At 73.9% G+C, this 114,475-nt stretch carries 93 protein-coding genes and 2 pseudogenes (1 of these 95 running past the window's edge); 28 read left to right on the plus strand and 67 right to left on the minus strand.

Going from position 1 to position 114,475, the window contains the following annotated elements; translation table 11 throughout:
* Positions 1–129, minus strand: partial view of an SDR family oxidoreductase gene (locus tag ACFXGN_RS19475; protein ID WP_384860521.1) — the 5' portion only. 852 nt of this gene lie to the left of the window's left edge; only the first 129 of its 981 coding nucleotides appear in the window; the start codon lies at positions 127–129; its stop codon lies off the left edge, out of view.
* Positions 130–232: 103 nt separating this feature from the next.
* Here ACFXGN_RS19475 and ACFXGN_RS19480 point away from each other — a divergent pair, with 103 nt between their 5' ends.
* Complete coding sequence (locus ACFXGN_RS19480) at positions 233–1,159, plus strand: cyclase family protein (protein WP_384860523.1); 927 nt, start codon at positions 233–235, stop codon at positions 1,157–1,159.
* 343 nt (positions 1,160–1,502) lie between these two features.
* Here ACFXGN_RS19480 and ACFXGN_RS19485 read toward each other — a convergent pair whose 3' ends face one another.
* The 4 genes from ACFXGN_RS19485 to ACFXGN_RS19500 all read right to left on the minus strand — a co-directional run bounded on the left by ACFXGN_RS19485 (position 1,503) and on the right by ACFXGN_RS19500 (position 5,581).
* Positions 1,503–1,946 (minus strand): ATP-binding protein, encoded by a 444-nt coding sequence (locus ACFXGN_RS19485; protein WP_384860526.1) that lies wholly within the window; start codon positions 1,944–1,946, stop codon positions 1,503–1,505.
* Between the two features lie 438 nt (positions 1,947–2,384).
* Positions 2,385–3,248, minus strand: a complete 864-nt coding sequence (locus ACFXGN_RS19490) for an acyl-CoA dehydrogenase family protein (RefSeq protein ID WP_384860529.1) — start codon at positions 3,246–3,248, stop codon at positions 2,385–2,387.
* A gap of 6 nt (positions 3,249–3,254) precedes the next feature.
* The gene (locus tag ACFXGN_RS19495) at positions 3,255–4,391 is read right to left on the minus strand and encodes an acyl-CoA dehydrogenase (protein WP_384860531.1); all 1,137 of its coding nucleotides are present in this window, start codon (positions 4,389–4,391) and stop codon (positions 3,255–3,257) included.
* Entirely contained in the window at positions 4,391–5,581 is a 1,191-nt protein-coding gene (locus tag ACFXGN_RS19500; RefSeq protein ID WP_384860534.1) for an amidohydrolase family protein, read from the minus strand. The genes ACFXGN_RS19495 and ACFXGN_RS19500 overlap by 1 nt, the downstream gene beginning before the upstream one ends.
* A gap of 148 nt (positions 5,582–5,729) precedes the next feature.
* Here ACFXGN_RS19500 and ACFXGN_RS19505 point away from each other — a divergent pair, with 148 nt between their 5' ends.
* Entirely contained in the window at positions 5,730–7,244 is a 1,515-nt protein-coding gene (locus tag ACFXGN_RS19505) for a class I adenylate-forming enzyme family protein (RefSeq protein ID WP_384860536.1), read from the plus strand.
* Here the strand turns inward: ACFXGN_RS19505 and ACFXGN_RS19510 are convergent.
* Positions 7,216–7,656 (minus strand): STAS domain-containing protein, encoded by a 441-nt coding sequence (locus ACFXGN_RS19510; protein ID WP_384860539.1) that lies wholly within the window; start codon positions 7,654–7,656, stop codon positions 7,216–7,218. The two genes, ACFXGN_RS19505 and ACFXGN_RS19510, sit on opposite strands and share 29 nt — an antisense overlap.
* A 182-nt stretch (positions 7,657–7,838) precedes the next feature.
* Here ACFXGN_RS19510 and ACFXGN_RS19515 point away from each other — a divergent pair, with 182 nt between their 5' ends.
* The 3 genes from ACFXGN_RS19515 to ACFXGN_RS19525 all read left to right on the plus strand — a co-directional run bounded on the left by ACFXGN_RS19515 (position 7,839) and on the right by ACFXGN_RS19525 (position 11,280).
* Complete coding sequence (locus tag ACFXGN_RS19515; protein ID WP_384860541.1) at positions 7,839–8,420, plus strand: sigma-70 family RNA polymerase sigma factor; 582 nt, start codon at positions 7,839–7,841, stop codon at positions 8,418–8,420.
* A complete protein-coding gene (locus tag ACFXGN_RS19520; RefSeq protein ID WP_384860544.1) occupies positions 8,417–9,751 on the plus strand; it encodes a maleylpyruvate isomerase N-terminal domain-containing protein in 1,335 nt (444 codons plus the stop codon). Before ACFXGN_RS19515 ends, ACFXGN_RS19520 begins: the two co-directional genes overlap by 4 nt.
* A 245-nt stretch (positions 9,752–9,996) precedes the next feature.
* Positions 9,997–11,280 (plus strand): MFS transporter, encoded by a 1,284-nt coding sequence (locus tag ACFXGN_RS19525; RefSeq protein WP_384860547.1) that lies wholly within the window; start codon positions 9,997–9,999, stop codon positions 11,278–11,280.
* Between the two features lie 18 nt (positions 11,281–11,298).
* Here the strand turns inward: ACFXGN_RS19525 and purU are convergent, their stop codons facing one another.
* Together purU and ACFXGN_RS19535 are read right to left on the minus strand one after the other, a co-directional pair.
* Positions 11,299–12,150 carry a formyltetrahydrofolate deformylase gene (gene purU, locus ACFXGN_RS19530; protein WP_384860549.1) on the minus strand — a complete coding sequence of 284 codons (852 nt, stop codon included), beginning with the start codon at positions 12,148–12,150 and terminating at the stop codon, positions 11,299–11,301.
* A gap of 46 nt (positions 12,151–12,196) precedes the next feature.
* Complete coding sequence (locus ACFXGN_RS19535) at positions 12,197–12,643, minus strand: hypothetical protein (protein WP_384860942.1); 447 nt, start codon at positions 12,641–12,643, stop codon at positions 12,197–12,199.
* A gap of 228 nt (positions 12,644–12,871) precedes the next feature.
* Between ACFXGN_RS19535 and ACFXGN_RS19540 the strand changes: the two genes are divergently transcribed.
* Positions 12,872–14,152, plus strand: a complete 1,281-nt coding sequence (locus ACFXGN_RS19540; protein WP_384860552.1) for an ABC transporter substrate-binding protein — start codon at positions 12,872–12,874, stop codon at positions 14,150–14,152.
* A 120-nt stretch (positions 14,153–14,272) separates the two neighbouring features.
* Here ACFXGN_RS19540 and ACFXGN_RS19545 read toward each other — a convergent pair whose 3' ends face one another.
* Positions 14,273–15,676, minus strand: coding sequence for a hypothetical protein (locus ACFXGN_RS19545; RefSeq protein WP_384860554.1), 1,404 nt, complete (start codon positions 15,674–15,676; stop codon positions 14,273–14,275).
* 503 nt (positions 15,677–16,179) lie between these two features.
* A complete protein-coding gene (locus tag ACFXGN_RS19550; RefSeq protein WP_384860556.1) occupies positions 16,180–17,562 on the minus strand; it encodes a transcriptional regulator in 1,383 nt (460 codons plus the stop codon).
* A 276-nt stretch (positions 17,563–17,838) separates the two neighbouring features.
* Between ACFXGN_RS19550 and ACFXGN_RS19555 the strand changes: the two genes are divergently transcribed.
* The 6 genes from ACFXGN_RS19555 (at position 17,839) to ACFXGN_RS19580 (ending at position 24,740) form a co-directional block, all read left to right on the plus strand.
* On the plus strand, positions 17,839–18,504 hold the full coding sequence (locus ACFXGN_RS19555; RefSeq protein WP_384860558.1) for a bifunctional DNA primase/polymerase: 666 nt from the start codon (positions 17,839–17,841) through the stop codon (positions 18,502–18,504).
* Positions 18,505–18,577: 73 nt separating this feature from the next.
* Positions 18,578–19,423 (plus strand): ABC transporter ATP-binding protein, encoded by an 846-nt coding sequence (locus ACFXGN_RS19560; RefSeq protein ID WP_384860561.1) that lies wholly within the window; start codon positions 18,578–18,580, stop codon positions 19,421–19,423.
* On the plus strand, positions 19,420–21,048 hold the full coding sequence (locus ACFXGN_RS19565; RefSeq protein ID WP_384860563.1) for a transporter: 1,629 nt from the start codon (positions 19,420–19,422) through the stop codon (positions 21,046–21,048). Before ACFXGN_RS19560 ends, ACFXGN_RS19565 begins: the two co-directional genes overlap by 4 nt.
* A gap of 138 nt (positions 21,049–21,186) precedes the next feature.
* Entirely contained in the window at positions 21,187–23,427 is a 2,241-nt protein-coding gene (locus tag ACFXGN_RS19570; protein ID WP_384860566.1) for a glycoside hydrolase domain-containing protein, read from the plus strand.
* A 6-nt stretch (positions 23,428–23,433) separates the two neighbouring features.
* A complete protein-coding gene (locus ACFXGN_RS19575) occupies positions 23,434–23,988 on the plus strand; it encodes a hypothetical protein (protein WP_384860569.1) in 555 nt (184 codons plus the stop codon).
* Complete coding sequence (locus ACFXGN_RS19580) at positions 23,985–24,740, plus strand: hypothetical protein (protein ID WP_384860572.1); 756 nt, start codon at positions 23,985–23,987, stop codon at positions 24,738–24,740. Before ACFXGN_RS19575 ends, ACFXGN_RS19580 begins: the two co-directional genes overlap by 4 nt.
* A gap of 270 nt (positions 24,741–25,010) precedes the next feature.
* Here the strand turns inward: ACFXGN_RS19580 and ACFXGN_RS19585 are convergent, their stop codons facing one another.
* The 4 genes from ACFXGN_RS19585 to ACFXGN_RS19600 form a co-directional block, all read right to left on the minus strand.
* Entirely contained in the window at positions 25,011–25,349 is a 339-nt protein-coding gene (locus ACFXGN_RS19585) for a hypothetical protein (protein ID WP_384860575.1), read from the minus strand.
* A complete protein-coding gene (locus ACFXGN_RS19590; protein ID WP_384860945.1) occupies positions 25,346–25,876 on the minus strand; it encodes a DUF6232 family protein in 531 nt (176 codons plus the stop codon). Before ACFXGN_RS19590 ends, ACFXGN_RS19585 begins: the two co-directional genes overlap by 4 nt.
* 463 nt (positions 25,877–26,339) lie before the next feature.
* Positions 26,340–27,224, minus strand: coding sequence for an alpha/beta fold hydrolase (locus ACFXGN_RS19595; protein WP_384860578.1), 885 nt, complete (start codon positions 27,222–27,224; stop codon positions 26,340–26,342).
* A 617-nt stretch (positions 27,225–27,841) separates the two neighbouring features.
* Entirely contained in the window at positions 27,842–28,531 is a 690-nt protein-coding gene (locus ACFXGN_RS19600) for a metal-dependent transcriptional regulator (protein ID WP_351780915.1), read from the minus strand.
* Positions 28,532–28,725: 194 nt separating this feature from the next.
* Here ACFXGN_RS19600 and ACFXGN_RS19605 point away from each other — a divergent pair, with 194 nt between their 5' ends.
* Positions 28,726–29,481, plus strand: coding sequence for an SIS domain-containing protein (locus tag ACFXGN_RS19605; RefSeq protein WP_351781154.1), 756 nt, complete (start codon positions 28,726–28,728; stop codon positions 29,479–29,481).
* Positions 29,482–29,665: 184 nt separating this feature from the next.
* On the opposite strand, the gene ACFXGN_RS19610 is transcribed toward ACFXGN_RS19605, so the two are convergent.
* Positions 29,666–31,006 carry a PAS domain-containing protein gene (locus ACFXGN_RS19610; RefSeq protein ID WP_384860582.1) on the minus strand — a complete coding sequence of 447 codons (1,341 nt, stop codon included), beginning with the start codon at positions 31,004–31,006 and terminating at the stop codon, positions 29,666–29,668.
* Between the two features lie 258 nt (positions 31,007–31,264).
* The gene (gene pdxH, locus ACFXGN_RS19615; RefSeq protein WP_384860948.1) at positions 31,265–31,903 is read right to left on the minus strand and encodes a pyridoxamine 5'-phosphate oxidase; all 639 of its coding nucleotides are present in this window, start codon (positions 31,901–31,903) and stop codon (positions 31,265–31,267) included.
* 249 nt (positions 31,904–32,152) lie between these two features.
* On the opposite strand from pdxH, the gene ACFXGN_RS19620 reads away from it, so the two are divergent.
* Positions 32,153–33,253, plus strand: a complete 1,101-nt coding sequence (locus ACFXGN_RS19620) for a citrate synthase 2 (protein WP_384860585.1) — start codon at positions 32,153–32,155, stop codon at positions 33,251–33,253.
* A gap of 155 nt (positions 33,254–33,408) precedes the next feature.
* Here the strand turns inward: ACFXGN_RS19620 and ACFXGN_RS19625 are convergent.
* The 5 genes and pseudogenes from ACFXGN_RS19625 to ACFXGN_RS19645 form a co-directional block, all read right to left on the minus strand.
* A pseudogene (locus ACFXGN_RS19625) lies at positions 33,409–34,416 on the minus strand (isopenicillin N synthase family dioxygenase); the annotation flags it as partial.
* Between the two features lie 545 nt (positions 34,417–34,961).
* A complete protein-coding gene (locus ACFXGN_RS19630) occupies positions 34,962–35,537 on the minus strand; it encodes a TetR/AcrR family transcriptional regulator (RefSeq protein ID WP_384860588.1) in 576 nt (191 codons plus the stop codon).
* Positions 35,525–36,247 (minus strand): enoyl-CoA hydratase family protein, encoded by a 723-nt coding sequence (locus ACFXGN_RS19635; protein WP_384860591.1) that lies wholly within the window; start codon positions 36,245–36,247, stop codon positions 35,525–35,527. Before ACFXGN_RS19635 ends, ACFXGN_RS19630 begins: the two co-directional genes overlap by 13 nt.
* Positions 36,244–37,836 carry an AMP-binding protein gene (locus ACFXGN_RS19640; RefSeq protein WP_384860594.1) on the minus strand — a complete coding sequence of 531 codons (1,593 nt, stop codon included), beginning with the start codon at positions 37,834–37,836 and terminating at the stop codon, positions 36,244–36,246. The genes ACFXGN_RS19635 and ACFXGN_RS19640 overlap by 4 nt, the downstream gene beginning before the upstream one ends.
* Positions 37,837–38,063: 227 nt before the next feature.
* Positions 38,064–38,279: a DUF397 domain-containing protein gene (locus ACFXGN_RS19645; RefSeq protein ID WP_384860597.1), complete on the minus strand. Its 216-nt coding sequence runs from the start codon at positions 38,277–38,279 to the stop codon at positions 38,064–38,066.
* A 181-nt stretch (positions 38,280–38,460) separates the two neighbouring features.
* On the opposite strand from ACFXGN_RS19645, the gene ACFXGN_RS19650 reads away from it, so the two are divergent.
* On the plus strand, positions 38,461–38,709 hold the full coding sequence (locus ACFXGN_RS19650; protein ID WP_384860600.1) for a hypothetical protein: 249 nt from the start codon (positions 38,461–38,463) through the stop codon (positions 38,707–38,709).
* 53 nt (positions 38,710–38,762) lie between these two features.
* Here ACFXGN_RS19650 and ACFXGN_RS19655 read toward each other — a convergent pair whose 3' ends face one another.
* The 6 genes and pseudogenes from ACFXGN_RS19655 to ACFXGN_RS19680 all read right to left on the minus strand — a co-directional run.
* On the minus strand, positions 38,763–39,581 hold the full coding sequence (locus tag ACFXGN_RS19655; protein ID WP_384860602.1) for an excalibur calcium-binding domain-containing protein: 819 nt from the start codon (positions 39,579–39,581) through the stop codon (positions 38,763–38,765).
* 165 nt (positions 39,582–39,746) lie between these two features.
* Positions 39,747–40,880, minus strand: a complete 1,134-nt coding sequence (locus tag ACFXGN_RS19660) for an acyl-CoA dehydrogenase family protein (protein ID WP_384860605.1) — start codon at positions 40,878–40,880, stop codon at positions 39,747–39,749.
* Entirely contained in the window at positions 40,877–42,925 is a 2,049-nt protein-coding gene (locus ACFXGN_RS19665) for a biotin carboxylase N-terminal domain-containing protein (RefSeq protein ID WP_384860950.1), read from the minus strand. The genes ACFXGN_RS19660 and ACFXGN_RS19665 overlap by 4 nt, the downstream gene beginning before the upstream one ends.
* Before the next feature lie 146 nt (positions 42,926–43,071).
* Complete coding sequence (locus ACFXGN_RS19670; protein ID WP_384860608.1) at positions 43,072–44,670, minus strand: acyl-CoA carboxylase subunit beta; 1,599 nt, start codon at positions 44,668–44,670, stop codon at positions 43,072–43,074.
* The gene (locus ACFXGN_RS19675) at positions 44,667–46,283 is read right to left on the minus strand and encodes an acyclic terpene utilization AtuA family protein (protein ID WP_384860953.1); all 1,617 of its coding nucleotides are present in this window, start codon (positions 46,281–46,283) and stop codon (positions 44,667–44,669) included. The genes ACFXGN_RS19670 and ACFXGN_RS19675 overlap by 4 nt, the downstream gene beginning before the upstream one ends.
* A gap of 450 nt (positions 46,284–46,733) precedes the next feature.
* A pseudogene (locus tag ACFXGN_RS19680) lies at positions 46,734–47,516 on the minus strand (TIGR03084 family metal-binding protein); the annotation flags it as partial.
* 624 nt (positions 47,517–48,140) lie between these two features.
* Between ACFXGN_RS19680 and ACFXGN_RS19685 the strand changes: the two are divergent.
* Positions 48,141–48,902, plus strand: coding sequence for a DUF4232 domain-containing protein (locus tag ACFXGN_RS19685; protein WP_384860611.1), 762 nt, complete (start codon positions 48,141–48,143; stop codon positions 48,900–48,902).
* A gap of 151 nt (positions 48,903–49,053) precedes the next feature.
* On the opposite strand, the gene ACFXGN_RS19690 is transcribed toward ACFXGN_RS19685, so the two are convergent.
* Together ACFXGN_RS19690 and ACFXGN_RS19695 are read right to left on the minus strand one after the other, a co-directional pair.
* Positions 49,054–49,467 carry a hypothetical protein gene (locus tag ACFXGN_RS19690; protein WP_384860614.1) on the minus strand — a complete coding sequence of 138 codons (414 nt, stop codon included), beginning with the start codon at positions 49,465–49,467 and terminating at the stop codon, positions 49,054–49,056.
* Between the two features lie 140 nt (positions 49,468–49,607).
* On the minus strand, positions 49,608–51,014 hold the full coding sequence (locus ACFXGN_RS19695) for an acyl-CoA dehydrogenase family protein (protein ID WP_384860617.1): 1,407 nt from the start codon (positions 51,012–51,014) through the stop codon (positions 49,608–49,610).
* A gap of 159 nt (positions 51,015–51,173) precedes the next feature.
* Here ACFXGN_RS19695 and ACFXGN_RS19700 point away from each other — a divergent pair, with 159 nt between their 5' ends.
* Positions 51,174–51,761, plus strand: coding sequence for a TetR family transcriptional regulator (locus tag ACFXGN_RS19700; RefSeq protein ID WP_384860620.1), 588 nt, complete (start codon positions 51,174–51,176; stop codon positions 51,759–51,761).
* A 312-nt stretch (positions 51,762–52,073) separates the two neighbouring features.
* On the opposite strand, the gene ACFXGN_RS19705 is transcribed toward ACFXGN_RS19700, so the two are convergent.
* From ACFXGN_RS19705 to ACFXGN_RS19715, 3 genes are all read right to left on the minus strand, one after another.
* Positions 52,074–53,117, minus strand: a complete 1,044-nt coding sequence (locus ACFXGN_RS19705; RefSeq protein ID WP_384860623.1) for an HAD family hydrolase — start codon at positions 53,115–53,117, stop codon at positions 52,074–52,076.
* Positions 53,114–53,707, minus strand: coding sequence for a LysR family transcriptional regulator (locus ACFXGN_RS19710; RefSeq protein ID WP_384860626.1), 594 nt, complete (start codon positions 53,705–53,707; stop codon positions 53,114–53,116). The genes ACFXGN_RS19705 and ACFXGN_RS19710 overlap by 4 nt, the downstream gene beginning before the upstream one ends.
* A gap of 267 nt (positions 53,708–53,974) precedes the next feature.
* A complete protein-coding gene (locus tag ACFXGN_RS19715; RefSeq protein WP_384860629.1) occupies positions 53,975–55,015 on the minus strand; it encodes a ScbA/BarX family gamma-butyrolactone biosynthesis protein in 1,041 nt (346 codons plus the stop codon).
* A gap of 134 nt (positions 55,016–55,149) precedes the next feature.
* Between ACFXGN_RS19715 and ACFXGN_RS19720 the strand changes: the two genes are divergently transcribed.
* Positions 55,150–55,752, plus strand: coding sequence for a ScbR family autoregulator-binding transcription factor (locus ACFXGN_RS19720; RefSeq protein WP_384860632.1), 603 nt, complete (start codon positions 55,150–55,152; stop codon positions 55,750–55,752).
* A gap of 95 nt (positions 55,753–55,847) precedes the next feature.
* On the opposite strand, the gene ACFXGN_RS19725 is transcribed toward ACFXGN_RS19720, so the two are convergent.
* The 21 genes from ACFXGN_RS19725 to ACFXGN_RS19825 form a co-directional block, all read right to left on the minus strand.
* The gene (locus tag ACFXGN_RS19725; protein ID WP_384860635.1) at positions 55,848–56,933 is read right to left on the minus strand and encodes a DMT family transporter; all 1,086 of its coding nucleotides are present in this window, start codon (positions 56,931–56,933) and stop codon (positions 55,848–55,850) included.
* Positions 56,934–57,116: 183 nt separating this feature from the next.
* Positions 57,117–58,715, minus strand: a complete 1,599-nt coding sequence (locus tag ACFXGN_RS19730) for a class I adenylate-forming enzyme family protein (protein ID WP_384860638.1) — start codon at positions 58,713–58,715, stop codon at positions 57,117–57,119.
* Positions 58,716–58,938: 223 nt separating this feature from the next.
* The gene (locus ACFXGN_RS19735) at positions 58,939–60,576 is read right to left on the minus strand and encodes an arginine decarboxylase (RefSeq protein WP_384860641.1); all 1,638 of its coding nucleotides are present in this window, start codon (positions 60,574–60,576) and stop codon (positions 58,939–58,941) included.
* Between the two features lie 562 nt (positions 60,577–61,138).
* Positions 61,139–61,516 carry a VOC family protein gene (locus tag ACFXGN_RS19740; RefSeq protein WP_384860644.1) on the minus strand — a complete coding sequence of 126 codons (378 nt, stop codon included), beginning with the start codon at positions 61,514–61,516 and terminating at the stop codon, positions 61,139–61,141.
* A 92-nt stretch (positions 61,517–61,608) separates the two neighbouring features.
* Complete coding sequence (locus tag ACFXGN_RS19745; RefSeq protein WP_384860647.1) at positions 61,609–62,496, minus strand: hypothetical protein; 888 nt, start codon at positions 62,494–62,496, stop codon at positions 61,609–61,611.
* A 52-nt stretch (positions 62,497–62,548) separates the two neighbouring features.
* A complete protein-coding gene (locus ACFXGN_RS19750) occupies positions 62,549–63,766 on the minus strand; it encodes an MFS transporter (protein ID WP_384860650.1) in 1,218 nt (405 codons plus the stop codon).
* Between the two features lie 388 nt (positions 63,767–64,154).
* Entirely contained in the window at positions 64,155–64,469 is a 315-nt protein-coding gene (locus tag ACFXGN_RS19755; RefSeq protein ID WP_384860653.1) for a hypothetical protein, read from the minus strand.
* An 85-nt stretch (positions 64,470–64,554) separates the two neighbouring features.
* Positions 64,555–65,400 (minus strand): thioesterase II family protein, encoded by an 846-nt coding sequence (locus tag ACFXGN_RS19760; RefSeq protein ID WP_384860656.1) that lies wholly within the window; start codon positions 65,398–65,400, stop codon positions 64,555–64,557.
* Positions 65,401–65,553: 153 nt separating this feature from the next.
* Entirely contained in the window at positions 65,554–66,576 is a 1,023-nt protein-coding gene (gene gntD / locus ACFXGN_RS19765; RefSeq protein ID WP_384860659.1) for a guanitoxin biosynthesis L-enduracididine beta-hydroxylase GntD, read from the minus strand.
* A 159-nt stretch (positions 66,577–66,735) separates the two neighbouring features.
* Positions 66,736–67,356 (minus strand): hypothetical protein, encoded by a 621-nt coding sequence (locus ACFXGN_RS19770; protein WP_384860662.1) that lies wholly within the window; start codon positions 67,354–67,356, stop codon positions 66,736–66,738.
* Complete coding sequence (locus tag ACFXGN_RS19775) at positions 67,353–68,621, minus strand: MFS transporter (protein ID WP_384860664.1); 1,269 nt, start codon at positions 68,619–68,621, stop codon at positions 67,353–67,355. The genes ACFXGN_RS19770 and ACFXGN_RS19775 overlap by 4 nt, the downstream gene beginning before the upstream one ends.
* Positions 68,618–77,023 carry an amino acid adenylation domain-containing protein gene (locus tag ACFXGN_RS19780; protein WP_384860667.1) on the minus strand — a complete coding sequence of 2,802 codons (8,406 nt, stop codon included), beginning with the start codon at positions 77,021–77,023 and terminating at the stop codon, positions 68,618–68,620. Before ACFXGN_RS19780 ends, ACFXGN_RS19775 begins: the two co-directional genes overlap by 4 nt.
* Positions 77,020–77,250: an MbtH family protein gene (locus ACFXGN_RS19785; protein ID WP_384860669.1), complete on the minus strand. Its 231-nt coding sequence runs from the start codon at positions 77,248–77,250 to the stop codon at positions 77,020–77,022. The genes ACFXGN_RS19780 and ACFXGN_RS19785 overlap by 4 nt, the downstream gene beginning before the upstream one ends.
* A 5-nt stretch (positions 77,251–77,255) precedes the next feature.
* On the minus strand, positions 77,256–78,332 hold the full coding sequence (locus tag ACFXGN_RS19790) for an alpha/beta fold hydrolase (RefSeq protein WP_384860672.1): 1,077 nt from the start codon (positions 78,330–78,332) through the stop codon (positions 77,256–77,258).
* Positions 78,333–78,370: 38 nt separating this feature from the next.
* Positions 78,371–79,369, minus strand: coding sequence for a TauD/TfdA family dioxygenase (locus tag ACFXGN_RS19795; RefSeq protein ID WP_384860674.1), 999 nt, complete (start codon positions 79,367–79,369; stop codon positions 78,371–78,373).
* Positions 79,370–79,466: 97 nt separating this feature from the next.
* Positions 79,467–80,204 (minus strand): thioesterase II family protein, encoded by a 738-nt coding sequence (locus tag ACFXGN_RS19800; RefSeq protein WP_384860677.1) that lies wholly within the window; start codon positions 80,202–80,204, stop codon positions 79,467–79,469.
* Positions 80,201–81,448 (minus strand): cytochrome P450, encoded by a 1,248-nt coding sequence (locus ACFXGN_RS19805; RefSeq protein ID WP_384860679.1) that lies wholly within the window; start codon positions 81,446–81,448, stop codon positions 80,201–80,203. The genes ACFXGN_RS19800 and ACFXGN_RS19805 overlap by 4 nt, the downstream gene beginning before the upstream one ends.
* Positions 81,445–83,283 carry a non-ribosomal peptide synthetase gene (locus ACFXGN_RS19810; RefSeq protein WP_384860682.1) on the minus strand — a complete coding sequence of 613 codons (1,839 nt, stop codon included), beginning with the start codon at positions 83,281–83,283 and terminating at the stop codon, positions 81,445–81,447. Before ACFXGN_RS19810 ends, ACFXGN_RS19805 begins: the two co-directional genes overlap by 4 nt.
* 19 nt (positions 83,284–83,302) lie before the next feature.
* A complete protein-coding gene (locus ACFXGN_RS19815; protein WP_384860685.1) occupies positions 83,303–83,539 on the minus strand; it encodes an MbtH family protein in 237 nt (78 codons plus the stop codon).
* A gap of 558 nt (positions 83,540–84,097) precedes the next feature.
* Positions 84,098–84,241: a hypothetical protein gene (locus ACFXGN_RS19820; RefSeq protein WP_384860687.1), complete on the minus strand. Its 144-nt coding sequence runs from the start codon at positions 84,239–84,241 to the stop codon at positions 84,098–84,100.
* Positions 84,242–84,360: 119 nt separating this feature from the next.
* Positions 84,361–84,540, minus strand: coding sequence for a hypothetical protein (locus ACFXGN_RS19825; protein ID WP_384860689.1), 180 nt, complete (start codon positions 84,538–84,540; stop codon positions 84,361–84,363).
* 298 nt (positions 84,541–84,838) lie between these two features.
* Here ACFXGN_RS19825 and ACFXGN_RS19830 point away from each other — a divergent pair, with 298 nt between their 5' ends.
* The gene (locus tag ACFXGN_RS19830) at positions 84,839–85,690 is read left to right on the plus strand and encodes a LuxR C-terminal-related transcriptional regulator (protein WP_384860692.1); all 852 of its coding nucleotides are present in this window, start codon (positions 84,839–84,841) and stop codon (positions 85,688–85,690) included.
* 381 nt (positions 85,691–86,071) lie between these two features.
* On the opposite strand, the gene ACFXGN_RS19835 is transcribed toward ACFXGN_RS19830, so the two are convergent.
* Positions 86,072–87,001, minus strand: coding sequence for a DMT family transporter (locus ACFXGN_RS19835; protein ID WP_384860955.1), 930 nt, complete (start codon positions 86,999–87,001; stop codon positions 86,072–86,074).
* A gap of 354 nt (positions 87,002–87,355) precedes the next feature.
* Here ACFXGN_RS19835 and ACFXGN_RS19840 point away from each other — a divergent pair, with 354 nt between their 5' ends.
* Positions 87,356–88,213 carry a LysR family transcriptional regulator gene (locus ACFXGN_RS19840; RefSeq protein WP_384860695.1) on the plus strand — a complete coding sequence of 286 codons (858 nt, stop codon included), beginning with the start codon at positions 87,356–87,358 and terminating at the stop codon, positions 88,211–88,213.
* On the opposite strand, the gene ACFXGN_RS19845 is transcribed toward ACFXGN_RS19840, so the two are convergent.
* Positions 88,200–91,112 carry an FAD-binding and (Fe-S)-binding domain-containing protein gene (locus ACFXGN_RS19845; protein ID WP_384860697.1) on the minus strand — a complete coding sequence of 971 codons (2,913 nt, stop codon included), beginning with the start codon at positions 91,110–91,112 and terminating at the stop codon, positions 88,200–88,202. The genes ACFXGN_RS19840 and ACFXGN_RS19845 overlap by 14 nt on opposite strands.
* 51 nt (positions 91,113–91,163) lie before the next feature.
* Between ACFXGN_RS19845 and serC the strand changes: the two genes are divergently transcribed.
* On the plus strand, positions 91,164–92,282 hold the full coding sequence (gene serC / locus ACFXGN_RS19850) for a phosphoserine transaminase (protein WP_384860700.1): 1,119 nt from the start codon (positions 91,164–91,166) through the stop codon (positions 92,280–92,282).
* Positions 92,283–92,349: 67 nt separating this feature from the next.
* Here the strand turns inward: serC and ACFXGN_RS19855 are convergent, their stop codons facing one another.
* Complete coding sequence (locus ACFXGN_RS19855; protein ID WP_384860703.1) at positions 92,350–93,156, minus strand: ABC transporter permease; 807 nt, start codon at positions 93,154–93,156, stop codon at positions 92,350–92,352.
* Positions 93,153–94,433 carry an ATP-binding cassette domain-containing protein gene (locus tag ACFXGN_RS19860; RefSeq protein WP_384860706.1) on the minus strand — a complete coding sequence of 427 codons (1,281 nt, stop codon included), beginning with the start codon at positions 94,431–94,433 and terminating at the stop codon, positions 93,153–93,155. Before ACFXGN_RS19860 ends, ACFXGN_RS19855 begins: the two co-directional genes overlap by 4 nt.
* Positions 94,434–94,558: 125 nt before the next feature.
* On the opposite strand from ACFXGN_RS19860, the gene ACFXGN_RS19865 reads away from it, so the two are divergent.
* Complete coding sequence (locus tag ACFXGN_RS19865) at positions 94,559–95,371, plus strand: TetR/AcrR family transcriptional regulator (protein ID WP_384860709.1); 813 nt, start codon at positions 94,559–94,561, stop codon at positions 95,369–95,371.
* On the opposite strand, the gene ACFXGN_RS19870 is transcribed toward ACFXGN_RS19865, so the two are convergent.
* Positions 95,358–96,374 carry a WD40 repeat domain-containing protein gene (locus ACFXGN_RS19870; protein ID WP_384860712.1) on the minus strand — a complete coding sequence of 339 codons (1,017 nt, stop codon included), beginning with the start codon at positions 96,372–96,374 and terminating at the stop codon, positions 95,358–95,360. The two genes, ACFXGN_RS19865 and ACFXGN_RS19870, sit on opposite strands and share 14 nt — an antisense overlap.
* A gap of 250 nt (positions 96,375–96,624) precedes the next feature.
* Here ACFXGN_RS19870 and ACFXGN_RS19875 point away from each other — a divergent pair, with 250 nt between their 5' ends.
* A complete protein-coding gene (locus tag ACFXGN_RS19875; RefSeq protein WP_366439844.1) occupies positions 96,625–97,308 on the plus strand; it encodes a GDSL-type esterase/lipase family protein in 684 nt (227 codons plus the stop codon).
* Positions 97,309–97,311: 3 nt separating this feature from the next.
* Here ACFXGN_RS19875 and ACFXGN_RS19880 read toward each other — a convergent pair whose 3' ends face one another.
* The 4 genes from ACFXGN_RS19880 to ACFXGN_RS19895 all read right to left on the minus strand — a co-directional run bounded on the left by ACFXGN_RS19880 (position 97,312) and on the right by ACFXGN_RS19895 (position 100,800).
* On the minus strand, positions 97,312–98,004 hold the full coding sequence (locus ACFXGN_RS19880; protein WP_384860714.1) for a PH domain-containing protein: 693 nt from the start codon (positions 98,002–98,004) through the stop codon (positions 97,312–97,314).
* A gap of 224 nt (positions 98,005–98,228) precedes the next feature.
* Positions 98,229–99,218, minus strand: coding sequence for an aldo/keto reductase (locus tag ACFXGN_RS19885; RefSeq protein WP_384860717.1), 990 nt, complete (start codon positions 99,216–99,218; stop codon positions 98,229–98,231).
* Between the two features lie 194 nt (positions 99,219–99,412).
* Positions 99,413–99,997 (minus strand): RNA 2',3'-cyclic phosphodiesterase, encoded by a 585-nt coding sequence (gene thpR, locus ACFXGN_RS19890; RefSeq protein ID WP_384860720.1) that lies wholly within the window; start codon positions 99,995–99,997, stop codon positions 99,413–99,415.
* A gap of 323 nt (positions 99,998–100,320) precedes the next feature.
* Positions 100,321–100,800: an SUKH-4 family immunity protein gene (locus tag ACFXGN_RS19895; RefSeq protein WP_384860722.1), complete on the minus strand. Its 480-nt coding sequence runs from the start codon at positions 100,798–100,800 to the stop codon at positions 100,321–100,323.
* 77 nt (positions 100,801–100,877) lie between these two features.
* Between ACFXGN_RS19895 and ACFXGN_RS19900 the strand changes: the two genes are divergently transcribed.
* On the plus strand, positions 100,878–101,384 hold the full coding sequence (locus tag ACFXGN_RS19900; RefSeq protein ID WP_384860725.1) for a GNAT family N-acetyltransferase: 507 nt from the start codon (positions 100,878–100,880) through the stop codon (positions 101,382–101,384).
* 108 nt (positions 101,385–101,492) lie between these two features.
* On the opposite strand, the gene ACFXGN_RS19905 is transcribed toward ACFXGN_RS19900, so the two are convergent.
* Complete coding sequence (locus ACFXGN_RS19905; protein ID WP_384860727.1) at positions 101,493–102,830, minus strand: MFS transporter; 1,338 nt, start codon at positions 102,828–102,830, stop codon at positions 101,493–101,495.
* Between the two features lie 26 nt (positions 102,831–102,856).
* On the minus strand, positions 102,857–103,300 hold the full coding sequence (locus tag ACFXGN_RS19910) for a MarR family winged helix-turn-helix transcriptional regulator (protein ID WP_384860729.1): 444 nt from the start codon (positions 103,298–103,300) through the stop codon (positions 102,857–102,859).
* Positions 103,301–103,500: 200 nt separating this feature from the next.
* On the opposite strand from ACFXGN_RS19910, the gene ACFXGN_RS19915 reads away from it, so the two are divergent.
* Positions 103,501–103,746 (plus strand): hypothetical protein, encoded by a 246-nt coding sequence (locus tag ACFXGN_RS19915; RefSeq protein ID WP_384860732.1) that lies wholly within the window; start codon positions 103,501–103,503, stop codon positions 103,744–103,746.
* On the opposite strand, the gene ACFXGN_RS19920 is transcribed toward ACFXGN_RS19915, so the two are convergent.
* Complete coding sequence (locus tag ACFXGN_RS19920; protein WP_384860734.1) at positions 103,716–105,158, minus strand: NCS2 family permease; 1,443 nt, start codon at positions 105,156–105,158, stop codon at positions 103,716–103,718. The genes ACFXGN_RS19915 and ACFXGN_RS19920 overlap by 31 nt on opposite strands.
* Before the next feature lie 156 nt (positions 105,159–105,314).
* Between ACFXGN_RS19920 and ACFXGN_RS19925 the strand changes: the two genes are divergently transcribed.
* Positions 105,315–105,611, plus strand: a complete 297-nt coding sequence (locus tag ACFXGN_RS19925; protein ID WP_384860736.1) for a DUF2530 domain-containing protein — start codon at positions 105,315–105,317, stop codon at positions 105,609–105,611.
* Between the two features lie 303 nt (positions 105,612–105,914).
* Complete coding sequence (locus ACFXGN_RS19930; protein WP_384860739.1) at positions 105,915–108,326, plus strand: HAD-IC family P-type ATPase; 2,412 nt, start codon at positions 105,915–105,917, stop codon at positions 108,324–108,326.
* Between the two features lie 95 nt (positions 108,327–108,421).
* Here ACFXGN_RS19930 and ACFXGN_RS19935 read toward each other — a convergent pair whose 3' ends face one another.
* A complete protein-coding gene (locus ACFXGN_RS19935; protein ID WP_384860743.1) occupies positions 108,422–109,795 on the minus strand; it encodes a DUF4157 domain-containing protein in 1,374 nt (457 codons plus the stop codon).
* A gap of 438 nt (positions 109,796–110,233) precedes the next feature.
* Here ACFXGN_RS19935 and ACFXGN_RS19940 point away from each other — a divergent pair, with 438 nt between their 5' ends.
* A complete protein-coding gene (locus ACFXGN_RS19940; protein ID WP_384860746.1) occupies positions 110,234–110,623 on the plus strand; it encodes a hypothetical protein in 390 nt (129 codons plus the stop codon).
* Positions 110,624–110,635: 12 nt separating this feature from the next.
* On the opposite strand, the gene ACFXGN_RS19945 is transcribed toward ACFXGN_RS19940, so the two are convergent.
* Entirely contained in the window at positions 110,636–113,785 is a 3,150-nt protein-coding gene (locus ACFXGN_RS19945; protein ID WP_384860748.1) for a sacsin N-terminal ATP-binding-like domain-containing protein, read from the minus strand.
* Between the last annotated feature and the right edge of the window lie 690 nt (positions 113,786–114,475).

Raw genomic sequence — 114,475 nt, forward strand, 5'->3', positions numbered from 1 at the left:
GATGGACACCCCGTAGTCGTTGACGACGACCTTCGCGCCCTCCGCCGCGCACGCGAGGGCGACGGCACGGCCGATGCCCCGCCCCGCGCCCGTCACGGCGACGACCTTGCCAGCCAAGAAGTTCCCCATGCCCGGCCCCTTCCCGCAGTTTCTGACGGTCCGTTAGATTCATTCGTCGAACCGGATTCTACGACCCGTCAGATACCGGATAACAAGACCCCGGAGGCCCCCGATGTCGCTGCCCGCCGCATTCCACGAGATCGCCGCGCGCGTCAACAACTGGGGTCGCTGGGGCCGGGACGACGAGATCGGCACCCTCAACCTGATCACCGACGAGGTGGTACGGGAGGCCGCCGCCGGTGTCAGGAGCGGACTGCGGGTCCCGCTCGCCGTCGAACTGAGGCAGGACGGCGTGCAGACCGGGATGATCCCCGGGCGGGTGAACCCGCTCCACTCCATGGTCCAGATCAACCAGGAGCTGTTCGGCCCCGGCACGGTCGCCACCAGCGACGACACCGCGACCCTGGGCCTCCAGGCGGGCACCCACTGGGACGCCCTGACCCACGCCTCGCACTCGGGCCGCCTCTACAACGGACGCCCCGCCGACTCGGTCACCCCGCACGGCCGGTCCGCGTACAGCGGCATCCACACCGCCCGGCACCTGGTCTCGCGCGGGGTCCTGCTGGACGTGGCCGCCGCCAAGGGCGTGGACCGGCTGCCCGGCGACCACGCCGTCACCCCGGAGGACCTGGACGAGGCGGCCGACTTCGGCGGGGTGACCGTACGCGCCGGTGACGTGGTGCTCGTACGGACGGGTCAGATGCGGCTGTACCTGGCCGGGGACCGGCACGGGTACGCCTTCCCGTCCCCCGGGCTCTCGATCCGCACCCCGGAGTGGTTCCACGCGCGGGACGTGGCCGCCGTCGCCGACGACACCCTCACCTTCGAGATCTTCCCGCCGGAGATCGAGGACCTGTGGATGCCGGTGCACGCCCTCGACCTGGTCGAGATGGGGATGCTCCAGGGGCAGAACTGGAACCTGGAGGAACTGTCCACAGCCTGTGCACAGGAGCGGCGCCACTCCTTCCTGCTCTCCGCGACGCCGGAGCCCTTCACCGGCGGGACCGGCGCTCCGGTGGCACCGGTGGCGGTCCTGTGACCCGCCACGCCTCTGTGACTCTCCGGGCCTCTGTGACCCGCCACGGCTCTGCGACCCTCCGGGCCTCTGTGACCCGCCACGGCTCTGTGACCTCCAGGGCCCTGCGGCCCCTCAGGACCCCGTGGCCCCCCGGGGCCCCCTGACCCCCCACGATCCTGCGACCCCTCACGGTCCTCGCGGGTGGCGGCGCGCTCGCGCGCGCCCCGAGCACGGCACGGACGCCGCCACCCGGTCGCGACCCGCACCTGTCGAGGGCCCGCCCGGACACACGCCGGACCGCACGGCCCTCGGCTCCCCTCGCCACGAATCGCTCACCCCAGAGTGGGCAAAACGCCATGAAACGTCAACAGCGCACTCGTCCGGGGGACATCGCGCCGGGCCCGCACCCGGGGCCCACCGGAGCCCGGTCCACCTCGCACCAGATGTTCTTGCCGCGCCCCTCGGGCTCCCAGCCCCACCGGTCGGCGAGACCGTCCACCAGCTCCAGGCCGCGCCCGTTGGTGTCCTCGCCCTGCGCGTGCCGGGGCCGTGGCGGACGGTCGCTGCGGTCGGCGACCTCGACCCGCACCCCGCCCTCGGCCCCGAACAGCATCCGGAGCACGGCCGGGCAGCCGGTGTGCACCACGGCGTTGGTGACGAGTTCGGAGATGAGCAGGACCAGCGTCTCGGCCAGCGGCTCGTCGTCCCCTATGCCCGAGCCCGCGAGCCGCGAGCGGGCCCACCTCCTGGCCCGCCCCACCTCGGCCGGGTCGGCCCCGACCTCCAACTGAACCTGAAGCACCTGCACCGCTCACACCATCCGAACCGGCGGACACACCTTCACGGAACGTGATTCCCTTGTGGGACAGCATGGTTGACGTACAGTCACCGCAACAAGCGCTTCGGGCATATTCCAGCGCGAAGGAGTACGTGTGCTCCATACTGTGCGACGCACGTCGCGGGGAGTCGAACGCCGGGCGCGAGAAGCGGGCGTTCCCCGTCGCGGGGCCGCCCCGGGGGCGGCGCCGGGACGATCCGGGCCGACGTGCACTCGCATCCCACGGAGGGTACCGGAGGCGGGGGCCGACTCCGGGCCGTGACGGCCCCGCCCGAGGACACGACACGGTATCGACGTTCGGTGATCCGGCGGAAGCGGAGCGCGACTCCCCCGGTCACCCTGCGGCACCGGCCACCGGCCACCGCCCCGGACGGGCGCCGCCCCGTCCGTCCCGGCCGTTCCGTCCGGTCACAGCGCGGCGGCGAGCACCTCCTCCGCCCGTGCGGCGGGCAGCCGCAGCCCGGCCCGCACCCAGGCCCGTTTCAGATGCAGATGGACGTCCGCCTCCCAGGTGAAGCCCATGCCGCCGAAGACCTGGAGGCAGTCCCGGGCGTTGGCGGCGGCGGCCGTGTCGGCGAGCAGTTTCGCCCCGGCGATCTCGACCGGGTCGGCGGTGAGCGAGGCGGCGCGGACGGCGGCGCGGGCGAGTTCGGCGCGGACCAGCATCCCGGCGCACAGGTGCTTGACGGCCTGGAACCCGCCGATCACCTGTCCGAACTGTTCCCGTCGCTTGGCGTGGGCCACGGCCATGTCGGTGGTGGCCGCCGCGCCGCCGACCTGTTCGGCGGCGGTGAGCAGGATCTCGACCGGCCCGCCCGCGTCCTGCGCGCCGGGCACCCGGTGCAGCGGGGTCAGCGGGTCGAGGGAGCGGATCGGGACGGCGCCCGAGGCGTCGCCGACGACCACGTCGGCCTCGTCCAGCCAGGCGACCAGGCCCTCTCCGACGGAGGTGACGACGACGGAGCCGTCCGCCGCTCCCGGCACGGTCCCGGCCGCCGCGTGGGTGGCGGCCAGCGGGCCGGGCAGCAGGGCCCGGCCCGCCTCCTCGAAGACGAGGACCGCCTCGGGGAGGCCCAGGCCCACGCCGCCGTCCGCCTCGGGGAGCCGGAGCGCGAAGAACCCGGCCGCGCCGAGCTCCCGCCAGAGCGCGCGGTCCAGGGTGCCGCCGGAGTCGGCGGCGGCCCGCAGTCCGGTCCGCCCGAAGCGGCCTTCGAGGAGGTCCCGCACGCCCCGGCGCAGGGCCCGCTGGTCGTCGGTGAGTCGGAAGTCCACGGCGGGTCACCGGCCCTTCGGGAGGCCGAGGACGCGCTCGGCGACGATGTCGCGCTGGATCTGGGAGGTGCCCGCGGCGATCGTGTACGAGAGCGAGGACAGCCGGTCCAGGGTCCAGTCGCGGCCGAGGTCGAGCGCGTCGGGGCCGAGGACGTCGGCGGCGGTGTCGTACAGCTCCTGGCGGGCGTGCGAGTAGTGCAGTTTGAAGACGGAGCCGCCCGCGCCCGGCACCCCGCCGGTCGCGTGGGCCTCGCTGACGTTGGCCTGGGTGAGCCGCCAGAGGGCCAGGAACTCGGCGGAGAGCCTGCCGAGGCGGCGGCGCAGGACGGGATCGTCCCAGGTGCCGTTCTTCCTGGCGGTACGGGCGAGTTCGCCGAGGAGGCGGCGGCAGGCGACGACCTCGCCGACGAAGGCGGTGCCGCGTTCGAAGGAGAGGGTGACCATGGTGACGCGCCAGCCGTCGTTCTCCTCGCCGACGCGGTTCTCGACGGGGACGCGCACCTCGTCGAGGAAGACCTCGGCGAACTCGGTGGAGCCCGCGAGGGTGCGCAGGGGGCGCACGGTGACGCCGGGGGCGTCCATGGGCATCGCGAGCCAGCTGATGCCCCGGTGCTTGGAGCGGGCCGCCGGGTCGGTGCGGACGAGGAGTTCGCACCAGTCGGCGACCTCGGCGTGGGAGGTCCAGATCTTCTGGCCGGTGACGACGTAGTCGTCGCCGTCGCGGACGGCCCGGGTGCGCAGGGCGGCGAGGTCGGAGCCCGCGCCGGGTTCGCTGAAGCCCTGGCACCAGACCTCGTCGCCGCGCAGGATCGGGGGGAGCCAGCGGGCGCGCTGCGCGGGGGTGCCCTCGGCGGCGACGGTGGGGCCCGCGTGGAGGAGTCCGACGAAGTTGGCGCCGACGTAGGGGGCTCCGGCGCGTTCGGTCTCCTCCAGGAAGATCAGGCGCTGGGTCGGGGAGGCGTCCCAGTGGACGTCGGCCCAGCCCGCGTCGTACAGCCCGCGCTGCCAGCCGCAGTCGTAGGCGCGGCGGGCGGGCCAGTCCAGCGGGTCGGGGCGCGGGGGGAGGGCGGGCAGGGCGGTGGCGAGCCATTCCCTGAGGCGGGCCCGGAACTCCTCCTCCTCGTCGGTGCTGCCGAGGTCCATCAGACGATGCCGAGGTCGAGCATACGGATGGCGTTGCCGCGCATGAGTTTGTAGACGGTCTCGTCGTCGAGGCCCCGGACGTGGTCGAGGGCGACCTCCTTGGTGTGCGGGAAGGTCGAGTCGACGTGCGGGTAGTCGGTCTCGAAGGTGGCGTTGTCGCGGCCGACGACGTCGAGCGAGGCGATGCCGTGCTTGTCGCGGAAGAAGCAGCAGAAGATCTGCCGGTAGTAGTACGTGGAGGGGGGTTCGGGGACCAGGTCGCGGACCCCGCCCCAGGCGCGGTGCTCCGCCCACACGTCGTCGGCGCGTTCGAGGGCGTACGGGATCCAGCCCATCTGGCCCTCGCTGTAGGCGAGCTTGAGCCGGGGAAACTTGACCAGGACGCCGCTGAAGAGGAAGTCCATCATCGAGGCCATGGCGTTGTTGAAGCTGAGGGAGGCCTGGACGGCGGGCGGGGCGTCGGGGGAGGCGGCGGGCATCTGGCTGCTGGAGCCGATGTGCATGTTGACGACGGTGCCGGTCTCCTGGCAGACGGCGAAGAAGGGGTCCCAGTAGCCGGAGTGGATCGACGGCAGTCCGAGGTGGGTGGGGATCTCGGAGAAGGTGACGGCCTTGACGCCCCGGGCGGCGTTGCGCCGGATCTCGGCGACGGCGAGGCCGATGTCCCAGAGGGGGATGATGCAGAGCGGGACGAGGCGTCCGCCGCTGTCGCCGCACCACTCCTCGACCATCCAGTCGTTGTAGGCGCGGACGCAGGCGAGGGCGACCTCCTTGTCGTGGGCCTCGGCGAAGGTCTGTCCGCAGAAGCGCGGGAAGGTGGGGAAGCAGAGGGAGGCCTCGACGTGGTTGAGGTCCATGTCCTTCAGCCGGGCGGCCGGGTCCCAGCAGCCCCGGCGCATCTCCTCGCGGGTGATGCCCTCCAGGGTCATGTCGTCGCGGTCGAAGCCGACGGCGGCGATGTTCCGCTTGTAAGGGAACTTGAGGTCCTCGTAGATCCACCAGTCGGTGGGCGGTCCTGCGGGGTCCATGGTGATCCGGTACTTCCCGCCGACGTACGCCAGCTCGCCGATCCCGGCGGTGAACGGGCGGGGGCCCCGGTCGCGGTACTTCTTCGGCAGCCAGGTGTCGAAGAGGTGGGCGGGCTCGATCACATGGTCGTCGACGCTGATGATGCGGGGCAGTTCCGTCATGGCCCGTCCTCTTCCCGAAGGCTTTTCTGATGACCCGTCAGATATCGGCTGGACATCAGGCTAGCCCCGCACCCCTGGACCGACAAGGACCGGACCTCTACGCTCTCCGCACGATCTGACACTCCGTCAGCCACGAGGGGGTACGGGCATGAACGCCACCGCACACGCCCTGAGCGGGTGCCGCACGCTCTGGGAACTCGTCGAGCGCCGCGCCGCCCTCACCCCCGGCCGGCCCGTCCTCCTCCAGGGCGACCGGACCCTCACCTTCGCCGGGCTGCGCGACCGGGCCGAGCGGTGCGCCGCCGGTCTGTACGGCATGGGGGTGCGGCCCGGCACGGTCGTCGCCTGGCAGCTGCCCACCCGGATCGAGACCGCCGTGCTGTCCTTCGCGCTCGCCCGCGTCGGAGCCGTACAGAGCCCGGTCATCCCCTTCTACCGGGACAAGGAGACCGGCTTCGCGCTGCGCGCCTCGGGGGCCGAGTTCTTCGCCGTGCCCGGCGTCTGGCGCGGCTTCGACCACACGGAGATGGCCCGGCGGCTCGGCGCGCGCGGGATCTTCGAGGCGTACGGCCCCGGCACCCTGCCCGACGGCGACCCGGCGGTGCTGCCCCCGCCGCCCGACTCCGGCACCGACGTCCGCTGGATCTACTGGACCTCCGGCACGACCTCGGACCCCAAGGGCGTGCTGCACACCGACCGCTCCCTGCTCGCGGGCGGCTCCTGCCTCGCCCACGCGCTGCGGCTCACCGACGCCGACGTCGGCTCGATGGCGTTCCCGTACGCGCACATCGCCGGGCCCGACTACACGGTGATGCTGCTGCTCTACGGCTTCCCCGCCGTCATGTTCGAGCAGTTCGCGCTGCCCGGGGCCCTCGACGAGTACCGGCGGCACGGCGTCACCGTGGCGGGCGGCTCCACCGCCTTCTACGCGATGTTCCTCGCCGAGCAGCGCAAGCGGCCCGACGAGCCGGTCATTCCCACCCTCCGGCTCCTCGCGGGCGGCGGCGCCCCGAAGCCCCCGGAGATCTACCACGCCGTCCGCGCGGAACTGGGCTGCCAGCTCACCCACGGCTACGGCATGACGGAGGTCCCCATGATCACCATGGGCGACCCGGACGACACCACCGAGAACCTCGCCACCACCGAGGGCCGCCCGCCCGCCGGGATGGAGATCCGGATCAGCGGCTCGGGCGAGGTCCTGCTGCGCGGCGAGGCCGTCTGCGCGGGCTATCTCGACCCGGCGCAGACGGCCGCCGCCTTCGACGCGGACGGCTTCCTCGTCACCGGGGACCTCGGGCACCTCACCCCGAGCGGCCACCTCGTCCTCACCGGGCGCCTCAAGGACATCATCATCCGCAAGGGCGAGAACATCTCCGCCAAGGAGATCGAGGACCTCCTCCACGAGCACCCCGGCGTCGGCGACGCCGCCGTCATAGGGCTGCCCGACCCCGAGCGCGGGGAACGCGTCTGCGCCGTCGTCGAACAGCCTCCCGGCGCCGCCCCGCTGGACCTCCCGGCGGTGACCGCCTTCCTGCGCGGGACGGGTCTCGCCCCGCACAAGCTGCCCGAACAACTGGAGGTGGTGGACGCGCTCCCCCGCAACGAGACCCTGCGGAAGGTCCTCAAGTACCGGCTCAGGGAGCGGTTCGGCGCGCCACGCTGACGCCCCGGGCCAGGGGCCCGCGCGAGAGGGGCACCCGGCCCGCGCCCGCGCGGGTGCCGGGGCCCGTCGCCGCCAGCGCCTCGGCCACGCTCCCGTGGACCTCGAAGAGGCGGCGGACGCCCAGGGTGGCCAGCACCTTGCCGACGTGGCCCTCCCGGTCCTCCGGCAGGATCAGCCGGAGCCGCCCGCCGCAGGACCGCAGCAGTCTGCGGGCCGCGATCAGCACGCCGACCCCGCTGGAGTCGCAGAACCGCACCCCGGACAGATCGACCACCAGATCGTGCCGGCCGCCCGCGACGGCGTCGTGGACCCGGCGGCGTATCCGGGGGGAAGTGATCAGGTCCAGCTCCCCGCGCACCCGGAACACCGTCCAGGCGCCGTACTCGTCCTCGTCGACCTCGATCGTCGTCACGCCCCCCGCCTGCCCCGACGAGAACGGACGAAACCCCCGGACCGGCCGTACCGCCTCCCTTACCACCCGCGCCCGCGTCAAGGGCGCACTTGCGGCAAACAGGCGTGCGCCGTCCGCACGGCCGTTACTTTGGGAAGGAGACCGGGGAGCCGCACGGAGGCCGGGAGGGGCTGGAGGACCGGATGGCGATGGACACACCACCGCGCTGGGACCGCAGGATGCAGCAGCGCCTGGCGCGCGGCGAGGCCGCCGCGCTCGGCGAACTGTACGACCGGTTCGCCTCCCTGGTGCACAGCCTCGCCCACCGCGTCCTCGGCGACGACGACGCGGCCGACCAGGTCACCCGCGAGGTCTTCGGCTACATCTGGGAGAACGCCGACGCCTACGACCCCAAGCGGGGCAACATGCGCTCCTGGGTCGCCGGGCTGACCCAGCGGCAGGCCGTCCAGCGGCTCCGGCAGACCGAGGCGACGGCGTACGCGGAGACCGGCCGGGGCTCCGCCGAGGAGCTGGAGCAGAAGGTCCGCCGGGCCTCCGTCGCCGCCCGCGCGGACTACATCGTCACCTCCATGCCGACCCCGCTGAGAGCCGCCCTCGAACTGGCGTACTTCCAGCGCCGCGACTACCGTCAGACCGCCGCCGACCTCAGCATCACCGAGGAGGAGGCCCGGCGGCGGCTCAGACTCGGTCTCCAACTGCTCTCCTCGGCCAACATCCGGCCCTTCGAGGGCGGGGCGCCGCCCGGCTTCGGGCGGACACGGTGACCGGGGCGAACGGCGGCGCGGAGGACGTCGCACGCGCCCCCTGGACACCGGGTCCGCACCGGGCCCCGGACCACCGCGCGGACCTCGTGTCCGGCTCGGCGGCGGACCCGTCCGTGGACCCGCCGGCCCCCGTCCGGGCCCCGGCGCACGGCGACGACACGGAGGGGAAGTCCGGGGTGGCACCCGACCAGACACCCGGCACGGAGGCGGAACCGGAGCCCGAGGTGCCGGTCCTGACCCATGGAGTGCTCAAGTCCCTGCTGGGGGCCTGGGCGCTTTCGGCGTGTTCGGCGGGCGAGACCCGAGCCGTCGAGGACCATCTGACCTCGTGCGCGCCCTGCGCCGACGAGGCCCTCCGGCTGCGGGACGCCGTGGCCCTGCTGCACAAGGACCGCGATCTGGACCTCGACCCGCTGCTGCGGTCCCGGGTCCTGGAGAACTGCCTGGGCCGCCGCCCGGCCCGCATCCCCGTACCGGACTGGGTCACCCCGTACGACGCGGAGACCGCGCGGCTCGACGCCCTCCTGCGGGACATCGACGAGTCGGAGTGGCACGCGCCGGTACGCCTCAAGTGGTACGAGGAGGACCGGCCGGTGCGCCGCAAGGCGACCGTCGCCGGGGTCATCGGGCACCTCCTCGCCGTCGACGGTCTGGTGACGACCGCGCTCGGACTCGACGACCCGCTCGGCGCGGGCGTCCCAGAACTGTCGCCGACCGAGCGCACCGAGGCGTTCTGGTCGGGGCTCGACCACCCGGCGGGCCGGACCCTGCGGGGGCCCTGGCGGGACCAGACCCACACCCTGATCCGCACGGTCTCCTTCGCGGGCCGGGACACGGCGGACCTGACGGTCACCTACAAGGACTTCTCGCTGCCGCTGCGGGACTCGCTCCTGGAGCGGGCCTTCGAGTGCTGGGTGCACGCGGACGACATCGCGAACGCGGTGGCGTACCCGTACGCCCCGCCGGGCAGCGCGCACCTGCACGGGATGATCGACCTGGCGGCACGGCTGCTCCCGGCGGCGCTCGCGGGGCGGCGGCGCACGGGCCGGGCGGCCCCGGCGCGCCAGTTGGTCGCGGCGGGCGCGCCGGGCCGTTCGCTCCATCTGGAGGTGGAGGGCGCGGGCGGCGGCCACTGGTACATCGCCCTGGACTCGCCCGCCGCGATCGGCTCCCCGGACCTGTCGGTGGCCCAGGTGGCGATGGACGGGGCGGAGTTCTGCCAGCTCGTCGCGGGCCACATCTCCCCCGAGGAGGCGGCGGTGGGCCAGGACGGCGACCGGGAGGCCATCCGGGACGTCCTGTCGGCGGCGGCGTCCCTGAGCAGGCTGTAGGCGGGGCCTTCCCGCGCGGACGGTGGCCTTCGCTGGGCGGGGGCCTCCTCCGAGGGGCCCCGGGTGGGGGCCTTCCCCGGGCGGACGGTGGGCGGAGGTCTCCCTCGGGCGGACGGTGGGCGGGACCTCCTCCGAGGGGGCCTCGGGCAGGGGCCTCCGGGGCCCTCCGGGGGCTCAAGTGGCCCACGGTCAGGGCCCGTCAATGGACCAAGGGGCGCGGGCCACTTCGACCTATCGTCGTGTCCATGGCGAACACTTCCCTCCCCGTGGAACACGTCGGCGACGGCCTCCGGACCGCCCGCGCGCCCCGCGCGCCCCGCGCGCTGCTCCTCGCCCAGGGGAGCAACTCCATCGGCGACGGCGCCTTCTACGTCACCTCCGCGCTGTACTTCACCGAGATCGTCGGGCTCTCCGCCGCGCGGGTCGGCGCAGGTCTCGCGGTCGCCTGGGCCGTCGGCTCGATCGCCGGGGTGCCGTTGGGGGCCCTCGCCGACCGGCGCGGTCCGCGCGGCACCTCCGCGCTCCTCGCGCTCGTGACCGCCCTCGCCGTCGCCTCCTTCCCCCTCGTCGGCTCGTTCCCCGCCTTCCTCGCCGCCGCCACGCTGTACGCCTCCGCGCAGACCGGCCTCGCCGCCGCCCGGCAGGCCCTGCTCGCCGGGCTCGTCGCCCCCGCCGCCCGCACCGCCGTCCTCGCCCGGCTCCAGGCCGTCCTGAACGCCGGGCTCGCCGTCGGCGCGGCGCTCGGCGGGATCGCCCTGCACGCGGGGACGCGCGGCGCCTACCTCACCGTGCTCGCGCTCGACGCCCTCGGGTTCCTGCTCTGCGCGCTGCTCCTCGCCCGGCTCCCGGCCCCCGCGCCCGCCGCCACCGGGCCCGTACCGGAGTCGCGGCGGTCCGGGTGGGGGGCGGACGTGCTGCGCGACCGGCCCTATGTGCTGCTCACCCTGCTGAACGCGGTGATGCTGCTGCGGATGCCGGTCCTGAGTCTCGCCCTGCCGCTGTGGATCACCCAGCGGACGGCCGCGCCCGGCTGGACGGTCTCCGCCCTGTTCGTCCTCAACACCGTGGCCGTGACGCTCTTCCAGGTCCGCGCCGCCCGTTCCGTCACCGGTACGGACACGGCCGTCCGCGCGGTCCGGGGAGCGGGCGCGGTCATGGGCGCGGCCTGCGCCGTCTTCGCCGTGACCGCCCTCCCCGGACTGGGCGCGGGCCCGGCCGTCCTGGTCCTCGTCCTCGGCTCGGTGCTGCTGGTGGCCGCCGAGACGCGGCACTCGGCCGGGTCCTGGCAGCTCGGCCTCGGGCTCGCGCCCGCCGACCGGGTCGGCGCGTACCAGGGCTTCTACGGCGCGGGCGTCCCGGTGGCCCGTACGCTCGGCCCGCTCGTCGTCACCACCCTGCTGGTCGGCGGCGGTCCGGCGGGCTGGCTGCTGCTGGGCGGCGTCTTCGCGGCGGCGGCGACGGCGACCGGCCCGGCCGCCCGCCGGGCGGCCCGCCCGGCTCTCCGTCCGGCCCCGGTCCCCGCGCGGTGAGGCCCCGGGCCCGTACCCCTACGCGAAGACGACCGTCCGGCGCCCGTTGAGGAGGATGCGGTGCTCCGCGTGCCACTTGACCGCGCGGGCCAGTGCCTGGCACTCCACGTCGCGGCCGACGGCGACGAGCTGGTCCGGGGTCACCTCGTGGCCGACCCGCTCGACCTCCTGCTCGATGATCGGGCCCTCGTCGAGGTCGGCCGTCACGTAGTGGGCGGTCGCGCCGATCAGCTTGACCCCGCGCGCGTGCGCCTGGTGGTACGGCTTGGCGCCCTTGAAGCTGGGGAGGAAGGAGTGGTGGATGTTGATGATCCGGCCGGAGAGCTGCTTGCACAGGTCGTCGGAGAGGACCTGCATGTAGCGGGCGAGGACGACCAGTTCGACGTCCTCCTCCCGGACCAGGTCCAGCAGTTCGGCCTCCGCCTCCGCCTTGGTGTCCTTGGTGACGGGGATGTGCCGGAACGGCACCCCGTAGGAGCCGACGAGCTCCTCGAAGTCGGTGTGGTTGGAGACGACGGCGACGATGTCCACCGGGAGCGCGCCGATCCGGGAGCGGAACAGCAGGTCGTTCAGGCAGTGGCCGAACTTCGACACCATGAGGACGACCCTCATGCGGTCGTCCGCGCGGCTGATCCGCCAGTCCATGGCGAACGAGTCGCCGACGGCGGTGAAGCTGGCGCGCAGCTTGTCCACGTTCACCGGCGCTTCGGCGGAGAAGTGCACCCGCATGAAGAAGAGCCCGGTGTCACGGTCCCCGAACTGCTGGCTGTCCTCGATGTTGCAGCCGGTGATGAACAGGTAGCTCGACACGGCGTGCACGATGCCCTGCTTGTCCGGGCACGAGAGCGTGAGGACGTACTGGTCGGTCATTCCGTCAGCCTGCCACACCGGGGGGTCCCGGGCCGTGCACCGTCCGTCAGACGGACCGCGTCATGACCCGGAGCGTGTCGAGCGAGCACGGGGGCGTGTCGGGGTCGTCGCCGTCCGCCCGCGCGAGGCGGACATGGGCCTCGCGGGCGGCCCGGACGGCCTCGGGCCAGCCGGGGTCGGCGAGGTAGGCGGAGACGGGGGCGTCGGGGCCCACCTGGTGCGTGATGCGCACCACCCGGTGGACGGCGGCGTCGACGAGCGCCGCCTCCGCGCCGTCGCGGAAGATCGAGCCGACGTACTTCTCGGCGGACCAGTTGTCGAGCCAGGTGTCCTCGACCAGGCGGTAGACGGCGTCGGTGACGTCGCCGTACCCCTCCTGTCCGGCCAGCCAGGTCGTCTCGTGGAACACGGGGTCGGAGAGCATGTGCAGCGCCGAGCGCACGTTGCTGCGCCAGCGCCACCACGGCATGTCGTTGAGCGGCATGACCCCCATGGTGGAGGAGCGACGGCCGCGACGGGAAGGGTTCTCCGTACCGGAGACGGGAGGAGAGGCCGGACCGGGGGCGGGCGGGGAGGCTGGACTGGACACCTTCCGATCGTACGGTCCCCCGTCCGGTCACCGGACGCACCCCCTCGGCGCCCCCGCAATTCACCCTCGCGTCACCCACCGTTGAACCCCGCTCACTCCCGCGTTACCCCGGGGGCGGAAACGTACGGGTCCATGACCCGCTGGCGACTGACCTCACTCCTCGCGTACGTCACGGCCACGGCGGCCGGAGCCTCGTTGCTCACCGGGTGCGGCGTGCTCCCCGGGGCCATGGGCGGCTCCAGGGAGCCCGTCACGGTGATGACGTGGGCCCCCGACCGGACCAGGGCGACCAACATGCCGGGGATGCCCGCGATGGCGCAGGCGTACGCCCGCTGGGTCAACTCCCGGGGCGGCATCGACGGGCACGAACTGCGCGTCCTCACCTGCAACGAGCACAACACCCCCTCCGGCGCCGCCGCCTGCGCCCGCCGCGCGGTCCGCGAGGGGGCCGTCGCCGTCGTCGGCTCGTACAGCCAGCACGGCCGTGCCTTCATGGCCCCGCTCGAAGCGGCCGAGATCCCGTACATCGGCGGCTACGGGCTGACCGAGGACGAGTTCAGCAGCTCGCTGTCCTATCCCGTGAACGGCGGACAGGCCTCCCTCATCGCGGGGCACGGCCTGCAGCTCGCCGAGTCCTGCCGGACGGTCTCCCTGGTCCGCCCCGACACCCTCGCGGGGGACCGGCTGCCCGCACTGCTCGACTCCGGGCTCCGCAAGGCCAGCCACCGGGGCGCCGTGGACATCCCGGCGGTGGAGGACGCCGCCGAGTACACCGCGCAGGCGGCCCGCGCCCGGGAGCGGGCCGGGGACGAGAAGGGCTGCGTCGCCGCCGTCCTCGGCGAGCGCACCCAGACCTTCTTCGACTCCTTCCGCCGCCTCCCCGAGCGGGAGACCGGGCGGGACGGCGCCGACGGGGAGCGGAGCACCGTACGGATCTCCTCGGTCCTCGGCAGCGTCGGCCAGCCCGTGATCGACCGTACGGGCGGCGCGCACAGCCCCTTCGAGGGCGCGTTCGTCACGGGCTGGTACCCGGAGGCCGACGACCGGAGCTGGGCGCCGATGCGCGAGGTCATCCGGGAACACGCCTTCGCCGACAACCGGGTCGATCCCACCGACGCGGGCGTGCAGACCACCTGGATCGCCTACACGGTCCTCAAGGCGGTCGTCGAGTCCCTCGGCACCGACCGCGTCACGGCCGCGAGGATCACCCAGGCCCTCGACCGGGGCGAGCGGATCGACACCGGCGGCCTCACCCCGGACCTGCGCTGGAAGTACGAGGATCTGCTCGGCGCGGCGGGCTTCCCTCGGATCGTCAACCACGAGGTGACGTTCCAGGTCGTCCGCGAGGGACGGCTGGTGGCACAGCGCCCCGGCTTCGTGGACGTCGGGCAGACCGTCCTCAGCGCGCCTTGAGCGGGTGAGGGGTCCCGGCGGCAGCTGCGGGGCTCCGGCGGCGGAGGGGCCCGGTGGGTGAGGGGCCCCGGCGGGTGAGGGGTCCCGGCGGCGGGTCGTCCCCGCCGCCGGGAGCGGTCCTCACAGCTGGGTGAACGTCCGCTTCTCCAGGCCGTACTTGGCGGCGGTCGGGTTCCAGAGACCGGCCGCCTCCTTCTTGGCGGTGGTGGCCTCGCCGCTCTTCGCGTTCGCCGCCGCCGTGCGGTTCGTGGAGCGGGCCTTGCCGCCCTTGCACGCCTTCTTCGACTTCATCTGGTCGGCCCAGGCCGCGTAGTGGTCGTCCGCCTCCGCGGACGCCCGCCACGCCTCGGTGAGGGCCTCGGTCAGCGCGGGGCTGTCCGGGATCTTGTCGACGTCGAGGGACTGGAGCCGGGTGACCAGGCCCCGGCGCTGCTCGGCGGCGCCCCGCAGGTCGTTCGCCGCCTTGTCCAGGTCCTCGCACCGCTTGATCAGCTCGACCGAACTGATCACCGTGTCACGGCTGTTGCTGCTGTCCGCGAGGAGCTTGCTCAGCTCCCGCGCCTGCGGCTCCGCCGGGTCGGCGGGCTTCTCGGCGGGCTTCTCCCCTCCGGAGGGCGCGGCGGAGCTGGCGGCCACGTTCTGGCCGGGCTCGTCGGACGGCTTCTCGCCGCCGCTGAGCAGCGCGCCCGCGCCGAGCCCGACGACGGCGCAGCCCGCCACGACGGCCGCGATCAGCGCGACCGGCGACTTGCGGCGCGGCGGCTCGGGCTCGCCGCCGCCGTCGTCGTAGTACGCGTCCTGGTAGGCGTACTGCTGGGGCGGCGGCGGAGGCGCCTGATGCTGCTGCTGGTACGGGGCGGGGGGCTGCTGGTACGGGGGTGGAGTGTGCGGCTGCTGATACGGGGGTGGGGTGTGCGGCTGCTGGTACGCCTGCGCCCGGGGCGGCTGCGGGGTCCTCGGCGCCTCCGTGCGGAAGAGGTTGTCGAACTCGGCGGGCGGCTGCCGCTCTCCGGGCTCCCGCGCCGGTACGGGAGCGATGTACTGGGTGGCGTCCGACGCCCCGGCGGGCGCGGCGCCCTGCCCCGGGACCGGTCCGCCGCCCGGGAAGCCCGTGGCGCCCGCGCCCTGCGGCGGCACCGGCGGTATGTGCTGGGTGGCCTGCATGTCCCCGGCGGGCGGCGGATAGCCGTACCCGGGCCCCGGTCCCGGCGGGTACGCGGGGGGCGTCGATCCCGGCACGGGGGCGATGTGCTGGGTGGCCTGCATGTCCCCGGCGAAGGGCGGCGGATAGCCGTACCCGGGCTGCGACGGGACCGGCGGCAGGTACTGGGTCGACTGCGCGTCGGCGCCGCCGGGGGTCGCCTCGGGAGGCAGCGGCTGCGCGGGCGGCAGCGGCTGTCCGCCCTGCTGCCCGGCGGCGGGGCCCCAGGCTCCGCCGTCCCACGACGGTGCTCCCCCGTGGGCGTCGTACGCCGGGGGCACCGCCGGGTACTGCGGCTCCGGACCCTGTCCGTTCTGCGTCACCGGGACTCCTACTGATGGACCAACGGAATCGTCGGCTCACGCTACCGGGTGGGCGCGGGGCTCCGCACACACGTGTGAGCCCGGTTACACCCCCTTCCCGCACCGTTCCCGAACGACCCCGCCCGGAAGGCGTCTTCCCGTGCGCGGGCCGGTCCGGACGGTGCCACCGGACCCCGCCGGGGCCCACCGGCCGGGTGGAACCGTCCGGCCGGTGCCGGACACCCCCCGGAAGCAGCCGCCGCGACCACCACCCGCCGGGCCCCCTCGGGTCCCGCCGACACCCTCCGGGTCCGTCCGACACCCGCCGGGCCCGTCCGGCACCGGCCGGACACCGCGGGGACCGGCCGACGCCCGCCCGGAGCCACCACGGGCCCGACCGGAACCCACCAGCACCGCCGACACCCACCGGCACCCACCGGCACCCGCCGACTCCCATCGGCAGCGCCGACAAGGACCCGCCCCCGTCCGTCCGGGTCCCGCCGGGGCGCCCGGCCCCCGGCGGGCTACGCCGCGTACATCTCCATCCGCGCGCCGAACTCCCTCACCACCGGCTCCCCCGCGTACGGCGACAGGCGTTCGCGCAGGTCGTCCAGGTACTCCGCGCCCCGCGACGACCGCAGGGTGCCCAGGAGTTCCAGGGCCTCCGTGCCGATCCGGCACGCCTGCTCCACCTCCCGCTGCTGCACCCGCGCCGAGGCCAGCAGGGCCAGGCCGATCGCCCGGCGCCTGGCCCGGGTCTGCGGATGACCGGCGATCGACTCCTCGGCGGCCCGCGCCGCCGCCTCCGCCTGCCCCAGGTCCCGGTGGCAGTGGGCCAGTTCGTCCGCGAGGTACGCCCCGTCGAAGTGCGCGATCCACGACGGGTCGTCGCCCGCGGCGGGTTCGGCCCGCTCCAGCGCCTCCAGCGCCCGCCCGGCCGCCGTCTCGAAGGCGCGGACGTCACCGAGCAGCGCGTGCCCGCGCGCCTCCGCCGCGAAGAACATCGCCTCCGCGCGCGGCGGCACCTTGCCCCGCGCGCCCTCCTGCGCCGCCCGCGCGAGCTGCGCGATCTCCCGGGGGTTGCCCAGCTGGGCCGCGAGGTGGCTCATCGAGGCGGCCAGCACGTATCCGCCGTAGCCCCGGTCACCGGCCGCCTGCGCCATCCGCAGCGCCTGGATGTAGTACCGCTGCGCCAGGCCCGGTTCACCGGTGTCGACCGCCATGTACCCGGCCAGTTCGGTGAGCCGGGCGACCGCCGCGAACAACTGCCTGCCGACCGCCTCCCGGTAGGAGCCGGACAGCATCCCCGACACCACGCTGTTGAGGTAGTGCACCACCACCGGACGCACGTGCCCGCTGCCGAACCGCCGGTCGAGGTCGACGAGCGCGTCCGTCATCTCCCGTACGGCCGCGACGTCCGCGACCCCGACGCGGGCGCCCGCCGTCCTGGCCACGTACGGGTCCGGGCCCGTGATCAGCCAGTCCCGGCTGGGCTCCACGAGCGCCGACGCGGCCACCACCGAACCGGAGAGGAAGTCGCGCCGCCCCACGTCGCTGCGCCACAGCTCGCAGACCTGCTCGATCGCCCCGGGCACGGTCGGCGCGAACTGGAGCCCCACGCCCGCCGCGAGGTTGCGGCCGTTGGCCATGCCGACCTCGTCGATCGTGACCGTGCGGCCGAGTTTGCGGCCCAGCGCCTCGGCGATGACGCCGGGCGCCCGGCCGCGTGGTTGTTGACCGCGGAGCCAGCGGGCCACCGAGGTCTTGTCGTACCGCAGGTCGAGGCCGCGTTCCGCGCCGACCATGTTCACTCTGCGGGCGAGGCCCGCGTTGGAGCACGCGGCCTCCTGGATGAGCGACTGGAGCCGTTCGTTGAGCTGACGCGGAACGAGTGGCCTGGCTGCCATGAGTACCCCCTGAGCCGTGCGGAGATCACCGGAGGAGTGATCAATGCCCGGTGGATATCCGGTCAATGCCGATGTGAACACGCGAAACCGGACACGCCGGTCGCGCACGCTCCGGCGCCCCCCTCCCCTCCGTACCCACCCCCGCTCCCGGCCCCTCCGCGCGCCCCCGCACGTGCTCCGATGCGCCCCGCGTGCGGGATCGATGTCCCGGACCACCGCGCGCCCCGCCCGTAACTCCGGGTGGCGGGCGGAGTTGTGCTCACCGTGGAAGAGACCATGGGAATCACGGACGCCGCCCAGATCCCCGGGCAGCGGGGCGAGCTGCTGCTGGACAACGCCGTGCGGTACGCGGAAGAGCGGCACTGGGACGTGTTCCCCGGGACCTGGCTGGAGGCCGTCGAAGGCCGGGAGCGCTGCTCCTGCGGCGCGGAGGAGTGCGTCACGCCCGGCGCCCACCCCGTCCGTCCCGACTGGTCGACGCAGGCGACCGGCAGCGGCGTCGGTGCCCGCCGGATGTGGTCGAAGCAGCCGAAGTCCTCGATCCTGCTGCCGACCGGCCGCACCTTCGACGCGATCGAGGTGCCCGAGTCCGCCGGGTTCCTGGCGCTCGCCCGCATGGAGCGGATGGAGCTGACGCTCGGCCCCGTGACCTGTTCCCCGGACCGGCGCGTGTACTTCTTCGTCCTGCCCGGCGCCGCCGCGAAGGTGCCGGACCTGGTCCGCAGGCTCGGCTGGGCCCCCGACTCCATCGACCTCACCACCCGTGGCGAGGGCCACTACGTCGCCGCCCCGCCCACCCGCGTCGGCGGCAGCGGCGCCGTGCAGTGGGCCCGGCGCCCCACTCAGGCGAACCGCTGGCTGCCGGACGCGGAGGAGCTGATCAGCGCCCTCGCGTACGCCTGTGGCCGGGAAGCGGCGGAGGCCAGGGCCCGTACGGCCTGACCCTGGGAGCCGTGATGCCCCACCCGTAGGGTGGTGCCCGTACTGACGGGGACCATCGAGAGGGTGAGGCACCATGCCTGACCAGGCATCTGACGGAAAGTTCGACGCGGCGGGCGCCGCACCGGGAGACGGTGCGACGCCCGCCGTGCGCGTCGAGGGGCTGTGGAAGCGTTTCGGCCAGCAGATCGCGGTGAACGGGATCGACCTGGTGCTGCCCGCGGGCAGGTTCATCGGTCTCGTCGGACCGAACGGCGCGGGCAAGACCACCACCCTGTCCATGATCACGGGCCTGCTCCGGCCGGACCACGGCCGCATCCTGGTCGCCGGACACGACGTGTGGGCCGACCCGGAGTCCGTCGCCCAGGTCAAGGCGCGGATCGGCGTCCTGCCGGAGGGCCTGCGGCTCTTCGAGCGGCTCTCGGGCCGTGAACTCCTCGCGTACAGCGGGCGGCTGCGGGGGCTGCCCGGTGCCGAGGTCGACAAGCGGGCCGCGCAGCTCCTCGACGTCCTGGACCTGACCGGCTCGCAGAACAAGCTGGTCGTCGACTACTCGACCGGTATGCGGAAGAAGATCGGGCTGGCGGCGGCGCTCCTGCACAACCCGGAGGTCCTCTTCCTCGACGAGCCCTTCGAGGGCGTGGACCCCGTCTCGGCGCAGACCATCCGCGGTGTCCTGGAGCGGTACACCGCCTCCGGCGCCACCGTCGTCTTCTCCAGCCACGTCATGGAACTGGTCGAGTCGCTCTGCGACTGGGTCGCCGTGATGGCCGCGGGCCAGATCCGGGCGCAGGGCCCGCTCGCCGACGTGCGGGGCGACGCGCCCTCGCTCCAGGCGGCGTTCCTCGAACTGGTCGGCGCGCACGGGCGCGACGCGGCCGGGGACTCGCTGGACTGGCTGGGCGGCGGGGCCAAGCGATGAGCGCCGTCACGAGCCCGGCCGCCCCCGGGGCGCAGTCCCTCACCCGGGTCTTCGTCCTGCTGAAGCTGGCGCTGCTGCGCAACGGGCTGCGGCAGTCGGGCGGGCGGACCGCCGCGTACGTCCTCACGATCGTCTTCGGCGCGCTCTTCGCGGCGGGCTCGGTGCTGGGCCTCGTCCTGCTGCGGGGCCGTACCGACGCCGACACCGTCGCGGTGCTCCTCACCGGGGTCCTCGCGCTGGCCTGGACGGTGATGCCGCTGTTCATCCCGAGCGGTGACGAGACCCTCGACCCCTCGCGGCTGGTGATGCTGCCGCTGCGGCCCCGGCCGCTGGTCCGGGCGCTGCTCGTGGCCTCGCTGGTCGGTGTCGGGCCGCTGTTCACCCTGTTCCTGGTGTCCGGTGCCGCGCTGGCCGTCGCCCGGGGGGCGGCGGGGACGGTGTTCGCGGTGCTCGCGGTGCCGCTGGTGACCGTGACGTGCGTGGCGCTGTCCCGGGCGGTGGCCGCCGCGAACATCCGGCTGCTGACCTCCCGCAAGGGCCGGGACCTGGCGCTGCTGAGCGGTCTGGTGATCGCGGTCGGTATGCAGCTGGTGAACTTCGGCGCCCAGCGGCTCGGCCAGTCCGGCGGTCTGGAGTCCCTGGAGCCCGCGACGGCCGTCGTCGGCTGGCTGCCGCCGGCCGCCGCGATCGGCGCGGTGGACGCGGCGAGCCAGGGCTCGTACGCGGTGGCGGCGGCCCGGCTGCTGCTCACGGCGGGCGCCCTGGCGGCGCTCGTGCACTGGTGGCGGCGGAGCCTGGTGCGGCTGATGGTGGAGCCGGACGGTTCCACGATCGGGGCCGCGCCGGACGCGGGGCGGGAGAAGTCCGCCGGTGCGGGGCGGCTCGGGCGGCTGCTGCCGGGCGGGCGGACGGGCGCGGTCATGGAGCGCAGCCTGCGGTACATCTGGCGCGACCCGAAGACGAAGGCGGCGTGGGTGACCTCGCTGGCCGTCGGTCTGATCGTGCCCCTGTTCAACGCCTTCCAGGGGACCGGCTCCATCTACTTCGCGTGCTTCGCGTCGGCGATGCTCGGCATCCAGATGTACAACCAGTTCGGGCAGGACACCTCGGCGTTCTGGATGGTGGCGCAGACCATCTCGACGGCGGCCGACGCGTACGCCGAACTCCGGGCGCGGGCACTGGCACTGCTGGCGGTCACCCTGCCGTACACGGCTCTGGTGACGGCGGTGACGGCCGGGGTCCTCGGTGACTGGTCGCGGCTTCCGGAGGCGCTCGGTGTGGCGTTCGCGCTGCTCGGCGCGATGCTGGCGACCGGCGCGGTCGCCTCGGCGAGCTTCCCGTACTCGATCCCGCAGGACAGCGGCTACAAGAACGTGGCGCCGGGGCAGGGCGGGCTCGCCTGGATCTCGATCCTCGGCGGCATGGTGACGGCGGCGGTGCTGTGCGCGCCGGTCATCGCGGCGACGGTGTACCTGCACGTCTCCGACCAGGAGTCGCTGCTGTGGCTGCTGTTCCCGGTGGGCACCGCGTACGGCGCGCTGATCGCCTGGGCGGGTCTGAAGGCGGCGGCGCCGCGCACGGCCCGGCGGCTCCCGGAGATCCTCGCGGCGGTCAGCAAGGGCTGAGACCGTCCGGGGGCGCCGGGTCGTCTCCCGGGGCGCGTCCCGGCCGTCCCGGGGACGGCCGGGACGGCCGGGCGCCCGTTCCCGGTCCTAGGGTCTTCCAGCGTCGGTGGTGCCCGGCGTTGACTTGGAAGGAACCCGATGGCTGACGAAATGGTGCTCCGCGCCCAGCGATTCATCAACCTCACCTATATGGACGGCTCCCTGCTCGGGATACCGAAGCTGGAGGAGAACGGGCGCACGGGCTGGACCGTGATGTACGCCCTCACCCGGGCCCTCCAGTACGAGATGAACATCTCGCCGCTGTCCAACAGCTTCGGCCCGACCACGCTGTCCACGATCCAGACCAAGTACGGCCAGATCGACGAGAACACGGTCCCGTCGGGGAACTTCTGCCGGATCATCCAGTCCGCGCTCTACTGCAAGGGCTACGACGGCGGCGACATCGACGGCCAGTACAACGCGCGCGTCAGGGCGGCGGTCTCCCAGCTCAAGGACCACATGGGCGTGACCTACGCCTTCCCCGGCACCGGCCTCCAGCCGAAGGTCATCAAGGGCCTGTTCAACATGGACGCGTACGTGAGCGTCAACAACGGCTCCAACAACGTCCGGGCGGTCCAGCGCTGGCTGAACGGCCAGTACACGCAGCGCAAGGACTTCTTCATCATCCCGTGCGACGGGCACCACTCGCGGGACGTCGCCAAGTCGATGCTGTTCGCCATCCAGTACGAGCTGGGCATGGCCGACGGCGTCGCCAACGGCGCCTTCGGACCCGGTACGCAGGCGGGTCTGAAGACCCGCGTCCTGGACGTCGGCTCCACCGGCGTGTGGGTGCAGCTGTTCACGGCGGCCATGGAGCTGAACAAGCGCCCCACGACCTTCACCGACAGCTTCACCTCGTCCGTCGCCACCAACGTCCGGGCCTTCCAGGAGTTCATGCAGCTGGACATGACGGGCCGGGGCGACTTCCGCACCTGGGCCTCGCTGCTCGTCTCGTACGGCGACCAGACCCGGCCCGGCACGGCCTGCGACGGCATCACGAAGATCACCCCGGCCCGTGCGCAGAGCCTCAAGGACGCGGGCTACCTGTACATCGGCCGCTACCTCTACAACCCCGCGACCACGCTGCCGGAGAAGGAGATCCAGCCGGGCGAGCTGGACACCATCAAGGCGTACGGGCTGCGCTGCTTCCCGATCTACCAGACGTGGGCGCGGTCGGTCGACTACTACACCACCAAGCAGGGCTTCACCGACGTCATGACGGCCGTCTACAAGGCGCAGGAGCACGGCTTCAAGAACGGCGCCCGGATCTACTTCGCCGTCGACTACGACGCCGTCGACGACGAGGTGACCTCGCACGTCCTGCCGTACTTCGAGAGCGTCCGGGCCACGATGACCCAGCTGGGCAGCCCGTACAAGATCGGCGTGTACGGGCCCCGCAACGTCTGCGCCCGGGTGACCGGGAAGAACTACGCGGACTCCTGCTTCGTGTCCGACATGTCGTCCGGCTTCTCCGGCAACCTCGGCTACCCGATGCCGGACAAGTGGGCCTTCGACCAGATCGCCACCAAGACGATCGGCACCGGCGCGGGCGCCATCGAGATCGACAACAACATCGCCACGGGCTGGGACACCGGCCAGGGCGACTTCCTGCCCCGCCCCTCCCTCAAGCAGGACATCGGCTTCAACCTGTCGTACTGGGACGCGCTCCTGTCGGAGATCCAGGCGTACATGGCGTCGATCGGGCGGCCCGGCGGCCCGCGCATCTACACCGTGGAGCAGTGCCTGGGCGAAGTCATGATCAACCAGGACGCGACGATCAGCTCCTCCGTCCGCATGTTCCGGATGCGCAAGGCGCTCGTCCAGACCTCGGCGTTCTGGGAGTTCTGCCACTACAGCCTCAAGGACATGGTGGAGGACGCGGGCGTCGGCCTCTACCACACGGGCGTCATCCCCGACTGGGGCAAGGACCTGCCCGGTGTCTCCCGGCTCGTGGACAGCAGCACCGGCGTCGCGAAGATCTCGGGCCGCACCTGCATCCTGGCGCGCAACAACGCGATCAACGCCGGGCTCCTGGAGGGCGAGCTGATGCAGCACCTCGACGACGGGCACCGCTGGACCATGTGGCAGAAGTCCAACAAGGACAACGCCTTCAACGTGGGCATGGTCCCGTACATGCACATCTGGGGAGCCGACGGAAAGGCCGGGGACATCGCGGAGACCCCGATGCGGCGCCCCGCGCTCGACTACACCCCCGCGGAGACCTCCGAGATCCTCCGCCGCTACCAGGGCTCCGGCGACCAGGCGGTCTCGGACAACGCGCTGCGCCAGCCGCTCTACGCGATCTTCGAGAAGTACAACCGCATCATCCGGGAGTCCTGAGCCGCCATGGCCGCCGCCGTCGTCACCGCCGCCGTCACCGTCGCCGTCCCGGCCGACCCGTGGGCGGGGCACGACTTCGGCGTGCTGCTCACCGTCCTGTTCTGCGGGACGGCGGTCCTCGCGGGCCTCACCGCCTTCCTGGGCTCCCGCCTCGCCCCGCGCGCCCGCCGCCGGTACACCCCGGCGCGGGCGTGGCGGGACGCGTCGCTCCTCGCGGTGGCCGCGGGCCTCGCCCTCTACCTCTGGGGCTGTCTGCACGTCCTCTTCCTGGAGGACGGGGAACAGGCCGCGCGGTGCGAACGGCACCGGCCCCCGGGGCTGCCCGCCCTCGTGGGCCGCCGGGGGGACTTCCTCCCCCTGCGGCTCGTCTGCGAGGTCTCCGACGGGCGCGACTACACCGTCGTCGTCCCCGGCTTCGTCAATCCGACCCTCGCCGTCCTGCTGCTGCTCGCCCTCCTCGGCGCCCTGACGGCGGCCCTCCTGCACCGCAAGCAGCGCACGTCCACCCGGCACGTCCACGGCGCCCACGGCGCCCATCCGGAAGAAAGGCCGATCCGTTGACCCACACCGGCATCACCCGCAGGCGGACCCTGCTCGCCACCGCAGGCGTCACCGCCGCCGCGGGATTCGGCGCCTCCGGGCTCCTCGCCTCCCCCGCCGCCGCCGCCCCGGCCCTCCCGCCGGGCCTCCGCGACGAGCGGCTGGCGGAGGCGCTGCGCCTCGCCGAGGCCCGGCGGCGGCGCGTCCACACCGGCCGGCCCTCCGCGAACGGCTGGGAGATGCAGAAGGTCACCGACGAGGACGGCGACATCGTCACCACCTCCGTGCCGGGCACGGGCCTGAGCGTCCCGCTGCGCTCCGGCGACGCCGGGACGCTCCTGGTGCACGTGGTCCGGCGCTTCCACTACGAGATCGACGCCCTCGGCCGCGACGAGCCCGGGGCGCTCGTGGGCTGGGTCGCGCCCTCGTCCGTACGGGACGGGCGGCGGCCCGAGTCGAACCAGGCGTCCGGCACCGCCGTCGTCGTCCGCCCCGGCTCCTATCCGCCGGGCGTCCGGGGCGCGTTCACCGCCGCGCAGGAACGGACCCTCCGGGACGTCCTCGCCGACACCCAGGGCCTGGTCCGCTGGGGCGGCGACGGGCGGCGCCCCTACGAGGGCCTGTTCCACCTGGCCGTACGGCCCGGGGACGGGCGCCTCGAACGGGTCGCGGCCACGGTCCGTTCCTGGGACGGGACCCCGGGCGCGGGCGCGGGCACGCTCCCGGACGTCACCGCCCCGGCCCGACTGCGCCGAGCGGCCCGCTACCGCTGACGGGGGGGGCCCGGTTGTCCCGGGCGTCAGGGGCGTCCTGGGTGTCCGGGATGTCCCGGGCGTCCTGGGTGTCCGGGGCCTGAGGGTGGTGGGGCGGTCCGGGGGCTCCGTGACCTCCGGTCGGGGCTCTGGCCTCGTCGGGACTCTGGCCGTGTCGGGCCTCTGGCCGGTGTCGGGCCTCTGACCGTGCCAGGACTCTGGCCGTGTCGGGATCTGGCCGCTCGTGCGACCGGTGGCTCCGCCGGGCCGTCGGCCGCCGGGCGGGCCCGCTCAGCGTCCGAGGAGGTCGAGGGCGGCCCGGACGGTGTCCAGAAGGGGCTGGCCGACCGTGCCGAGGGCCACGGCGACGGCCGCGAGGGCCATCAGCGACCGGCGCTGCGCGCCCGGCCCGGCGGCCGGTTCGGCCGCGAGGACCGGCAGCGCCGCGTCGATGGAGGCCCGGTCCTCCTCGGGGACCTCGCCGCGCAGCGCCCGTGCCAGGTCGGCGACGGCCTTCAGCGTCTCCTGGATCGTGGGCGGCGGGGCGTGGTGATGGTGGACGATGCCCTGGTGGTGCTGGCCGCCGTGGATGTTGACCACGTCCCCGAAGTGCTGGTCGCCGCCCGTCATCGCGCCACCCCCGTGTGCCCGCTGCCGCCGTAGATGTTGACCGAGTCGCCGAAGTGGTAGTTGCCGTAGTTGCTGATCGCCAGCGACGCCACCGTGGCGTGGAGCTCCGCGTCCGGCCGGTCGATCGCCTCGGCGATGGTGAGCACCAGACCGTTCAGATAGTCGCGCCGCCCCGTCACCAGGGCCGTGGACCGGCCGTTCGTCTCCACGGCGAGGACGGGGTGGCTCATCGCGAAGACCACCGCGAGCATGTCGCCGATGAAGTAGACGAACAGACACCCGGTGACGAGGAGGGCGAACCCCAGGAAGTCGTCGATCCCGGAGGACGACGATCCGTAGCCGCCGCCCGTCGACTCCCCGATCCACGTCAGGAGCAGGATCAGGAGCAGAGTGAAGCCGCCGCGCTTCAGGAACCGGGCGAACGCCTCGCCCCGGCGCGGTCTCAGCTGGAAGGTGTAGACGCGGACGATGTTCTCCAGCGGATACGCGGCCCCGTGCACCCAGAGCAGCCGCTTGCTGATGACCAGGCCCTGGCGCGGCGGGACCCCGGGTCGGGGGGCGGACGCCTGCGCACGGGCGGACGGCGGGGCCGGCGCGGCCCCCGGCGGCTCGGGAGCCGGGGCCGGGGCCGGGGGCGATACCGGTGGCGTGGGGACCGGGCCGGGGGCCGGACCGGAGGCGGGGGCCGAATCGGACGCCGGGGCGGGGCCGGAGGCCGGGGCGGGAGCCGGACCGGACGAGGAGGCCGGACCGGACGGACCGGACGGACCGGAGCCGCGCGGCGCGGGTGCCCGTGGCGGCGCGGGCGCGGGCGCGGGCTCGTGCGTCGGTCTCGGCGGTGGCTCTTCGGACGTCCCCATCTTTCCCCCCGAGCTGGAACCGTTGCGGCGTGGCACTCATTACGCTCCCGAACCACCTTTCCCACAAGGTGAGTTCAGGACTGCCGGGCGGTGGATCGCGCCACTGTGCGGGCCGTGGGGCCGTCCGGGGTCAGGGGGTCAGGACGCCGTGCAGGAAGGGGGCGACGGCCTCGTGCCAGGCCTCCGGGTGCTCGTAGTGGAGGAGGTGGCCCGCGTCGGGGATCTCCGCGTACGCCCCGTGGGGCAGCACCCGGACCATCTCCTGGGCCTCGGCGCGGCCCAGTTCGCCGTCGAGGCCACGGACGACGAGGGTGGGGCAGCGGACCTGGGCGAGCGAGTCCCAGTGGGCGTCGTGCACCCAGGTCTCGCGGGAGGCCAGCATCTGTTCCGGGTCGAAGGCCGGGCGCCAGCCGTCCGGGTGCTCGACGAGGACTTCGGCGAAGAAGGCGCCCCGGGCCGGATTCGGCCGCTCGACCCACGGGTCCTCCGCGCCGAACCAGCGGCGGGCGGCGTCGAGCGACGCGAACGGCACGGGCCAGCGCGGGAACCAGTCCCGCCACTCGCGCTGCGAGGCCGCCCCGAGCGCCGAGGCGCGCATGTCGCAGATGACGAGCGCGCGGACGAGGTCGGGGCGCTCGGCGGCGAGCTGCCAGGCGGTGAGGGCCCCCATGGAGTGCCCGATGAGGGTCACCGGGCCGAGCCCGAGCTGCTCGACGGCCGCCGCCGCGTCCGCCACGTACGCCTCACGGGTGAAGGGGGCGGTGGCGGGCTTGTCGCTGGACCCGTGGCCGCGCTGGTCGAGGGCGACGGTCCGGAGGCACGGACGCGGACCGTCGCCGGGCCCGGGTCCGGCCGCGAGACGGGCGACGGCCGGGGCCCAGTGGGCCGCGTGACCCATCAGCCCGTGGAGCAGCAGGACCCCGGGGCCGGTCCGGGGAGCCCCGTCCCCGGGTGTGAGGTCCCAGGCCGCCAGCCGCACGCCGTCGGCTCCGCTGACGTCGAGCCGTCGCGCCATCCCTGGCACCCCCTCTTTCCGTCGAACCACGCCAGACTATCGAACTCGCATTCGAAAATGCGCTCCTGCCACACAACACCCCTCGTTCGAGTGACAGGGCTCAAGGATTGGCCGCCACCGCCGAGGGGAGATCTTGAACGGGAGGCGGACCGCTCGGGGAAGACGGTCCGCGGGGACTGACCTCGGGAGCTCGGGGCTCCAGGTCAGGCAAGGGGAGGGCAGGCCCCGGCGCCGTGAGGCGCCGGGGCCTTCTGTCTCCGGGGCGGGCCCGGTCGGGCACACGGAGAGCACTCGCCGCACGGCCCCACCCCTCCCGGTCTCGCACCTCTCGCCCCAGCCTGGCACGCCGAGGAGGCGGCCGTGGCCCATTCCGGCGTAAACCGGGGCGCACACCCGCCACCCCACCTCAAACGTTCGAACACCCGCGCCCGCCGATGCCCACCGGCCCCCCGGACCCGCCGGAGTGCCGGGACCCGCCGGAGTGCCCCGTAACGGCCAGAGGTCCCGGACCCACCAGAGTGCCCCGTAACGGCCAGAGGTCCCGGAACGGCGAAAGGGGTGTCCCGCCGGGTCGGCCTTCCGGCGACCGGCGGGACACCCCCGGGAGGACGGCGTCCTCAGCGCTTCGCGACGAACACGTGCGCCGCGACCTCCGCGTTCAGCTCCGCCGCCTCACCGCTGCTGCCCACCAGGACACCACCGGCCGACTCCGTCACCGACACCACCGAGCCGGGCTGCACGCCCGCCCTGCGCAGCGTGTACATCAGCTGGGCGTCCGTCTGGATCGGCTCGCCGATCCGCCGCACGACCACGGTCTTGCCCTCGCTCGCGTCCAGGTCCGCGAGCGACACCATCGAGTCGTCGAGGAAGGCCTCGGCCTCCGCCTTCTCGCCCAGCTCCTCGAGACCCGGGATCGGGTTCCCGTACGGCGACTCCGTCGGGTGCCGCAGCAGCTCCAGGACGCGGCGCTCCACGGCCTCGCTCATCACGTGCTCCCAGCGGCACGCCTCCGCGTGGACCTGCTCCCACTCCAGGCCGATCACGTCGACCAGCAGGCACTCCGCGAGGCGGTGCTTGCGCATGACGCGGGTGGCGAGGCGGCGGCCCTCCTCGGTGAGCTCCAGGTGCCGGTCGCTGGCCACGGCCACCAGGCCGTCCCGCTCCATCCGGGCCACCGTCTGGCTCACCGTGGGGCCGCTCTGGTCGAGCCGCTCGGCGATCCGGGCACGCATGGGGACCACACCTTCTTCCTCGAGCTCGAGGATGGTGCGGAGGTACATCTCCGTTGTGTCGATCAGTCCGGACATACGTGCCCCTCGATGAGTCGTGCGCTGGCCCTGCACCAATTCTGACGCATCACGCCGACAACCGGACCGTACCGGCTCCGGCGGTATTGACAGAGCAATGGTCCAGACCGCACCGTGAGCGGCGACCAGGGCACGACCATGACACGACGGCGACACCACGGCGACGAGAAGGAGCTTCTGGAATGGGCGACAGCGTGGGCGAGAGCAAGCTGGCCGGACAGTTCTTCGACGCCGCGATCGGCCTGCTCCAGCAGGTCAGGGACGGCGACTCGGCCGAGATCGCCGCCGCGGGCGCCGCGATCGCCGGGGCCGTCGAGAACGGCAACCGCCTCTTCGCCTTCGGCGCGGGCCACTCCTCCCTCGCCGCCCAGGACGTCGTCTACCGGGCCGGTGGCCTGGCCCTGATGAACCTGCTCGTCGTCCCCGGCGTCCTCGGCGTCGACGTCATGCCCGCCACCCTCGGCTCCGCCCTGGAGCGGGTCGACGGCCTCGCGGGCGCGGTCCTGGACTCCTCCCCCGCCAAGTCCGGGGACGTCCTGATCGTCATCTCCCTCTCCGGGCGCAACGCCCTGCCCGTGGAGATGGCGATGAACGCCCGCGCGCTCGGCCTCACCGTCATCGGCGTCACCTCGGTGGCCTACGCGACGGAGACGAAGTCCCGGCACGTCTCGGGCACGTACCTCAAGGACCACTGCGACATCGTCCTGGACTCGAAGATCGCCGTCGGCGACGCCGAACTCAGCCACGAGGGCATCGAGGCCCCCTTCGCCCCCGCCTCGACCGTCGTCACCAGCGCCCTCATGCAGGCCACCCTGGCCGCCGCCGCCGAGGAGCTCGTCCGGCGCGGCATCGAGCCGCCGCTGCTGCGCTCCGGGAACGTCGACGGCGGGCACGAGTGGAACGGCCGGGTCATGACCGAGTACGGCGACCGGATCTTCTACCGGCACTGACGGGGGCCGCGCCGGGCCACCAGCCGGTCCGCACCGCGAGCCGCACCGGACCGGGTCACCAGCCGGATCGGACCGGACCCCCGGCCGTAGCGGACCGGGCCATCGGCCGTAGCGGACCGGCCACCAGCCGCTCCCGGCCGGGACCCGCCCGGTGCCGACCCCGGCACCGGGCTCCGCCGTGCCGTCAGGCCCCCGGCCCCCGGTCCGTCCCGAGGTCCAGGGCCGCCGCCACCCGCGACGCCACCGCCTCCGCGAAGACCACGTCCTCGCGCTCGAACGCCGGGCGGCAGGCGGCCCGCAGGAAGGTGACGACACCGAGCGTCCGGCCCCGGGAGCGCAGCACCGCGCACACCGCGTGCGCCGCGTCCCCCGGCCACAGGTGCGCCTCCGCCCACACCTCGGCGGTACGGCCCGCGCTGGCCCGGACCGTGCCCACCCGGTCCCAGGCCTGGAGCGCCGGGTGCCGGGGCCCGTACCGCAGCGGGATGCCGCCGCCCACCACCGGGGACGCCGGGCCGGGGGCGGTGGACGCCGGGGTGGTGAGGGTCCGGGTCAGCCGCCGCTCGCCCGCCGGCCGGTCCACGAGGGCGTGGTCGGCGAACCCGGCCAGCGCGAAGTCCAGCAGGACCGCCGCCGCCTCCGCCGGGTCCTCGCACTCGGCCGCCGCCGCGCCCGCCCGGTGCAGCTGGCTCCACCGGAAGCGCAGCCGGTCCGCCTCGCGGGCCGCCAGCCGCTCCTCGGTGACGTCCTGGAACAGCCAGGCCACCCCGAGCGGCACCGGCTCCTCCGCCATCGGCGAGGACAGCCGCAGGAAGCCGCTGCGCCAGCACCGGCGCCGCTCCCCCGAGGGGGTCCGCAGCGTCACCCACACCTCGGCGGGCGCGGACGGGGTGCCCTCGGCGAGGACGTGCTGGAGGGCGGCCTCCAGTTCCTCGGCGCCGTGCACGACGACATCGCCGAGGGGGCGGCCCAGGAGGGACGTGCGGCCGGTGCCGAGGGCGCGGCCCGCGTGCGCGTTGACCGTGGCGGGGCGCAGGTCGGCGTCGACGAGGACGACGCCCCAGGGCGCGCCGTCGAAGAGGGCCTCGCTGAGGGCCACCGAGCGTTCCAGGTCGAGCTGGACGTGGACCTCGCTGAACGCGCAGTACACGCCCGCGGGGGCGCCGTCCGCGCCGCGCACGCCCGCCGCCTGGCTGCGGACCAGGACCCGGCCGCCGTCCTTGCGGAGCAGCGCGAGTTCGAGGACCTGGCGTCCGGGGCCGTTCATGACGCCCATGAGTCCCCGGAGGATGTCCTCGGCGTCGGCGCTGCGCGCGGCCCAGCCCTCGAAGCCCCGGCGGCCGACCGCCTCCGCGGCGGTCCAGCCGAGGATGCGTTCGGCCTCGCGGTTCCAGTGGGTGACCGTTCCGTCGGCGGCGAAGGCGCAGAGTGCCGCGTCCATCCCGTCGAGCAGGGCGGCCAGCAGGTCGGCCCCCGCTCCGGGAACGGATGCGGTGTCGCTCGCGGACCCCGTGAATGCGCTCATCCCCCACCCCCCATGCTGCGACCATTCAACTGGAACGTGACGCAGGGCACATCACCTTCCGGTGAATCGTCGCATCGAAGGAACGAATCAGGGTAGGGCGGGCCTCCCGCGCCGGACGGGTCTGTCAGGTCGGAGCCCCGCGAGGGCCGTCCGGACCCGTAAGGGTGCGTCCGGACCCGTAAGGGTGCGTCCGGACCCGTAAGGGTGCCTCCGGTCGCGGGCGGGGAGCGCGGGTCAGGGGTCGGGGGCAGGGGTTCCTCAGGGTGCCAGTCGCTCCACCCGCCAGGTCTCGCCCCCGGGGCCGCCCTCGCGGACGTAGCGGAGACGGTCGTGGAGGCGGTTCTCGTGGCCCTGCCAGAACTCGACGGCGTCGGGGACGACCCGGATGCCTCCCCACTCCGGCGGGACGGGCACCCGGGTGCCCTCGGGGTGGCGGGCGGCGAGGTCCGCGTACCGGGCGAGGAGTTCCTCGCGGGAGCCGATCACCGAGGACTGGCGGCTGGCCCAGGCGCCGAGCTGGGAGCCGTACGGCCGGGTGCGGAAGTAGGCGGCGGTCTCGTCGCGTCCGATGTGCTCGGCGCGGCCCGTGACGACGACCTGACGGGCCAGCGGATGCCAGGGGAAGAGCAGCGAGACGTACGGGTTGGCGGCGATCTCGGTGCCCTTGCGGGAGCCGTAGTTGGTGAAGAAGACGAAGCCGGACCGGTCGTAGTGCTTGAGCAGGACCGTGCGGGAGGACGGGCGGCCGTCGGGGGTGGCGGTGGAGACGACCATCGCGTTCGGCTCGTGGACCGCCGGGCTCGCGGCGGTCTCCTTGAACCAGCGGGTGAACTGCCCGATCGGCTCGGGCGCCAGGTCCTCGGCGGACAGCTCCGTGGTGCGGTACTGCTCGCGCATGTCGGCGGGATCCGGGGCGTCGGGCGCGGGATCGGTCACGGGATCGGTCACGGCCTCATTGTGCGGCAGCGCCTCATTCTGCCCGGCACCGCCCGGCGTCAACCCTCAGTCGCCGGATCGGCGCAGTGTGCCGGATGTCACGCTTCCCCGCATCATCGGAACCGTACAGAATCTGGGGCTGGACGACTGTTGGGACCCGACCATCGACCAGCACTCGGTTGATCGATCATCGATTAGAGGAGCCGCCTGATGTCCGACTTCGTACCCGGGCTCGAAGGAGTCGTCGCGTTCGAGACGGAGATCGCCGAACCGGACAAGGAGGGCGGCGCCCTCCGCTACCGCGGGGTCGACATCGAGGACCTCGTCGGCCACGTGTCCTTCGGCAACGTCTGGGGCCTCCTCGTCGACGGCGCGTTCAACCCCGGTCTGCCCGCCGCCGAGCCGTTCCCGATCCCGGTGCACTCCGGCGACATCCGGGTCGACGTGCAGTCCGCGCTCGCGATGCTCGCGCCCGTCTGGGGCCTCAGGCCGCTCCTCGACATCTCCGCCGAGCAGGCGCGCGACGACCTCGCGCGCGCGGCCGTGATGGCGCTCTCGTACGTCGCCCAGTCCGCGCGCGGCCAGGGCCTCCCGATGGTCCCGCAGAGCGAGATCGACAAGGCCGGGTCGGTCGTCGAACGGTTCATGGTCCGCTGGCGCGGCGAGCCCGACCCCCAGCACGTCAAGGCCGTCGACGCCTACTGGACCTCCGCCGCCGAGCACGGCATGAACGCGTCGACCTTCACCGCGCGCGTGATCGCCTCCACCGGCGCCGACGTGGCCGCCTCCCTGTCCGGCGCGGTCGGCGCGATGTCCGGCCCGCTGCACGGCGGCGCGCCCTCCCGCGTCCTCGGCATGATCGAGGAGATCGAGCGGACCGGTGACGCCACCGCGTACGTGCGGCAGGCCCTCGACCGGGGCGAGCGGCTGATGGGCTTCGGCCACCGGGTCTACCGCGCCGAGGACCCCCGCGCGCGCGTGCTGCGGCGCACCGCCCGCGAGCTGTCCGCGCCGCGCTTCGAGGTCGCGGAGGCGCTGGAGAAGGCGGCCCTGGAAGAGCTGCACAACCGGCGCCCGGACCGGGTCCTGGCGACGAACGTGGAGTTCTGGGCGGCGATCGTCCTCGACTTCGCGCAGGTCCCGGCGCACATGTTCACCTCGATGTTCACGTGCGCGCGGACGGCCGGCTGGTCGGCGCACATCCTGGAGCAGAAGCGCACCGGCCGCCTGGTCCGCCCGTCGGCCCGCTACACGGGCCCCGGCCAGCGCGACCCGCGCGAGATCGAGGGCTACGCCGACATCGCGGGCTGAGCCCGGGGGTGCGTCCTGGGGTCGTCCCCGGGGCGCGCCCCGAGGTGCGTCCCGAGGTGCGTCCCGGGGTGTGCCCCGAGGGTCTCGGGGTGCGTCTCCGGGTGCGTCTCCGGGTGCGTCTCCGGGTGCGTCTCGGGGTGCGTCTCCGGGTGCAGGAGGAGGTCCGCGTGGTGGCGGGCGGCCACCAGCGGGTGGGCCCGCATCTTGCCCTTCAGTTCGTTGCGGCCGTACTCGGCGAACAGCGGGTTCGCCGGGTCGGCGGTGACGCCGGGCGCGGTGGACGCGTACGGGAAGTCGAGCGGGGCGACGCGGGCGTCGAGCCTCGGGTTGTAGAAGAACGGCACGGAGTAGCGCTCCGTGGTGCCGGGCGGTGACACGACCCGGTGGCGGGTGGCGAGGAGATACCCGTTCGTCGCCACTTCGAGGAGTTCGCCGAGGTTGACCACGAAGGCGCCCGGCTGCGGCGGCACGTCGTGGAACTCCCCGTCCTCCCGCTGGACCTGGAGCCCGCCGACCTCGTCCTGGAGGAGCAGGGTGAGGAAGCCGTAGTCCTTGTGGGCGCCGACGCCCTGGGCGTCGCCCTCGCCGCTGCCACCGGGGTAGCGCACCAGCTTGAGGTGCGGGTGGGCGCGCGGTCCGAAGGCGTCGTCGTAGAAGTCGGGGGACGCGCCGATCGAGGCCAGCAGTTCGCGCAGCAGCCGGTCGGCGACCCCGCCGAGCCGGTCGATCCAGTGCAGGGCGGCGGTGCGCAGCCCGGGCAGGGCCCGGGGCCACTGGTTGGGGCCTTCGAGCCACCAGTAGGGGGCTTCCCAGGGGGCGGGGGCGCGCGCGGGGCGTTCGGCGCCGATGTCGAGCTGGTCGCGCCAGTCGCGGGAGCCGCCGGTGCGTTCGTCGCCGACGCGGGTGTAGCCCCGGAAGTGCGGGGAGTTGATGTTGTCCAGGGCGCGCCGGTCCTCCTCGGGCAGCGCGAAGAAGGCGCGCGTGGCGGAGGTGAGGGCGCGGGTCTCGGCCTCGGTCACGCCGTGTCCCACGAGCTGGAAGAAGCCGACGTCGTGGGCGGCGGAGTGGAGCTGCGCGTGGAGCAGTCGGCGGGCCTGGGGGCCCCGGTCGGCGGCGGAGAGGTCCACGATCGGGAGCTGCGGGATGTACGGGCTGTGCGTCATGACGGTGTCCGCGGGGTGTACGGGTGCCCGGGGCTGCCGCCAGGGGTGGGGCGGGGGCCGCGGGTGCCGGTCGGCTGGGGCTCTGGGGGACCCGGGGCGGCTCGGTGGTGCCCTCGGGTCAGACGGAGCGGCGACAGCTCATGCTCGTGACGCGGACGAAGTCCACGTGGCGACGGCGTACGAGCGTTGACATGCGACCAGCCTACTGCGGCCCGCCCGGCGTGACTGTGGCCCGGGTCACTCGGGCGGGGCCGGGACGGGCCTGGCCGGGGGCCTACGGGCCGGGGGCGTGGCCGGGCCGGGGGCGTGGCCGGGCCGGGACCAGGGCCGTGGTCGGGGCCGTACGGTCGCGGGGCGGGGCGTACGGTCGCGGGCCGGACCAGATGTCGGGCGGAGGGCGGAGGTCCTTACGGAGCCCGGGAGGCCCCGCCACGGGCGCGGGCCCGTACCGCCCCACCACTCTCCTGCCGTCCTGCTGTCCTGCCGTAGACGTGGGACTACGGCAGGACAGCAAAGGCCGGTCCGGCCTCCCCGCGGCCCGCGTCCTACAGTGCTTCGTCCAGCAGCCGGGACCACTGGGACACCACGCGTTCGCGGCGGGCGCGGTCGTCGGTGAGGAGGGTGGCGAGGCCGAGGCCCCGGGCCATGTCCAGGAGGCCCTGGACGGTCTCGCGGACCCCGGGGCGGGACTCGTCCGCGCCGAGGACGTCGACGGCGACGCGGTGCGACTCGCGGCCGACGCGGGCCTCCAGTTCCGTGACCCGGGCCCGGAGCTGGTCCTCCCCCGAGGCGGCCACCCACAGATGGAGCGCGGCCCGGAAGAGCGGTCCGGTGAAGAGGTCCACGAGCGCGGCGACGGCCTCGTGCCGGTCGCGGGAGGGCAGGGCCCGCAGCGCGTGGGAGCGTTCCTCGGCGACGTACTCGACGGCGGCGGTGAACAGGTCCTCGCGGGTGGGGAAGTGGTGCTGGGCCGCGCCCCGGGAGACCCCGGCCCGTTCGGCGACGACGGCGACCGTGGAGCCCGCCCAGCCGTACTCCGCGAGGCAGGCCACCGCCGCTTCCAGGAGCCGCTGCCGGGTGGCGCGGCTCCGGTCCTGCTTGGGTGCGGTCACAGCCGCCATGCGGGGTCCCGTCGTTCGAGGAAGGCCGTCATCCCCTCGCGCGCCTCGGCGGAGGCGAAGAGCGTGGCCGACCTCCGCACCAGGTCCTCCGCGTCGCGTTCGAAGGTTTCCAGGACTCTAGCGGTGACCAGCCGCTTCGCCTCGCGCAGGCCCTGCGGGGAGGCGGCGCGCAGGGCGTCGAGGATGCCGGGCAGTTCCTCGTCCCCGGCGGTGACGAGGCCCGCCGCGAGCGCCTCGGGGAACCCGAACCGTTCGCCGGTGAGGAAGAGGCGGGCCGCCGCGCGGGGTTCGAGCCGGGGCAGCAGGGTGAGGGAGATGACGGTGGGCGCGACCCCGATCCGTACCTCGGTGAGCGCGAAGTCCGCCGTCCGCGCCGCCACCACGAGGTCGCAGGCGCCGAGCAGGCCGAGCCCGCCCGCCCGCGCGTGCCCGGTGACGTGGCCGACGACCGGTTTGGGCAGGGCGAGGAGCTGCCGGAGCAGGTCCACGAAGGCGTACGGGCTGGGCGGGCCCTTGAGGTCGGCGCCCGCGCTGAAGGTGGTGCCGGTGTGGGTGAGGACGACGGCGCGGACGGCCGGGTCCTTGCCGCAGGCGGTGAGCGCGTCGGCGAGTTCGGTGACGAGCGCGGCGGAGAGCGCGTTGCGCGTGGCCGGGGAGTCCAGGGCGAGCGTGGCGATCCCGCGTTCCTCGGTGATGGCGACCAGGTTCATGTGCGGTCCCTCGCTTCTCTGTCCCGGAGCTCCCTCCGGAGGATCTTCCCCGACGCGGCGCGGGGTACGCCGTCGATGAACTCCACGGCGCGGACCTTCTTGTACGGGGAGACGCGGGCGGCGACGTACGCCATGAGGTCCTCGGCGGTGAGGCCCGGCGCGTCGGCCCGGCGCACCACGTACGCCTTGGGGATCTCGGTGTCGTCGGCGCCGGTGACCCCGATGACGGCGGCGTCGGCGACGTCGTCGTGGGTGAGGAGGAGCGCTTCGAGTTCGGCGGGGGCGACCTGGAAGCCCTTGTACTTGATGAGTTCCTTGACGCGGTCGACGACGAACAGCCAGCCGTCGTCGTCGACGCGGCCGATGTCGCCGGTGTGGACCCAGCCGTCGGCGTCGATCATGGCGGCGGTGGCGTCGGGCCGCCCGAGGTAGCCCTTCATGACCTGCGGGCCCCGGATGGCCACTTCGCCCTCCTCGCCGGGGGCCGCGTCGCGCGCGGGGTCGTCGAGGGAGAGGATGCGCAGTTCGGTGGAGGGCAGCAGCCTGCCGACGGTGCCGGGCGGCGGGTCGGCGGCGTCGAGGGGGACGACGTGGGTGCCCGGGGAGAGTTCCGTCATGCCGTACGCCTGGCGGACGGGCGGGAGTCCGAGCCGGGCCGAACACGCCTCGGCGAGGGCCGCGTCGAGCGGGGCGGCGGCGCTGACGACGTACTCCAGGGAGGACAGGTCGTAGTCGGCGACGGCCGGGTGCTTGGCGAGGGCGAGGACGATCGGCGGGGCGACGTACAGGCCGTTGACGCGGTGCTTCTGGATGGCGCCGAGGAAGGTATCGAGCTCGAAGCGGGGCAGGACGACGACGGTGGCACCGTGCCGGAGGGGCGCGTTCATCAGGGCGGTGAGCCCGTAGATGTGGAAGAAGGGCAGGACGGCGAGGATGCGGTCTCCGGGGCCCATGGGGACGAGGGGCGCGAGCTGGGCGAGGTTGGTGGAGATCGAGGTGTGCGTCAGCATCACCCCCTTGGGGGCGCCGGTGGTGCCGGAGGAGTACGGGAGGGCGGCGATGTCCTCGTCGGGGTCGATCCCGGGCTCGGGCACGGGTCCGGTGGAGCCGAGGAAGGACTGGAGGGACCGTACGGGCTCCCCCTCCGGGGGCTGGTCGCAGACGAATATCTCCCGTATGCCGCCCGCGAGTCCGGCGGCGGCGCGGGCGGCGGGGAGCAGCGGGGAGACGGTGACGATCCAGCGGGCGGCGGAGTCCCGCAGCTGCTTGGCGAACTCCTCGGGCGTGGCCAGCGGATGGACGGTGGTGACGGTGGCCCCGGCGCGGGTGGCGGCGTAGAAGGCGATCGGGAAGAGCACGGTGTTGGGGCTGTGGAGGGCGAGCACGTCCCCCTTGCGCACCCCGGCTTCGGCGAGCCCGGCGGCGACCCGCCGGTGGAAGGCGTCGACCTGCCCGTAGGTGAGGGTGAGGTCGCCGGTCCCGTCGACGAGCGCGGGCGCGTCCCCGCGCTCGGCGGCCCGGCCGAGCACGGCGTCGTGGATCGGCAGGGAGAGGGAGGGGACGGGGTCGTACGCGCTGTGGAACACCATGCTGGCCTCCTGAGGAGGGGAAAGGTGAGCACCGGACCGCGGTGGCCGCCGCGATGTGGGGTGACCTTTCCAGTACCCCGAAGAACAATCAAGCACGCACGCATGATTCAGAGCGGGCGGGCCGCCGCCCGTCACGAGCGGCACGCGGACAAACCAATGCGGCCCCGCACGGAAGTGCGGGGCCGCACGGAACGCGCCCTCACCGGCCCGGAAGAGCGGCCGGAGAACTACAGACGGCCGTCCCGGACCGCGTCCACCAGAGCGCCGAGGGCGTCGAAGCCCATCAGCAGCGCGGGCCCGGTCGGCGCCTTGCTGTCACGGACGGCGACGACCCGCCCGGCGCCGTCGACGATGCCGCACTCGACGCACTGCGCGGTGCTGTCCGAGTACGTCGACTTCCACCAAGTGGTGCGCAGGGTGGAGGCGTCGGCGATGTGATTCATGGGGAGTTCCTTGTCTCGGCTGATCCTCGAAACGGTGAAGGCGCCGTCGGAGGCCGTGGCCACCTCTTCGATGGTCCGGCCGCCGCGCGGAACACGCAGCGTCGCACCGAGTCCGCGTCGACGCACCGTAGGCGCACTCGCTCTGCCCCTCCCCGCCCACCTGTCGCTCGGCCACTCTGCCGTGCGGCGCCACCCTCTGTCATTCGTCGAAGCCCTACCCCTCGCCATCCGCGCGCAAGCGGGCGGATGCCGTGCCCGATCACCCGGCGCCGGAGGGCGCGCGCCCCCGCAGAAGCGGTTCGACGGGGCTCCGGAATCCGCGAGGGCCGCGTGCGACTACGTCCGCGACATCGTCGGCTCCGGCACCCACGGCCTCACCCCCGACCGGGTGGACAACATCCGGCTCATCGTCTGGGCGGAGTTCGCGTGACGGTCGCCACCGGCCCGCCCCTCGTCGGCGGCGGGCCGGTCAGTACGTCACCTCTAGTTCTCGCAGCCCACGCCGTCGCCGTCGCGGTCGAGGCGACGGCTGTAGCCGGGGTCGCCGACGCGGACCGGGGCGGCGCCCGCCGCGCGGGCCGCCGTGCAGTTGGCGTAGTAGACGCTCTCCTGGGTGGGTTCCGGCTCGGGGGCCACCGTCGGCGGCTGGGTGGTGGGCCGGGGCTTCGGGGGCGGGGTCGGCTTGGGCTTCGGCTTGTGGAGCACCGTGTTCGGGGACGCCGGGCACGGGACGCCCGGCTCCGTCAGGTAGACCACCGGCACCATCGAGGTGACCGGCGCACCGGCGTCGGGGCGCTGGAAGCAGACGAGCCAGGTGCCGTGCTCGGCGGGGAGTTCGACGTCCTTGTAGGCCGCGTAGACGCGGCCCTCGTTCTCGGTGAGGACCTTCGCGGCGGACGCGTGGTCACCGCCGACGAGCGAAGGCATCACCGGGACTTCCGGGGTCTTCGACGGCGTCGGGGTCGGCGTGGGCGTCGCCTCGGGGCTCGGGGTCGCCTCTGCGGTGGCCGCCGGGCGCTTCTCCTTCGCGTCGTCCTCCGGCTTGTCCTGGGCGGGGGTGAGGAAGGGCAGCAGGAACCACAGGCCCGAGAGGACCGTCGCCAGGATCTTCCGCGACTGCTTCCAGAGGCTCGTCCACACCAGGGCGATGCCCGCCGGAGGGAAGAACACCAGGAGCACGATGATCAGCGCCGGGTGCTGCCACCAGCGCCGGACGGGCGGGCGCGGGGGCAGGGGCGGCGGCGGAGGCGGGTACGGGTGGCTGGACGGCGGCGGATACACGGACGGATCTCCCGGGGGCATGGACAAGAAATGTGAACGAGCTGTGTGCGAAGTGACGAGATCGTACACACGCTGTTCATGTCGGGGGACCCTCCGTGCGGAGATCGAGGACCGATCGAGGCCATGACAGGTCCTCCGTCCGCCCGGACCGGGGCCCGTCGGCCCGGTCCCGGCGGACCCGGTCCTCTAGTACGACTTCGGCAGCCCCAGCGTCTGGTGGGAGACGTAGTTGAGGATCATCTCCCTGCTGACCGGGGCTATCCGGGCCACCCGGGCCGCCGTGACCAGGCGGGCCAGGCCGAACTCCCGGGTCAGGCCGTTGCCGCCCAGGGTGTGGACGGCCTGGTCCACCGCCCTCACACACGCCTCGGCCGCCGCGTACTTCGCCATGTTCGCGGCCTCGCCCGCGCCCGCGTCGTCCCCGGCGTCGTAGAGCCCCGCCGCCTTCGCCATCATCAGCCGGGCCAGTTCCAGTTCGATGTGGGCCTGGGCCAGCGGGTGCGCCACGGCCTGGTGGGCGCCGATCGGGGCCTTCCACACCTGGCGTTCCTTCGCGTACGCCACCGCCCGCGCGAGCGCGTACCGGCCCATGCCGATCGCGAACGCGGCCGTCATGATCCGCTCCGGGTTGAGCCCCGCGAAGAGCTGGAGCAGGCCCGCGTCCTCGTCGCCGACGAGCGCGTCGGCCGGGAGCCGCACCTCGTCCAGGGTCAGCTCGAACTGCTTCTCGTTCGCGTCGAGTTCCATCTCGATGTGCCGCCGCTGGAAGCCCGGCGCGTCCCTCGGCACGATGAACAGGCACGGCTTCAGGTTCCCCGTGCGGGCGTCCGAGGCGCGCCCCACGATCAGGGTCGCGTCCGCGATGTCCACGCCCGAGACGAAGACCTTCCGGCCGCTGAGGACCCAGCCGTCCCCGGTGCGGGTCGCGGTGGTGGTGATGCGGTGCGAGTTGGACCCCGCGTCGGGCTCGGTGATGCCGAACGCCATCGTCAGGGAGCCGTCCGCGAGCCCCGGCAGCCACGCCCGCTTCTGCTCCCCGGTGCCGAAGCGGGCGATGACCGTGCCGCAGATCGCGGGCGACACCACCATCATCAGGAGCGGTGCCCCGGCGGCCCCCGCCTCCTCCAGGACCACCGACAGTTCGGCCATGCCGCCGCCCCCGCCGCCGTACTCCTCGGGCAGGTTCACCCCGAGATAGCCGAGCTTGCCCGCCTCCGCCCACAGCGCCGCCCGGTCGAAGCCGGGACCGTGGCGGTGGCCGAGCGCGGAGACGGCGGCGCGGAGCGCGGTCAGCTCGTCACTTTCGATCATGGAGCTCATGCGGTCTTCTCCTCCTGTGCGGCTGCTTCGGTCGGGGGGTGGTCCTGTGCGGCCCCGGGCGTCGTGCGGCCCTGTGCGGCCCCGGGCGGGGTGTGATCCTGTGCCGCTCCGGGCGGGGGGTCGTCCGAGACGACGGCGAGCAGGGCGCCGACCTCGACCTGACGGCCGGGGGCGGCGTGGAGCGCGGTGAGCGTGCCGGAGGCGGGGGCGGTGACGCGGTGCTCCATCTTCATCGCCTCCAGCCAGAGCAGCGGCTGCCCGGCGGTGACCCGGTCGCCGACGGCCAGGCCGTCCGCGACCCGGACGACGGTTCCCGGCATGGGCGCGAGCAGCGAGCCGGGCGCGGTCTGCTCGCGGGGGTCGGTGAACCGGGGCAGGGCGGTGAGCCGGTGGCGTCCGGCGTGGACGACGCCGTCCCCGTACGCCGCCACCTCGAAGTGCCGTACGACTCCGGCGACTTCGAGGCTCACCCGGTCCGGGGAGGCCGCCGCGACCCGGATCCCGGCGGGGGCGGTGACCTCGTGGCCGCCGTCCCTGGTGGGCCGGTAGCGGACCTCGTGGCCGCCGTACGTCCGGCTCTCGTCCCGCGAGCGCAGGTTGCGCCAGCCCCCGCCGAACCGGCCGCGCCGGGCGCTCGCGGCGGCCAGCGCGGCGGCGACCGCCGCGAGCCGCCCGTCGCCCCCGCCGTCGCCGTCCTCGCCGTCGCCCTCGTCGCCGTCCGGGGTGGTCAGCGCCGTCAGGTTCCGGCCGTAGAAACCGGTGTCGAGCCCCTCCCCCGTCGCGTACTCCGGGTGCCGCAGCGAGGCCACCAGCAGGTCCCGGTTGGTGACCGGGCCGTGCACCCGGGCCCGCTCCAGTACGTGGGCGAGCTTGCGGACGGCCTGCGCGCGAGTGGCGGCGTGGACGGTCACCTTGGCGAGCATCGGGTCGTAGTGGACACCGATCCCGTCCCCGGAGACGTACCCCGTGTCCACCCTGACCCGGCCCTCACGGGGTACGTCGAAGGCGTGCAGGACTCCGGTCTGCGGGGCCCAGTCCCGGGCCGGGTCCTCCGCGTACAGCCGTGCCTCGACCGCGTGCCCGCGCGGCGACGGCGGTTCCGGCGGCAGGGCGCGGCCCTCGGCCACGGCGATCTGGAGGGCGACGAGATCGAGCCCGTACACCTCCTCCGTCACCGGATGCTCCACCTGGAGACGGGTGTTCATCTCCAGGAAGTGCGCCCGCCCGTCGGCGACGAGGAACTCGACCGTGCCCGCGCCGACGTATCCGACCGCCTTCGCCGCGCGGACCGCCGTGTCCAGGAGGGACGCTTCGAGCGCGGCGGGCAGACCGGGCGCCGGGGCCTCCTCGATCACCTTCTGGTGACGGCGCTGGAGCGAGCAGTCGCGGGTGCCGAGCGCCCACACCGTGCCGTGGGCGTCGCCGAGGAGCTGCACCTCGACGTGCCGCCCGTCCTCGACGTACGGCTCGACGAAGACCTCCCCGTCCCCGAAGGCGCTCGCCGCCTCCGCCGAGGCCGACACCAACTCGCCTTTCAGCAAAGCCAGTTCGCGGACGATCCGCATCCCGCGCCCGCCGCCGCCCGCCGCCGCCTTCACCAGGACCGGCAGGTCCTCCTCGGTGACGTCCGCCAGGGGCGCGATCCCGAGGAGTTCCTTCGCCCGGGTCTTCGAGGCCATCGCCTCGACCGCCTCCGGCGGCGGCCCGATCCACGTCAGCCCGGCGGCGAGCACCGCCCGCGCGAACTCCGCGTTCTCGGAGAGGAAGCCGTAGCCGGGGTGGACGGCGTCGGCGCCCGCCGCGAGCGCCGCCGCGACCACCAGATCCCCGCGCAGATACGTCTCCGAGGGCGCCGCCCCCGGCAGCCGTACCGCCGTGTCCGCCTCCCGTACGTGCAGGGCACCGGCGTCCGCGTCGGAGTACACCGCGACGGTGGCGATGCCCAGCTCACGGCAGGTGCGGAAGACCCGGCAGGCGATCTCCCCCCGGTTCGCGACCAGGACGGATCCGACGGGGGACGGGGACGGGGGCCCCTCTTGGGGCAGGGGCAGAGGCTGGGGCTGGGGCTGGGACCGGGGTTGGGACTGGGACTGGGACTGGGACTGGGACTGGGACAACTCCCCTTCCTCTGAGGGGGTTCGCTGGCTCCGTGCCAGCCGGGGGCTCATCTTCGGAAGACTCATCTGGGGCCTCACATCCGGAAGACGCCGAAGCCGCCGCGCGCGCCCTCGACCGGTGCCGTGTGGATCGCGGACAGGCACAGCCCGAGGACCGTGCGGGTGTCGCGGGGGTCGATGACCCCGTCGTCGTAGAGCCGCCCGGAGAGGAACATCGGCAGCGACTCGGACTCGATCTGCGCCTCGACGAGCGCCCGGAGTCCGGCGTCGGCCTCCTCGTCGTACGGCTGTCCCTTCGCGGTGGCGCTCGCCCGCGCCACGATCGACAGGACCCCGGCGAGCTGCTGCGGGCCCATGACGGCGGACTTGGCGCTCGGCCAGGCGAAGAGGAAACGGGGCTCGAACGCCCGCCCGCACATGCCGTAGTGCCCGGCTCCGTAGCTCGCGCCCATGAGGACGGAGAGGTGCGGGACCTTCGAGTTCGACACCGCGTTGATCATCATCGCGCCGTGCTTGATGATGCCGCCCTGCTCGTACTCCCTGCCCACCATGTATCCGGTGGTGTTGTGGAGGAAGAGCAGCGGCACGTCCCGCTGGTTGGCCAGCTGGATGAACTGCGCCGCCTTCTGCGACTCCGGGCCGAACAGCACGCCCCGCGCGTTGGCGAGCACCCCGACCGGGTAGCCGTGCAGCCGCGCCCAGCCCGTCACCAGGCTCGGCCCGTACAGCGGTTTGAACTCGTCGAAGTCGGAACCGTCCACGATCCGGGCGACGACCTCGCGCGGGTCGAACGGGGTCTTCAGGTCGCCGGGCACGATCCCGAGGAGTTCCTCCTCGTCGTACTCCGGCGGCTCCGCCGGGCCCGGATCGGCCCGGTGCTTGCGGTGGTTGAGGCGGGCGACGATCCGTCGTGCCTGGCGCAGCGCGTCCCGCTCGTCCACGGCGTAGTGGTCGGCGAGCCCCGACACCCGGGCGTGCATCTCGGCGCCGCCGAGGGACTCGTCGTCGCTCTCCTCGCCGGTCGCCATCCTCACCAGCGGCGGCCCGCCGAGGAACACCTTCGACCGCTCCTTGATCATCACGGTGTGGTCGGACATGCCGGGGACGTACGCCCCTCCGGCCGTCGAGTTGCCGAAGACGACCGCGACCGTGGGGATGCCCGCCGCCGAGAGCCGGGTCAGGTCCCGGAAGAGCGCCCCGCCCGGGATGAAGATCTCCTTCTGGGACGGCAGGTCGGCGCCGCCGGACTCGACCAGCGAGACGAGCGGCAGCCGGTTGGCGAACGCGATCTCGTTGGCCCGCAGGGCCTTCTTCAGGGTCCACGGGTTGGAGGCGCCGCCGCGCACGGTCGGGTCGTTGGCGGTGATCAGGCACTCGACGCCCTCGACGACCCCGATGCCGGTGATCAGGGAGGCCCCCAGGGCGTAGTCGCTGCCCCAGGCGGCGAGCGGCGACAGCTCCAGGAACGGGGAGTCGGGGTCCACGAGCAGCTCGATCCGCTCGCGGGCCGGCAACTTTCCGCGCTCGCGGTGCCGTCGGGTGTACTTCTCGCCGCCGCCCGCCAGGGCCTTGGCGTGCTCGGCGTCGAGCGCGGCCAGCTTGTCGAGCATGGCGTCCCGATGGGCCCGGTAGTCGGCCCCGCCGGTGTCGAGGGAGGTGCGGAGCACGGTCACAGGAGGTCCTCCGGGACGTCGAGGTGGCGGGAGCGGAGCCATTCGCCGAGCGCCTTGGCCTGGGGGTCGAAACGGGCCTGTGAGGCGACGCCCTCGCCGAGGATCCCGGCGACGGTGAAGTTGAGCGCGCGCAGGTTCGGCAGGACGTGCCGGACGACGTCCAGACCCGCCGTCTCCGGGAGGAGTTCCCGCAGCCGGTCGACGGTGAGCGCGTGGGCGAGCCAGCGCCACTCGGACTCGGTGCGGACCCAGACCCCGATGTTGGCGTCACCGCCCTTGTCGCCGCTGCGGGCTCCGGCGATCCGGCCGAGCGGGACACGGCGGACGGGCCCCGCCGGGAGCGGCTCGGGAAGCTCCGGCTCCGGTACGGGCTCCAGCGCCCGGCTCGACGGCGGTACGGGGACGGGCAGACGGGTCCCGTCCGGGAGCACGGCCGTGTGCGGGACGTCGGCGGCGGGCACGTACGCGCTCTCGCACACCCCGTAGGGGGCGCCCCTGCCGGGCGGGGTGGTCACATGGAAGCCGGGGTAGCTGGCGAGGGCCAGTTCGATCGCCGCCCCCGTCAGGGTCCGGCCGGTCCGCTCCGGGTCGGGGTCCCGGACGACCAGCCGCAGCAGGGCGCTCGCGGTCTCCTCGGTGGCGGCGTCGGAGCGGTCGGTACGGGCCAGTTCCCAGCGGACGTCGGCCGGGGGCGCGGCGGCCAGCGCGTCGGCCAGCTGGGCGCGGACCAGGGCGGCCTTCTCCTCGATGTCGAGGCCGGTGAGGACGAACACGACCTCGTTGCGGAAGCCGCCGAGCCTGCTGACGCCGACCTTGAGGGCGGGGGGCGGGGCCTCTCCCCGTACGCCCTCGATCCTGACCCGGTCCGGCCCTTCGGCGACGAGCCGCACGGTGTCGAGGCGGGCGGTCGCGTCGGGGCCCGGGTAGCGGGCTCCGGCCGTCTCGTAGAGGAGTTGGGCGGTGACCGTGCCGAGGTCGACGAGACCGCCGGTGCCGGGGTGTTTGGTGACGACCGCGCTGCCGTCCTCGTGGAGTTCGGCGACGGGGAAGCCGGGTCGGCGCAGGACGGCGGGGTCGAGTTCGCGGAAGAAGGCGTAGTTGCCGCCGGTGGCCTGGGTGCCGCACTCCAGGACGTGCCCGGCGACGACCGCGCCCGCCAGTCTGTCGTACTCCCCGGGGCCCCAGCCGAAGTGCCACTGGGCCGGTCCGGTGACGAGGGCGGCGTCGGTGACGCGGCCGGTGACGACGACGTCGGCGCCCGCGCCGAGGCAGGCGGCGATCCCGGCGCCGCCGAGGTAGGCGTGGGCGGTGAGGGCGCCGTCGGCGGCGGGCAGCCGGTCGCCCTCGACATGGGCGATCCGGGTCGGCAGGCCGAGCTTCGCGGCGAGCGCGCGGAGGGCGTCGGCGAGCCCGGCGGGGTTGAGTCCGCCCGCGTTGGTGACGATCCGGACGCCCCGCTCGTGGGCGAGTCCGAGGCCCTCCTCCATCTGCCGCAGGAACGTCTTCGCGTACCCGCCGGAGGGGTCCTTGAGCTGGTCGCGGCCGAGGATGAGCATGGTCAGCTCGGCGAGGTAGTCGCCGGTGAGGACGTCGAGTTCCCCGCCGGTGAGCATCTCGCGGACGGCGTCGAAACGGTCGCCGTAGAAGCCGGAGGCATTGCCGATCCGGAGCACGGCTCAGCCCTCCTCGGGACGGGGGGCCGTCGGGGGACGGCCGGTGGGCTGGTGGGGGGTGGTGGGCTGGTGGGGGCCGGTGGGTTGGTGGGGGGTGGCGGTCCCTTCCGGGGCGGTGGCCCTGTGGGGGGCGGTGGTCCCGTAGGGGGTCGCGGTCCCTTCCGGGGTGGGAGTCCCGTAGGGGCCGGGAGTCCCTTCCGGGTCGGGAGTCCCGTAGGGGGTGGTGATCCCTTCCGGGTCGGTGGCCCCGTAGGGGGTGCTGGTCCCGTAGGGGGTGCTGGTCCCGTAGGGGTCACGAGTCCCGTAGGGGGCGGCGGTCCCGTAAGGGGCGGGAGTCCCCTCCGGGGTGGCCGTCCCTTCCTGGTCGGGGGCCCTCTCCGGGGCGCGGTCGCCGCTCCGGGCGCGCCCCGGGCCCGCCGGGCCCGCGAAGGCCTGGGCGATGTCCAGCCACCGTCCGGCGTCGGCGCCGTGCGCGACGAGGCCGGTGTCGGCGCGGTGGACGCGCTGGGTGACGAGGAGGCAGAAGTCGAGGGCGGGGCCGGTGACCCGGTCGGCGGCGTCCTCGGGGCCGTACGTCCACAGGGTGCCGTCGGGGGCGGTGACCTCGACCCGGACCGGTCCTGCGGGCACCGGGAGGCCCCGGACCAGGAAGGCGTAGTCACGGGCGCGGTGACCGATCCAGGCGACGTGCCGGAGCCGCGCGGTGGGCGGGCGGACCGCCCCGAGGGCGTCGGCGACGTCCCGGCCGTGCGCCCATGTCTCCATGAGCCGGGCGGTGGCCATGGCGGGAGCGCTCATCGGCGGCCCGTACCAGGGGAACCGTACGCCGGGCGGCACCGCGCGCAGGGCTTCCTGGAGCAGTTCGCGGCCCGTGCGCCACCGGGTGAGCAGTGCGGCGGGCGGCAGCTCCGCGCCTTCCTCCGCGCCCTCGTCGACGAAGCGTGCGGGTGCGGCGAGCGCCCTGCGGGTCTCGGCGGCGAAGGCCCCGGCGTCGGTGGCGGCGAGGAGCGCGGCACGGTCGGTCCAGGCCAGATGGGCGATCTGGTGGGCGAGGGTCCAGCCGGGTGCGGGAGTGGGCGCGGCCCACCGTTCCTCGCTCAAGTCCGCGACGAGACGGTCGAGTTCGTCACTCTCGTCGCGCAGGTCGTCGAGGACGACGACGGGGTCGGACACGGTGCGCTCCCCTCGGGGGACGGGCGGTCTCGGGCCTTCGCCAGGAGCATGGCAGCGCCACCATAAACAATCAAGCGTGCTTGCTTTACTCGATGGGCGGGGCGGGCCGATGGGGAGGGGGTGACTTGCGGGGTCCCTCGGCGGGAGGCTGCCTGATGGGGGGCGGGCAACGGCCGTGCCCGGCGTCCGATGTCCGGCGCCCGATACCGATGCCCGATGCAGATGCTGATGCTGATGCCCGCCGACACCGTCGCCGCCCTGCGCCCGGCCCGGTCCCCGGAGGGCGGCGAGGCCCTCCGGTTCGCGGGCCGGTCGCGGGGCCGACGGCCGTGGTCAAGGTCCGCCGCGTCACGGCTCTGTCCCGGCGGGTGACAACCGCGCACGGAGCGCGAGGAGTTGGGGAACCACGGCGGGAACGGTCGTCCTGCCAGGTCAGCGGCGCCCCACCGGTGCCGGGCGGGCCCCCGGGCGGGCGGTAGGTGTCACAGGAATGTATGGGGAGGCGGGCGGCCGGAACGGTTCTCCGGGCCGGGCGCCTCCTGGTGAGCAGAAGCACCCGCTCCGTACGAGACGCCCTCCCGTACGGAGCACCCGGAACCGCCGACCGAAACTGGGGAAGAAACGATGCGCGTCCACAAGCTCACCTTCGCCGTCCTGGCCGTCGCCGCGAGCCTCTCGCTCACGGCCTGTCAGAGCACGGACACCGCCGCGGGGAAGAGCGACCCGTCGTCCGCGCCGTCCTCTTCCTCCGACGCGCGGCCCTCGGCCGGTGGTGCCGCCCCGGACGGTGGCGCGGAGGCGGACGGCGCCGGTTCGGCCGGTACCGACCAGGACGGCGGGTCGAGCGCGGGCGGCTCGGGCACGGGCGGGTCCACCGCCGGGGGGACGGCTTCCGGCGGTACGACCTCCGGGAAGAAGGGTTCCGGCGGTACGGGGGCCGGGTCCGGGTCCGGCACGAAGGCCACGGCCCCGAAGTGCGCGACCGGCGACCTGAGGATCACCGCCTCGGACAGCACCATCGACGGCGACGGCGAAGGCACCGTCGCCGTGGAGCTGACGAACCGGGGCGGCCGGACCTGCGTGGTCTCCGGCTGGGCGGGCGTCGACCTCAGGACCAGCGCGGGAACGCTGTCCGCGAAGCGCAGCGGCGAGAAGGCCGGTCCGGTCACCCTCAAGAGCGGCGCGTCGATCCCGTTCGGCGTCCACTACCCGCTCAACGAGTCCGGCGGCTCCGGCATCCGCGTCACGGGCCTGGTCGTGACCCCGCCGAACGAGACCACGCCGGTCACCCTCGCCTGGCCGGGCGCCGCCACGCTGCCCGTCACGGAGGGCGGCGGCTCCCCGGTGCGCGTCGGCCCGCTGGGCGGCATCGGCCAGGGCGGCTGATCCGGCCGCCTCGATTTGGCCGCCCCGATCCGGGCTCCGCGCCCGACCTCCCGATCCGGCCTTCGGACTTCGACGGACGCCCCGGTCCCTGGGACCGGGGCGTCCGTGCGCCCCTCGTCCCCTGACTCCCCCTCCGTTTCCCCCCGTCCCCCTACTTCCTCCGGATCGCGGAGGACAGGGCGGTGACGCCGACGACGAGGGCGAGGGAGCCGAACGGGAGCAGGGTGTAGGGGGCGTCGTCGATGGTGTCGATGCCGTCGCCGACGGCCGTGATCCAGCTGATCGTGCCGACGAGGACCATCGGGCCGACCCGGCGTTCGCCGGTGACGAGCATCCCGATCCACAGGACGATCGGCATGAGCAGGGCGGTGTTCACCATGGCCGCCGTGAAGGCCTGGTCCGAGCTGAACCCCGACCCGGTCCCCAGCGTCGCCGCCGCCTGGCCGCTGAAGGACAGTTGGAGCCCGTCCGACATGATCACGTGCGACAGGGCGACGGCGATCGTCGAGACGATCAGCGCCTTGAAGAGACGGGGGCCGCGCGGGGTGGGCGAAGACGGTGCCATGGAGCGTGACTATACGCATCGTCTATACACGCGATGTATAGGGGGCGGGCCGGGGAGCGGCGGGCCCGGTCCGCCGTTGCCCTCACCCCGGGCCCCGGGCCCTCGCCCCCCCTCCAGATCCCCCAGGCCCCCCAGTCCCCTCAGGCCCCCGAGGGGAAGAACGTCGCCGCGTACGCCGCCGCGGCCGGGGCGGGCTGGAGGGCCGCGTGCGCCCCGATCGCGTGGAGGTCGCGCCAGGCGCGTTCGAGGCCGCCGCCCGCGATGAGCCCCCGGGCGCCGCCCGTGCGCATGAGCCGCTCCACCGCTCCCGTCAGCAGGTCCACGGCCACGGCCGCGTCCCGCTGATTGAGCGCGGTGGCCGCCGCGCCCCCGGTCACGGACCCGGCCGGGTCACAGGCGCACGGGGTGGGGCCCGGGGTGCCGGGTGCGGGGGCGAGCGGGCCGAGGGAGTGACCCGCGCCCGTGGGGCCCGTGCCCGTACTCCTTCCGTCCCTCGTTCCGCCGCCCGCGCCCGTCCCGGTCCAGCCGTCCGCGCGGGCCGCCGCCGCCCGGAGCAGCAGGTGCGCCGCGTCGATCTCCGCCGCGCAGCGGGCGAACGTCTGCTGGACCACCGGGTCCGCCGTCAGCGGACTGCCGTCGGGAAGGCGGCGCGGACCGGTGAGGACGGTCCACGCGTCGAGCGCGCCGCGCGCCGCGCCGAGCGCGGGGGCCGCGAACAGCAGCGCCGCGACCAGGGGGTACGGCACCCGGTGACACGGCGCCGGGACGCCGCCGGGCTCCGCCGCCTCCGTCGCCCCGGTCATCAGCGTCTCCCGCAGGAACGTGCGGTGTTCCGGTACGAACACGGCGTCCGCCGCGTCGACGACCACGCTGTGACTGCCCGTCGCCCGCAGCCCCACCGCGTCCCAGGTCTCCCTGATCCCGACCCGCTCGCGGGGCACCGCCAGGACCCGGTACCCGGGCGCGCCCGGCCCCGTACCGTCCAGGGACGCCAGCAGCAGCCACTCGGCGTGCTCGACCCCGCTCGCGAACGCCCACTCCCCCGACAGGGTCCACCCTCCCGGGACCCGGGTCAGCCGCCCCGCCGGGGGGACGACCGCCGCCGCGACCCGGGTGTCGGGCGAGTCGCCCCACAACTCCCGCTGCCCCTCGGCCGGCAGGTGCGCGGCGAGGCGTCCGTGCGCCGCGAGCAGCACCCCGCACCAGGCCGTGGAGGCGCAGGCGGCGCCGACCCCGGCGACCGTGTCGAGGAGAGCCGTGAAGGTGCCCGCCGTGCCGCCCCAGCGGCGGGGCACGAAGTGGCGGGCGAGACCGGCGCCGGTCAGCGCCGCGACCACCTCGGGGTGCAGCACACCGGACCGTTCCGACTCCTCGGCGCGCCGTGCGGCGGCGGCACGCAGGGAGCCGGTGGCCGGAGCCCCGGGAGCGAGGGTCGGGGTCGGGGTCGGGGTCGGGGTGAGGGTCGGGGTGGGTGTCAGGGTCGGGGCCGGGGCCAGGGCCGGGGTGGATGTCGGCTCGGCGGGGGCGGATGTGGTGACGACGGGCATGACGCGTGCTCCTTGAGTGGCGGTGCTGATGCGAGACGGTGACGAGTAGAAAAAGATTCGATCCAGAAGGTATTTTCTGAAGGGCCGTCATGGACCTCATGGAGGCCGGACACAGCGACGGGAGGCGGACGCTCGGTGAGGCGACAGGACAGGGCCCGCGTGACCTACGAGCTGGTGCTCGGGGCAGCAGCGGCCGAGTTCTCCCTGCACGGATTCGCGGGGACGAACCTGGCCGACATCACGGCCCGCACCGGACTGACCAAGGGAGCCCTCTACGGACACTTCTCATCGAAGGCGGACCTCGCCGGTGAGCTGACCCGTTCCTTCGAATCGGGCTGGGCCGACGCCCTCGCCACCGCCGTCGGCGAGGCGGAGGAGGAGGACACGGCGCTGCCCGCCCTGCGCGGACTGCTCGTCGCGCTCGCGCGCAGGCTGGACGAGGACCAGCCGTTCGCGGCGGGGCTGCGTCTGGTCCTGGACGCGGCCCGCGCCGAGGGAACCGTGCCGGTCCACCTCGGCAACCTGTGCGGTGTGGTGGCCCTGTTGATCCGGAAGGGACAGCAGGAGGGTTCCGTTTCCGGCACCCACCCGGCCGAGCTTCTGGCCCGGCTCGTGGTGGCGCTGCTGATCGGTGCCCCCGCCGCGGTGACGGCGACGGACACGGACGGACCCGCCGAGTTCGTACGTGAGGTGTGGAACGTCCTGGAGCCGTCGTTCGCCGACGCCTCCCGGCCCTCGCCCGGCTGAACCACCTTGCGTACGGGCGGAGTCGACGGCCCCGTCGCCCCTGTGGCGGCGGGGCCGTCCCTCCTGCCCGGACCCGGGAGCGGGGGGGGTGAGGGGTGAGGGGTGGGGACGAGTGCGAGGGTGAGGGTGAGGGCTGCGAGCGGGCCGGTGGGGGGAGTGGCCGGGTGACGGTGGCTACGGCTCCGGCTCCGGCTCCGGCTGCGACGGCGACGGCGACGGCTGTTCAGGCTCCTGCCCCGGCTCCGGCTCCTGTGCCTGCTCCGGAAGCACCGTCATGGCGGCTCCCCCGGCCCCGCCGGGCGACGCGGAGTCTCAGGCCGCCTGCGACGCCATCGCGCCGACCGGCACCACCGGCGGGGGCGGGACCACCCCGGACGTACAGGGGGAAGCGTGCGTGACGGTTCCGGCGGACCGGTCCGCCCGGCCGGTCGCGGCATCTTCCGCGGCCACGGCGACCCCAGCGGGCGCGGGCGTCACGGAGGCGGCGACGGACTCGGCGGGTGCTGCGGCGGCCCCGGCGGGCGCCGGGACGGACCCGGCGTCTGCGGGAGTCGTGGCGGCGCCGGTCGCCACGGGCGCGGAGGTCACGGCGGGCGCGGGAGTCTCGGCCGCCGCGGGCGTCACGGCTGCCGCGGGCGTACCGTCAGGTGCGGGCGTTCCGTCAAGTGCCGCCCGCACCATCTGATCGGGGCCCGGGAGCCGGGTCCAGGAGTCCGTTTCGGAGGGCGGGGCGGAGACGGGGCCGTCGCCCACCAGGACGGGATGGCCGACCGCGCGCAGCAAGGGCAGATCGCTCTCGTCGTCCGCGTAGGCGAAGCAGTCGCCGGGCGCGAGGCCGAAGGCGGTCATGATCCGGCGTGCCGCCGCCGCCTTGGCCTCGCCGATCATCGGCGCGCCGATCAGCTCCCCGGTGAGCCGTCCCTCCGAGGTGATCTCGGGGACGGTGCACACCACCAGGTCCGCGCCGATCTCGCGGGCCAGCGGGTCGAGGCAGGCGGAGAAGGCACCGGAGACGAGGACGACCAGGTCACCGGCGTGCGCGTGCCGCCGCAGCGCCTCGTGCACAGGGGTGTGGAGGAGTCCGCCCGCGCGGGCCTTCTCGTACCACTCCCGGCCGCAGGACTCCAGGTCGTCGAGGTGGCTGCCGACGAGGAAGCGGAAGAACGAACGGTTCACCTGCTCCCGTGGCGCCCCCGCGCGGATCAGACCCTGGAGCGAGGCCCACGCGGCGGCGAGCCGGTGGTCCGTCCGCTCCCCGTGCCCCCAGAACCGGGCGAGGACACAGGCCATGCTCTTGCAGGTGATCAGGGTCTCGTCGACGTCGAAGAACGCGGCCCGGACGGGGGCGAGGCTCATGCTCTTCCCCCTCTGCCACCGATACGGGCGTCACCGATACGGGTCTCGCCGATACGGGCCTCGCCCCTACGGGATTCCCCGAGCCGGGTTTCGCCCTTACGGGTTTCCCCCATGAGGGCCTCCCCCCTACGGGACTCCCCCATGAGGGACTCCCCGAGCCGGGACTCTCCGAACCGGCCCCCGGCCGGTGTCCCCCCGCCCCCGGCCGGTCCGCCGCCGCGCGGGACGCCCGCGACGGTCGGCGCGCCCCTGCCGACCCGCGCACCGGCGCCGAGCCCCGCCCCTCCGCCCAGGGGCACGGTGTTCCGTTCCCGGTTCCGCTCGCCGGTCCTCGGATCGGCGATCTCGTCCTGGGCCGTCTCGACGAGTTCGAGGATGCGTTCCGCCAGTGGCCGCAGCCGGGCCCCCGCCGGGGTCAGCTCCACGGAGCGGTTGCCCCGGCGCTGGAAGAGCGACGCTCCCATGTCCTCCTCCAGGCCCTTGATCTGCGCGGTCACCGCGGGCTGGGAGTAGTGCAGGTTGTGGGCGGCTCGGGTGAAGCTGAGCTCTCGGGCCACTTCGCGGAAGGCCCGTAAGTGCTGGAGTTCCATCTCCTCAGCCTTTCTCTGCTCGTCCGGTCTTGCCTTCGGTCGTGCCTGGATTCGTGCCTGGATTCGTGCCTTCGGCCGTACTTCGGCCGTACTTCCGTCGCGCTTCCGTCGCGCTTCCGTCGTGCCTGGGTTCGCGTCCCGGGGTTCGCGTCCCGTGGGTCCGAGTCCCTTGCCCGCGCACCGAGTTCGTGTCCGGGCCCGGGGCCTCGCCCCGGTCCTGTCCGGGGCCCGCCCAGGTCACCGCCCGAGCGCGTCTCCGGCCACATGTCACGCGGTACGGCGGGCCACGCCCGCGGCAAGGACCCGGCCGCCCTGGGTCGCGGACAGCCGGACCCGCCCGTCTCCGGCCGGGGTCGCGTCCACGGTCACCGGCGCGGACAGCTCGCCGAAGGCGCGGAACTCGGTGTCCATGGAGACCAGCGCGCCCGTGGCGGAATCGGGGAAAACCTCGGGTCCCGCCCCCGGAACCCCTACGGATCCCCCGGGGCGGCAGGCCAGCAGGGCCGCCTGCCGGAAGGCCTCCAGGATCAGCATCCCGGGCACGTGGTCCGAGGGGTGCTCGAAGTACCCGGGGTGCGCGGGATCGACGTGCAGCCGCCACTCCCGCGTCCCCGCCGCACCGGTCCCGGGGACGGGGACGGTCCCGGGGACGGGGCACAGCACGCCCCGCCCGTCGCCGTACCCCCCGGCCGGCGTCCCGGCGGGGCCCGTCCCGATCGGCCGGGCGGCGCGCCCCCGCTGCCGGATGCGCGCGTACCGCACGCCGTCGATCACGGTCACCCCGGCGGAGGCACGGGCGCACTCCCGGCCGCCGACCTCGATCACCATGTCGAACCGGGCGTCGAACCGGCGCGGGTTGCGCGGCCCTTCCGGGGTCACGGCCTTCACGTCGAGGACGATCCCGAGCGGCCCGCCGCCGACCCCGAGGGCAGCCGGGTCGGCGATGTGCAGCGACAGGGCCTTGAAGATGAAGTGGTGGCCGAGGGGCACGTCGTGGTAGCGGTGGCTCAGGAAGATCCCGGCCTGCCGTACGACCTCGACCAGCAGCATGAAGTCGGCCCGCCCGGCCCCCTCCGGGCGGAACAGCGCGTGGTTCCTGGGCAGTTGGGCGCCGACCAGGAAGCGACCGGATCCGGCCATGATCGCGTCGGTGAGGAAGACCTCCGTCACCGAGGCGCGATGGACGAGTCTTCGCGAGATGGTGCGGTCGAAGCTGATCCCCTCCTTGGCCTCCCGTATCAGGGACTCCAAGGACTCCAGCGAGTCCAGGGGCTCCAGCGGCTCAAGAGGCAATACGTTCTGCAGCACACCGACGGACATCTCTTTTCCCCCTCAAGATGAGTCATCTCGGTGACGAGGAACCTCCACGGCCCCTCGGCAGCAAGAAATATACCTTCGAGAATGTATATTGCAAGGCGTTGGAACGAGAGAGGCGGACAGGCATGGCGACACTCCGGAGCGAACCGAAACAGGAACGCGCCCGACGCACCAAGACGCACATCCTCCAGTCGGCTGCCGAGCTCTTCGCGGAGCGCGGCTACGCCACCGTGACCCTCCAGGACGTGGCCGAACGGGCCGAGATGACCAAGGGAGCGGTGTACTTCCACTACACGAACAAGGAGGCTCTGGCCGTCGCCGTGGTGCAGGAGCACTACGCGCGCTGGCCCGAGATCCTCAAGGGCGCCGAGGGCACCCACGCGGGGCCCTTCGAGATGCTCGCGGCCGTCCTCGACACCGTCACCCGCGCCTTCTCCCGGGACATCGTCGTCCAGGCGGGCGCCCGCCTCCAGATCGAACGCGCGCTGATCGACGCCGAGTTGCCCGAGCCGTACGTCGGCTGGGAGGACTACCTCAGCAGGCTCATCACGGAAGCCCGGGACGCGGGGCAACTGCGGGACGGAGTGGAACCGCGCGCGGCGGCCCGCGTCCTGGTCGCCGCCTTCTTCGGGATGCAGCACATCTCCGACGTCCTGAGCAGGCGCAGGGACCTGCCCGAGCGGTACGAGGAGCTGCGGATCGTCCTGCTCGATGGGATGCGCGGCTGACCGGCCGCGTACGGCTGCCGTGAGAGAAGGGAAACGGCGTGGCCCCCCACGAGAGGTGGGAGGCCACGCCGTAGGCGTTCCGGGGGACTTCGGGGTCAGGAGCGGGTGCCCGACCCGACCGGCGACGAGGCCGAAGCGGAACCGGGACCGGAGGCCCGTCCCTGAGCGGAACCGGAAGCCGGGGCGGACCCGGAGGCCGGGGTGGCGGCCGGTCCCGAGGCCACCGGAGCCGGGGACGGCGCCGGGGCCGCCTTGGCCGCGATGCGGCGCAGGTACAGGTTGTTGAAGACGAGCGCCGCCGCCGTGAGCGAGGCACCGGCGATCTGGACGCCCGCCGGGACCACCCCGGTCAGGGCGGAGATCACGAAGGCCGTCACCGGCACCACGTCCATGAAGAGGACGCCGTTGAGCGGGCCGAGGTAGCGGTTGCCGAAGTTCCAGCCGAGGACGCCCACGAAGCCCGCGATGACGCTCATGTAGGCGAGCTGGGGAAGGATCGTGCCCACCGTGCCCACGGTCGGGACCGGCACGCCGCCCGCCGCCAGGATGACCGCCGTGATCACGGTCGCGCTGGCGAGGCCGAGGACCGTGGTGATCGCCGTGTACTTGATCGGGGACCAGGTCGGGAAGAAGCCCGCGCCCGAGGTGTAGACGACCCAGCACAGCGCGGCGAAGAGCAGCAGCGCGTCGGCGCCCGCCTCCCTCGGGGAGGAGATCAGCGAGCCGATGTCGCCGTCGGAGACGACCAGGATGGTGCCGACGAAGGACATCGCGATGAAGACCAGCGAGCCCTTCGGCGGGACGACCTTGCGCAGGACCCAGTTCACCAGGAAGCCCATCATGGGCATGGTGGCCATCATGATCGAGGCGTTGAGCGCGCCCCGCGCACCGATGAGGTCCTGCCCGAAGAAGACCAGGAACTGGAAGCCCGCGAACCCGGCCGTGCCGAACAGCCAGGCCAGGCCGATGCGTTCGCCCTTGAGACGCAGTCCCGCACGCCCCTCCCTCATCCGGAGGAAGACCAGGAACATCGCACCGGCGATGGTGTACCGCATGACGGTGAAGGTGAACGGGTCGATGTGCTGGAGGGTGGAGTCCATCAGGGGGAACATCGCGCCCCAGGACACCGTGGCCAGGAGGCAGAGGAGGACGCCTCGCGTGTACGTGTTCTGACTGCTCATGACTCTTCCTGTCAGGCCGGATGCGGCTGGAGTTGAGGAGGGGTAGGGGTAGGGGTACAGGCTCCGGGGGGGCGGACGTCCGCCGGGGAGGGAGCGGACGTCCGGCCCGGGTCCGGAGGGACGGGATCGAAAGGGCGGGGTCGGAAGGGGTGGGGTCGAAGGGGCGGGATCGGAGGGGCGGGGTCAGACCCCGACGGGCTCCGCCTCGCGGGTCGCCGTCGGACGGATGTCGATCAGCGGCAGCACCGACTCCAGGAGCTGGCCCGCCCTGACCTTCCCGGTCGGGCTGTACGGGATGGCGTCGACCGGCACCACGTACGCGGGCAGGCACGGCACCCGGCGCGAGCAGGCGGCGCTGACCGCCCGGTAGCCGCTCTCCTGGCGCTCGGGCGCGACCGGGGTGAAGGGCACGATCAGGACCTCGCCCACCCCGTCGATCCGGGTCCGCAGGACGGCGGTCTCCCGGACGCAGGGCAGGTCCATCAGGTCGGCCTCCAGGCCGAATATGTTGACGTCGAGCGGCTTGCCCGCCTCCGCCTTGGCCACGCCGTCGTTGCGTCCGGTGAGTTCGAGACGGCCCGCCTCGTCGACGAGACCGCTGTCGCCGGTGAGCAGGAAGCGCTGGGTGCGCCCGCCGTAGTCGAGGGTCATGAAGTCGGGCTCGCTGGTCGCGTAACTGTCCATCAGCTGGTAGCTGGCTATGGCGATCCGGCCCCGGCTCCCCTTGGCCAGGGGCCGGTTGTCGGCGTCGAGGACGACGACGGTGTTGCCGGGCATGGGGCGGCCGGAACGGGCGGGTGCCACGTGCAGCTCCTCGGGGCCGATCATGACGTTCACGCCGGTCTCGGTGGTCCCGTAGTAGAGGTGGAGGACGGGCCCGAGGCGGTCCCAGGCGTTGTTGATGACCCAGCGGTTGAGGTGCCGTCCGCCGGAGAGCACGAAGTGGAGCCGGGACGTCTTGTGGAGGTGCTCGGAGTCCGGGTGGGCGACGACCCGGGCGAGGACCGGCGGCACCATGAGGGTGGTCGAGACGCCCTCCTCCTGGATGATCCGGATGAGGTCCCCGGCGTCGTCGTGCGGGCCGAGGACGACGGTGCCGCCGAGGGTGAGGAAGATGCGCGCCCAGCCGGGCCCGGAGGCGTGGTAGAGCGGCACGGTCACCAGGTGCACGTCCTCCTCGTCGAAGGCGTACTGGTCCACGAGGTCGGCGAACCTGCGGGCCTCGAAGGAGGTGCGGCGGACCACCATCTTGGGCACGCCGCTGGTGCCGGAGGTGAAGGAGAAGGCCTCGAAGGGCTGTTCCACGGGGTGCGGTTCACCGGGCGCGGACACCAGGAGGTCGGTGAAACTGACCGAGACGGTCTGTCCGTCGGGCAGGCCCACGGGCTCGCTGTCGATGAATATGTCGAGTATGTCCCGGCCGCCCGGCCAGCCGCACGCCTCCACCAGGCCCCGGTGGGCCCGGGAGGTGATCACGACGGTCGGTTCCAGCTGGTCGAGCGCCGCCCTGGTCGCGACGGGCCCGGCGGTGTAGTCGAGGCCGACGCAGGGGATGCCGAGCGAGCTGACGGCGGCCATGGAGACCACCAGCTCCCAGCTGTTCTCGGCGACGAAGACGGCACGGGCGGGCCGGGTCTCGGGCAGCAGGTCCTGGACGGCGCAGGCCACCCGGCTGACCTTGTCGGCGAAGCTGGCCCAGTTCAGCCGCGTCTCGCCGTCGACGACGGCGACGCGCTGCGGCCAGCGGACGGCGTGCTTGCGGATGTCCGCGATCTTGATCATGGAGAACTCTCCTGAAGGTCGGGCGGTACGAGGACGAGGAACGGGGCCCGTAGGGGACGACCCGGGGGGGGAGGCACAGGGCCGGTCCGGGGCCGTACGGGTCGCGACACGGGCTCGGGGCCGTACGGGAAAGGCCGTAGGGGTCCGAGGGCGGATGCGGGGGCGGGGCGGGGGCGGGTCAGGGAGGATTCAGGGGGATTCGGGGTCGGGGGCGGATTCCGGGTCAGCCGGAGGCCGAGACGCCCGCGGTGGCGGTCGCGGTCGTGCTGCTGGTGCTGGTGGTGGTGGCCGCCGCCGTGACCGTGGCGGCGGTGGTGGCCGCCGCCGAGATGGCCGCGGCGGCCCCGGCGAGCCGCTCGGAGGTCAGGGCGGTGAGGCCCGCCGCCAGCCGGTCGGCCGTGACCGGCGGGGGCCCGGTCACGGCCCGCGCGGCCGGTTCGCCCGCCGGGACGGCCGGGTTCCGCAGGGTGTAGATCTCGCAGCCGCTGGACCGCAGGGAGTCGATCTGGCTGAGGGTCCGCTCGCAGAGCTTCTCGCCGGGCACGGTGATCGGGATGCCGGGCGGGTAGGCGATGATGAAGTGCTCGGAGGTGCCCGCGGCCAGGGCGGCGGAGGCGCTGCGATAGGTGCGCTGGATGGTGCGCAGGGCGTCGAGGAGCCGCAGCAGGGTCGCCTCGTCCACCCCGATGTGGATGTGGAAGAGGACGGCGTCGCCGCTCTCCCGGGCGACGTACAGGGCGTACTCGTCGAAGAGCATCCGGCGGAAGTCGGCCGCCGTGATCCCGAGGGCGCTGATGTCCACGAGGACCCGGGTGGGGTCGTCGCTGACGAGCTGCCCGGGATCGGTGAGGTGCCCGTCGGGCCCGAGCGGGCGGTAGGCGGAGAGGCGCGGGTCCGTGGCGAGTTCGACGCGCAGGGTGCGGGCGAGGGCCAGGGAGCGGCCGAGGAGCATCTCGCCCTCGGTCTCCGCCTGGAGCCTGGCCAGGTCCAGGCTGGCGAGCACCGGCCAGCTGGGAGAGGTGGTGTGGTGCTGGAAGAGGGCCTGCGCGGTGCGTTCGCGGGCCTCGGCGTCGCCGATGAGGTGCAGGTAGGAGCCCTGGCGGAGCGCGGACATCGACTTGTGCGCGGAGTGGGTGACGGCGACGTTCAGGTCCAGCCGGGGGTCGCCGGAGCGCAGCGTCTCGACGGCGTGCAGGGCGGTGAGCGGGCGCAGCCGGGGGTGGAAGCGGTGGGCCGCGCCCCAGGCTTCGTCGACGAGGACGGAGACACCGGGGTGGACGGCGGCGAGTTCGGCCAGGACCGTCGGCAGGTCGTAGCGGACGCCGTCGTAGGAGACGGCGGAGAGCACGACGGTGTCGTAGGGGCGGCCCTCGACGGCGGCGGCGCGGAACATCTCCAGCAGCCGGGGGAGGTCGGCGTAGGTGCGGGGGCAGGCGTCGCAGCAGTACTGCATCGGCGCGTACGAGACGGTGACGCCGAGCGAGTTGAGGGCGAAGTGCACCGACTGGTGGCAGGAGCGGTCCGCGAGGACCCGGGAGCCGGGCTGGGTCAGCGCGGTGAGGGCGACCCGGTTGGCGGTGCTGGTGCCCGCCGAGAGGAAGAAGGTGGCGTCGGCGCCGAAGCTGCGGGCGGCGAGGCGCTGGGCCTCCCGGAGCGGGCCTCGGGGCCGGAAGAAGGAGTCGAGCATCGTGCCGCTGTACGACACGTCGGCCGCGAGCTGCGCGGCACCGAAGAGCGCCTCGTAGGTCTCCCTCATGCGGGAGTCGCGGATGGACCGGCCGTGCGAGAGGGGCAGCGCGTGGAACGTGGCGATGTCACGTCGGGCGACTGCGAGCACGGCGTCGGCGAGGGGTGTGATCATGCCGTCCGGGTAGGCCCCGGAACGAGCCGGCGGTGAAGCCGGCTCCGGAGTGGAGCTGGTGGATGCGGTCATGGATCCATGAAATAAAAACCTTCGTGAAGGTATCAACTGTCATCAGCGACCGTGATGGACCCCCGCTCCGGCCATCCGGCCGACCAGCACGGATGACGGAGGGCGACGGGGGGAGGGGGCGGGGGCGGTTTGGGCGTCCGGGGCGGTCGCCCCTCAAGGGGTCGGGGCTGGTGGGGTGCCGGTCCGGACCCCAAGCGGCCGGGGCGCTACCGGTCCGGCCCCCAGCGGCCGGGGTACCGCCGGTCCGGCCCCTGAGGTCCGGGCGGGCCCGGATGGAGGACCTGCGGGATTGCCGCATGAGACGACGGCAGGACTACGTATTCACCGTGCGCCCCGCGCTTTCTCCGGATTTCTCGCGCAGGTCTGTCTGCCCCTCGGGCTGCTCACCCGAAGCCGAGGGCGGAACCGCGCCGGGCGGGGGAAGTCCCCTCGTTGCTCAGGGAGTCGCAGGCACCGCAGTACGGCTCCGGCACTTCCGTTGACGTCGGTCTCAGCGCCCGAGGAGGCAGAACGGGTGGCCCGCCGGGTCGGCGTAGACGCGCCAGCCCCGGTCGGCGGGGCCCTCGTCCAGGAGGGTCGCGCCGAGGGCGAGGACCTGTTCGTGGGCGGCTCCGGCGTCGGGGACGTCGAGGTCCAGATGGAACTGCTGGGGCCGCTCCGGGTCCGGCCACACGGGCGGGCGGTGGTCCGCGACGCCCTGGAAGCAGAGGACGAGCCCGCCGGGCGCGTGCAGGGTGGACCAGTCCGCGCCGACGCCCCAGCGCGGGTCGGGCCGGTCCACCTCGCCCCCGAGAACGGCCTGGTAGAACGCGGCCAGCCGGGCGGGCTCGGGACAGTCGACGACGAGGCACTGCAGGGTGGCGATCATGCGGGGATCGTAGGGCCGGGCGGAGCCGGGCGCCGGGGCGAGGACTCTCCCCACCGCCCCGGCCGCCCCCGGTCTCGACGGTCTCTCGGGGTTCAGGTGGGCAGGTGGAACATGACTCCGTAGGCCGCGCCGGACAGGACGAGGCCGCCCATCGACGCGAGGACCAGGGTCCGTACGGCGAATCCGAAGGTGAGGGGGCGGCTGGCGCGGGACGGGTGTTCGGGGTCGTAGACGAGATCGACCCCGCGACCGGGCAGCGAGGCGTCGCCGAGGCCCCAGACCGTCACCACCGAGGGCACCTCGGTCATCTCCTGCCCGCCGACGGTACGGAACGCCATCCGGGAGAACATCCACAGGTGCAGGCCCTTGGACCAGATCCGCACATGACCGGTCACCCTGCCCGTCACCCCGATGCCGCGCCCGCGCAGCAGCCACAGCGACCGGGCCCGGCGGCCCACCCGCCACAGGACGTTGCCGCCGACGAGCCCCGCGACGGCGCTGAACGACAGGGACACCCAGACCAGCGCGGTGTCCGTCTCCGGGCTCGCCATGCCCAGCAGCACGAAGGCCATCGCGTAAGGGACGAGCCCGGCCACGACGAGCGCCACGCGCTGGGACGCCCCGCCGTCCGGAAGGTCCTGGGGCACGCGGCGCTCCCTGCGGACCAGCGCGGCCCCGTCCGGCGCCCGCCGGGCCGTCGCGATCCCGGCGCGCAGCAGACCGTGGAAGGCGCCCGCCGCCGTGGCGTTGGGCGCCCGTAGCTCCACGGCCGGTCCCAGACCGTGTGCCGCGCCGGTGTCCTCCCGGGGCACCCCGCCGATCTCCACCCGCACGGCCGCCCCCGTGAGGGACGTCCCGGCCAGTGCCTCGACCGGAACGGTCCAGACGGTGTCCCCCCGCTCGATCGTCAGCGACACCCCGTCGAAGCGCGCCGTCGTGCCGCCCCCGGTGATGACGCCGTTCGGCGTCCCCTCTCCCACGAGTCCCCCCGTTCCGGCGCCCGTCGGGCGCCCTCGATCAAATGATCGATTGTCAGGGTCGGGGCGGGTCGGAAGCAATGATTCCCCCTTGTTCCGGTGTCCCGGCCTCTCGACTTCCCGTCCCGGCCCGCCCCCGGAGGGTGAGGCAGACCGCCCAGGCCGTTCCCGCCAGGGTGAGCAGCGGGAGCAGGACCCTGACGTCGGTCAGGGTGACGAGGGCCGCGCCGAGGCCCATCGACAGGGCGTTCGGGGCGAAGACCAGGGTGTTCGTGGTGGCCGCCGCCCGGCCGACCGCGTCCGGCGGGGCCTCCCGCTGCACCGCCGTGACCACCGCGACCAGCACCCACGGCAGGCCCACGCCGATCAGCCCGCTCGCCGCGAGGGCCGTCGCCTCGTACGGCAGCGCCCGTACCCCCGCCGCCACCGCGAACAGGAGCAGTCCGAGGGCCGCGAGCGACCGTTCCGGCAGGCGGCGCAGGAGCGGCCCGGTGAACAGCCCCGCGAGGACGGAGCCCGCGCCCTGGACGGCGTAGAGCACACCGGCGTACGCGGGCGGGCGCCCGAGCCCCTGGTCCACGACCGCGTACACCGAAGCCCCGTTCACCCCGGCGAGCAGCATCGTGAACGCGCCGGTCGCCACCAGGGGCCGCAGCACCGGTGAGGCGCGCAGGAGCCGGGTCCCCTCGACGGTCTCCCGCCACCAGTTCCGGGACCCGGGCCGGGCGGGGCGGGGCTCCCGTACCGGCATCAGCGCGAACACGGCCGCCGCGAGGACGAAGCTCGCCGCGTCGAGGAGGACGACGGGCCCGCCGCCGTACCGGGCGAAGAGTCCGGCGGCCACCAGCGGGGCGACCAGTTTCACCGACTCGTTCGCGGTCATCCGCAGCCCGTTGAAGGCCCCGCGCCGCTTCTCGTCCAGGGCGGTGGCGATGAGGGCCTGCTCCGCCGCGTCGTGGACGGCGCCCTGCGCCCCGTAGAGCACGAGCACCGCGAAGAGCAGCCACACCCGCCCGGCCGAGTCCACCCACAGGAGCAGCGGCAGTACGGCCGCCGCGCCGAGGTCGAGCGCGACCAGGAGCGGGCGCCGCCGCACCCGGTCGGCGAGCGTGCCGAGCAGCGGCCCGAGGAGGACGGGGGCCCAGAGGGCGACGGCGGCGAGGGCCGCGAGACCGTCGGACCCCGTCAGGGACTTCACCCAGATCCCGGAGACCAGCCACATCGCCGTCGTACCGAACCCGGACACGACGACGCCTGTCAGATACCAGCGCATGACCGCCAGGCTGACCCCTGAGGAGGCCCCGGCGGATCGGTCGTCCTCCCAGGGCCCGCCCGAGCGGGTGGTACCGGAATCGCCCTGGTCCTCGGCCTCGTCCCGTTCCCTGGGGCGTTCCCTAGGGGGCGCGTTCCCTAAGGGGTGTGTCCTCCAGGGGACGTGTTCCCTAAGGGGTGTGTTCCCCAGGGGGCATGTTCCCCAGGGGACGTGTCCCCCAGGGGACGTGTTCCCCGGGCCGCGCCTTCGTCCGGGCGGCCCGGCGGCGGTGGGGCGGCCCCGTGCCCGCCGGTCGGGCGCCGCCCGGCCGGGCCCCCGGTCCCGCCCCTCGTCGTGGCCGGGGGGCGGGGCCCCGTTCCCGTCCCCGTCGTGGTCGGCGCGCGGACCCTCAGGCCCGCCCCCCGTCATGGTCGGCGGGCTCGTCCCCGTAAGGGTCCTCGGGGCGGGAGAAGGGCGGCAGCACGAGGTCCGGCGGGAGCGGTTCCCCCTCCTGCTGGCGGCCGTAGCGGTGCATACGGACCCGCAGGTGCATCTTGCGCTCCTCCAGCTTCAGTCTGCGCCGTTCGCGGCGTCCCGCCTCGTCGTCCTCGAGGTCCTGGATGAGCCGCCGGTTGTCCCAGTAGGAACGCTCCTGGTCGGCCACCCCCTCCCCGGGGGAGGACACGTCCTCGCTGTCGCCGTACTCGTCCATGTCGCCTGTCATACCTCGCAGATTACGGGTCGGCCGGGTGCCGGTGGACCCGGTTCCGGCATCGGTTCCCTCTCCCCCGGCGCGCGCGGGCGCCACCTCAGACGGCGGTGCCGGGACCGCCCCGGCCCACCCGCTCCAGGCGCCCGAAGAGGTCCGCGAGGAGGGCGTCGCGGTGCTCCCGCAGATAGAAGTGGTCGCCGTCGAAGGCGCGCAGGGAGAAACCGCCGCTCGTCACGGACGACCAGTGCGCGACGACCTCCCGGCCCGCGTGCGGGTCCCCGGTCCCGAAGTACGCGACGACGGGCAGCCGCAGCGCCTCCTCGACCGCGCCCCGGTACCGGCCCACCAGGTGGTAGTCGCCGCGCAGGGAGGGGAGCACCAGGTCCAGCACGTCCGGGTCGCGCAGCGCGTCCCGGCCGGTCCCTCCCAACGACTCGACGTGTTCGAGGAGTTCGGAGACCTCGGTGTACGTGAAGGGGCGGGGGAACTCCTGTCCGGGCGCCGTACGGGCCGAGACGAACAGCGCGGTCGGCGCGGGGGCTCCGGACCGCCGCAGGCGCAACGCCGTCTCGTAGGCGACGGACGCCCCCATGCTGTGGCCGAACAGTGCCAGCGGGACGTCCAGGAACGGGCCGCACGCGTCCGCGACGAGTCCGCCCATCTCCTCCAGGGAGGCGGGCGGTTCGTCGAAGAGGCGGTCCTCCCGGCCGGGGTAGCGGACGGCCACGACCTCCACGTCGTCCGGGACGGCGCCCGCCCAGTCGCGGAAGAAGCTCGCCGCGCCGCCCGCGTGGGGGAAGCAGAGCAGTCTGACGCGCGGGGCGGCACACCGCTTGACGGTCCGGAACCACACCGTGCCGTCCGGGCGTTCCCCGGCGCCGTCGCCCCGGGTGCCGCCCCGGAGGGGGCCGTCCTTCAGGATGCTGTCTTCCAGAACGCTCATGGCTGTCCTTCGTGGTGTGCCCGGGTCGGGGCGGGAGTGGGGGTGGGCGCGGTACGGGCGGGGTGGGCGCGACGGCGGGCTCCGCGGTCGTCGCCGGGCACGGGGGCGCGGGCCCCTCCGGGGGCGCGGCACGGCCGTCGCCCGGCGGCGCGGTCAGACGACGAGGCGGCCCGCGGCGGAGTCCCGGGTGCCGCGCGACCTGCGGAGGTCCCGGGTGATGACCGCCTTCTGCAGCCAGCGGTCGGTTCCGTCGTAGCGGGCGGTGAAGGACCGGCGGCCGTGGACGGCGAGGTAGTTGTCGACGACCAGCAGGGTGCCCGCGTCGACGACCACGTCCTGCTGGGCCCGCTCCAGTTCCGCGACGAGTTCCTTGAGCGCCAGCTCCGCCCCGGCGTCGCCGTCGACGCAGCGCATGAAGTACGGGTCGATGCGGAGGTAGGGCGAGTCGGCGGCGCCGAACAGCACGGCGACCGGCTCGGGGTTGTCCCGCATGGCGCGCACCCGCAGCAGCCCGGGGTCGTCGGGGCGGTGCACCGCGAGCTGACGCAGGTGCTCGTCGTCGGGAAGGATGTAGAAGCGCCGCTCGGACAGCACCCGGCGGACCTCGGGCGACAGCTTCACCTCCCGGACGGAGGCCAGGGTGGTGGGGACCCGGTCGTGGTTGCGCACGCCGAAGAGGGAGAGGTAGTCGCAGCGGTAGGGGTGGAAGGCGTCCTCGGTGTGCCACTCCAGCAGGACGTCGCTGCCGTGGCCGCTCTGCTGGGCCTCCTCGCCCTCGATGGGCAGCACGTTCTGGATCATGCGGCCGTTCTGCAGGGTGGGCCAGCTGAACACCTCGCCCAGGCACTTGCCGATGACCGCGAGGAACAGCTCCTCCCGGCGGGTACGGCCGCCGGACGCGGCCTCGGACCAGTTGCGCGGGGTCGGGCCCACCGCCTCGTCGTCGACGCCGAAGCCGCGCAGCAGGAAGGCGGCGGCGGAGTCGTTGCGCCGGAAGTCCTCCAGGAACCGGCGCAGTCCGACCGGGACCCGCGCGGCCAGCTCCCAGGCGTCGTCGTGGAAGCCCTGCTCGCCGGGGTCGCGGCGGGCGACCTCCGGGTGGGCGAGCAGCTCCTCGATGGCGGCCTTCTCCTCGGCCGAGATGTCGTAGCTCAGGATTCCGCGGTACTCGTTCACCGGCGTCTCTTCTCTTCTGCGGGCTGCGATTTCTGTTGCGGGCTGCGTTCTCTGCTGGGGGCCGCGATTTCTGTTACGGCCGGGGCGTCCGCCGGAGCCGGGGCGTCCGCCGCGCGCGGGCCGGGGGGGGCGTCCGCCGGGGCTCCGTGGTGCGGGTGTTCACACGGAGTCGGCGGCTTCCCCGGTCCACCACGCGATGTGCTGGTCGATGGGGTCGATCGGCATCACGGCCTTGAACATGTCGTTCTCCACGTTCGCCAGGCGCGCCGAGTACGGCTTGCCGACCGCGGTGAAGGCGCGGTGGATCCCGGCGCGCCGACGGTCGATGGCCCGGGCGTTCCGCTCGAACGTGCTGGCCGGCTGGAGCAGGAAGTAGGTGCGCCGGTCGCCGTACGTGTGTCTCGGCGAGGTGTCCGGATAGCAGGGCGCGAACGAGACGACGAAGAAGAGTTCCCTCTCGATCATCGCGTACCACCGCTGGTCCGGCCGGGGTTCGTCGGGGAGGTAGACGCTCGGGAAGAGGTCGGCGAGCGTCCGGTAGAAGCGCCGGGTGAGGTCCACCAGCGCGTCCAGGGTGGCGCCGAGGGAAGGGTCCTCGAAGGTGATGACCATTCCGTCGCGGGTGCGTTCGTCCGCCGTGCGGAAGAACTCCGCGACGGCGTCGCGGTGTTCCGCCAGTTCCTTCTCGATCCCGGTCGTGGCGACGGTGATCCCGGGGCCCATCAGCGAGGGTCTGGCGAAGGGGCAGTACGTCTTCCGGGTGATCTCGTCGAAGCTCATGCCGGGCTCCCCGTCCTCTCGGCCGCGCGGGCGGCTGCCGTGGCCCGGCAGCCGATGACGTAGAACCACCAGCTGGCGACCACGACGGCGATCAGGACGTAGAACATGACGGCGGGCGGGAAGTGCTGGAGGAGGAATCCGCAGAGGATCGGGCCCAGCGCGATGCCGACGTGGATCAGGTTCTGCGCGCCGAAGTAGCTGCCGCGCAGGTGGTCGGGGGCGATGGCGTCGATGAACGTGAACTCGGCGGGCACCACGATGACTTCGCCGATGCTGAAGATCACCACGGCGATGACGATGACGGCCACGTGGGTGGAGAACGACATCACGGCGAGTCCCGCGACGAACGCGCCGATCCCGGCGGTCAGCCAGCGGAGCAGGGTGTCCTGTCGCAGCCTGCTGCCGAGGAGGTACTGGAAGGTGATGACCACGGCGGCGTTGGCGGCCGAGATGTAGGCGACCAGCCGGTAGGCGGTGTCGCGGTCCTCGACCAGGACCAGGTACTGGGACATGAAGGTCAGCAGCGGCCCGTACACCACGATGCTGAGGATGCCGCCGACGGTGAAGTAGGCCAGCCGCCGGTCCCCCCGCATGGTCCTCAGGACCTCGCGGAAGCTGGGCGCCCGCTCCTCGGCCTCCTCGGTCTCCCCCGCCGTCTCCGGGGTGCCGTGCGCGGGGCTCGCGGTCGGTACGAAGCGGCTGCGGAAGACCACCAGGGGCAGCAGGGACGCGCCGATGACGGCGGCGCTGAGGACGATCGGCCCGTTCGCTCCGGCCGTGACGGCGGCGACGCCGAGGAAGGGGCCCACCGCCGCCCCGATGTTCTGCAGCGAATAGCGCAGGGAGAACACCTTGGTGCGGTTCTCGGGCGGCACCAGTTCGGAGAGCAGGGCGCTGCCCGCGACGCCCATGGTCGAGGAGGCGACGTTGGTGAGCAGCAGGATGGCCGTGACCGTGAACGGGTCGTGCAGGACGGTGAGGCCGAGGTAGAGCAGGATGATCACGGCGTCCAGGGCGATGATCAGGTTGATCTTCGTGACGCGGTCGGCGACGTAGCCGCCGTAGACGCTGGCCACCGTGCCGACCAGGACGCTGCCGCCGATCACGTAGCCGATGCCCGCGCCGCCCATGCCCACCGTGTCGTACAGGTAGATGGGCATGTACGCGAGGATGGCGAAGAAGCTCAGGCCGCGCGCCGCCGTGGAGACCAGCAGGACCTTCATCGCGAACGGCAGTTCGCGGACCATCGTCAGGAAGTTCTTCATCGGTCCTCCTCCGCCGCGATGGTTTCGAGCGTGCTGATGATGGATGCCTCGATCTCGTCGATCCGGGTCGTGTCGAACACCTCGGGGTGGTGTCCGACGATGATGTCGAGCCGCGTGCCGGGGATCACGGTGATGCCGAGGGGGTAGTGGGACACGCCCTTCGCCCCGTGCGTCCGTTCCCGCGCCCGCAGTCCGTCCCCGCCGCCGCACTCCAGGGCGTCGGCGGGATAGTTCTGGAAGACGTAGCAGGTGTCGAAGAGTTCGTCGGCGCCGAACATCCGCTGGATGTCGGTGAGTTCGACGGAGCGGTGCGGCAGCGTCTCCAGCTGCGACTCCTGCACCCGGGCCATGGTCGTGCCGACCGGTTCGCCCGGGACGGCGCGGACCCGCAGCGGCACGGTGTTGATCAGCAGTCCGATCATCGACTCGACGCCGTCGAGCTCGGCGGGGCGCTCCGAGACGGTGTTGCCGAACACCACGTCGTCGCGGCCGGTGAGCCGGGCGAGCACCAGGCCCCACGCCGTCTGCACGGCCGTGTTGAGGGTCACCCCGGACCGGGCCGCCCGGCGGCGCAGGGCCCCGGTCAGTTCCGGTGACAGCGTGACGGTGCGGGTGTGCGGGGGGACGTCCCGGGCCGGTTTCACGGGATGGACCCGGGTCGGTCCTCCGGCGTCCGCCAGGCAGTCGCGCCACGCCGACAGCGCGGCGGTCTCGTCCGATCCGGCGAGCCAGGCCAGGTAGTCGCGGAAGGGCGTCGTCTCCGGCAGCGGTTCGCCCCGGTACAGGGCGAACAGTTCCCGCCACAGCAGCGAGGCCGACCAGCCGTCGAGCAGGATGTGGTGGTCGCTGACGACCAGCCGGTACCGCTCGGCGCCCAGCTTCAGCAGGGTGAGGCGCACCAGGGGCGGCGCGGCCAGGTCGAAGCGGCGTCCCAGGTCGGCGGCGAGGATCTCCTCCTCCGCGCGCTCCCGCTCCCGCTCCGGCAGCAGGGACAGGTCGTGCGCGGTCCACGGCAGGTCCACGCGGTCCCGCACCACCTGCACCGGCCGGGGCAGTCCGTGGTGCGTGAACCCGGCGCGCAGGTTGTCGTGGCGCATCAGGAGCGCGTGCGCCGCCTGCCGCAGCCGGTCGGCGTCCCAGGGCCCGTCCAGGTCGAACAGGGTCTGGCTCTGGTAGGGGTCGGGGCCGTCGTCGGCACCGGCCGCGTGCATCAGGAAGCCGCGCTGGAGCGGGGCGAGGGGCAGGATGTCGCGGAGGCCGGGGTAGGTGGTCTCCAGCTGGTTGACGGCCGACTGGCTGATCTCGACCAGGGGTACGTCGGACGGGGTGAGGCCGCCGAGCTCCGGGTGGTCCACCAGCTCGGCCAGGGCCTCCAGGAGGGTCCCCCACCGGTCGGCGAGCGCGCCCACGGCGGCTTCCGTGAGGCGGGCGGTGTCCCAGCGCCAGGCGCTCTCCAGGGCGGTGCCGTCCCCGGACGGCCGGACCTCGATCCACAGGGCGCGGCCCGTACCGTCCGTGGCGTCCGGGGGTCCGTCCGTGGCGTCCGGTCCGTCCATCGGGGCACCGGCGGGCAGCAGCCGGAACGACACCTGGGAGGCGTCGTGCCCGGGGCCGCCGCGACCGGTGTCCGGCACCGCGCGCACCTGCTCCTTGACCCGCTTCAGTACGCGCGCCAGCTCCCGGGGCCCGGCCAGTGCCCTGTCCGTGTCGGGGACGCCCGCGTGGAGGCGCACCGGGTACGGGGTCCCGGACTCCGCCGTGGCCAGGTCCAGCCGGAGCCAGGCCCCGGCCTCCGGCAGCAGGGTGCGGCGCCATTCGACGAGCACCGGGGTCAGGGCGGCCAGCGCGATGTGCCCGGTGTCGCAGTGGTACAGCTCCGGCAGGGCGGTCAGCAGCCTCTCGGCGCTCGCCCCGGTGAGGCGCCGGACGATCAGGCCGCCGGAGGGGTCACCGGCGGGCGGCGCCGTCACCGGGTAGACCGGGTCGGGGGTCCGCAGGATCTTCCGCCAGGCATCGGCGGTGTCGGCCGTGTCGGCCGTGCGCTCCGGCTCCGTTCCGGTCCCGGCGGTCCGGGCGGCCCGGGCCACCAGGGCCTCGACCGTCTGGTCCTGGAAGACGTCGCGCGGGGTGATCCGGAAGCCCTCGGCGCGGGCCCGGCCGACCAGCTGGATGGACCGGATGCTGTCGCCGCCGAGGTCGAAGAAGCGGTCGTCGGTGCCGACCGTCGCCAGACCGAGCACCTCGGCGAACAGCGCGGCCATCGCCGCCTCGCGCGGGGTGGCCGGGAGCCTGCCCGTCCGGCTGACGAACTCCGGGGCGGGCAGCATCCGCACGTCCAGCTTGCCGTTCGGGGTCAGCGGCAGCGCGTCCAGGACGACGACGGCCACGGGCACCATGTGGTCCGGCAGCCGCCGGGCCGCGTGGCGGCGCAGTTCGGCGGCGAGCCGGGGGCCGCGCTCGGCGGCCTGCGGGTCGTTGGCGAGGTCGCCCGGGGTGCGGGAGTCGTCCCGCGCCGTCAGGAACACCCCGCCCAGCCCCGTGCCCGGGTCGGTGTCCCCGGCGAGGAACACCACGTCGAACAGATCGCCCGGGGCGGTGTCGGCGCAGGTCGGGTGGGCGGTGTAGCCGAGGTCCGCGCCGAGTGCGCACAGGTCCTCCGGGTCGACGGCGGACGGTGCGAGGACCGCCGCCCCCGGCAGCTCCCGTACGAGGGTGGCGGCACCGGCCGCGACGCGTTCCGCGACGGCCACCTGGGCGGCCACCCGGCCGTTGGGGACTCCGGTGACCCGCAGGGCGGGCGGCCGGTGCCCGGCGAGGTGGGCGGCGAGGTCCTCCGTACCGTTCCATGCGTACGCGGGCACGTCGGCGAGGGAGCGGAGGTCCGCGCCCGACTTGTGCACGACCACGTCGTAGCGGAAGTCGGTGAGTTCGTTGCGGTACGGGCTGCGCTTGAGCCGTACGTCCACTCCGGCGACGTCCGGCACCCAGTCGCCGATCCGCGCGAAGAACGCCGGGTCGAGCAGCAGTTCGGGTTCCAGTTCCCGCTGGTGGGCGACGAGCCGCTGGACGGCGGAGAGCGGTTCGTCGGCGTGCGCCCCGTCGTGCAGGACGACGGCGGTGACGAAGGCGCGCAGCAGCCGCAGGTCGCGGATGTCCCCGAGCAGGACGCGCCCGCCGGGGGCGAGCAGTCCCATCGCCTGCCGGATCACGTCGACGAGGTAGTCGACGCTGGGGAAGTACTGCGCCACCGAGTTGATCACCACGGTGTCGTAGCGGGCGGGGGCCAGCGTGCCGATCTCGTGGGCGGCCAGGGTGTGCAGCTCGACCCGCTCGTCCAGCCCGGTCCCGGCGACGGCCTCGCCGAGGGCCCGGATCAGCGCGTGCGAGAAGTCGACGCCCGTGTACGAGGTGCAGTGCGGGGCGACCGGGCGGAGGATGAGCCCCGAGCCGACGCCGACTTCGAGGACCCGGTCCGGGCGCAGTTCCAGGATGCGGTCGACCGTGGCCCGCTGCCAGCGGGTCATGTGCTCCAGCGGCAGCGGCTGGTTGTCGTAGCTGGAGTTCCAGCCGGTGAAGTCCTGTGCGGCGCCGAGGTCCCGCTGCTCGCTGTAGCCCTGCTCGTGGATCTCGTGCCAGGTGCCGACGTGCCCGATGTCGTGGGCCGTGCCGGACGCCCGGGAGTCCTCGGGGACGACGTATCCGACGAGCTGCTGGTGGCCCGGGGTGTCCTCGCGGACGACGACGGCCGACCGCGCCACGTCGGCGTGGTCCTTGAGGACGGCGTCGATCTCGCCGAGTTCGATGCGCATCCCCCGGACCTTGACCTGGTCGTCGGCGCGGCCCACGAAGTCCACCACGCCGTCGGCGCGCCACCGGGCGAGGTCGCCAGTGCGGTACATCCGCGCGCCCTCGGGGCCGAACGGGCAGGCCACGAACCGTTCGGCGGTCAGACCCGGCCTGCCGAAGTAGCCCCGGGCCAGGCCGTCGCCGCTGATGTACAGCTCGCCCGTGACGCCGGGCGGCACCGGGTTCAGCCGGGCGTCGAGGACGTAGATCCGGGTGTTGGTCAGCGGGCGGCCGACCGGGACCGAGGAGTCCTCGTAGCCGTCCGGGCCGCTGCCGCACTCCCAGTACAGGGTGTCGACGGTGGCCTCGGTCGGCCCGTACGCGTTGATCATCCGGCGGCCGGGCGCCCAGGCGGCGGCGAGCGCGGGCGGGCAGGCCTCACCGGCGACCATCAGGTTGCCGCAGTCCGCGAGGGCCTCCGGGTCCATGCCGCCGAGGATGGTGGGCGAGAAGGTGATGTGCGTCGGCCGGTGGCGGGCGGTCAGCTCCCGCTGGCGGTCGGCGGACAGCAGTTCGTCCGGGGAGGTGAGGATCACGGTCGCCCCGGCGAGCAGGGTGCAGCACAGTTCGCAGAAGGTGGGGTCGAAGTTGATCGAGGAGAACTGGAGGAACCGCGAGCCCTCCTCCAGCCGGAACCGCTCCAGGTAGTTGTGCGCCAGGTTGGGGATGCCCCGGTGGGTGACGGCCACGCCCTTGGGGCGGCCGGTGGAGCCCGAGGTGTAGATGACGTACGCCAGGTCGTCGGGGCGCAGGGGGGCGCGGCGGTCCGCGTCGGTCGGGGTGGTGTCCGGGTGGCGGTCCAGCTCGCGCGGCGCGTCCGGGGCGTCGAGTTCCAGGCGCGGCACCCGCCGTGCGTCCTCGGGGAGGTGCGCCACGACGTCGGACGTGGTCAGGAGCATCGCCGGGGCACTGTCGGCGATCATGAAGTCCAGCCGGTCCGGCGGGTAGCCGGGGTCCAGCGGCAGATACACGGCACCGGCCTTCAGGATGCCCAGCAGGGCGCTCAGCAGCTCGGGGCGGCGGCGCATGGCGAGTCCGACGACGTCGTCGCGGCCGATGCCCCGGGAGATCAGCCAGTGGGCGATCCGGTTGGAGCGGCGGTCGAGTTCGGCGTAGGTCAGCTCGGTGTCCTCGTGGACGAGCGCGACGGCGTCGGGGGTGCGGGCCATCTGTTCGGCGAGGAGCTGCGGGTAGGTCGCTCCGGAGAGCGCGAGCCCGGTGTCGTTCCACCCGGTCAGGACCCGGTGGCGGTCGTCCGCGCCGAGGACGTCGAGGGAGCCCAGCGGGCGGGACGGGTCCTCGGACACCGCACGCAGCACCCGCAGGAGCCGGTCGGCCAGGGTCCGTGCCGTGGCGCGGTCGAACAGGTCGGTGGCGAACTCGATCTCGCCGCTCAGCCCGTCCGGGCGGCCGTCCGGGGCGAACCGTTCGGTCAGCTCGAAGGTCAGGTCGAACTTCGAGGTGCGGGTCGGCACCACCTCGTGGGCGGCGGTCAGGCCGTCCAGCCGCCACCGGGGCGCCACGTTGTTCTGGAGCACCAGCAGGACCTGGAAGAGCGGGTGGTGGCCGGTGCCCCGGGCCGGGTTCAGGACGTCCACGAGGTGTTCGAACGGCAGGTCCTGGTGTTCGTACGCGGCCAGGTTCGCGGTCCTGACCCGGGCGAGCAGTTCGGTGAACGCCGGGTCGCCCGAGGTGTCGGTGCGCAGGACCAGGGTGTTGACGAAGAAGCCGACGTTCTCGTCGAGGGCGCGGTCGGCGCGTCCGGCGAGCACGCCGCCCAGCGGGATGTCCGTACCGGCTCCGAGCTTCGTGAGGAGGGCCGCCGTGGCCGCCTGGAGGACCATGAAGAGGCTGACGCCCTCCCGTCCGGCCAGTGCGGCGAGCCGGTCGGCGAGGGCGGCGGGCACCTCGAAGGGCACGACGTCGCCCGCGTGGGTGGCGTGCGCGGGGCGGGGCCGGTCGGTGGGCAGTTCAAGCAGTTCGGGGGCGCCCCTGAGCTGCTCGCGCCAGTAGGCGAGCTGCCGGGCCATGAGGCTGTCCGGCTCGTCGGCGGAGCCCAGCAGTTCGCGCTGCCACAGCGTGTAGTCGGTGTACTGGACCTCCAGCGGCGGCGTCGTCGGGGCGGTGCCCGCGCGGTGGGCGCCGTACGCGTCGCAGAGGTCGCGCACCAGCGGGGCCAGGGACCAGCCGTCGCTGGCGATGTGGTGGATGCAGAGCAGCAGGACGTGGCTGCGGGCTCCGGTGCGGAACAGGTCGACCCGTACCGGGATGTCGGTGGTGAGGTCGAAGAGGTGCCGGGCCGCGGTGTCGACGGCCGCCGGCAGTTCCTCGTCGGTGACCTCGTGCACCGTGATCCGCGCGGCGGCGGCCACGGCGTCGTCCGCCGCGTCGACCACGATCTGTTCGGCGCCGTGCGGGCCGTCCGAGAAACGGGTCCGCAGGCTCTCGTGGCGCCGCAGCAGCCCGGTGACCGCCGCCCGCAGCGCGGCCGGGTCGAGGTCGCCGTCCAGTCGTACGGCGATCGGCAGGTTGTAGGTGGAGGACGGGCCTTCGAGGCGGTGCAGGAAGTACAGCCGCTGCTGGGCGTACGACAGGGGCAGCGCTGGGCCCCGTTCCATGGGGCGCACGGCGGGCCTGGCCCGGTCGGCGTCCGCGAGGCAGCGGGCGAGGGCGGCGGGGGTGCGTTCGTCGAAGACGGACCGGATCGGCAGCTCCACGCCGAGTCCGGCCCGGACGCGGGCGACGAGCCGGGTGGCCAGGAGCGAGTTGCCGCCCCGGTCGAAGAAGCTGTCGTCGGCGCCGATGTCGGCGGTCCCCAGGACCTCGCGGAACAGCTCGGTCAGGGCGTGTTCCGCCGGGGTGGCCGGGGCGCGGCCCGTGCCGGAGCCGGTGAAGTCCAGCGGCGGCAGCGCCTTGCGGTCCACCTTGCCCGCCGGGGTCAGCGGGAACCGGTCGAGCACGGCGACGCCGTCGGGCACCATGTACGGCGGCAGCCAGGCCCCCAGGGCGTGGCGCAGCGCGTCCGGCGCGGGCGAGGCACCGGCGGCCGGTACGACGTACCCGGTCAGCCGGGGCGCGCCGGGGACGTCCTCGCGCAGCACGACACGTGCCTGGGCGACGTCCGGGAGGCGGCGCAGGGCCGCCTCGATCTCGCCGAGTTCGACGCGGTGGCCGCGGATCTTCACCTGCTCGTCGACGCGGCCGACGAAGGCGAGGGCGTCGTCGGGGCGCCGCCGCACCAGGTCTCCGGTGCGGTACATCCGGCTGCCGGGGGCGCCGAAGGGGCAGGCCACGAAGCGTTCGGCGGTCAGCGCGCCCCGCCCGTGGTAGCCGCGGGCCAGGCCGTCCCCGGAGAGGTACAGCTCGCCGGTCTCCCCGGGGGCCACCGGTGCGAGCCGGTCGTCGAGGACGTGGACGCCGGTGTTCCGCAGCGGGCGGCCGATGGTGACGGGCTCCCCCTCGGTCACCGGGGCCAGCAGCGACCAGATGGTGGTCTCGGTCGGGCCGTACAGGTTCCACACCTCGGCCGCGCCGGAGGCGAGGAAGTCGCCGAGGTCCTGGGGCAGCGCCTCGCCGCCGCACAGCAGACGGGTTCCCGGCGCCAGTCCTGCGGGGCTCCAGCCGGACTCCCGGAGCAGTTGCCACAGGGCCGGGGTGCCCTGCACCAGGGTGGGCCGGGCCGAGGCCAGGAGGCGGCGCAGCGCCACCCCGTCCACGGCGGTGTCCCGGGGGACCAGGTGCACCGAGGCGCCGTTGACCAGCGGCAGGTACAGCTCGAGTCCGGCGATGTCGAAGGAGATCGAGGTGGTGGAGAGGACCACGTCACCGGGGTGGACCCGGAACCGGTCCGTCAGGCAGTCCAGGAAGTTCGTCAGCGACCGGTGGGTGACGACCACGCCCTTGGGGCGGCCCGTCGAGCCGGAGGTGTAGATGGTGTACGCGCCCCGGTCCGGGTCGTGCCGGGGGTACGGGCCGTGCCCGGGGGCGGGTACGGGTACGGGTACGGCGGACGGGGCCGCCGTGTCGTCCCGCTCGTCCAGGTGGAGGTGCGGGGCCCCGTCGAACGCGGTGGTTCCGGCGAGGGCCGCCGCCGTGCCCCGGGTGGTGAGCAGCGCCCGGGGTCCCGCGTCCGCCCACATGTGGGCGAGCCGGTCCGGCGGGTACTCGGGGTCCAGGGGCAGGTACATCGCCCCGGTCTTGAGGGTGCCGAGGAGCGCGGCGACCAGGTCGGGCGAGGAGGGCAGCAGGACCGCCACGACGTCCTCGGGGCCGACGCCCCGGTCGGTGAGCCGCCGCGCCACGCGGTCGGCCCGGTCCTTCAGCTCGCCGTAGGTGACGACGGTGTCCCCGGCGACCAGCGCGGGCGCCAGCGGGGAACGGGCCGCCCGCTCCTCGAAACGGTCGACCAGACCGGTCGTCGCGGGGCCGGTCGTCGCCGGGCCGGTCGTCGCGGTGCCGTCGCCGGAGCCGGAGCCGGAGCCATCTCCGGAGCCGTAGCCATCTCCGTACCCGTCGCCGTCGAGGAGGCCGACGGCTTCGTGTCGTGTGCTCGTCATGCCGTCCGGCCTTCCGTCGCGGCGGGCCGCCGGGCGGGGGTCAGGTCCGTCCAGTTCTCCTCGACGTGCTCCACGCACGCCGTCCGCGGCGCGGGCCCGAAGACGGTGCGCCATCCGCCGGGGACGTCCGCGAAGTCCGGCCACAGGGAGTACTGACCCGTGGTGTTGCGCAGGACGAGGTACGTGCCGGTGGCGTCCTCGAACGGGTTGGTGGCCTGGTTCTCCATGGCGTTCACTCCTCGCCCAGGTAGTCGACGGTGCGGGCCGCGACGTACGCGGCCTCTTCGATGCAGAGCCGCTGGCCGTAGAAGTCCGACCGCAGCACCTCGGCGGTCAGCTCGCCGGTGATCACCGAACGCCACTGTCCGAGGGTGTCGTTGTCCTTCGCGAACAGCATGAGCAGATCGACGTCGGCGGGCTCGGGCCGGTACGAGGACAGGGCGTGCGCGGTGGCGAGGAACGAGGCGTACAGACGGCGGCAGAAGGCCTCGGCCCGCTCGTCGTACCCCAGGTCCGTGCCGAACATCGCCGCCGCCGAGTACCGCAGCACCCGCTCCAGGTCGACGTCCTCGGAGGTCATCGCCGGGTACTGGTCCGTCGTCCCCGACATGCGCAGCAGTCCGTCGTAGAAGTCGACGAGCAGTTCGGCCTCCGACATCGGCGCGGTGGAGTCCGGTTCGAGGTAGCCGTCGACCACGACGGTCCTGCCGACGCCGAGCCCCCGGTCGGCGGCGATGCGGCCCAGCTCCACGCAGATGGCGCCGCCCGCGCAGGACCCGAGGAGGTGGAACTCGTCGTCGCCGAACTCGTCCTGGAGCAGATCGGCGTAGTGCTCGGCCAGCCCCTGGATGCTGTCCGGCACGTTCTCGGCGCCCTCGGTCAGCAGCGGGGACTGGAGTCCGTAGCAGGGCCGGCCGGTGCCGAGCTCCCGGACGAGCCGGCCGTAGCCGTCGACCATGCCGTGCCCGGCGTGGACGAACACGAGGGGCGTCCCGTCGCCGCCGTCGCTCATCCGGATCAGCGCCCGCTCGGAGTTGGCGGCCTGCGGCTGCGCCTTCTCCGCGGCGAGCCCGGCGATGGTCTGGAAGCGCAGCAGGTCGCCCATGTTGATCCGCCAGCCCAGCCGCTGGTTGATCTGCTCGACGACGACCAGCGCCGACAGGGAGTCGCCACCGGCCTCGAAGAAGTTGTCGTCCGCGCCCACTTCGCGCTTGAGGGTGGTGCTCCAGATGTCCTGGAGCATGTGGTGCACCAGGCTCGGCCGCGAGGGGCCGGCCGACACGGTGACGGCCGTCTCCGCTGCGTTCATGGCTGTGTCCTTTTCGGAAGTCTCGGTGGGCGGGCGGATCAGGCCAGTACGGGTCCCGGCCCGACCCGGTGGGACAGGCCGCGCCGCCCGTCCAGATGGACGTAGACCCGGTGCAGCCAGCGGTCGCGGCCGTCGTAGCGGGGGGTGAACTCGGTACGGCCGTGGACCACGACCCGGTTGTCCAGGAAGGCCATGTCGCCCGGCCGCAGGACCAGCTCGGACGCGACCTCGGCCAGGGCGCCGCCGAGGCGGCGCAGTGCCGCCGCCGCCTCGGCGTCGAGGGCCCCGGTCGCGTGGAAGTCGACCCGGATGTCCGGGTCGTCCGGGCTGCCGCCCAGGACGGCGTGGGTGACGGCCGCGTCGCCCGTGCGGAACGACGGGGGCGCCTCGGTGACGAACCGGGGCTCGCGCAGGACCGCGATGTCGGCGTCGTCGAGCAGCACCCGCGCCTTCCTGACGGAGGAGAACAGGGTTCCCGCCCGGCCCTCGTGGTCGCTGCGCAGGCAGAGGAGCCCGATGACGTCCGGCCGGTGCGGGTGGAAGGCGTTCTCGTTGTGCAGTTCGAGATCGACGGAGCCGCCGTTGCTCTGGGACCGGGCGAGGGACCGCACCGGCACCACGTTGTGCACCAGCGCGCCGTGCTTCTCGTCGCGGAACGCGAACACGTCGCCGAGCTGCTGGCCGAGCAGCATCGCCGTCGCCGCGGGCCCGGTCGCGGCGCGCTCCACCGAGTCCGGCACCGTGGGGGTGTCGGGCAGCGCCCCGGGGTCGACGGGCAGGCCCCCGATCAGCAGGGTCCCGTCCGGGCCGGGCTCGCTGCGGAAGTTCCGCAGCGATTCCAGCAGTCTGACCGGCAGACGGCAGCTCTGCAGCCGGGCCAGGGCCAGCCACCTCGGATCGTCGACCCGTCCGTCGGGCGAGGACCGTCCCAGCTCCTCGGTCAGCGCGCGCACCCGGCCGCGTTCCCGGTCGGTCAGCGTCATGCTCGACTGGTCGATGTGCTGGGGGGTCCGTTGGTCTGACAGGAGAGAGCGCATGTCCGGTCCTTTGGTGGTTTCCACAGCCGTGCGGCTGAACGTCGCGCGGTGCCGGTGCCGCCGCGGCCGGACGGCCACGGAGCACACCGGCCGCCGCCTACACGCCGACGACGGCGGACATCTCCCGCTCCACGAGGTCGCGCAGCGCCTCCGGGCAGCGCAGGAACTCCCAGTGGTCGCCGTCCAGCACGTGGAAGGTGGCGGCGAACCGCTCCTCCCAGCCGGGCCACACGGTGTCCCCGGGGACGACCGCGTCCTCGGTCCAGCCGATCACCGACACGGGCACGTCCCGGCCGGGCAGCGCCTCGGCCCGGTAGCCGCGCTGCACCCGCAGGTCGGCGAGCATCGTCTCCGCCGCGATCTCGACGAACTCGGCGTGCAGCCGGTAGCCCAGGGCCGCGCAGCGCTCCTCGATCTCCGCGACCAGGTCGACCTCGGCCAGGTCGGTGAAGTTGAGCCTGCCGTACAGCCCCCGGTGCGGGGCGCCCCAGCCGGAGGCGAACAGCCGCCGGGGCAGCGGCAGTCCCCGCCGCTCCAGGTGCGCCGCGGTCTGGAGCAGGAACGGCACCGCGCCGCAGTGCCCGATCAGCGCGTACGGCCGGTCGAGCCGGTCCGCGATCCCCTCGGCGAGGCCCTCGGCGAACTCCTGGTGGCTGGTGACGCCGTCCTCGCCGAACCGGTTCTCCCGGCCGGGCGGCTGCACCGCGCAGAACCGGCCCGTGCCGAACCGGCGCGGCCACTGCCCGAAGGAGGACGCCCCGGTGCCCGCGTAGGGCAGGCCGAAGAGGAGGTAGTCGCCGTCGGACGGGACCGGCTGCAGGGTCCAGCGGCTCATGACCGCTCCCCGAGGTGGAGGACCACGTTCATCCGGGCCATCCCGTTGATCCAGTTGGAGGTGAGGTGGACGGGCTCCTCGGGGATCTCGAAGCGTTCCACCCGGTCGGCCAGGATCTCGAACAGCACCGTCAGCGCGGCCCGGGAGATCATCGCGCCGATGCAGTAGTGCGGTCCGACGCCGAAGCCCAGGTGGGGGTTGTTGCCCCGGTCGATGCGGAACTCGTACGGGTCGTCCCACACGGTGTGGTCGCGGTTGGCCGAACCGACCCAGCCGCACAGCCAGTCGCCCTTCCTGATCGGCGTACCGCCCAGCTCGGTGTCCACGCTGGCCCGCCGCACCAGGTGGTGGGTCGGGGACGTCCAGCGGGTGCCCTCGTCGATCAGCGCGGGGATCAGGGTGGGGTCGGCGCGGACCGCCTCCCACAGGTGGGGGCGGTCCACGAGGGCGGTCACGATGTGCCCGGCCACGTGCGGGGTGGTGGCGTGCGCGCCCATCATCAGGCTGTAGCAGTTGAGCGCCACGTGCCAGTCGGTCAGCGGCTCGCCGTCGAGCAGCAGCCCGGTCAGCGCGGTCATCACGTCGTCGCCCGGATCACCGGCCCGCGCGGTGATCGCGGCACCGAACAGGTCGAGCAGGTGCACATGTGCCTCGCGGGCCGCCGTGTGCGCGTCGAGGCCGCCGGTCAGACCGGGCTCGTCGGGGGCGATGCTCACGGCCGACCAGTGCGCGATCTCGTCGCGCAGTTCCTCGGGGATGCCCATCATCGGGGCCAGCATCGCCATCGGCAGGCGGTGCATCATCCCGACGAAGTCGCCCTTGCGGTCCGCCAGGAGGGGGGCCACGACCCGGGCGACCTCGTCGTGCAGCTGCTCGGTGGAGCGGCGGATCATCGAGCGGCCCAGCTTGCGCATCACCGGATTGCGCAACTGCGCGTGCCGGGGCGGATCGGTGACGGTCATCGTCTTCCCGGTCGCGGCGTCGCCGACGCCCACCGAGCTGAGGATGGTGCCCTCCTCGGAGCTGAACCTGCGGTGGTCCTTGAGGAGTTGCTCGACGTCGGCGTGGCGGGTGAAGTTCCAGAAGCCGGTGCCGTTGGGGGCCTTCTGCCACCAGACGGGGGCGTCCGCGCGCAGGGTCTGCCACAGCGTGTGCTGGCAGGCGTCGCGGTAGGGCGCCGGGTCGTAGAGGTCGACCCCGGCCAGCGGGACCCGGGCGTCGCGGGCGGGGGAGGTGATCCTCATCGGGCGCCTCCGACCAGTTGCCGCTGCTCCGCGACGAGTCCGGTGAGGCCGTGGGCGGTGGGCCTGCGCATGAACTCCCGGGAGCTGATGGTGATGCCGAGGGAACGCAGCTGCTCCAGCATCCGGACGCTGCGCAGGGAGTCGCCGCCGAGGGCGTAGAAGTCGTCCTCGACACCCACCTCGTCCAGTCCGAGGACGTCGGCCATCACCTGGGTGACCAGCCGTTCGGTGTCGGTGCCGGGGGTGACCGGCGACGGCAGGTCCAGCTCCGCGCGGGTGGCCCACGGGCGGGGCAGGGCCTTGCGGTCCACCTTGCCGTTGGGGTCGAGCGGCAGGGTGTCCATCCGTACGTACCGCGAGGGGGCGAGGTAGGCGGGGAGGGTCTCGTCGACCCAGCGCCGCAGCTTGGCGGTGCTCAGCTCGGCGCGCCCCGCCGGGGCGACGTAGGCCACGAGCCGCTTGCTGTTCTCGTCGTCGCCGAGGGCGAGGACGGCCACCGCGCCGATCTCCTCGTGCGCGGAGAGCGCGGCCTCGATCTCGCCCAGCTCGACGCGGAAGCCGCGCACCTTCACCTGGCGGTCGGTGCGGCCGATGAACTCGACCTCGCCGTCCGGGAGGACCCGGCCGAGGTCGCCGGTCCGGTAGAGACGGCCGCCCGCCTCCGGGGAGTACGGGTCGGGCAGGAACCGCTCCGCCGTCAGGGCGGCCCGGTCGTGGTAGCAGCGGGCCAGACCGTTGCCGCCGAGGAAGATCTCGCCGACCTCGCCGGGCGGCACCTCGCGGAGGTCGCCGTCGAGGACGTACAGCTTCTTGCCGTCCAGGACCCGGCCGATCGGCACCCGCTCGTAGGAGCGTGCGGGGTCCACCTTGTGCAGGGTCGCGAAGACGGTCGTCTCGGTCGGGCCGTACGCGGCGTAGAGGTCCCGCGACACCTGCGCCGCGGCGGCCCGCACGTGCTGCGGGGAGAGGACGTCGCCGCCGGTGAGGACCGTTCCGACGGCGCTGAACATCTCCACGTCGTGGTCGACGAGCAGATGGAACAGACCGGTGGTGAGGAACATCCAGTCGGGGCGGACCGCGCGCAGGGTCCGGCCGAGTTCCGCGACGGAGATCTCGTCCTTGCCGAGCGCGGCGACGGTGGCGCCCCGGGCGAGGGCGGACCAGATCTCGAAGGTGGCGGCGTCGAAGGCGGTCGGCGCCAGGTGGGCGACGACCTCGCCGCGCCCGACGGCCAGCCGGGGGTCGGATCCGATGAGGTCGGTCACCGCGGCGTGGGTGATGCACACGCCCTTGGGGGTGCCGGTCGATCCGGAGGTGTAGACGATGTAGGCGAGGTCCTCGGGCCGGACGTCGGGGGCCGGGTCTCCACCGTCCCGACCGGAGCCGGTCGCGGTCTCCGGGGCGGTCGCGGTCTCAGTGACGGTCGCGGTCTCCGGGGCGGTCGCGGTCAGCGCGGCGCGCATGTCGACCGTCGGGAATCCGTCGGGGCCCTCGGTGCCCCCGGTGCCCGCGGTGACGATGAGGGCGGCGCCGGAGTCGCTCAGGATGAGCTGCCGTCGCCGTTCCGGGTACTCCGGGTCGATCGGCACGTAGGCGCCGCCCGCCTTGAGCACCGCGAGGGCGGCGATCACGAAGTCGGTGGACCGGGGCACGGCGACGACCACCCGCGAACCGGCGGTGACGCCGTGCTCCCGGAGCACCCGGGCCAGCGCCGTGGCGTCGGCTTCGAGCGAGCGGTACGTGAGGACGGCGTCCCCGGCGGTGACGGCGACCGCGTCCGGGTCCTCGGCGGCGGCCTCCGCCACCCACTGGTGGATGAGCTGGTGTTGAGCCACTGCTATCTCCCTTTCGATCTCAGCGAGCCGCGCGCAGACTCAGCGGGCACAGGTCGGTCCAGGCTTCTTCGATGTGGGCGAGGCACTGCTCCCGGGAGCCAGTGAAGCCCGCTTCCCGCCAGCCCTCGGGCACCGGCTCGCCGACGCGCCAGAGGGAGTACTGCTCCTCGTGGTTGCGGACCACGGTGTGGTCCGCGCCGGTCTCGGGTGCCGCGTTCGCGGGGGGCGCCTCAGCGGCCGTTTCGCGCATAGTCATCCACCTCGGGATTCTGAGACTGCGTCATTCTGCGATCCGTGGGATTCGGGTTTTTTCATGGAGGGCAATTCCGTGCGCGTCTCGCGGCCGGTCGCGGACGGGACGCGGAAGTGCGTGCGGCCGGTTCGCGGGTGCGGGACCCATGACCCGTGGGCGGACGGGTCTGCCGGGTGTCGGGGCGAGTGCGGCGGGGCCGCGTGGGGGCCGGGGCGCGCGGTGGGCGCGGGCGGCGGCTGCGGGAGCCGGCCGCGCGGTGGGGCGGGTGCCGTACGGGCCGGGGTGCGGCCTCGGTGACGGCCGGTACCACCGGGGTCCCGTGGTACGCGGCGGGCCGGGGTCCGGTGTCCCTCGAGGGACGTCCGGTGGGCCCAAGTCCTGTGGTGGGCAAGGCGTCCGGAGGGCCGGGACCTTGTGGTATGCGGTGGACGTCCGGTGGACCGGGCGGGCCGCGAGCGGCTCACGGTGCCGGGTGTCCGGGGCTCGCGGGGGAGCCGGTGCGCCGGGTCGGTCCCGGGTCGGCGGGGGTTCCCGTCGGCCGGCCGGGGGGCGCGGGGCGGATCACTGCCAGCCGAAGTCGTCCGGCGTCGGCCGGGCGCTGTCGGCGGCCTGGACCGCATTCGTGTGGTCGGTGGCGAGATCGGCCGCGAATACCAGCGGAATGGTGAAAGCCGCCATGACAATTGCCCGCTTGATAAACTTCACGATGAGCCTCCCCGTTTCGGCTTTCGCAGCCGTTCTTCTCTCTTCCGATGCCCCGATCTTTACGGAGGCCGGGGGCCGGGACCAGACTTCGGGCGTGGCACAAACTGTTCCTGGCACTTTCATGCCCGAGCGGGCAGCGGAAGGACTCCGCACTCCAGGAGCCGCCAATTGCACACCGGTCCTTCGCCCTCGGCGGCGGCGGCCCAGAGCGCGCGCGCGTAGGCCTCGGCACCCTCGCCGTCCTCGGCGGACAGGAAGAGGACACCCCGGGCGCCCCGGTGGCCGATGTGCAACCTCACGTGCTGCAGCCGCCCGTGCGGTGCGTCATTCTGCAGAAGAACACCTCTCAGCTCACCCTCCGCCGCGGTGGGCGGGGGACCGGAGAATGACCATGCAGCAGCTACCAGGAACACCTGTGCCCCTCTCGGGATGAGCGGTCGGGCCAAGAGACGTACGGGAAGGAAATACGTGCTCCACACATGGGGGGTGGGAGATGCCACCGATGCCGTCTACCGGGAGATGCTCCGCAGTCCGGGCATTGAAATGGCGAACCTGTGTACGAAACTCGGTCTGAGTGAAGGTCAAGTTCGTGAAGCATTGGACAAGTTGGCCGACCTGGCCCTGATCAAGGCGTCATGGGACGGCGGCGGCAGCGCCCGCCCGGTGAGCCCCCATCTGGGCTTCCAGGCGCTGTGGGCGAAGCGGCAGGCCGAGATCGCCGGTCAGCAGCAGGCCCTGGACGAGGCCCGGTCCCGGATGGCCTCGCTGATCGACGACTACATGAACGAGTACGCCGGGGCGCGCGTGTCCGGGATGGAGAAGCTGACAGATCTGGGCTCGGTCCGTAACTATCTGGAAAAGCTCGCGGTGGACACCCGGCACGAGTCGCTGGCCTTCGCACCCGGCGGACCCCAGACGGAGGCCAACCGGCTGGCCAGCCGGCCCCTCCTCCAGGACCTGCTGTCGCGGTCGGTGTCCATCAAGACGATCTACCTGGAAAGCATCCGGAACGACACCGGATCCGTGCAGCACTCCGCCTGGCTCACCGCTCAGGGCGGCGCCGTTCGCACCGTCCCCCACCTTCCCTTCCGTATGCAGATCGCCGACCGCAGGGCGGCGCTCATCCCCCTGTCGCTGGAGGATTCCGCCCAAGGGGCCCTCATCATCGAGGAACCCGCGGTGGTGTCGGTGCTGTGCGCCCTGTTCGACATGGTGTGGGCCACGGCCGCGCCCCTCGGAGAAGCCGTTCCGACGGGCGAGGACCTGTCCGCCCAGGAACGCGAGCTCCTGAGGCTCCTGGCCCAGGGGCTCACCGACGAGGGTGTGGCCCGCAAGCTCGGTGTCTCCATCCGCACGGAACGACGCATGGTCACCAAGGTCTCGGAAGTCCTCGGCGCCCAGAGCCGTTTCCAGTTGGGCCAGAGGGCCGCCGAAATAGGCTTGTTGTAGAGCGGCCCGGACCCTCGCGGACGGTAGGGGGGAGCGCGGGGTTCCGCGCTCCCCCCTGCCGTCCGCGAGGGCACCAGTGTTCCACGCGCGGCGAAACACGGGGGTTTCGTTCCCCTGGCAGAAAACACGCAGGGCATCTTTGTGCCACGTTCCGGATCGCGTCCGTGCCACGCTCCGGATCGCGCGGCCCCGGAACGGCGAAGCCCCGCCGGGACGGTCCGGCGGGGCGGTGGCCCACCCGGCGGCCCACCCGGTGACACGGGCGGCGGCACGGGCGGAGAAACGGGCGGAGAAGCCGAGGGGCAAAGCCCGGAAGGCCGGGCGCACCCCACAGGCGGAGAAGCGGGGGGCAAAGCCCGGGAGACCGGGCGCGCCCCTCCCTCAGGCGTCCCGGCGCGCCCGCCCCGGGAAGTTCCGGCGCGCCCGCCCCGGGGAGCCCCGGCGCCCGCCCCCCGGGGAGTCCCGGCGCCCGCGCCCGACCTGGCCCCGGACCGCGCCCATGCTGGCGCCGATCACCAGGGCGATGGCCAGGGCGTCCGTCACCGCGAGGGCCTGGTGGAGGACGAGGAAGCCCGCCGTCGCAGCGATGGCCGGTTCCAGGCTCATCAGGATCGCGAAGGTCGGCGCGGGCAGTCGGCGCAGCGCGAGCAGTTCCAGGGTGTACGGCAGGACCGAGGACATCAGGGCGACCCCGAGGCCCAGGGCGATCGTCGAGGGGACGAGGAGCTTGTCACCGGCGTCGGCGATGCCCAGCGGCAGCGTCAGGACCGCGCCGAACGCCATGGCGAGCGCCAGCCCGTCCGCCTGCGGGAAGCGGCGCCCGGTCCGCGCGCTGAACACGATGTACGCCGCCCACATCGCGCCCGCCGCGAGCGCGAACCCGGCTCCCAGCGGGTCGAGCCGGTCGAGACCGCCGCCGCTGAGCAGGACGACACCGCCGAGCGCGAGCCCCGCCCACAGCAGGTTCATCAGCCGCCGGGAGGCGACCACCGAGAGGATCAGCGGCCCCAGGACCTCCAGGGTCACCGCCGCGCCCAGCGGTATCCGGGCGACGGAGAGGTAGAACAGGACGTTCATCCCGGCCATCGCCGCGCCGAAGGCGAGGACCGTGCCCCAGTCGGCCCGCCCGTACCCCCGGACCCTGGGACGGCAGATCAGCAGCAGGACGGCGGCGGCGAGCACCAGCCGCAGCGTCACCACGCCGAGCGCACCGGCGCGGGGCATGAGGAGGACGGCGACGGCCGAACCGAACTGCACGGAGAGACCGCCCGCGACGACCAGCGCGACGGGCCCGAACCGATGGCCCGCGATCCCCCGGGCGGCGACGCCCGGGGGACCGGCACCCGCCCCCGCACCGGCGTCGGCACCCGCGCCCGCGCCCGCCACGACGGCTCCCGTCGGGTCTCCGGCGGCCACGGCGACGCCCGCCGCCGCCGCGCCGACCGGTGCGGCACCCGTGGGCCCGCCGCCGTCCACCGCGGCACCCGACGGGGCCGCCCCCTTGACCGGACTGTCCACCGACCGACTCCTCACGCGTCCACCGGACTGTACTTTCAGTCCAGAATAATGCACCACCGGTGAACCGCCACCGACTTCCCCCTTCACGCTACGAGCTCCCGCGCGGCACCGGAAATGCCGACTGCGCTGCGGTTATGCTCCGAACGCATGAGCATCGAGCTACGCCATCTCCGCTGCTTCCTCGCCATCGCCGAAGAGCCCAGCCTCACCAGGGCGGCGGCCCGGCTCCACCTCACCCAGCCCGCCGTCTCCCGTACGCTCGCCGCCCTCGAACAGCACCTCGGCGCCCGGCTGGTGGACCGCTCCACCCACCACCTCGCCCTCACCGCCGACGGCCGCGCCTTCCGGGACCGGGCCGCCGCCGCGCTCGCCGCCTTCGAGGACGCCGTCGACCCCGCCAGGCTCCGGCACCGCCCCCTGCGCCTCGGACACGCCTGGTCGGCCTTCGGCCCGTACACCACTCCCCTGCTGCGGCGGTGGCAGCGCGAACACCCCGAGACCCCCCTCGAACTCCTCCGGGTCGACGACCGCACCGCCGGACTCACCCGGGGCGAGGTCGACGCGGCCCTGCTCCGGGGCCCGGTCGACGCGCCGGGCCTGGTCACCGTCGAACTCACCGCGGAGGAGCGGTTCGCCGTCGTCCCCGCCGACGGCCCGCTCGCCGACCGGCCCCGGCTCGCCCTCGCCGACCTGACCGACCGGACCGTCGTCCTCAACACCGTCTCCGGCACGACCACCCTGGCCCTGTGGCCCCCCGCCGCCCGCCCGGCGGCCACCGTCACGGTCGCCAACACCGACGACTGGCTGACGGCCATCGCGGCGGGCCGGGGCGTCGGCGTCTCCTCCGCGTCCACCGCCGCCCTCCACCCGTACCCGGGGGTCGCCTACCGCCCGCTGACCGACGCCCCGGCGCTCCCCGTGCTCCTGGCCTGGCGGGACGCCTTCCCGCACCCGGCGACGGCGGCGCTCGTCACGATGGCCCGGGAGATCGTCAGCGGGGAGTGACCCCGCCCCCGGCCCCCGGGCCGCCCGTCTCCCCCGGGCCGCCCGTCTCCCCCAGGTCCAGCGCCTCCGCCAGGACCTCCGCCAGGTGCCGGGCCCGGCCGCCGGTCAGGTCGGCGATCTGCGTCCGGCAGGAGAAGCCGTCCGCCAGGACCTCCGTGTGCGGGGCGGCCCGCCGGAGCGCCGGGAGCAGCCGGTCCCCGGCGCACGCCACCGACACCTCGTAGTGCCCCGGCTCGAAGCCGAAGTTCCCGGCGAGACCGCAGCACCCGCCCTCCAGTTCACCGGTCAGACCCGCGCGCTCCCTGAGGCGCCGGTCGGCCGCGTCGCCGAGGACCGCGTGCTGGTGGCAGTGGGTCTGGCCGGTCACCGGGCGGTCCAGGCGCGGCGGTTCCCAGTCGGGCGCCAGCTCCTCCAGCGCCTCGGCGAAGGTGCGGACCGAGGCCGCGAGCCGGGCCGCCCTCGGGTCGTCCGGAAGCAGTTCGGGCAGGTCGGTGCGGAGCGCCGCCGCGCAGGACGGTTCGAGGACGACGACCGGTCCGGGACCGCCGCCGCCCGGGGCGTCCAGAGTGTCCAGGGTCCGGCGCATCACCTTGCGGGCGGCGCCCAGCTGACCGGTGGAGACGTACGTCAGACCGCAGCACACCCGGCCCGGCGGCAGCGCCACCCCGAGCCCGGCCGCCTCCAGGACCCGGAGCGCCGCCAGACCGGTCTCGGGCGCCAGATGGTCGGTGAAGGTGTCGGGCCAGAGCGTCAGGACGGGAGGGCGGGCCGAGGCGCGCTCGGCGAACCAGGACGTGAAGGTCCGGGCGGCCACGCGCGGGATGCCCCGCTCCGGGGTGACGCCCGCCCAGCGGGCCGCGAACGGCAGCCGCGACGCCGGGTTCAGCGCCCGTCCGAACAGGTCGAGCCAGTGCGGGAGCCGTCCCATCGTCCAGTGGGAGCGGGGCCTGCGCAGGAAGCCGAGCGGGCCCGCGTAGTGCCGGTCGAGGAACTCCGCCTTGTACGCGGCCATGTCGACGCCCACCGGGCAGTCGGCGCGGCAGCCCTTGCAGGACAGACAGAGGTCGAGGGCCTCCCGCACCTCCGCCGAACGCCATCCGCCGGTGACGACCTCGCCCAGCGCCATCTCGTGCAGCAGCCGTGCCCGGCCCCGGGTGGAGTGCTGCTCCTCGCCGGTCACCCGGTACGAGGGACACATCACGTCCGGTCCCGTGGCCGGTCCCGTCACCCGGCACTTGGCGACGCCGACGCAGCGGGCGGCGGCGCGCCCGACGCCCGTCGCGGGCAGTCCGGCGAACCGCAGGCCCTCGTCGAGGGGGCCCGGCCGGACCAGCATCCCCGGGTTGAGGCCGCCGTCCGGGTCCCACACGTCCTTGACCGCGCCGAACAGGGCGACGAGCTCGTCCCCGTACATCCTCGGCAGGAGTTCGGCCCGTGCCCGCCCGTCGCCGTGCTCCCCGGAGAGCGAGCCGCCGTGGGAGACCACCAGGTCGGCCATCGCCTCGGAGAACCGCCGGAAGTCCCGTACGCCCGGCTCCGTCCACAGGTCGAAGTCGATCCGGACGTGGACGCAGCCGTCGCCGAAGTGCCCGTAGGGGACGCCCCTGAGGCCGTGCTCGGCGAGGAGGGCCCGGAAGTCGCGCAGATACGCGCCGAGCCGGGCGGGCGGCACCGCGCAGTCCTCCCAGCCCGGCCAGGCCATGGTCCCGTCCGGGAGCCGGGTCGCGGTGCCCGCCGCGTCCTCCCTGATCCGCCAGAGCGCCCGCTGCCCGGCCGGATCGGTCACGAGGGCCGCGTCGAGCGCGTCCGCCGCCCGCACCAGACGGCGGGCCGCGCCCTCGCCGTCGGTCTCGCAGAACAGCCAGGCCCCGCCCCGGGGCAGTCCCGCGCCGCCGTCCCGTACGAGGTCGGCGGCCATGCCCTCCACGGTCAGCGGCCCGTAGGGGAGGAGTCCGGCCGCCGCCTCGGCCGCCGCGCTCTCGTCGGCGTACCCGAGGACGACGAGCACGGGCGCGGCGGGCAGCGGGACCAGCCGGAGGCTCGCCTCCGTCACGATCCCGAGGGTGCCCTCGCTGCCGCAGAAGGAACGGGCCACGTCCACGCCCCGCTCGGGCAGCAGCGCGTCGAGGGCGTACCCGGAGATCCGGCGCGGGAGCCCCGGCGGATAGCCGGTGCGCAGCGGCGCGAGGTTCCGCCCGACGAGGTCGAGCAGCCCGGCGGGCGCGCCCCGCGCCACGGAGCCGCCGTGACCCGGCACCACCGGCCCGCCCGGCACGGACCCGTTCGGCCCGCCCGGGACCACCGGGGTCCCCCGCCCCAGCGTCAACCGCTCGCCCCGGTAGGTCATCACTTCCAGCGAGCGCACGTTGTCGGCCGTCGTGCCCCAGGCGACCGAGTGCGCCCCGCAGGCGTTGTTGCCGATCATGCCGCCGAGGGTGCAGCGGCCGTGGGTGGACGGGTCGGGGCCGAAGGTCAGCCCGTACGGGCGGGCCGCCTCCCGCAGCCGGTCGAGGACGAGCCCCGGCCGGACGACCGCCGTGCGCGCCTCCGGGTCCAGGGAGACCAGCCCGTCCAGGTGCCGCGCGAGGTCGAGCACGACGCCGGTCCCGGTGGCCTGGCCGCCGATCGAGGTGCCGCCGCCGCGTGCGACGACCGGGGTGCCGTGCGCCCGGCAGACCTCCAGGACGGCCGCCAGGTCGTCGGCGTCGCGGGGCGCGACCGTGCCGACCGGGACCCGCCGGTAGTTGGAGGCGTCCATGGTGGTCAGGGCGCGTGCGGCGGCGGAGAAGTCGACGTCCCCGGCGACGGCCGCCCGCAGCGCGGCGGCGAGTGCGGTCGCTTCCCCGGTCCGTTGCTCGTGTGTTCCCACAGGGCCAGGATGTCTCAGTCCTCGTCTCATCGGGCGGACATGCGGCGACCGGCCCCTTCCCGACCCGATACTCTCCGCCTCGTGGCTGATATCCAGATTCCCGCTGACATCAAGCCCGCCGACGGCCGTTTCGGCGCGGGCCCCTCCAAGGTGCGTACGGAGGCGCTGGACGCCCTGGCCGCGACCGGCACCTCTCTTCTCGGCACGTCCCACCGCCAGGCTCCGGTCAAGAACCTGGTCGGCGAGGTGCGTACCGGCATCCGTGACCTCTTCTCGCTGCCCGAGGGCTACGAGGTGATCCTGGGCAACGGCGGCTCCACCGCCTTCTGGGACGTGGCGACGCACGGGCTCATCGAGCGGAAGTCGCAGCACCTCACCTTCGGCGAGTTCTCCTCCAAGTTCGCGAAGGCCGCGAAGCTGGCCCCGTGGCTGGACGCGCCGACCGTGATCTCCGCCGACCCGGGCACCCACCCGGAGCCGGTGGCCGAGGCGGGCACCGACGTCTACGCGTACACCCACAACGAGACCTCCACCGGTGTCGCCGCCCCGATCCGGCGGGTCGCGGGCGCCGACGAGGGCGCGCTCGTCCTGGTCGACGCGACCTCGGGCGCGGGCGGTCTGCCGGTCGACATCACCGAGACGGACGTCTACTACTTCGCCCCGCAGAAGTCGTTCGCCGCCGAGGGCGGTCTGTGGCTGGCGGCCTTCTCCCCCGCCGCCCTGGAGCGGGCGCGGAAGATCCACGAGTCGGGCCGGCACATCCCCGAGTTCTTCTCGCTGCCGACGGCGATCGACAACTCGCTGAAGAACCAGACGTACAACACCCCGGCGCTCTCGACCCTCTTCCTGCTGAACGAGCAGCTGAAGTGGATCAACGGCCAGGGCGGTCTGGACTGGGCCGTGGCCCGGACGAAGGAGTCGTCGGACGCGCTGTACGGCTGGGCCGAGGAGTCCAAGCACGCGGCGCCGTTCGTGACGGACCCGGCGAAGCGCTCGCAGGTCATCGGCACGATCGACTTCGCGGACGAGGTCGACGCGGCGGCGGTCGCGAAGGTGCTGCGCGCCAACGGCATCGTGGACACCGAGCCGTACCGCAAGCTGGGCCGCAACCAGCTGCGGATCGCGATGTTCCCGGCGGTCGACCCGGCGGACGTGCGCGCCCTGACGGCGTGCGTCGACTACGTGATCGAGAACCTGTAACCGCGTCCCCCGTCGTACGGAAGGGCCCGGCACCGCACGTGCGGTGCCGGGCCCTTCGCGTCCCCTCTCACCTGCTGAGCGCCTGGTACTTCCGTACGGCCAGCGGCAGGAAGACGGCCGTGATCACCAGCGGCCAGGCGAACGCCATCAGGACGGCGTGCTGCTCCACCCAGGTGCCGCCGTCCGCACCCGGGTTGCCGAAGAGTTCGCGGGTGGCGGTCACCGTGGAGGAGATCGGGTTCCAGGCGGCGACGGGCCCGAGCCAGGAGGGCATCAGCGAGGGTGCCACGTACACGCTGGAGATCATCGTGAGCGGGAAGACGACCGCGTAGAGGGCGCCCGCCGTCTCCGTGTTCGGGACGGTGAGCCCGCACCACACGCCCACCCAGATGAGGCTGAAGCGCAGGAGCAGCAGCAGGCCGAAGCCCAGGAGGGTGGCGGCGGGGCCGCTGTCCGAGGTCCAGCCGATGGCGAGGGCGGTGGCGGCGAGGATGGCGAGTTCGGCGGAGGCGATCAGGAGGTCGGACAGCCCCCGGCCGGTGGTGACGGCGGACGGGGCCATCGGCATGGAACGGAACCGGTCCACGACCCCCCTGCCGCTGTCGGAGACCACGGCCGTCGCGGTGTTCATCAGCCCGAACGCCATCGTCATCGTGAACATGCCGGGCATCAGGAACTCGCGGTAGTCCCCGCCGCCGGGGACCCGCATGGCGCTGCCGAAGACGAAGCCGTACAGCAGCACGGAGACGATGGGGAAGCCGAGCTGCCAGAGGATGGCGACCGGCTTGCGGCGGTAGTTGAGCAGGGTCCGCCGGACCAGGGTGAGGCAGTCGGCGAACGCCCAGTAGGCCCGGTCGAAGGCGACGGCGCTCATACGGCGGCCTCCCGGCCGTCGGCGGCGGACTCCCGACCGCTTCCGGCCTCACGGCCACCGCCTGCCCCACGGTCACCGTCCGGCTCCCGGCCGCCTCCCGACCCCCGGTCACCGTCCGGCTCCCGGTCGGCTCCCGGTTCCTGGCCCGTCAGCCGGAGGAAGACGTCGTCGAGGGCGGGGCGGCGCAGGGCCAGGTCCTCCACGGCGATCCGCTCCTCCTGGAGGGAGCGGGCGATCCCGGTGAGGGCGGCGACGCGGTCGGTGACGGGGACGTGGACCCGGCGGCCCGCCTCGTCGGTACGGGGCTCCGCGCCCGCGACCCGGGCGAGCACCGCGCGGGCCGCCGGGAGGTCGGCGGGCTCGGCGACGACGACCTCGACCCGGTCGCCGCCGACCCGGTCCTTGAGCCGGTCGGGGGTGTCGTCGGCGATGGCCCGGCCCCGGTCCATCACGGTGATCCGGGAGGCGAGCCGGTCGGCCTCGTCGAGGTACTGGGTGGTGAGCAGGACGGTCGTGCCGGCCGCGACGAGCGCCCGGACCGCTTCCCAGACCTCGCCACGGGCCCGGGGGTCGAGTCCGGTGGTGGGCTCGTCGAGGAAGAGCACGGCGGGGGCCAGGATCATCGAGGCGGCGAGGTCGAGACGGCGGCGCATCCCGCCGCTGTACTCCTCCGCGCCCCGGTCGGCGGCCTCGGTCAGCCCGAAGCGGTCGAGGAGTTCGGCGGCGCGGTCGCGGGAGCGGCGGGCCCCGAGGTGGAAGAGCCTGCCGAAGAGTTCGAGGTTCTGGCGGCCGGTCAGGCCCTCGTCGACGGCGGCGTACTGCCCGGCGAGGCCGATGCGGGCGCGGACGGCGCCCGGGTCCCGGGCGACATCGGCCCCGGCGACCTCGGCGCGCCCGCCGTCGGCCTTGAGGAGGGTGGCGAGGATGCGGACGGCGGTGGTCTTGCCCGCGCCGTTGGGGCCGAGGAGGCCGTGGACGGTGCCGGGGCGGACGGCGAGGTCGAAGCCGTCGAGCGCGGGAACGGCGGCGCCGCCCTTGCCCCGGTAGTGCTTGCGGAGCCCTTCCGCGAGGACGGCGTGTCCGGCGGGGGCGCCGGAGCGGTCGCCGTGGGGCGCGGGGCGGCGACCGGACGGCGCGGGGCGGCGACCGGACGGCGCGGGGCGGTGGCCGGGTGGGGCGGGGCGGCGACCGGACGGCGCGGGGCGGTGGCCGGGTGGGGCGGGGCGGTGGCCGGGTGGGGCGGGGCGGTGGGCGGGCGTCACGGCGGATTCGGGCATGGCTGTGCCTCCGGATGTCGGGGGCGCGGTCTCGCCGGGCCCCAACTGAGTACACCGTACCCAAGCGAGTACGGTGTACTCAATTTCAATTCCGCGTCCGGTTCGCCGGGTTTTAGAGTGACGGCATGACGAAGAGCAGCCTCGACCTCCTCTGGGGCACGGGCGACCGACCCAGCCGGGGCCCCAAGCCGGGCCTCACCCTCGACCGGATCGTCACGACGGCGGTCGGCCTCGCGGACGCCGAGGGCCTCGACGCCGTCTCGATGCGCCGGGTGTCGGCCGAACTCGGCGTCGGCACCATGTCGCTCTACCGGTACGTCCCCGGCAAGACCGAACTCCTCGACCTGATGCTCGACCGGGTCCAGGGCGAGTCCCTCCCCGACGGCCCGCCCGCCCCCACCGACTGGCGCGACACCGTCACCGCGCTGGCCCGCACCACGATCGCCCTCTACCGGGCCCACCCCTGGCTGCTCAAGGTCAACGAGGCCCGTTCCGTCCTCGGCCCCAGCGCGCTGCGCGGTCTCGAACTCTGTCTGGCGGGCCTCAAGGGACCGCACGGCATGGGGCTGAGCGACCCGGACACCATCTCGGTGATCATCGCCGTGCAGAGCTTCGCGGCGGGCTCCGCGCGCATGGAACTCCAGGCGACCGAGGCGGCGCGGGAGACCGGCGTCGACGACGAGGAGTTCTGGCGCGTCCAGCACCCCTACCTGGAACGGGCGATGCGCTCCGGCGACTACCCGCTGATGGCGGCGCTCGCCGACGACACCTTCGACCGCGAGACCGACCACTTCGCCTTCGGCCTCGCCCGGCTCATGGACGGCTTCGAGACCCTGGTGGCCGACGCGGACCGCCCGGACACCACCGGGACCGTCCCGGACACCGCCCCTGGCGACGGACCGGACCCGGACCCGGACCCCGGGGTCACTTCTTCCTGACGAGCCGCTTCCCGCCGATCACCAGGACGGTGGCGCCCGCCAGCACCAGGAAGCCGACCGTGACGCTTCCCCGGTCGCCCTCGGCGGCCGAGCCCCCGGAGGGCGGGGCCGACGCGCCGGGACCGCCGGACGGCCCCCCGGACGGACTCGCCGAAGGGGCCGGAGCCCCGGACCGCTCCACCCTGAGGACCCGGCTGCCGCTCCCCTCGGAGCCGAACATGAACGCCGAGCCGTCCCTCGTGTACGTCACCGACTCCGCCTGGCCCTGGAACGGCGCCGCGACCGGCGTGCCCTCGTCGCCGAGGCTCCCGCCGCCCGCGCCGCCCGCCTTCCAGACGTACTCCTTCGCGCTGAAGTAGCCGCGCAGGACGAGCCTGCCGCCGTCCGGGGAGAAGGCGCCGTCGGTCACCCAGGGCACCTCTCCGACCCGGCGGAAGACGTTCGTGCCCGAGGAGGAGAGCCGCTCGGGGCCCGCGTACAGGCCGCCGCCGCTCTGCTTCTTGCTGGCGATGTAGACCCGGCCGGTCTTCGGATGGACCATGAGCGCCTCGGCGTTGCGGGGCCCGTCGGCGTACTTCACGACGTACTGCTTCGCCGCCACCGTCTGGTCCTTGAGGACCTCCGGCTCGGGGAAGCGGTAGATCCACACGTGGTCCCAGGAGCCGTCGAGGTTGTCGCCGATGTCCCCGACGTAGATGTCGCCGTCCGGGCCGACCGCGATGGCCTCCATGTCCCGGGGGGTTCCGACCCCCTTCATGGTCAGGGTCGCCACGGTCCTTCCCGTACGGGAGTCGACACCGTAGATCAGGGGCGCGTCCTGGTCGTTGTGCGTCCAGTAGATCCCGGGGTGCGCGCGGCTCGCGGCGAGACCGCTGGACTCGGTGATCCGGGGGTCCTCGACCGTGAAGTCCCGGTCGGGCTCCTGGCCTTCGGCGCGGGCATGACCGGCCGGGAGCAGCACCAGGGCCGCCGCCGCGCCGAGGGCGCACAGAGCAGATCGCATGACCCCAGCCTGCCACGGCCCACGGCGGAGGCGACGGGCCGCCCGGACCGGGCCCGCGCCACGGACCCGCCGTCCCGCACCACCCGGCCCCGGCACCCGGCCCGGACGGGACCCTTGCCGGGACCTGCCCGGGGCCTGCCCGGAACCGGACCGCGCGCCCCGCGCCCGTGGCCCGCGCCCGCGCCCGCGCCCCGCGCCCGTGGCCCGCGTCACGTCGCCCGCGCCGGACGGCGTCCGCGATGATGTGACCATGCGTTTTCTGTTCGTCGGCGACAGCATGACCATCGGCAGCGCCGGCGACTGGACCTGGCGCCACCGCATGTGGCGGCACCTGGAGTCCACCCTGCCCGGCGGCTACGAGATCGTCGGGCCGCGCACCGGGCTGTACGACCCGGCGGCCGACGCCCCGGTGTCGCAGGCGTACGCCGACCCCGCCTTCCCCGCCGCCGCCCGGCGGCACCTGGCGGGCTGGGGCGAGGGCTGGCTGCACATGGCGCCCGTGATCGGCGGGACCGTGGCGGAGACCGGCGCCGACGTGCTGCTCGTCTCGCTGGGCCTGATCGACCTCGGCTTCTACACCGACAGCGGGCAGACCGAGGAGAACGTCCGGGCGTTCACGGCGGCGGCCCGCGCCGCCAACCCGCGCGTCCGGGCCGTCGTCCTGCCGGTCATCCCCAATGTGCGCGCCGGGTACGACCCCGCGTTCGCCGCCGAGTGCGCCCGGTTCAACGAACTGCTCGCGAAGGCCGTCGCCGACCTGGACACGGCGGCCTCGCCCCTGCTGCTCGCGACGGTCCCGGAGTCGTACGACCTCGGGACCGACACCTACGACGGCACGCACCCGGGCCCCACCGGGGAGCACAAGCTGGCCGCCGCGTTCGCCGACGCGATGCACCAGGCATGGGGGCTGGGCGGCCCGTACCGGCTGCCCTGACCCCTACCGGCGCCGGGCGCGGACGGCCCCGACCGCCCAGACCGCGAAGAAGGTCACGACCGGGACGACGAGGATCCACTCGGGGGCCATCGCCGCGCCGTCCGCGACCAGCAGGACGACGAAGAGCGCGAGGGCCACGAAGACCGAACCGAAGGCCCAGTACATCGCCTTGAACAGCGAACCCTCCCGGGCCCGCCGTCTGCCGATCATCCGCTCGGCCGCCGCGTCCGGCGTCCAGTCCGCGCCGCGCAGCTCCTCCCAGGCGGCGCGGAGCACGGCGATCTCCTGCTCGACGACCACATGGGTGTCGTCCAGGTACATCAGCTGGACCCGGCGCCCGTCGCGCCCGTAGGCGTACGAGAGGACCCGGGGCTGGCCGCCGCCCGTGCTCGGGTTGGGCGCGGCGCGGATGTCATGGACCTCGGACCAGGCGAGCCCCCGGGTGCGGACCATGCCCCGGACCCGCAGGCCCGTGCGGTCGGCGGTGGTGGAGCAGTTGCGGGCGGCGACGACGATCCAGACGACGAAGGCGAGGAGCAGCCCGCCGATGAGGGCCTTCACCCCGCCGGGGATCGAGCGGTCGTTCAGGAGCGGCAGGATCCCGGCGGGCACGGCGACCCCCACCGCGATGTAGACGCCGGTCATCCGGCCGGGTTTGACCCGGTACTCACGTGGCAGCGTGCGCTCGGCCTCCATGGTTCCCCCCAGGATCCCCGCGTGACGGACATCCAGGTTAGGACCCGGCCGCCTCGCGGAGAAGGGCCTTTCACCGACCGGACGGCCCGGATCGGGGCACCGTCCGGCGGGGCGCGGGGCGGGTGCGGCGCGGGCGCGGCGCGAGCGGCGGGGGCACGCACCCCCACCGCCCGGGACGCGCCCGGACGCGCGCCGTCACGCGCCCCCGCCGCCCGGCGGGCGCGTCACCAGGCGAAGGCCTCCGGGGACGGGCCGGGGCCGGGGAAGATCTCGTCGAGGGAGGCCAGGAGCTCCTCGCCCAGGTCGAGTTCCAGGGCGCGCAGGGCACCGGAGAGCTGGTCGGGGGTGCGGGGGCCGACGATGGGACCGGTCACGCCGGGCCGGGTGAGGAGCCAGGCGAGGGCGGTCTCGCCGGGCTGGAGGCCGTGCTTGTCGAGCAGGTCCTCGTAGGCCTGGAGCTTCGCCCGGGAGGCCGGGTCGGCGAGGGTGGCCGCCGCGCGTCCCTCCGTACGGCGCTTGCCCTCGGCCTCCTTCTTGAGGACGCCGCCGAGCAGACCGCCGTGCAGCGGCGACCAGGGGATGACCCCGAGGCCGTACTCCTGGGCGGCCGGGATGACCTCCATCTCGGCGCGCCGCTCGAAGAGGTTGTAGAGGCACTGCTCGCTGACGAGCCCGACGGAGCCCCGGCGGGCGGCGGTCTCGTTTGCCTGGGCGATCTTGTAGCCGGGGAAGTTGGAGGAGCCCGCGTACAGGATCTTGCCCTGCTGGATCAGGACGTCGACGGCCTGCCAGATCTCCTCGAAGGGGGTGGCCCGGTCGACGTGATGGAACTGGTAGACGTCGATGTAGTCGGTGCCGAGCCGCCGGAGGCTGCCCTCGACCGCGCGGCGGATGTTCAGCGCCGAGAGCTTGTCGTGGTTGGGCCAGGCCTCGCCGTCGGGGCCCATGTTGCCGTAGACCTTGGTGGCGAGGACGGTACGGTCGCGACGGCCGTCGCCCAGGGCGAACCAGGAGCCGACGATCGACTCCGTCCGCCCCTTGTTCTCGCCCCACCCGTACACATTGGCGGTGTCGAAGTAGTTGAGACCGGCGTCGAGCGCCGTGTCCATGATCGCGTGGCTGGTGGTCTCGTCCGTCTGCGGTCCGAAGTTCATCGTGCCGAGGACGAGGCGGCTGACCTTGAGTCCGGTGCGTCCGAGCTGCGTGTACTCCATGGACGTCAAGCCAACTGCCTGGAGTGCGCTCGAAGCAAGCGGCTTCCCACTCCGTGGGAGGCGCCCCGGGGCTACAGCCCGGCCACGGACGCCACCGCGATAATCGCGAACATCAGTACGAGCACACCGGCCATGATTCGGTTTCGGGTCTTCGGATCCACCCTTCGAGGTTACCCGGCCGCCGGACGCGCCCCTCACCCCGCCCGTGCGGGCCCGCCTTCCAGCGGCCAGCCGTCGAGCCGCTCGTACCGGGGCCGCTCGCCCGGCACCCCGCTCTCCGGCGGGTTCGAGCGGACCAGGGACAGCTCGGCGGCCTCCCAGCGGGCCCCTTCGAAACCGTCGAGCCCGTCGAGGAAGGGCCGCAGGTCGACCGCGTCCGTACGGGCGCGGGCCAGGGTGAGGTGCGGCCGGTAGCCGCGGTGCTCGTCCATGGGGACCCCGGACCTGCGCGCGGCGGCGTCGGCCCGTTCGGCGAGGAGCCGCAGTTCGTCCAGGTCCCCGGCCACCCCGGTCCACAGGGCCCGCCGCCCGAAGTGTCCGCCGCCGCGCAGCCGCAGCGGGAAGGACGGGGTGCGGTGGGCGGCACGGGCCAGCCGGACGCGCAGCTCGGGCAGCAGTTCCTCGTCGACCTCGCCCAGGAAGGCGAGGGTGAGGTGACGGCCGGGCGGCGAGGTCCAGCGGAGCGCGTCGGCCCCGGGCAGCCGGTGGAGCCGGTCGACGACGTGCGCGAGCTCGGCCAGCCGCTCGGGGGGCGGGAGGACGGCGGCGAAGAGCCTCATGCGGCGAGTCTGGCACCCGCTCGTGCTGTGACCGCATAGGTTCGCCGGGTTGGTGGTCGTGGCGGTCGGATGTGCGGCGATGTCCGGTCCGACCGTTGGAGGCGGGGTGGCCGAGCCTGTCCGTGTGCGCAGACTGACCGACCTGCAGCAGATCGTGCGTCGGGGCAGGCCTGCCTGGACCCTCTGTGGGCGGGAGGCCGTCCCCGCCCGCTCAGCCGTGACGACGAGGAACGCGCCCGCATCCGCAGCGAAAAGGGCGTCCGCTGGGGCGGACGCCCCCTCGTCGTCACAGCTTGAGCGGCCTGCCCCGATGGTCCGCGCGGTCACACGTTCATGCTGTAGCCGAGCTCCTCGGCCGCGACGTGCCAGAAGGAGTTCTCGTCGGCAACGGCCTCGGCGTCAAGCATCCCGAATCGCTCCAGCAACGCTTCCGTGAGCGCGTCCGCGGCCCGCATGGCCAGGTCCTCGTCCTCGTCCTCGTCCTCGTCCTCGTCCTCGTCCAGATCATCATCTGACCCCTCGTAGGCTTCGGCCTCGGCGGCGGCCTCCTCGTAAGCACGGTTGAAAGCGACGAACGCCTCGACGCTGGAGTTCACCAGGTGAGGAACGCCGCCCTCCGGCAGACCCCACAGCGAGCCGTCATCACGCCGCAGAACGAGCGCGCTCAGCCCTGGGTCGACCGCGACCGCGGCATACCGCCCACCGTCGACCACGCGTTCCGTAAAAGGGGAGTCCTGCCACACCCCGGGGTACGGGCACCGAACGCATCCGGCCAAGAGCGAGGCGACTTCAGAATCGTTCATGCCGAGAACATAGTCCGCCCCGCCGACACTCCACCAAGCCGGTGAACCTACGCGGTCAGAGCACTAGCCTCGGCCGGATGGAGATCACCATCAGGAAGGGCGGGGAGGCCGACCTCCCCGCGATACTCGGCGTGCTGGACAGCGCCGTGACGTGGCTCAACGCCCGGGGCATCACGGCCCAGTGGGGCACGGAAGCGTTCTCCGCCCGCCCGAAGGCCGTACGGCTGGTCGAGGACACCGTGGCGGCGGGCGACCCGTGGATCGCCGAGATCGACGGCGTACCGGCGGGCACGATGACGCTGACCCCGTTCCCGGGCGAGTACGTCCAGCCCGCCGGGGAGCCGGAGGTGTACGTCCGGCTCCTGGCGACGGACGCGCGCTTCCACGGCCGGGGAGTGGGCGCGGCGCTCCTGGCCCACGCGGAGGCGGAGACCCGCCGCCAGGAGGTCTCGCTCCTCCGCGTGGACTGCTTCGCGGGCAGCGGGGGCCGCCTGGTCGACTACTACGAGTCCCAGGGCTTCACCCGCACCACCCCCTTCACGGTGGGCGACTGGCCGGGCCAGATCCTGGAGAAGAGACTCTGACGACAAGCCCCCGCGGAGGTCCCGGCCCCGGCCCGCCACCGGGCGGGGGCGGGACCACCCACCGCACACGGGGACGAGCCCCGGCGGACCGGGCCGCCCGCCCGGGGGCTACGCCACCACCGCCAGCCGCTCCCGCGAGACCACCCGCACCCGGGGATGCCCGTGCCGCCAGGCCCACGCGACCCTGAGCCCCCCGACCCGGGCGAGGACGAGCCCGACGACGACGGCCGCCAGCAGCGAGATCGCGCCACCGGCGGCGAACCCGGCGCGGGCGCCGTACGTGTCGGTGACCCAGCCGAGGAGCGGCGCGCCGATCGGCGTGCCTCCGGCGAAGACCATCATGTAGAGGCTCATGACCCGCCCCCGCATGGCCGGGTCGGTCGCCATCTGGACGGCGGAGTTCGCGGCGATGTTGACGGTGAGGCCGATCATGCCGATCGGTACGAGGAGCAGCGCGAACAGCCAGAAGGTGGGCGACAGGGCCGCCGCGATCTCCAGGACGCCGAAGACGGCCGCCGCGATGACCAGCATCCGGAGCCGGGTGGAGCCGCGCCGGGCGGCGGCGAGGGCGCCGACGAGGGATCCGGCGGCCATGAGGGTGTTGAGGAAGCCGTAGGTACCGGCTCCGACGTGGAAGACGTCGCTGGAGAAGGCGGTGAGCCAGATGGGGAAGTTGAATCCGAAGGTGCCGATGAAGCCGACGAGGACGATCGGCCAGATGAGGTCGGGCCGTCCGGCGACGTACCGCAGGCCTTCCCGGAGCTGGCCCTTGCCGCGCGGGGCGCGCTCGACCTTGTGGAGTTCGCCGGTCCGCATGAGCAGCAGGCTGATGAGCGGGGCGATGAAGGACAGGCCGTTGAGGAGGAAGGCCCAGCCGCTGCCGACTCCGGCGATGAGGACGCCCGCGACGGCGGGGCCGATGAGGCGGGCGGACTGGAAGTTGGCCGAGTTGAGGGAGACGGCGTTGCGGAGCTGGGCGGGTCCGACCATCTCGGAGACGAAGGACTGGCGGGCCGGGTTGTCGACGACGGTGACCATGCCGAGGAGGAAGGCGATGAGGTAGACGTGCCAGACCTGGACGTTGCCGGAGAGGGTGAGGACGGCGAGCGCGATGCCGCAGAGTCCGAGGGCCGCCTGGCTGACGAGCAGCAGGTTCCGTTTGGGGTAGCGGTCGGCGATCACTCCGCCGTAGAGCCCGAAGAGCAGCATGGGCAGGAACTGCAGGGCGGTCGTGATGCCGACGGCGGCGGCGGAGCCGGTGATGCTGAGGACCAGCCAGTCCTGGGTGATGCGGGCCATCCAGGTGCCGGTGTTGGAGACGATGGCACCGGTGAAGAACAGCCGGTAGTTGCGTATGCCGAGCGAGGAGAAGGTTTCCCCCCGCCGACGGGTCTTGAGGGTGGGTTGGTGGACGGGTGCGGAGTCTGCTCCGGGTCCCGTGCTCAAAGTGCGTCGCCTCCTTGGCGCCTGGGTTACAGGTGGGCGAGCTTCTCCAGGACCGGGGCGGCGGCGCGCAGCTTGGCCCATTCGTCCTCGTCCAGTCCTTCGGCGAGGGAGGCCAGCCAGGCGTTCCGCTTGCGGCGGGACTCTTCGAGCATGGTCTCGGCCTGCTCGGTCGGGCTGACCACCTTCTGCCGGCGGTCGTCGGGGTGCGGCTCCAGCAGGACCAGTCCCTTGGCTTCGAGCAGTGCGACGATGCGGGTCATCGACGGCGGCTGGACGTGCTCCTTGCGGGCCAGTTCGCCGGGGGTGGCGGAGCCGCAGAGCGCGAGGGTGCCGAGCACCGACATCTCGGTGGGGCTCAGCGACTCGTCGACGCGCTGGTGCTTGAGGCGTCGGCCCAGTCGCATGACGGAGGAGCGCAGCGCGTTCACGGCCGCGACGTCGTCGGCGGTGCCGTGGGACAGGTCAGGCATGTTCGTTAGCCTAACTCATTACTCTTCCTAAATACCAACGGGAACACGCCGACGTAGCGTGGATCACATCCCTCTCTCCCGCCCCATGGGTGAACCGGGCGCCGGGAAGGAACACTCCGGCCTCGATGTATCACCCGAACGAGTGAGCCGAATCCGGAAAGCGACACGATGGGGCCCCGGGTGGACCGACCCTGAGCGGCATGGGATCGACAGTGCTCAGCCTGCGCATCGACAGTGAGCTGCTCGACCGGCTCAAGGGTCACGCCGCCAGAAGAGGAACGAGCGTCCAGGACTATGTCGTCCGGACGCTCGTTCGAGAAGACTTCGACGAGCGGTTCACGACCGCCGTCGAGGAGACGGAGAAGTTCTACGGGGAGGGCGGGGCACCCGGGCCCGCGGGGGCCCGGGACCCGGATCACGTGAGGCCGAGCGCCGGCATCGCGTAGTAGAAGACGAAGACCGCCGACACGACGTACATGGCGACGGGGACCTCGCGGCCCCGGCCCGCCGCGAGGCGCAGCACGCTGAACGAGATGAAGCCGATGCCGATGCCGTTCGTGATCGAGTAGGTGAACGGCATCATGACCATCGCCAGGAACGCGGGCACCGCGATGGTGTAGTCGCTCCAGTCGATGTCCTTGACCGAACCGGCCAGGATCAGGAAGCCGACCGCGAGCAGGGCGGGCGTGGCCGCCTGCGAGGGCACCATGGTGGCCAGCGGCGTGAGGAACAGCGCCACGGAGAACAGCGCGCCGGTCACGACCGAGGCGAGGCCGGTCCGCGCGCCCTCGCCGACGCCCGCCGTGGACTCCACGAAGCAGGTGGTGGCCGAGGACGAGGTGGCGCCGCCGGAGGCGACGGCCAGACCGTCCACGAGCAGGACCTTGTTGATGCCGGGGAAGTTGCCGTCCTTGTCCGTCAGCTTGGCCTCGTCGCCGACGCCGAGGATCGTGCCCATGGCGTCGAAGAAGCAGGACAGCAGCACGGTGAAGACGAAGAGGACGCCGGTGAGGACGCCGACCTTCGAGAAGCCGCCGAAGAGGCTGACCTGCCCGACCAGACCGAAGTCCGGGGAGGCGACCGGGTTGCCCGGCCACTCCGGGGTGGTGAGGCCCCAGGAGGGCACGGTCGCGACGGCGTTGATGACCATCGCCACGATCGTCATGACGACGATCGAGATGAGGATCGCGCCCGGCACCTTGCGGATGATCAGCGCGAGGGTGAGCAGCGTGCCCAGGACGAAGACCAGGACCGGCCAGCCGAGGAGGTGGCCGGAGCCGCCGAGCTGGAGCGGGACGGTGGTGTGGGCTGCGTCGGGGATGCGGGAGACGAAGCCGGAGTCGACGAGCCCGATCAGCATGATGAAGAGGCCGATGCCGATCGCGATGCCCTTGCGCAGGCCGACCGGGACCGCGTTCATCACACGCTCGCGCAGTCCGGTGGCGACCAGCAGCATGACGACGACGCCCGCGAGGACGACCATGCCCATGGCGTCGGGCCAGGACATCTTGGGCGCGAGCTGGAGGGCGACGACCGTGTTGACGCCGAGACCGGCGGCGAGGGCGATCGGGACGTTGCCGATGACCCCCATGAGGAGGGTGGAGAACGCGGCCGTCAGGACGGTCGCGGTGACGAGCTGGCCGCTGTCGAGCTGGTTCCCGTACATGTCCTTGGCGCTGCCGAGGATGATCGGGTTCAGCACGATGATGTAGGCCATCGCGAAGAAGGTGGCGAAACCGCCGCGGATCTCGCGGGCGACGGTCGAACCGCGCTCGGAGATCTTGAAGTAGCGGTCGAGGCCCGAGGCGGGTGCGGACGGCTCGGGGGGCGTGGCCTTGGCGGGGGCCGTGGTGCTCATGGGGGTCCTCATCGGGGAGAAGTCCATTTGGCGGTTCATACGAAAGAAACCCGCCACAGGCAAACCGTTTCAGTATGAACACATGAACGATCGGGAGTCCATCTCCGCGCGTAGACCGCGTGTGGGGACTGATTCCCGCCACCTAGACTGATGCCCATGGCGAAGTGGACACCGAAGCACGAGGCACCCGAGCCCCTGGAAGGGCCCGTCGTCGCCACCATCACCGGCGGAACGATCCTCTGGTTCGTCCTCTTCCTCGTCCAGGTCCCCTTCTACGGCTGGTTCGACGACCGGGACCTCACCTGGTGGGTGTGGACCTGCCTGGCCGGTGGCGGACTCGGCCTGATCGGCATCTGGTACGTACGGAAGCGGGACGCGGCGATCAAGCGGCACGCGGCGGCGGTGGCGTCCGGAGCCGCTCCCGGCCACCCGGACGACCACCCGGACGCGTAGCCTCCGGCGGCGGCCCGGACGCGCGGCTCCACCCGGCGGCGGCCCGCACCCGGAGGGCACCCCGCACCACGGGACCCGGGGACCTCCGGCACCACGGCGGGACCCGGCACTCACCACGACATCCCCACCTCGCCCCCGGGCCCGGCGGTCACCACGACACCCCCACCACCGCGCCGGGGCCCACCGCACCCCCGGGCCCGGTGGCCCGCGCATGGCACCAGCGGACGATTCCCCTCCTCCCCCGGTCTGATCTTCGCCCGTCTCGGCAGGTGAACGCCCCGAACCGGCCGTACCGTCGAAAACATGACTCAGCGGGCGAAGATCGACACGGGCGGCGGCGAGACGGCGGGGAGCGGGCCACCCGTCGTGCACCGGCCCGGCGGACTCACCTCCGCCGAGGTCGCCGAACGCGTCGCGCGCGGCGAGGTCAACGACGTCCCGGTGCGCAGCTCCCGCTCGACCACCGAGATCGTCCGGGCCAACGTCCTCACCCGCTTCAACGCCATCATCGGCGTCCTCTGGGCGATCATGCTGTTCGTCGCGCCGATCCAGGACAGCCTCTTCGGCTTCGTGATCGTCGCCAACACCGGCATCGGCATCATCCAGGAACTCCGCGCCAAGAAGACCCTCGACGGGCTCGCCGTCATCGGCGAGGCGAAACCGACCGTCCGGCGCGACGGCGCCCCCACCGAGATCTCCACCTCCGCCATCGTCCTGGGCGACCTCATCGAACTGGGCCCCGGCGACAAGGTCGTCGTCGACGGCGAGGTCGCCGAGGCGGACAGCCTGGAGGTCGACGAGTCCCTGCTGACCGGCGAGGCCGACCCCGTCGTGAAGAAGCCCGGCGACCGGATGATGTCCGGCTCCTTCGTCGTCGCGGGCGGCGGCGCCTTCACCGCCACCAAGGTCGGCCGCGAGGCGTACGCGGCGCAGCTCGCCGAGGAGGCGTCCCGCTTCACCCTCGTCCACTCCGAGCTGCGCACCGGCATCTCCACGATCCTCAAGTACGTGACGTGGATGATGGTCCCGACCGCGTTGGGGCTGATCCTCAGCCAGCTCTTCGCCAAGAGCGACAACGTCAAGGACGCCATCGCCCGTACGGTCGGCGGCATCGTCCCGATGATCCCCGAGGGTCTCGTCCTGCTGACCTCCGTCGCCTTCGCCATCGGGGTCGTCCGGCTGGGCCGCAAGCAGTGCCTCGTGCAGGAGCTGCCCGCCATCGAGGGCCTCGCCCGGGTGGACGTCGTGTGCCTCGACAAGACGGGCACGCTCACCGAGGGCGGGATGAACCTCACCGAGCTGCGTCCGCTGCACGACGCCGACGAGACGTACGTACGGAAGGTGCTCGCGGCCCTCGGCGAGTCCGACCCGCACCCGAACGCCTCCCTCCAGGCGGTCGTCGACGCCTTCCCCGAGACCCCCGTGGAGTGGCGCTGCACCGCGTCGCTGCCGTTCTCCTCCGCGCGCAAGTACAGCGGGGCGTCCTTCAGCGAGGGCGACGGGGAGAACTCGACGTGGCTGCTCGGCGCCCCCGACGTGCTGCTGCGCGCCGGGGACCCCGTGCTCGCCGACATCGACCGGCTCGACGAGCAGGGTCTGCGGGTGCTGCTGCTCGCCCGTACGGACCACGACCTCGACGAGCCCGGTCCGACCGCCGACGCCCGGCCGACCGCGCTCGTCGTCCTCGAACAGCGGCTGCGGCCCGACGCCGCCGAGACCCTCGCCTACTTCGCCGAGCAGAACGTCACCACCAAGGTCATCTCCGGTGACAACGCGGTCTCCGTCGGCGCGGTCGCCGGGAAGCTCGGCATGGCGGGCGCCGAGGACACCGTGGACGCCCGCACCCTCCCCGCCGACCGGGAGGAGATGGCGAAGGTCCTGGACGCGAACGCGGTCTTCGGCCGGGTCACCCCGCAGCAGAAGCGGGACATGGTGGCGGCGCTCCAGTCGCGCGGCCACACCGTCGCCATGACCGGCGACGGCGTCAACGACGTCCTGGCCCTGAAGGACGCCGACATCGGCGTGTCGATGGGCTCCGGCTCGGAGGCGACCCGGGCGGTCGCCCAGATCGTCCTCCTGAACAACTCGTTCGCCACACTGCCCTCGGTGGTCGCGGAGGGCCGCCGGGTCATCGGCAACATCACCCGGGTCGCCACGCTCTTCCTCACCAAGACGGTGTACTCGGTCCTCCTGGCCGTCCTGGTGGTCTGCTTCCAGGTCGAGTACCCGTTCCTGCCCCGTCACCTGACGCTGCTGTCGACCCTCACCATCGGCGTCCCGGCCTTCTTCCTGGCCCTCGCGCCCAACACGGAACGGGCCAGGCCGCACTTCGTCCGCAGGGTCATGCGGTACGCGATCCCCGGCGGGGTCATCGCGGCGGTGGCCACCTTCACCACCTATCTGCTGGCCCGCCACCACTACACCGGCCCGGACGCCCTGGCCGCCGAGACCAGCGCCGCCACCCTGACCCTCTTCCTGGTCTCCATGTGGGTCCTGGCGATCATCGCCCGCCCCTACACGTGGTGGCGCCTCACCCTGGTCGCCACCATGGGCGGCGCCTTCCTGCTGGTCCTCGTCGTCCCCTGGCTCCAGCAGTTCTTCGCCCTGAAGCTGATCGGCGTCACCATGCCGTGGACGGCCGTGGCCATCGCGGCGGCGGGCGGCGTCCTCCTGGAGTTCGTCTGGCGCTGGGTGGGCCGGAGGTTCCCGGCCTGACGCCCGGAGGGACCGGGGCCGGGAGGCCCGGACGGAGCGTCCGGGAGGGGGCGGCGGGCCGGGCGGGGCCGCACCGCCCGCCGCCGGGACGGCGGTCACCGCCGCAGCGACCCGTGCTCCTCCTCGTACGCGGCGATCTCCTCCGCCGTGGGATTCGCCGCGCTCATCGAGCTCAGCGGCTCCTCCCCTATTTCCGGGCCGTAGACCTCGCTGAGCGGGGTGCCCATGGTGAAGAACTGCTGGTGCATCACCTGCACCGGCCCCCTGACCTGGACCTCCGTCTCGTTGAAGAAGGCCACGTCGTTCTGCCCCGGAGAGGCGAACACGGTCACCATCTGTCCCAGCACGTTCGCGGGGTCGCCCTGGTCGTATCCCTGGACGAACCGGGCCTCGTCCCCGTCGCCCATGCCCGTACGGGAGACGGCGGCCCCCAGCGCGACGGTCTGCGTCGGCGCGAACGGGATGAAGGACGTCTCGCGGGTGTCGAAGTTGGGAAGACGCCCCTCGCCCAGCGGAGGCACCGTGCGCGAATCGTTCAGCTGATGCCAGGTGGGGTGCCAGCGCGGGACCCCCCGGTAGAGCAACATGCCGCCCCCGAGGAACTGGTTGATCAGCCTGGCGAGACCCGCGTCGACCTCGCCGTTCTGCACCGCGAGGTCATGGATGAAGACGGTCCGCCCCTCGTGCGCGAACTCGTAGAACCCGTTCTCGCGGCGCATGGGGATGACCCGGCCGCCCACCCGGACCTGCTCCGGCTCCGGAGCCGCCGCCTCCTGCTTCCCGCCTCCGAACAGGGCCTTGAAACGGCGCTGCACGGGCTGCTCCGCGTGCGCGTGCCCCTCCCCGGGCCCGTGGGCCCCGCTCTCCCCCGCTGCCGGGACGGGCCCGGACATCACCCGGGTGGCGTTGGCCTCGGCGGCCCGCTCGAAGCGGTCCGAAGGGTCCGAGACGCTGAGCCCGCCGCCGTTGTCGGTGCCGGACACGGGGCCCTGGCGCTGCTGGATGACATGGGTCAGCTCATGGGCGAGGGTGTGCTTGTCGCCGCCGCCGCTGCCGATGACGACGTGGCTGCCGGAGGTGTAGGCGCGGGCGCCGATCTCGGCGGCGGAGCGCTGCGCGGCCACGCCCTCGTGGACGCGGACGTCGGAGAAGTCGGCGCCGAGACGCCCCTCCATCTCCGTGCGGGTGCCGTCGTCGAGCGGCCTGCCCCCGGCGCGGAGGACCTCCTGGACGGCGGAGCGCTGCACCGGGGCGTCCGGCTGGGAGTGGCCGCATCCGGCTCCGTGCTGGTGGCGGGAGTCCTCGACCAGCCGGGCGACGGCGGCGTTCCCTGCGGTCCGCTGGAGGGCGAGGACCTCCCGGGGTGCCATGCCGCCGGGGAGGGCCGCGGGCGCTCCGGCCTCGGCCCGGGTCGCGGACGGACGGGGGACGGACCGGCCGGGAGCCTTCTCCGGTTCTTGCGCACGCACGTCGGTTCCCTCTTCCCTCGGACCGGGGGACCAGGGAGCCGAGCGCGGCGCCGCTCCCCCGCCAGGGCCCGGACGGGCACACGACACCGCTCCACGGCCAGTGCACCACCGCCCGGCCCTGCCGGGCCAGACGGCGGCGGACACCCACGGGGGCAGAACCGGAAGCCGGACTCTGCCCCCGCGTACGGCCGGACGGACCTGACGCGCCGCCACCGCGCCTGGTAGCGACCGGCCGCCGGGGCCGGTGCGGGCCGGGCCACCGCGTCCGCCACCGACCGGCTCCGCCGGGGTCGCCCCTCGTGGAACCGGGTCGCCGGGGCCTCGGCCGGGACCGTGGGGTACGCGCGTGCGGACGGGACGGAACATACGGGCCGAGGGCCCGAGGCGGGGTCGGGTGGCCCGCCGGGACACCCCCGGCGGGCCACCCGTGGAGCCCTCATGAGCCGCACCGCCCACCACTTCCCGCCCGCCCGCGCCCGCGCCGCCGGGGACCGGCCGACGGGGCGGCCCTGGCTCGCCGTCGTCCTCCACGGCCTCCGGTACGACGCCTCCGGCAGCCGCGAGGCCGTACGGGAGGGCCGTCGGCAGCGGCCCCGCGCGGTGCGGCGCGCGGTGGAGGTCCACGCGTTCCCCCGGTACCAGAGGGACCGCACCGTCACCCGGGAGGCCGGGGTGGAGGAGCGCCGGGCCCGGCAGCGGCTGCGCCACCGGACCGGCGTCCTGCGGCGGCTGGTCGACGGGCCCGGCGCCCGACTCGACCTCGACGCGGCCGAGACCGCCGACGTGCCGGAGGCCCGGCACCGGCGCGGCGCGCTGTGGTGCGCCTGACCGGCGCCCCCCTCAGTCGAACCAGCGGTCCCTGGCCAGTTCCGCCGTCCGGGTCGGGTCCTCCAGGAGGGCGGCGACCTCGAAGCGGCGGGGCCACTGGCCGGTGGCCCAGGCCAGGGCCGCCGCCACGCCCTCCAGGGTGGCGGCGTGGACCACGCCGTCCGGGGTGCGGCGCCAGTCCAGCTCCGCGCCCGCCACGAGGAGCTCCTCGTGCTCGACGTACGTCGCCGGGGTCGTCGGCCCCAGGAGCGCGCGCACCGGGGACGGGACCCCGTGCTCCTCGCCCGCCGTGGTGACCTCCGCGTCCACCGTGGCGCTCAGCCGCCGCACCTGGAGCAGGTCCGCCAGGTCGGCGGCGCGCGACGGCGACACCGGGAGCAGCGGCAGCCCGTCCGTGAGCGGCAGCAGGTCCGGGGCGTCCGCGACCACCGCGTCCGCCGCGTCGACCACGACCACCTCGCCGTCCACCACCGCCCGCAGCTCGTCCGGCAGCGTCACCTGCTCCGGGTCCAGCTCGGCGAGGGCCGAGTACAGGGCGTGCAGCTGCGCGCCGGTGACCTCCCGGGACGGGTCCGCGAGCCGGGCGAGGAGCTCCGCCGCGCCGCCCGGCTCGTCCAGGAGCGCGCCGACCGAGGTGCGGACGCCCAGGGCCCGCAGGACCTGCTCGTCCTCGAAGCCGGTCGCGTCGGCGGAGTCGTACAGTCCGGTCAGGAGCGGGTCCGAGCCCTCGGCCCGCAGTCCGGCCGGGCGGCGGCCGTCCAGGACGGGGTGGTCGCGCAGCCACCACGCCGTGTACGGCCGTACGGTCTCCGTCGTGCCGTCGGGCAGCAGGACCCGTACGGGCTGCGTCAGGGCGTCCCGCAGGGGCGGCAGGGCGAGCATCGCGAGGGCCCGGGGCCAGGCGTCGTCGTCGACCAGGTCCAGGTCCCGTACGGCCACGATCTCCGTCGCCACCGGCGGCACCGGGGACTCCGGCAGCCGGTCCAGGACGTCCTCGCACCACACGTCGACCGCGTCGAGCAGCCCCGCGTCGTCGGGCTCCGGGTAGTCGCCCTCGCGGGGCTCGACCTCGTCCGGGTCGAGCAGCAGGTCCGTCGCCCGGACCAGCGCGAACGTGGTGAGGGCCCCGCACGCGGCGAGCGGCCGTTCGCCCCAGCGGGCGGCCAGGTCCGCGTCGACGAGCGCCAGTTCGTCCTGCCGCATCACGGCGGCGAACGCCGATCCCGGCACCACCAGCTCGCCCGCGGGCGACAGCTCGCCGTCCTCGTCGGGGAGCGCGAGCGCGCCCAGCCAGGGTTCGTCGCCCGGCTCCAGATCGGCGTCCCTGACCAGGCCGAGGACGGTCTCCGCGAGTTCCTCCGCGTCCAGCGCGTCCTCGTCCCAGATCTCGCCCGCGTCGAGGGAGCCCGCGACCGCCGCCCGCACCTGCGGGGTCGTCAGGACCGCGCGGGGCGTGGCGGGCAGGGCGCCCAGCTTCTCCAGGATCGGGTGGGCGGCCTCCGGGTGGGCGACCTTCAGACCCAGCCGGGTCAGCTCCACCGGGGTGCCGTGCTGCGGCAGCAGCACCTGGCGCGGGCCGGTCGTCGTACGGATCGGGCCGCCGTCCTCCGGCGCCGCCAGCGGCACCGGCAGGCCCGAGAGCCGGTCGGGGTCCACGCCCGCGAGGGAGTCGTAGAGCCGCCACCACCACCCCGGGGGGCGGTCCACGCCCGCGAGCCGGTCGACCGCCTCGGTCAGCGGCACCCGGCCGACCCCGAGGGTCCGCAGCTCGGGCCGCCGTTCGAGACCGGCAGGGAGCAGGGTCGGGAACACTTCCGCGAGCACGCCGACGGTGTCCGCGCCCGCGCCCTCCGCGACCTCCGCCTCGATCGGGCGGAGCGCCGGGAGTTCCTCGGTGGGGACGGCGGGCGCGAGGAACGCGACGCGCGGCAGCCGGTCGAGGATCGCCTCGCGCAGCGCCCCGTCGAGCGGGCCCTTGCCGAGCGGTCCGGGGACGAGGTCCAGGGACGCGCTGGTCACCGGCCGCCAGTCCGCGAGGAGTTCGGCGTAGGCGTCGGCGGCGCGCTGCACCAGGAAGTCGGTGAGCGGGCCGGGCGCCGGGTGCCTGCGGGCGGTGTCGAGCGGCAGCGAGGCGATGAGCAGCGCGGGGATGCCGAGGGGTTCGTCGGTGGGGGTGGGGGCGTGGACGACCGGGGTGGTGCGCGGGTGGCGCGGGGCTCCCGCGTCGTCCACGGGTACGGCCCAGGTGACCGACCAGTGGGGGCGCAGCCGCTCCTCGACGGGGCGATCCTTCAGCAGCTCGGGGTCGAGGGGGCCGGTGTGGCTGACGGTCCGCCAGCGGCGGCTGCCGGTGGCGGAGTCGTCCACGCGGACGTGTCCGTCGTCCTCGGAGCGGCTCAGGGTCCGTACGCCGTCGGCGGTCTCGACGACGATCTCGGCGAGCCCGGGGAGGGTGAGCAGGAGGGCGTCGTCGATCGCGCCGAGGAGCCGTTCGGCGAGGGCGACGGCGGCGGGGTCGCGGAGCGGGAGGACGACGACGGTGTCGTAGCCGTCGGGGGCGGTGCCCTCGGCGGGCAGCGGGAGCCGCAGCAGGGGGACGTGGCCGTCGCGGCGGCGCAGTTCGTCGCCGAGCCCGGGGCTGTTCCGGGCGGTCTCGGCGGCGAGTTCGCGGGCTTCCGCGAGGGACCAGCGGACGCCGCCGTGGCGGCCGAGGACGGCGGGTTCGTCGGTGACGGCGAGGACGGCGGCGAAGCCGACGCCGAAGCGGCCGACGGCGCCGGGGCCGCCTTCGCCGCCCTGTTCCCGCTTGGCGGAGGCGCGGAGCGTGGACAGCGACTCGGCGCCCACGGCGTCCAGCGGGGCGCCGGTGTTGGCGGCGGCGAGGGCGGCGGGGCCTTCGTGGTCCGCCGGGTGCAGGGTGAGCCGCAGACGGCCGGTGACGCCCGCGCGGTGGGCGGCGTCGGCGGCGTTCTGGGCGAGTTCGACGACGAGCCGGTCGCGGTAGCCGCCGAGGGCGAGGTCCTCCTCGGCGTTGGCGTCCTCCCGGAAGCGGGCGGGCGAGGCGCCCCAGGCGTCGAGCACTCCCCGGCGCAGCCGTGCGGTGCCGAAGGGATCGGTTCCGTCGGCCGTCGTCCGGACGCTGACGTTCACGTCTGACTCCACTCTGCGGGGCGGTGGCCGCCCGGACGGGCGGCACGTCCGGGACCCGAAGTCCCGGGGCCCGAAGGTACCGCGCCCCGCGCCCCCCGGACCGCCGGGGCGGGTACGGCCCCCTTGGGGCCGGGGCGGCGGGAACGCCGCCGTGCGTCCGGGTCCCGGCCGGGCACCGGGTGATCCGGCGCCCGCCCGTGGCGGGGCGGCGGGCCCGTCCGGCGGCCCGACGACCTGGTGCACGCCCGCACGCCGGACGTCCCGGCGTACGACCGGCGCACGACGGGCGGACGGGCGGCCCGAGCGCGCACCGGGAGTCAGGCGACCGGACGACTCGACTCCGCTACGGGCCCGCCGGGGGTGGCCCCGGGTGGGGTGGGGGCCGGTCTCCGGACGGGCCGATGCCGGTCCGGGGGGGGGCGGGCGAGTCGGGCGTACGGCCATGGGCCCGGCGAGTCTCACGCACGACGAGTGATGAGGCACCCCGGCACCGACGCGGGGCCTGGTGCCGGGCGGTCCGGTGCCGGGCGGTCCGGTGCCGGACGGGCCCGGCCAGTCCGGCGTACGGCCACGGGACCGGCGGACCCCGAGCACGGCAAGCGGTCGGGGGGATTCGCGGCTCGGCCCGGGACCGGGGTCGGGCGGGCCCGGTCTCTCCGGCGTACGGCCGCAGTTCCGGCCGACCCCGAGCACGGCAAGCGG

Origin of the sequence: Streptomyces sp. NPDC059247, from assembly GCF_042754005.1 — a bacterium.
GTDB lineage: Bacteria > Actinomycetota > Actinomycetes > Streptomycetales > Streptomycetaceae > Streptomyces.

Bases quoted from the DNA above. Each gene is read 5' to 3' on its own strand.
- ACFXGN_RS19800 (WP_384860677.1), bottom strand. From the start codon at position 80,204: ATGAGCCGCTGGACCCTGCAGCCGGTCCCGTCCGACGGCGACTACCTC.
- ACFXGN_RS19685 (WP_384860611.1), top strand. From the start codon at position 48,141: ATGCGCGTCCACAAGCTCACCTTCGCCGTCCTGGCCGTCGCCGCGAGC.
- ACFXGN_RS19785 (WP_384860669.1), bottom strand. From the start codon at position 77,250: ATGGAGAACCAGGCCACCAACCCGTTCGAGGACGCCACCGGCACGTAC.
- ACFXGN_RS19630 (WP_384860588.1), bottom strand. From the start codon at position 35,537: ATGGCGGCTGTGACCGCACCCAAGCAGGACCGGAGCCGCGCCACCCGG.
- ACFXGN_RS19675 (WP_384860953.1), bottom strand. From the start codon at position 46,283: ATGCTCACCGGCGGGGAACTCGACGTCCTCACCGGCGACTACCTCGCC.
- ACFXGN_RS19755 (WP_384860653.1), bottom strand. From the start codon at position 64,469: ATGACAGGCGACATGGACGAGTACGGCGACAGCGAGGACGTGTCCTCC.
- ACFXGN_RS19695 (WP_384860617.1), bottom strand. From the start codon at position 51,014: ATGCCCGTCGTCACCACATCCGCCCCCGCCGAGCCGACATCCACCCCG.
- ACFXGN_RS19750 (WP_384860650.1), bottom strand. From the start codon at position 63,766: ATGCGCTGGTATCTGACAGGCGTCGTCGTGTCCGGGTTCGGTACGACG.
- ACFXGN_RS19880 (WP_384860714.1), bottom strand. From the start codon at position 98,004: ATGGAGGCCGAGCGCACGCTGCCACGTGAGTACCGGGTCAAACCCGGC.
- ACFXGN_RS19705 (WP_384860623.1), bottom strand. From the start codon at position 53,117: ATGAGCCTCGCCCCCGTCCGGGCCGCGTTCTTCGACGTCGACGAGACC.
- ACFXGN_RS19595 (WP_384860578.1), bottom strand. From the start codon at position 27,224: ATGGCGCGACGGCTCGACGTCAGCGGAGCCGACGGCGTGCGGCTGGCG.
- pdxH (WP_384860948.1), bottom strand. From the start codon at position 31,903: ATGCGCGAGCAGTACCGCACCACGGAGCTGTCCGCCGAGGACCTGGCG.
- ACFXGN_RS19645 (WP_384860597.1), bottom strand. From the start codon at position 38,279: ATGAATCACATCGCCGACGCCTCCACCCTGCGCACCACTTGGTGGAAG.
- ACFXGN_RS19585 (WP_384860575.1), bottom strand. From the start codon at position 25,349: ATGACGGGCGGCGACCAGCACTTCGGGGACGTGGTCAACATCCACGGC.
- ACFXGN_RS19740 (WP_384860644.1), bottom strand. From the start codon at position 61,516: ATGATCGCCACCCTGCAGTGCCTCGTCGTCGACTGTCCCGAGCCCGCC.
- ACFXGN_RS19875 (WP_366439844.1), top strand. From the start codon at position 96,625: ATGCGTTTTCTGTTCGTCGGCGACAGCATGACCATCGGCAGCGCCGGC.
- ACFXGN_RS19855 (WP_384860703.1), bottom strand. From the start codon at position 93,156: ATGAGCGCCGTCGCCTTCGACCGGGCCTACTGGGCGTTCGCCGACTGC.
- ACFXGN_RS19535 (WP_384860942.1), bottom strand. From the start codon at position 12,643: ATGGGGGTCATGCCGCTCAACGACATGCCGTGGTGGCGCTGGCGCAGC.
- ACFXGN_RS19725 (WP_384860635.1), bottom strand. From the start codon at position 56,933: ATGAGCAGTCAGAACACGTACACGCGAGGCGTCCTCCTCTGCCTCCTG.
- ACFXGN_RS19840 (WP_384860695.1), top strand. From the start codon at position 87,356: ATGAGCATCGAGCTACGCCATCTCCGCTGCTTCCTCGCCATCGCCGAA.
- ACFXGN_RS19760 (WP_384860656.1), bottom strand. From the start codon at position 65,400: ATGAGCGTTCTGGAAGACAGCATCCTGAAGGACGGCCCCCTCCGGGGC.
- ACFXGN_RS19500 (WP_384860534.1), bottom strand. From the start codon at position 5,581: ATGACGGAACTGCCCCGCATCATCAGCGTCGACGACCATGTGATCGAG.
- ACFXGN_RS19515 (WP_384860541.1), top strand. From the start codon at position 7,839: ATGGCGATGGACACACCACCGCGCTGGGACCGCAGGATGCAGCAGCGC.
- thpR (WP_384860720.1), bottom strand. From the start codon at position 99,997: ATGAGGCTCTTCGCCGCCGTCCTCCCGCCCCCCGAGCGGCTGGCCGAG.
- ACFXGN_RS19930 (WP_384860739.1), top strand. From the start codon at position 105,915: ATGACTCAGCGGGCGAAGATCGACACGGGCGGCGGCGAGACGGCGGGG.
- ACFXGN_RS19925 (WP_384860736.1), top strand. From the start codon at position 105,315: ATGGCGAAGTGGACACCGAAGCACGAGGCACCCGAGCCCCTGGAAGGG.
- ACFXGN_RS19815 (WP_384860685.1), bottom strand. From the start codon at position 83,539: ATGACTATGCGCGAAACGGCCGCTGAGGCGCCCCCCGCGAACGCGGCA.
- ACFXGN_RS19570 (WP_384860566.1), top strand. From the start codon at position 21,187: ATGGCTGACGAAATGGTGCTCCGCGCCCAGCGATTCATCAACCTCACC.
- ACFXGN_RS19780 (WP_384860667.1), bottom strand. From the start codon at position 77,023: ATGACGAGCACACGACACGAAGCCGTCGGCCTCCTCGACGGCGACGGG.
- ACFXGN_RS19795 (WP_384860674.1), bottom strand. From the start codon at position 79,369: ATGCGCTCTCTCCTGTCAGACCAACGGACCCCCCAGCACATCGACCAG.
- ACFXGN_RS19495 (WP_384860531.1), bottom strand. From the start codon at position 4,391: ATGGACCTCGGCAGCACCGACGAGGAGGAGGAGTTCCGGGCCCGCCTC.
- ACFXGN_RS19560 (WP_384860561.1), top strand. From the start codon at position 18,578: ATGCCTGACCAGGCATCTGACGGAAAGTTCGACGCGGCGGGCGCCGCA.
- ACFXGN_RS19845 (WP_384860697.1), bottom strand. From the start codon at position 91,112: ATGAGACGAGGACTGAGACATCCTGGCCCTGTGGGAACACACGAGCAA.
- ACFXGN_RS19865 (WP_384860709.1), top strand. From the start codon at position 94,559: ATGACGAAGAGCAGCCTCGACCTCCTCTGGGGCACGGGCGACCGACCC.
- ACFXGN_RS19735 (WP_384860641.1), bottom strand. From the start codon at position 60,576: ATGATCACACCCCTCGCCGACGCCGTGCTCGCAGTCGCCCGACGTGAC.
- ACFXGN_RS19600 (WP_351780915.1), bottom strand. From the start codon at position 28,531: ATGTCCGGACTGATCGACACAACGGAGATGTACCTCCGCACCATCCTC.
- ACFXGN_RS19610 (WP_384860582.1), bottom strand. From the start codon at position 31,006: ATGAGCGCATTCACGGGGTCCGCGAGCGACACCGCATCCGTTCCCGGA.
- ACFXGN_RS19480 (WP_384860523.1), top strand. From the start codon at position 233: ATGTCGCTGCCCGCCGCATTCCACGAGATCGCCGCGCGCGTCAACAAC.
- ACFXGN_RS19900 (WP_384860725.1), top strand. From the start codon at position 100,878: ATGGAGATCACCATCAGGAAGGGCGGGGAGGCCGACCTCCCCGCGATA.
- ACFXGN_RS19940 (WP_384860746.1), top strand. From the start codon at position 110,234: ATGAGCCGCACCGCCCACCACTTCCCGCCCGCCCGCGCCCGCGCCGCC.
- ACFXGN_RS19805 (WP_384860679.1), bottom strand. From the start codon at position 81,448: ATGAGGATCACCTCCCCCGCCCGCGACGCCCGGGTCCCGCTGGCCGGG.
- ACFXGN_RS19895 (WP_384860722.1), bottom strand. From the start codon at position 100,800: ATGAACGATTCTGAAGTCGCCTCGCTCTTGGCCGGATGCGTTCGGTGC.
- purU (WP_384860549.1), bottom strand. From the start codon at position 12,150: ATGACCGACCAGTACGTCCTCACGCTCTCGTGCCCGGACAAGCAGGGC.
- ACFXGN_RS19730 (WP_384860638.1), bottom strand. From the start codon at position 58,715: ATGATCAAGATCGCGGACATCCGCAAGCACGCCGTCCGCTGGCCGCAG.
- ACFXGN_RS19870 (WP_384860712.1), bottom strand. From the start codon at position 96,374: ATGCGATCTGCTCTGTGCGCCCTCGGCGCGGCGGCGGCCCTGGTGCTG.
- ACFXGN_RS19550 (WP_384860556.1), bottom strand. From the start codon at position 17,562: ATGGCAGCCAGGCCACTCGTTCCGCGTCAGCTCAACGAACGGCTCCAG.
- ACFXGN_RS19540 (WP_384860552.1), top strand. From the start codon at position 12,872: ATGACCCGCTGGCGACTGACCTCACTCCTCGCGTACGTCACGGCCACG.
- ACFXGN_RS19505 (WP_384860536.1), top strand. From the start codon at position 5,730: ATGAACGCCACCGCACACGCCCTGAGCGGGTGCCGCACGCTCTGGGAA.
- ACFXGN_RS19525 (WP_384860547.1), top strand. From the start codon at position 9,997: ATGGCGAACACTTCCCTCCCCGTGGAACACGTCGGCGACGGCCTCCGG.
- ACFXGN_RS19690 (WP_384860614.1), bottom strand. From the start codon at position 49,467: ATGGCACCGTCTTCGCCCACCCCGCGCGGCCCCCGTCTCTTCAAGGCG.
- ACFXGN_RS19555 (WP_384860558.1), top strand. From the start codon at position 17,839: ATGGGAATCACGGACGCCGCCCAGATCCCCGGGCAGCGGGGCGAGCTG.
- ACFXGN_RS19655 (WP_384860602.1), bottom strand. From the start codon at position 39,581: ATGCCCCCGGGAGATCCGTCCGTGTATCCGCCGCCGTCCAGCCACCCG.
- ACFXGN_RS19860 (WP_384860706.1), bottom strand. From the start codon at position 94,433: ATGCCCGAATCCGCCGTGACGCCCGCCCACCGCCCCGCCCCACCCGGC.
- ACFXGN_RS19565 (WP_384860563.1), top strand. From the start codon at position 19,420: ATGAGCGCCGTCACGAGCCCGGCCGCCCCCGGGGCGCAGTCCCTCACC.
- ACFXGN_RS19710 (WP_384860626.1), bottom strand. From the start codon at position 53,707: ATGGAACTCCAGCACTTACGGGCCTTCCGCGAAGTGGCCCGAGAGCTC.
- ACFXGN_RS19770 (WP_384860662.1), bottom strand. From the start codon at position 67,356: ATGAGCTTCGACGAGATCACCCGGAAGACGTACTGCCCCTTCGCCAGA.
- ACFXGN_RS19790 (WP_384860672.1), bottom strand. From the start codon at position 78,332: ATGAACGCAGCGGAGACGGCCGTCACCGTGTCGGCCGGCCCCTCGCGG.
- ACFXGN_RS19915 (WP_384860732.1), top strand. From the start codon at position 103,501: ATGGGATCGACAGTGCTCAGCCTGCGCATCGACAGTGAGCTGCTCGAC.
- ACFXGN_RS19720 (WP_384860632.1), top strand. From the start codon at position 55,150: ATGGCGACACTCCGGAGCGAACCGAAACAGGAACGCGCCCGACGCACC.
- ACFXGN_RS19775 (WP_384860664.1), bottom strand. From the start codon at position 68,621: ATGAAGAACTTCCTGACGATGGTCCGCGAACTGCCGTTCGCGATGAAG.
- ACFXGN_RS19620 (WP_384860585.1), top strand. From the start codon at position 32,153: ATGTCCGACTTCGTACCCGGGCTCGAAGGAGTCGTCGCGTTCGAGACG.
- ACFXGN_RS19920 (WP_384860734.1), bottom strand. From the start codon at position 105,158: ATGAGCACCACGGCCCCCGCCAAGGCCACGCCCCCCGAGCCGTCCGCA.
- ACFXGN_RS19885 (WP_384860717.1), bottom strand. From the start codon at position 99,218: ATGGAGTACACGCAGCTCGGACGCACCGGACTCAAGGTCAGCCGCCTC.
- ACFXGN_RS19910 (WP_384860729.1), bottom strand. From the start codon at position 103,300: ATGCCTGACCTGTCCCACGGCACCGCCGACGACGTCGCGGCCGTGAAC.
- ACFXGN_RS19575 (WP_384860569.1), top strand. From the start codon at position 23,434: ATGGCCGCCGCCGTCGTCACCGCCGCCGTCACCGTCGCCGTCCCGGCC.
- ACFXGN_RS19640 (WP_384860594.1), bottom strand. From the start codon at position 37,836: ATGGTGTTCCACAGCGCGTACGACCCCGTCCCCTCCCTCTCCCTGCCG.
- ACFXGN_RS19635 (WP_384860591.1), bottom strand. From the start codon at position 36,247: ATGAACCTGGTCGCCATCACCGAGGAACGCGGGATCGCCACGCTCGCC.
- ACFXGN_RS19660 (WP_384860605.1), bottom strand. From the start codon at position 40,880: ATGAGCTCCATGATCGAAAGTGACGAGCTGACCGCGCTCCGCGCCGCC.